A 115,343-nucleotide genomic window follows, 5' to 3' on the forward strand; every position below is an offset into this window, starting at 1 on the left:
CTTCACCACGGAATACGTGTGAAATTTCCATAAAGTGATCATCTAACACTACCGCATAGTTGTATGTTGGAATACCATTTGCTTTCACAAGTACCCAGTCACCAACATCTTTTGATTCGAACGATACTTGTCCACGCACTAAATCTTCAAATTCATATGTTACATTTTCAGGTACACGCATACGAATTGTATATTGCTCGCCAGCCGCTTCTTTAGCCGCTACTTCTTCAGCAGATAAATGACGGCAAGTACCATCATATGTTGGTGCTGCAACGCCACGAGCTTTTTGCTCTTCACGAGATGCCTCTAATTTTTCTGATGAACAGAAACATTTATAAGCTTTACCTTCTTGTAATAACTTTTCAGCATGCTCTTTATAAATATCTAGGCGTTCCATTTGACGATAAGGCGCATAAGGACCACCAATATCGATTGACTCGTCATATTCGATACCTAACCATTTTAAGTTATCTAACTGAGACGCTTCTCCACCTTCTACATTACGCTCAATATCCGTATCTTCAATACGCACGATGAATTTACCGTTATGATGTTTTGCATATAAATAGTTGAATAACGCTGTACGAGCACCGCCAATATGTAAAAATCCAGTTGGTGATGGCGCGTAACGAACGCGAACTTCTTTCGTCATAATTAAATGCCTCCTAAATGTTCGTCTGAAAATAATTCCGACCTTTTTAATTGTTCATTTTACCACTGTAGTATAGGAAATAAAAGTAGCGCGTGCTTAGGAATTGGACACGCGCCATTTTTTATTTTTTTATCAATAGAATCGTTGCCATTGAAGCGATGCCTTCTTCTCGACCTGTAAAGCCCAGTCTTTCAGTAGTTGTCGCTTTGACATTCACTTGTGATGCGTCTGCGTTTAATAGCGTTGCAATGCGGTTTCTCATTTGCTCAATGTAAGGCGCCATTTTTGGACGTTGTGCCATAATGGTGCAATCTACATTGCCAAGCACATAGCCTTTGTCTTCAACGATTTTCCAAATATACTCTAGTAACTTTGCTGAATCAGCATCCTTCCATTCAGGATCTGTATCTGGAAAATGACGACCAATATCGCCTTCACCTATTGCCCCAAGTGCTGCATCTGTTACTGTGTGTAATAATACATCTGCATCCGAATGCCCTACTAAGCCTTTTTCATGCGGAATTGTAATACCGCCAATAATTAGTGGACGCCCTTCTTCAAATGCATGTACGTCAAAACCTTGTCCTACTCGAAACATACAATACTGCCGTTACAACAGAGATAATTGTAACAGCATTCACCTGCCTTTATGATTTTCTATTTATAGACAGTTTACCATATTTCCTAGGAAATTGAGCTCTCCACATCATCTTCAAAACTCTTTCCATACATATCTTACTTAAGATAGAGATAAACAACATACTTAAAGTTTTTTATAGTTTGTTCAAGATGAATAAAAAAAACCCCATCAGCTACATTTAAAGCTGATGAGATTTAAAAGTTATTTTTAATAAGATTCCGACACTCGGCGACGTAAAATTGCTTCACCAAATAGTAAATCTTCTTTAGTTGTCATCTTCACATTTTCGTAGGTACTCTCTACAATATGAACCGCATGACCAAGACGTTCAACTAGCATTGCCTCGTCTGTACCTAGGAAGCCTACTTTCTCGGCAACATCTTCGGCCTCTACAATCAAATCAAAGCGAAAAGCTTGCGGTGTTTGAATCATCCACAGACTTTCACGATCTACTGTTTCTTCAATGATGCCATCACGTACTTTTTTCATCGTATCCTTTGCACGAACGCCGGCGATAGCAGCGCCAAAATCATGGGCACTTTGCACAAGGTTTGCAATAATTGCGTGCGTAATAAATGGACGTGCTGCATCATGCACTAAAACGATATCAACTTGCTCCATTTCCTTCATGCAGGAATGAACCGAATGTTGGCGCTCTGCACCACCATCGGGCAAGCCCTTGACCTTAGAGATACCATAATTCACGAGCAATTCTTGAATAAACGCTCGCTCCTCCGGCTTCACCGCAAGCCAAATTCCTGTGCAGTTTCTATCTTGCTCAAATACTTCTAATGTGTGTATTAAAATCGGTTTCCCTAAAAGCTCTAAAAATAATTTATTTAGTCCTGCTCCCATTCGCTTCCCGCTACCTGCCGCCGGAAGTACTACTTCATACTGCACATTTTCCACTTCCTAATCATCCTTTGGCTTGGCAAAAATCATACGACCTGCTGATGTTTGTAGAACGCTCGTTACAGTTACTGTAATTGCCTGTCCTATATAACTTCGACCACCTTCTACAACTATCATCGTGCCATCATCCAAATAAGCGACACCTTGGTTATGCTCTTTCCCATCTTTAATAACGACAACTTGCATATCCTCACCAGGAATAACTACTGGCTTCACTGCATTTGCCAAATCATTGATGTTCAGCACTTGCACTTGATGTAGCTCACATACTTTGTTCAAGTTGAAATCATTCGTAACAATTTGTGTATCATTGCCCATTTTCTTTGCAAGACGTACAAGTTTTAAATCGACTTCCTGCACATCTTCAAAATCTTCTTCAGTAATCTCTACTTTTGTCATACGTTCATCTTGCAGTTTTTTTAATATATCCAAACCACGGCGACCTCTTGTACGTTTTAAAGTATCGGAGGAATCTGCAATATGCTGAAGCTCCGTTAGCACAAACTGCGGCACTACTAGGGCACCTTCGATAAAGCCTGTTTCAGATATATCCGCTATACGTCCGTCTATAATAACGCTCGTATCTAACAATTTATAACTACCACGAATTTCTGGAGCATCAATACCTTCAGCTGCTTTTTTCTTCGCATTACTCCCACGTAATGTAAATAACTGTAGTAACTCATCTCGCTTTTTAAAGCCTACACGGAAGCCCAAATATCCAAACACAAACGACAGGATGATTGGAATCACTTCTGTAATACCGCGAATCTGAACGCTATTAATCGCAAAGCCTAGGAAATATGCAACGATAAGTCCTACAATAAGGCCAAGCGTACCAAATAATAAATCTCCAACTGGTACTTTAAATAGCACCTCTTCCATCCAGCTAATAAGCCGAACAAAATAGTCGGAAAATGCAAACGATAATGTAAATAGTAAAAGTGCCCCTAAAGCAACTGATACATAAGGATTATCAAGCCAAGGATTAGATGATAAATGAAGCAATTCGTATAATGGCGGTAAGAAAACAAGGCCTAAAGCTCCCCCAATCAGTAAAAAAGCAATCTGAATAAATTTTTTCATACTGTCACCTCCAATTCTTATAATGATTATACATATTTTTCAGCAGAAAATCTTTTTTGAGCCCATCAAAACATTATTATTTTTACTGCTGTTTATGGGACGTTACAGAAGCCTGAAGAGATGCATTATTTTTGCAATAATTATTATCCAATTTCATAAAATTTTTATGACCGCTATAAATGGTTGAAAAGTGCATGCTAGGATATCCCCCAGCATGCACCTTATTTAGTCAATCAATTTCATAATTCACTTTTATCATTTTGTAACGTTCCACTACAATGTTGGAATTCTTATAGGAACTATTTATAAAATTGACCTAATAATTTATTTATAGCTCTCTAAAGCAGGCATTCAATGCGTCCTTAATTGTCTCTACACCAACAATTTCGATACCTTGAGGGAAATCCCAACCACCAATATTAGAGGCAGGTATAAACGCTCGCTTAAAGCCTAGTTTTGCCGCCTCAATAACACGTTGTTCAATACGTGTTACACGACGAACCTCTCCTGTTAAGCCCACTTCACCAATAAAGCAATCTGTACCACGCACCGCCTGATCTTTAAAACTAGAAACAATACTCGTCAACACCGCTAGGTCAATTGCAGGCTCATCTAGCTTCACACCGCCAGCAACTTTAATATATGCATCCTGCGCTTGCAGCATGAGGCCCATCCGCTTTTCAAGCACCGCCATAAGCAATTGCACGCGGTTTTGGTCCACCCCTGTTGCCATACGTTTTGGATAATTGAAGCTCGTCGGCGTCACAAGTGATTGAATTTCTACTAAAATTGGTCTTGTCCCCTCCATTGATGCCACAATGGTTGAGCCCGCCGCACCTTGTGAGCGTTCCTGTAAAAACAACTCAGACGGATTCAACACTTCCTTTAAGCCCCCCTGAAGCATTTCAAAAATAGCAATTTCATTTGTAGAGCCAAAGCGGTTTTTCTGACTCCGTAAAATACGGTGGTTGTGATGGCGCTCTCCTTCGAAATACAACACGGTGTCCACCATATGCTCTAAAATACGTGGTCCAGCAATTTGCCCTTCTTTCGTTACATGCCCTACTAAGAAAATGGCAATGCCTTTTGTTTTTGCAATTCGCATTAGCTCTGCTGTACATTCACGCACTTGCGACACACTACCAGGTGCACTTGTCACCTCTGGATGGAAAACAGTTTGTATGGAATCGACGATCACAAACTTCGGCTGAACATCATCAATCGTTTGGTTTAACAACTCTAAATTCGTCTCCGAATATATATAAAGTTCTTGAGATATTACTCCTAAACGCTCTGCACGCAATTTCGTTTGTCGAATAGATTCCTCCCCAGAAATATACAGCACACGGTGCCCTTTATTTGATAGCAACGCTGATACTTGTAATAAAAGCGTTGATTTCCCAATCCCAGGGTCACCACCGATTAATACAAGCGATCCTGGCACGATACCACCGCCTAAAACTCGATTGAGCTCTCCCATTTCAGTAGCTACCCGAGATTCCTCAGCTGCTTCCACTTGTATAATAGGTATAGCCTTTTGTGTTACTGTAGCCGAATGTTGGAATGCTCCTCGAGGACCTTTCGCAACGACCTCTACTTCTTCAACCATTTTATTCCATTCTCCACACCCTGGACAACGACCCATCCACTTTGCAGATTCATATCCACAACCTGTACAGACAAATTTAGTTTTTTTCTTCGCCATAGTACCACCTCGAATATTTGTTCTTATATTCATTTTACATAAAAAAAGACAGCTTGGCACTCTTGGCCTCGCTGTCTTCTCAAATCAACACGTTAACAATAAACGATCTGCTTATTTAGAAATTGAAACGCCTTCTTTTTTCTTAACGACAAATTCTTCATTTACATAATCGATTACAACTTGGTTTCCTTTTTCTACATTGCCTTTAAGCAGTTCTTCCGATAGACGGTCTTCCACTTGTTTTTGCAATGCACGACGGAGTGGACGAGCACCATATTGAGGATCATAGCCTTCCTCTGCAATTTTATTTAGTGCAGCATCGGTTAACTCTAACGTAATATCCTGCTCCTGTAGACGTTTTGTTAAGGAATTAGCCATCATTGAAACGATTTCTTTTAAGTGTTCTTTTTCTAGTGAGTGGAACACAATCATTTCATCGATACGGTTTAAAAATTCTGGACGGAATGCTTTTTTCAATTCTTCTAGCATTGTACCCTTCATATCTTTATGCTTCGACTCCGAGCTGCCTAAGCTGAAGCCAAGATTTTTTTGATACTTTAACGCGTCCGCGCCAACGTTAGAAGTCATAATGACAACCGTATTGCGGAAATCAACGACACGTCCTTTAGAATCAGTTAAACGACCATCTTCAAGTACTTGAAGTAAAATATTGAAAACATCTGGGTGAGCTTTTTCAATTTCATCGAGTAGCACAACGGAATATGGTTTGCGTCGCACTTTTTCTGTAAGCTGACCACCATCATCAAAGCCTACATATCCCGGAGGTGAACCCACTAAACGTGAAGTCGAATGTTTCTCCATATATTCTGACATGTCAACGCGAATCATCGCATCTTCATCACCGAACATTACTTCTGCAAGTGCTCTTGCAAGTTCTGTCTTCCCGACCCCTGTAGGGCCAAGGAAAATAAATGAACCTATTGGACGTTTCGGATCTTTTAAACCAGCTCTTGCACGTCGAATCGCACGAGAAATTGCCTCAACAGCCTCACCTTGCCCAACAACTCGTTTATGCAATTCTTCCTCAAGTTGTAATAGTTTAGATGATTCTTCATGTGCAATTTTTGCTACAGGGATTCCCGTCCACATAGAAACTACAGCTGCCACATCGTCTACCGTTACTTTCGATTCGGCTTTACCTTGTTCTTCTTTCCATGTTTTACGCGTTGTTTCAATTTCGTCTTTTAGCTTTTGCTCTGTATCTCTTAAAGACGCTGCCTTTTCAAATTCTTGACCAGATACAGCCGCATTTTTCTCAGAGCGAACATTTTCAAGTTTATCTTCCAGTGCCTTTAAATTTGGTGGCACTGCAAATGAACGTAAGCGTACTTTTGAACCAGCTTCATCGATTAAGTCGATTGCTTTATCAGGCAAGAAGCGGTCTGAAATATAACGATCACCCATTTTTGCCGCTGCCTCAATCGCCTCATCTGTAATTTTCACACGGTGATGCGCCTCATAACGATCACGCAAGCCGTGAATAATTTGAATAGCTTCTTCAACAGTTGGCTCATCGACTTGAATCGGTTGGAAACGACGCTCTAAAGCTGCATCTTTTTCAATGTATTTGCGGTACTCATCTAATGTTGTAGCACCAATACATTGTAATTCACCACGTGCCAATGATGGTTTTAAAATGTTTGAAGCATCAATTGCACCTTCTGCCCCACCTGCACCGATTAGCGTGTGCAATTCATCAATGAATAAGATGACATTGCCCGCTTGACGAATTTCATCCATTACCTTTTTCAAACGATCCTCAAATTCACCGCGGTATTTAGTGCCGGCAACAACCGTTCCCATATCAAGCGTCATTACACGTTTATCGCGCAAAATTTCTGGCACTTCATTGTTAATGATTTGTTGCGCTAAGCCTTCAGCAATCGCTGTTTTACCTACCCCTGGTTCACCAATAAGCACAGGGTTATTTTTCGTACGACGTGATAGCACTTCAATAACACGTGTAATTTCTTTACTACGTCCAATAACAGGGTCTAACGAACCTTCACGAGCAATTTGTGTTAAATCGCGCGCTAAGCTATCTAATGTAGGCGTATTTGCAGCCTGTGTCGCTTGTTGTCCAGATTGTGCATTGTCGTTATTACCTAATAACAATAATACTTGCTGACGAGCTTTATTTAAGCCCACACCAGCATTGTTTAATACACGAGCAGCTACCCCTTCGCCTTCACGAATAAGCGCTAATAGTAAATGTTCTGTGCCAATATAGGAATGGCCTAATTTACGCGACTCATCAACCGATAATTCAATTACTTTTTTCGCACGAGGCGTGTAGTGCACGATTGGTCCAACATCCTCTGTTCCTTTACCGACTAGCTCTTCAATACCTGCTTCAATCATTTGAGGGCTAATATCAATGGCTTCTAATGCTTTCGCAGCTATACCACCGCCTTCACGAATAAGCCCTAAAAGAATATGCTCTGTTCCTATTGATTCGTGCTTCCAACGAATTGCCTCTTCCTGTGCAAGCTGTAATACTTTTTGTGCGCGTTGTGTAAAACGATTAAACATCATATGAATCCTCTCCTTTTCCCCCTATAATAGGCTTACTCTTAGTTTCTAGAAATAATGCCTCTCGCAACATTTTTGCTCGTGCTCTATCTCGCTCAGCAGGCGGTAAAACCTCACCTGCATAGTGCTGTAAAAAACCTGGTTGCATGCTGACAACGCATTCGTTTAAAGATGTTGCTTTAATATTATCAATCAACTGCAAATCCACTCCTAAACGTACATTTGATATGCAAGTAGCAGCTTCTTCACTCGTTAAAATTCGAGCATGTGTTAATGTCCCTAAAGCTCTGTATACACGATCTTCTAAAGCAAGTTCCGCCTTTTCCATTAGCTTGCTTCTTGCTTGTCGTTCTTTTTGAATTATTTTTTCTGCAACACTTTGGATGTCTGCTAAAATGTCTTCTTCTGTTTTTCCTAGTGTAATTTGATTTGATACTTGATAAATATTCCCTAAATTTTCACTACCTTCACCGTATATACCCCTAACGGTCATCCCTAAACGAGTCATTGCATTGATGATTTGATTCATCTGACCTGTCAGTGTAAGCGCGGGAAGGTGCATCATAACAGAAGCACGTAATCCAGTACCAATATTGGTTGGACAACTTGTTAAATATCCAAAAGTATCACGAAACGCATATGGCAAGGCTCCTTCTAAGGCTCGATCAATCTTATTTGCTTGCTCGTAGGCCTTCTGAAGTTGAAAACTCGCCGTCATACATTGAATGCGTAAATGGTCTTCTTCGTTCACCATAATGCAAATAGATTCATCCTCAGACAACAACATAGCGCCGACTTGCTCTTTTTTTGCAAGCTGTGGACTAATCAAATGCTTTTCAACTAAAATTTGTCGTTGTAACGATGTTAAATCTTTTATAGAAAAATAAGAATATCTTTCTTGAAGCTTGGAACTGTCCTGTATTGCGTGGGTGACAGCCTGCTCTACCTGTAATGCTTCGTTTTCCGAGAAAACTAAAGGGAAACGAAAACCATCTAAGTTCCTCGCAAGGCGGATGCGTGTACTAATGACGATATCTGAATAATCATCCTCCATATCCATCCAGGCAGGTGTAGCACGCTCTAAAAACGATTCAATCATCATGACACATCACCACCTTCGAATTGTAGCTGTTGCTCAAGATTTTTTGCCTCGTCACGAAGCTTCGCCGCTTCCTCAAATTGTTCCTCGTCCACTGCAGCCTTCATGCGTTTTCGAATATCTTCAATTTGCTTTTTAATGACAAAAACATTGTTTTGAGCACCAGGCATTTTACCTATATGCTGTGGTCCTGCTTGAATACGATTAAACAGCTTTGGCAAATGCTCGCTAAACGTGTCATAACAACTAGGGCAACCAAATTTACCCTCTTTTAAAAATCGCTTATACGTAAATCCACATTGTGGACATGTTTGTTGCTGAGGTGGCGCTTGCTGTTTTTCACCGACTTTTTGCCATGTAGGTGAGCCAAACCAGTTGGATAATAATTGTTGAATCGATACAGGCTCTTGTTTAAACTCTGCATGGAACGGATGGAACTGTGATGCACAGACATCGCAATAATGGTGTTCCACCTTCTGCCCATTTTGTACTTGTGTCACAGTTACTGTCGCATTGCGCTGCTTGCAATGTTCGCAAATCATTTCCATCACCTCTTTATTTTTGCTTTTCATATTTAATGGTTGTTAACATCGCTCGCAAAATTTTTGCACGAATGCTATCCCGTAAAGGTAGTTGTAAATCTAAAGTCGAACGATCAACCGCTGCTAACATTAATTTCGCTTCTCGCTTCGAAATTACCTGCTCATCAATCAAACGATATACAACACCCTCCGCAACCGTTTGCGAGGCTCCCCCTTCAATTTGCAAGAGCACATCATCTATCAAATCAATTTGTGAGTTTGCACGGACACGTAAAATACGAATGTATCCACCGCCACCCCGTTTACTTTCAACAAGGTAACCCCGCTCAGCTGTAAATCTTGTATTAATCACATAATTTATTTGTGAGGGCACACATTGAAATTTATCAGCAATTTCACTACGTTTAATTTCAATATGCCCTTCTCCACCTAATTCAAGTACTTGCTTTAAGTAGCCTTCTATGATGTCTGAAATATTACGCACTTTAGGAATACACCTCGCTTACCTCACTGACTTTGACTATCTTTGACTATCTTTGAGTATATTATACAAAACGCTTGAAAATAATTGCAATTATTTCGCACAATGATTTGTGTAAAGCGCATTGTTTAACAGATTGTCTTCAAAAAAACAGACGGCAGGGACATATTAACTTAATCATGATGTACTTTTATATCTGTGTAAAAAAGGGAGTTGGCGATTAAAAAAGGCTTGTCCCTAATAATTAAAATTGATTTTGCCTATAATGTACCCTTTTTGCTTATAGAAAAAACGCAAGCATATGCACATAGCATATACTTGCGTCATTAAAAATTATACCCAGCGTCCAACTATCGGGTAACGCCAAGGTTCCTCTGAAAATGCCTTCACGATTCCGATAATAGGTACGATGTAAACCATAGCGATGAAAATTAGTAAGAACGGTAAACCGATTAATACAAAAGATAGGATACTAGCAATTACAATTAAAATGCCCATCACGATTTGGAACAATAAAGCTTGCACCGAAACACTTTTCACTTCTTCATCTGAACTAATTAGGAAAAATAAAATCGGCACTAAAAATGGCGCAAAAAACGCGCTGGCATGTATGATTACCTTAGACCATTTTGTTTCCATATATATCAACCTTCCTTTATGGTATGTCATTATTATTAATACTACTATTTACGGAACTATACGCTAAATAGTTTCAAATGCTGCGTAAATTTTTAAAATTTTTTTGAAAGGTATGTGATACTAGATGGAATTTAATAGCACACTTGCTAACGAATATGAAAAAGGCATCCGACGTACATTACCAAGTTACGATGCCATGCTGCGTTTAACGAAAGCTTTTTATCAATCCGCACTACAAGAAAAAGCTAGTTTTTTAGTTGTTGGCTCTGGTAGTGGCAATGAAATTATACAGTTAGCTGAGCAAAGACCCGATTGGTCATTTGTCGGAATAGATCCTTCTGAAGCGATGTTGGAAATTGCAGAAAACCGTCTTCAATCATTATCAAATGATATTTCTTTACTACAAGGTACAATACTAACTGCAGCGGTGCCTGCTACGAACTTTGATGCGGCTAGCTGTATACTAGTACTCCATTTTATTGAATCATATGAGGAGAAACTTGCTACATTAAAAGGAATTGCACAACGCTTAAAATCAGGTGCACCATTCGTCCTTGTTTCTAAATACGGTCAACTGAACTCAACTGAAACAGAGCTGCAATTTGAACTATGGCGCGCGTATTGGCAACAGCATACAAAACTTTCAGCATCGGAATTAGCTAGTATGGAGCAATCTATCCGCTCGCTTTCATTTATGCGTGAGGAGGCGATAGTGACACTCTTACAACAGGCAGGTTTTTCACAGCCTTCGAGGTTTTTTGCAACGACACTATTCGGCGGTTGGATATGCTATAAAGAGTAACTTTTATCCGTATAATATAGTAGTGTACTATAAGTTCATGAGGTAATGATCTTCCGTTGATTGTCTCCTCTTCCTTCTCTGCTTTAAAAGCGAGACTTCGTGCTTACTTAATACGAGATAAACAGATTTGAGGTGAATGCCATGATTCGCACGATGGCTATGACGAAAGATCAACAATTAATAAAGGACTTCCCACTTGAGGACATAAAGCAAAACGATTATGAGTGGTATTGGGTAGATTTTAATTGCCCAACTGCAGAAGAGGAGCTTTTGCTCGATACATTTTTTCATTTCCATCCACTTGCAATCGAAGACTGCTTAATGCGTTTACAGCGACCAAAGCTCGATTTTTATGATGATTATCATTTCTTCGTTATTCATAAATTGAATGAAGTAACATTAATTGCTGAGGAATTAAATATTTTTGTTTCCGATCATTTTATTGTTACATTCCACAAAAATGAAGCGGCCGAAATTGAAAAGGTACAGAAGCTTTTAGAAGAGCAACCGAAATATTGGGAACGAGGCACTGTTTTTCTGACCTATCAAACAATCGATAAAATAGTCGATAGTTATTTCCCACTTGTTTATAAAATTGAGGATCATTTAAATGCACTTGAAGATGAGCTGACCTATCAAAGTAATGTGAATGCAATGCAAATTGTTTTTGAATTCCGTAGTGATTTGCTCCATTTACGGCGTACGATTTTACCAATGCGTGACCTATTGTACCGAATACTTAGTTCCTATCGCTTTGCCCTTAAAAAATCGGAAAGAGCCTACTTCGGTGATATTCACGATCATTTAGCAAAGCTTACAGAAATGGTCGAATCTAATCGTGAGCTTACAGCAGATATGCGCGATAGCTATATGGCCATGAGCTCTAGCCGTATGAACGGCATTATGATGATGTTGACGATTGTCTCCACCATTTTTATACCCTTAACATTTATTGCGGGTGTTTACGGCATGAACTTCGATAATATGCCCGAACTTCATGGACGCTACAGCTACTTTATCGTGCTTGGCATTATGCTCTTGCTTGCACTATCTATGCTAGCATTTTTTAAATCTAAAGGCTGGTTCAAACTATTTAAACCATAAGTGTATTGAACCGTCCTAAAACTCACTTACAAAAAAATCCGCGCACACTTCTGAGGAGAAATAGGGCATGAGTATTAGCTAAATGCATTGGCAAAAAGCCCTACTCATACTTTGCCCACAGAAGGCAGTCGCGGATTTAATTAGGGACATAGATGTCTCCAAAATTATTTAATATGGACCTCGATCATCCACTTTATTTTCACCTTGTTGCGGGAATAAAAAGTATGCTAGCACGCCCGATACTATCGTTGCACAAATTGTTATCAATAGTTGGTTTAGGTCGGGTACATCTGCATAATATTTGGTTAACATATAAACAGATCCAATTGCTACAATTACCATCACAGGAATTACAAACTTAAAACGTTTCTTCTCCATGTAATACCTCCTCAATACTATTTTTCTCTCACATGCATTTATTTGTAAATCCAAACAGTTCGTATTTTACATGTTTCCTAAATGAAATTCAAATTGCGCTATTTCTACAAAAAATTAGTATGTAGCAGGTAATCCGACAAACGTCAGCCTTATAAATAAAAAAATAATAAAAAAATATAGAAATATCGGAAATTTTTAACCAAATATACTACAAAAAATAGTAGAATAGATTTAATACCATATATTCACCAAATTTACAAACCTAACAATATATATACAATGAGTCTTCAATTATTATCATTAATATGGATTTATAAAGAATGGAGCAGACACAATGAGTTGGTTTACAAAGAAGAACAATTATGGTTATTCAATTACATTAACACCTGAGGAGTTTAAGCAACACGTACAATTAGATGTTTCAAACTATCCTAAACTACAAAAACAATTACAGTTATTAGACTTAACAACTGAAGATTTAGCTATTATTAAACAATTACAACCTTTAGTGAAAAATGTCATTCCTGAAATGGTCGATCAATTTTATGCAGCGATTAGCTTAAGTCAAAACTTATTAGATATTATTAACAGAACATCACAAATTGAACGTTTAAAGGTGACTTTACATAAGCATTTAGGCGATATTTTCGAGAGTCACATTAATGACGAGTACATTAAAGAAAGAAAAGCAATCGCTGAGACACATGTTCGAATTGGACTCCAATCAAAATGGTATATCGCTTCATTCCAATCACTAACTTCGACTTTTACAAGCTTTGCGAATGATTTAGATATTTCAAAGCATGATGCTATACGTGCCATCAATGCTTTCTGCAAAATCATTAACTTCGAACAGCAGCTTGTTATCGAAGCATACGAAAAAGAAGAAGAACGTATTCGTAGTGTGGCAGATCAAACAAAGCATGCACTTGTAACTACGATTCAAAGTACCGCTGAGGAGTTAAATGCGATAAGTGAGGAAACAGCCGCTTCCCTTTTAGTTATATCTTCGCAAACGGATGATATTGCAGTAGCAACTAAACAAGGTTTAAACTTCGTTGCAGATACGCAGGACAAATCTAAACGGGGGCAGCAGCAATTACAAGAGCAAAATGAATTAATCCACGTTATTTTGCAAAGTGTTAATGGCCTTGAAGTGACGATGAACCAGTTACGTACATCTTCGCAAAAAATTTCTGAAATTGTCGGGCTTGTCACAGGCATCGCTGACCAAACTAATTTATTAGCACTCAATGCTTCAATTGAAGCTGCTCGTGCTGGGGAACATGGGAAAGGCTTTGCTGTCGTAGCAGAGGAAGTCCGCAAGCTTGCAGAAGAAACAAAAAATGCGGTACAAAATGTGTCACACCTTATTAAAGAAACAGAAAGTAATATTTCAACAATGGCAAGTTCTGTCGTCAATGTTGACCAGAAAATCCAACATAGCGTTGATACACAAACAAGTTTATCTGAATCATTCAATGATATTGCGGATGCTGTATCAGGCATTCAACAACAATATGTAAACACAGCAAGGGATATTTCAGCAATTTCTACTTTAATTACAGAGCTATCACAGGGAGCTACACTCGTTTCCTCTTCGTCAGACTCATTAATTAATGTTGTAAATGAATTAAATATTTAACACAAATAAAAAAGGAAATTGACTGCATCGTGTCAATTTCCTTTTTGTTTATTTAATGTGCCAACGCACGTTTTTGCTTGCGATGCTCTCGTCGAGCAGGGCCTGTTTCAAACAGTCGTTTTTCCGCATCCGTTTCTGGGAAAATTGCAGGAATGGCCTTTGGTTTCCCACTATCATCCACTGCAACCATCGTTACAAATGATTCGGTTGTTAACTTTTCTTCGCCTGTTTCAATATTACGAGAAATAACGCGGACATAGACTTCCATAGATGAATGCCCTGTGGATGAAACAATACTTTCAATTTCAAGAATATCACCTACATGTGCTGCTGATAAAAAATCAACAGAATCAATGGAGGCTGTTACAACATGTCCTTTTGCATGCTTCATCGCTGTAATTGCAGCAATTTCATCAATATAAGCTAACACTCTTCCACCAAAAATGGAATTATGATTATTAGTATCAGGTGGTAACACAAGACGCGTCTGAAGTGTACGCGATTGGCTCATTGGTACAGCATTGGTTGTCATAGTTCTTGTAACTTCCCTTCATGTATTATTCTTTCGTCATCGTATCGTAGAAAAAGAATTGATGCAAATTTAGAAGGATTTTTTCATCGTAATAAACTTCATATCGGTCATTTCTTCAATCGCCCATTTAATACCTTCTCGACCATAGCCACTCATTTTTATGCCGCCATAAGGCATATTATCAACTCGGAATGTTGGAATATCATTTATAATAACAGCACCTGCTTGCAATTCATCAGCAGCATACAATGCATCTGGTAATACATTCGTAAAAATTCCTGCATTTAAGCCAAGTTCCGACTCATTCACTAGTCGAATTGCGTCGTCTAATGTTTCATATGAAACAATTGAGACGATTGGTGCGAATGTTTCCTGACAAACAACCTTCATATCAGCAGTTACATTTGTCATAACTGTTGGCGTTAATGTACGTTCTGTAAACGTTCCACCCGTCGCAACTACAGCACCTTGAGTTTTTGCCTCTTCAATCCATTCACGAATTCGGCTAACCTCATTTGGGTTGATCATTGCACTGACATCTGTATTTTTGTCTAGCGGATCACCAACAACAAGTTTTTCTGTTTGCGCTACAAATTCCTTTGTAAACGCATCTATAATTGAGGAATGTACATAAATACGTTGTAAAGAAATACATACTTGTCCAGCAAAGCTAAATGCTCCGCTAACACAACGCGCAATAATTTTATCAATAGGTGTCGATGGCTCAACAATAACTGCTGCGTTTGAGCCTAGCTCTAATGTTACTTTCCGCAAACCTACTTTTTCTTTAATACCTAAACCAACCTTACCACTTCCGGTAAAGGTCACCTTTTTCACGAATGGATGCGTTACGAGTGTATCACTTAGTTCGCCACCACTACCTGTAACGATTTGTAATGCACCATCTGGTAGTCCAGCTTCCTTAAATATTTCCGCCATCACAATTGCACTAAGTGGTGTTTGTGTTGCCGGCTTTAACACGACTGTATTTCCAACCGCAAAGGCAGGTCCCAATTTATGTGCGACTAAATTAAAAGGAAAATTAAACGGAGTAATTGCAGAAATAACGCCTAATGGCTCACGCTTTGTCCAGCCAATTCGATCACCAGCTCCTGGCGCGGCATCCATCGGTACCGTTTCACCTTTCACCTGCTTAGCTCCTTCGGCTGCAAACTGATACGTCGCTATTGTACGTTCAATTTCAGGTAAACCTGCTGATATAGGTTTGCCCGCTTCTTGCGCTAAAATTTCCGCCAATTCGTCTTTTCGACGTCGCATAATGTCGACTACTTTATATAATATTTCGGCACGTTCGTAGGCGGTTGTTTTTTTAAATGAAAGAAATGCATCTTGGGCACCTTCTATGGCTTGTTCAACATCTGAAACAGATGCCTTTGCAACCTTTGCAATTACCTCACCGTTATAAGGTGACGTTAATTCATAAGTTTCCTTAGCATCTTGCCACTGTCCATTTATCCAAAGCTTTGTTTCGTTCATCTTCAAATACACCTCCAAATAATCTGTTCTTCTTTAGTTTATCATGAAGTGCTCGAATTTGACGCTACTGCGGCTGCTGTAACTGCGGATATCATCATTGCCTGCTGTGCTTGGATTAGTAATTCAATAGAAGACATAATAGCCATTGACAGTGATTGTTGTACTTTTGCCATATCATAAATAGCGATTTGTACAGCCATAAACAATACAAATTCCCGATGCCACTTCAACAATTTCATTCCCTTTAATTCATGATATAAATCAACAATTTGCTGAAGTTGACCTTTAATCATTTGAAAAATTAATCTTTGTATAACACAGTATAGAAAAAGCAGCTCGTTTAGCATGATAAAACGAGCTGCTCTAGAGAAGTACCAATTGTCCTCTTTCTACTACTACTTAAAATCAAATGAATCAATTTATTGATTCATTAACTTTATTTCGAAATTTATATGCTTTTCTTTGTTCTAATTGAGCAATACTTTCATATTCAATTTCGCTTAAACTTTCAAATAATTTTTCAGACATTAGACTCACTATATCTTCTAATTCAGTGCCTAAGTGAATAATTTCTAATATTTCTTTTGAAATTCCTTTAGAACTGTAATAAATCCATAGTATATGGGTTAAATAAAACTTTTTCAGTTTCTTCGATTGTTAATAAATCTTTTTTTAAAGCCTCAATTAAACCTATTAGATTTATGAGTAGTAGTTTTTCTAATTCTTCGTTATTTGTAGTATTCAATAATAATTTATTCATATTTAATTATTTCACACTCCAACCCTGCTTAGCTTTAACATCAGGTTAGTTCTAACTACTTTTACTTCACTTATTTTTCATGACTAAATTGGGTTATAATCTGTTCATTAGGTACCCAATTAAAGAGTTATCATGTAAGACACGTAATTGGATGACGATCCTTCATTTCTTCAATAATGTGATAACAATCTGGATAAGTTGGCATTCCTCCATTATATCTTTTCATTTTTCAATAGCGTATTTAATGCTTTCTCCGTACCATCTTGCTCCATCATATTTGCTACCCTATCGATGTTCGCAATGGCGACATCCACGAAGTTTGTTTTTTCATTTCTTCTACAGCATCTTTATATTTTTCCGAATCAAACACTTTATCCGAGGCAACATATGTGCTGGCAATAGCTAATATAATTTTCCGATCCACTGTCCAGCCTGCAACTTTCGAAACTGCCTCCACAGTTTGTGAAAATTGGTTTTCAATTATAACAATATTCATCTTCAACACACTCTTTTTCACTATTTACGTAACATTCTGTCGAAAAGATTCAATCGTTTTGTAATAATTAACATAAAAAGTAAACATAATTTAATGTTTGTAAATAGGTATTATATGGTTTAATTAATATAAACAAAGATGAACGGGGGCTATATTATGATTGAACGGACAATCAGAAAATTACTATTAACCCAGACCCTACAAGAACGATTACAACGTTATTTATTATTGCGAAACTCCCCAAATAACGTAAACCTACAACTACTTTTCCAGAAAAATTAGCATAAAAAAACAGCGACAAAAAAGCTTTTGCCGCTGTCATTAAACTATTTAATTAAACCTAACTCTTTTAGTTCCTCTGTAGAAAATGCTCTAGACCTTGTTAAAAAACGTTTACCTTCTACGCCTTCAAGAGAGAACATACCGCCTCTCCCATCAACTACGTCTAAAATAATTTGCGTATGTTTCCAATAATCGTACTGGTTTTTGTGCATATAAAATGGTGTGTCCCCAATCTTACCTAAGCATACATCCTGATCACCTAATAGTAAGTCCCCGTCAGGATAACACATCGGAGACGAGCCATCGCAGCATCCACCTGATTGATGAAACATAACCGGTCCATGCTTTTCCTTCAACAATTCAATTAGTGCCAGCGCTTCTTCCGTTGCTAAAACACGTTCAACCACGCTTTAGCACCTCCTCACTGTTTAGAAGAAACCAAGTTTATTTTCGTTATAGCTCACCAATAAGTTTTTCGTTTGTTGGTAATGCGATAACATCATTTTGTGCGTCTCACGGCCAATACCTGACATTTTATAGCCACCGAACGCTGCATGTGCTGGATATGCATGGTAGCAGTTTGTCCAAACACGCCCCGCCTGAATACCACGACCGAAGCGATATGCTGTATTCATATCACGTGTCCAAATACCAGAGCCTAGTCCATATAATGTATCGTTAGCAATTTCTAATGCTTCTTCTTTTGTTTTAAATGTTGTTACTGCAACAACTGGACCAAAAATTTCTTCTTGGAATATGCGCATTTTATTATGTCCTTTAAAGACAGTTGGTTTAACGTAGTAGCCATTTTCAAAGCCTTCACCTACATTATTTTTCTCGCCACCAATTAAACATTCTGCGCCTTCTTGCTTACCAATATCTAAATAAGACAGAATTTTTTCCATCTGCTCACTTGAAGCTTGTGCGCCCATCATCGTGTTAGGATCAAGTGGATTTCCAACTTGAATAGCTTCGACACGTTGTATAACGCGTTCCATGAACTTATCATAAATGGATTCTTGAATTAACGCTCGTGAAGGGCATGTACATACCTCACCTTGGTTAAGGGCGAATAATACAAAGCCTTCTACTGCTTTATCTAAAAAGGCATCATCTTCATCCATAATATCTTCGAAGAAAATATTCGGAGACTTTCCGCCCAATTCTAATGTAACTGGAATAAGGTTTTGTGACGCATATTGCATAATTAAACGGCCAGTTGTAGTTTCACCAGTAAAGGCAATTTTGCCGATACGTGGGTTAGATGCAAGCGGTTTTCCAGCTTCTAAGCCGAAACCGTTCACAACATTTAGTACGCCTGGTGGCAATAAATCACCAATTAACTCCACAAGCACCATAATCGAAACTGGTGTTTGCTCAGCTGGTTTTAATACAACACAGTTACCAGCAGCAAGAGCAGGAGCTAGTTTCCAAACAGCCATTAATATTGGGAAGTTCCAAGGAATAATTTGACCGACTACCCCAATTGGCTCATGGAAATGATAAGCAACTGTATCATTATCAATTTGACTTAGGGCGCCTTCTTGTGCACGTAAAGCACCTGCAAAATAACGGAAATGATCAATTGCTAGAGGAATATCTGCATTTAATGTTTCACGAACCGCTTTACCATTATCCCATGTTTCGGCAACGGCTAACTTTTCTAAGTTTTGTTCAATACGGTCCGCAATTTTAAGTAAAATGTTAGCACGCTCTGTAGCGGATGTTTGTCCCCATGCATCTTTTGCTGCATGTGCTGCATCAAGTGCAAGTTCGATATCCTCAGCAGAGGAACGTGCTGCTTGTGTAAAAACTTGTCCAGTAACAGGAGTAACATTATCGAAGTATTGACCTTTCACTGGGGGTGTCCATTCTCCACCAATGTAATTATCATATTTCTCTTTGAATTGAACTACCGATCCTTCAGTGTTTGGAAATGCATAAACCATTTTACTTCTCCCCTTTACACAAAATAATGAGAAAATATCTAGAAAAATCGTAATTTTATATCGAAATAACGATATTTTCATAGAGACTCTCTTACCCACTATATTGTCAGAAATTAATGTTTATTTCAACTTTTTAAAATAAATTTTTATAATATTTATTTTTAATAGAAAAGCTTCTAGAATTCACGGTATTTACAACGATAGGGTATACTTAAGCTAATATGAAATGTATAGGAGAACAATATGAGAATTAACAAATACTTAAGTGAAACAGGCATCGTATCTCGTCGCGGTGCTGATAAATGGGTCGAAGAAGGTAAAGTAACCATTAATGGTGTTCTTGCTACTGTCGGCAGCCAAGTAGAGACTGGCGATATTGTTTGTGTGGAAGGAAAAGAGGTAACAAAAGAAGAACAACTCGTTTATATTGTCTTAAACAAACCAGTTGGTATTACAAGTACGACAGAGAGCCATATCAAAGGAAATGTCGTGGATTTTATTAATCATCCTTTGCGCATTTTCCATATCGGACGACTGGATAAAGAATCAGAGGGATTATTATTACTAACAAATGATGGCGATATTGTTAACAAAATTTTACGTGCTGAAAACCATCATGAAAAAGAATATATTGTACAAGTAGATAAGCCTATTACAGATCAATTCATAAAACAAATGGGCGCTGGAGTTGATATTTTAGATACGACGACATTGCCTTGCCGTGTTGAAAAAATCTCAGATAAAGTGTTTAAAATTATTTTAGAACAAGGCTTAAATCGACAAATTCGCCGTATGTGTTCAGCATTAGACTATTCCGTTAAACGATTACAACGTATACGTATTATGAACATTAAGCTTGGAAATTTAAAGGTTGGACAATGGCGCGATTTAACTGATAAGGAGCGAACAGAATTATTCAAATTACTTAATTACACAGCAAAATAAAGCAATTGGAGGGGATAGAGAGATGCTTTCCATTCAAAGTACTGAACAACTTACAGGTGTACGGATAAGCGGTGATTTTTGGGATTTAGATGCACTCATTCACGCCATTTATAAAGTAACTGGAGATGAAAACAAATATTATGATTACCAAGGTGCACGTCTTCGCATCCTCGGTCTTTGTCATAATCTCCGTCAAGCAATGCAGGGTGAGCATCAGCTTGAATTTGTGAGTAATGGGCTTAACAAAAGTATACTTTCTCGACATGAAATTATTTTTCCAAATAAAAATGTCTATTACGGGGCAGAGGTTTTATGGCCGGAGCTTCTTTTCACTGCAATTGCTTTAAATGATTTTATTCGCTTACATCAGGAGCTAATCGATTCTTCTGCTTGGAATGGTCAAGTTGCCACAATTCGCAAATTCCAAGCAGCGGTTGCTGACTGCTTAGAGCAGGAGCTTACTGAAGAGCAATACTTAGTATTTTTAAGGATGCTTCATACAAAGAGTCCATTAACTTTCCGTTATGCCACTCAATATGTAGACGTACTAAATTTGGAATACATACAATTGCATACGCAAGCACGTAAAGCGCAATTAGCGTCCTTTGCTCTTCGCTTAATGCTCGAGGATGAGGAATACACCGCTCTAAAATCCAAGCTAATCGAAGTCGCCAGTACGACAAAAAAAGCACTACACGAAATCCCCATCAACGCAAACTACCCTGAAGAAATCTTATGGTAAATGCTACTATTTCTTCGTTTTAACGGTGGGTAGGTGCCAGATACTAAACATATACGAGTTGTTGGTAGCGGAGGCGGTGACTCCTGCGGGAACGCACGCAGCGTAAGACGCAACAATCCACGCGCAAGCGAGGGTTGCGGCTTACGGTGTGCCCGCGGAAAGCAACCGCCGTAGCGGACAACAACGGCATAGCAAAAAAGTGGTAGATTAATTGCATGCAATCTGCCACTTCTGCTATTTCTATTCAATCGTCTCGTATGCCATTTTACGAATAACTGTCTCATGTTGCGGATAATCAGCTAAAAGTTCACCTTGTGTAAATAGCTCAAAGTCCTCAAAATCAAACCCTGGTGCTACCATACAGCCTACTAAACTAAATGTATTTGCATCATCAACGGAAGATCCAAAAATCGTACCTTTTGGCACTGCCACTTGAGGAACCTCACCCGCTTCTAAATTTAACCCTAACTTTTTCCCCTCATATATACCATCAGGGTAAATCATATGCACAGTTAATGGGCTACCAGCATGATAATACCAAAGTTCATCTGATTTTAAACGATGCAAATGGGAAATATCCTGAGATTGTAATAAAAAATAAATGCTTGTATAAATTGGTCTTGTTACATCTCTTACAGCTATCTCCTCTGTTGATCGAAACGAAGAAATATAGTATCCTCCCTCGGGATGTTGATCTAACGCTAATTTTTCAATAAAATATTGTGCAGAATATTGCATCTAACTTCACTCCTTTTTTCCACCTTACCAAAAAGTAAAGGTCAAACGCTACTTCCATCTACCATCCCATCATAAAAAGAGGTATCCCGAATAAATCCGAGACACCCCCTTTATTACAAGCCACCTAAATAAGCTGCTTTTACTTGTTCACTCTCTTGCAGTTCTTTTGCAGTTCCCGATAACACAATACGTCCTGTTTCAAGTACATATGCGCGGTCGGCTACCGATAATGCCATATTGGCATTTTGCTCTACTAGCAATACGGTTGTACCTTCTTTATTAACCTTTTCAATAATATTGAAGATATTTTTTACCATAAGTGGTGCAAGCCCCATTGATGGTTCATCCATTAATAATAGCTTTGGTTTTGCCATTAATGCACGCCCCATTGCAAGCATTTGCTGCTCACCACCAGATAATGTTCCAGACTGTTGTTTACGACGCTCCAGTAGACGAGGGAATAACTCAAAGACATGATCCATATCTTTCTTTATACCCGCCTTATCATTACGAAGATATGCTCCGAGCTCTAGGTTTTCCTCTACTGACATATTAGCGAATACACGGCGACCTTCAGGAACATGTGAAATACCTGATTTTACGATTGTTTGCGCAGCCTTACCTGCAATCGAGAAGCCTTCATATTCGATAATGCCCCCTTTAGGTTTTTGCAAGCCTGACAAGGTTTTTAATAATGTACTTTTACCAGCACCATTTGCACCGATTAATGTAACAATTTCTCCCTCGTTTACTTCTAAAGAGACGCCTTTTAATGCTTGAATATTCCCATAGAATACATCAATATTTTGTACTTTTAGCATTAGCTGATAACCTCCTCACCAAGGTAAGCTTCAATTACCTTTGGATTGTTGCGAATTTCCTCTGGTGTCCCATCAGCGATTAATTGCCCGTGATCCAGTACGTAAATACGTTCACAAATTCCCATTACTAAGCTCATATCGTGCTCAATTAGCAGAATCGTTAAACCAAACTCTTTACGAATAAACGCTATTAACTCCATTAAGTCATGTGTTTCTTGTGGGTTCATCCCTGCTGCTGGCTCATCCAGTAATAAGAGCTTTGGATTGGCAGCTAATGCACGCGCTATTTCCAGACGGCGTTGCATTCCGTAAGGTAAATTTTTTGCAAGTTCGTTCTTATAAATATCTAAGCCGAATATTTTTAAAAATTCTGTTGATTGCTGTTCCATTGCTTCTTCACCTTTAAAATGACTAGGTAAACGGAAAATGGATGACCACATTGAATGTTTAGCGAGTGAATGGTTCGCTACTTTTACATTATCCAAAACAGATAATTCTTTAAATAGACGGATATTTTGGAACGTACGGCTAATGCCTTTTTGCGTTACTTGATATGGTGCAAGGCCATTGATCTTTAAACCGTCAAAAGTAATTGTTCCTTCAGTCGGTGTATACACTCCTGTTAGCATGTTAAAGCTTGTTGTTTTACCTGCACCATTTGGTCCGATTAGACCGACTAATTCACCTTGATTTAGGTACATATTAACGCCCTGTACCGCCTTTAAACCACCGAATTGAATGCCCATATTTTCTACTTTGATTAGAAGGTTTCCAGTCATTATTTTGTACCTCCTTTTTTACCAAACTTAAATAAGTGCGTAATTTCTTTTGTACCCATTAAACCAGTCGGACGATATAGCATTACAATGATTAATACTAAGCTGTAAATAATCATTCGTGTTTCTGGGAAGTTCGCTAAGTATGTTGATATCAACGTTAAAAATACTGCAGCTATAACAGAACCTGAAAGACTTCCTAGCCCACCAAGAACGACGTATATTAAAATATCAAATGATTTTAAGAAACCAAATGTTGTTGGCTGAATAATGTAGAAGTTATGTGCAAAAATGGCCCCTGCAAGACCAGCAAAGAAAGATCCAATCGCGAATGCTACAACTTTATAGTAAGTTGTATTAATACCCATCGCATCCGCAGCAATTTCATCTTCTCGAATGGAAATACAAGCACGTCCATGACGAGAATTTGTAAAGTTAGAAATCACTAAAATAGTTAATACAACACCAATGAATGCATATGTCCAGTTCGATAAATATTTAACCTGCATCCCTGCTGCTCCACCAACATAATCCGTATTTAAAAAGACGATACGAATAATCTCAGCAAAACCAAGTGTTGCAATGGCTAAATAATCCCCTTTTAAACGTAGCGTTGGAATACCTACGATCAAACCAGCTACTGCTGCTGCAAGCGCTCCTAATAAAATAGCTAACGGGAACGGAAGCATTAGTTTTGTTGTAATAATAGCTGAAATATAAGCACCAACTGCAAGGAAACCAGCATGCCCAATAGAGAATTGGCCAGTAACCCCGATAACGATGTGCAAGCTGACAGCTAGCATGATGTTAATACACATTGTGATTAACATATTTTTGTAATACAAGTCAATTATTTCTGTTGTAATAAGTGCCTGAATAACTACATAGATGACTAGCGCTAATACGGCGTAGCCCCAGAAAACTTTAGACTTCTTCATCATTACCGCTCACCTACACTTTCTCGCGGGCGTTTTTACCAAAGATACCCGATGGTCTGAAAATCAAAATTAAAATTAAAATGACAAATGCCGCTGCATCGCGCCATAAAGAGAATCCGAGTGCACTTACCATTGATTCCACGACACCTAGTAGCATACCGCCAACCATTGCACCTGGAATAATACCAATACCACCAAGAACCGCAGCGATGAACGCTTTAACCCCTGGAATAACACCCATTAACGGGTCAATTTTCGTATAATACACACCGAAGATAACACCCGCAGCACCGGCTAAAGCAGAACCTATTGCAAATGTTGCTGAAATTGTATTATCTACGTTAATGCCCATTAGGCGTGCTGCATCTGCATCATGTGAAACTGCACGCATCGCCTTCCCAATTTTAGTTTTATGTACGATGAATTGTAATAGAATCATCAGTACGATAGCGACAGATAAAATTAAAATAGACGTACTGCTTATTTGAACACCGAACACATCGAATGTTCTATTTTTAATAACTTCAGGGTATGCTGCTGGCTGAGCTCCTCTGAAGAAAATTGTCGTATATTCGATTAATAGCGACACACCGATTGCTGTAATTAAAGCCGCAATACGCGTTGCATTTCGTAATCGCTTATATGCAATTCGTTCGATTAACACACCGAAGATTGCACAAACCGCCATTGCTAATAATAATGCTGGTAAGAAGCCCAGCTCCCATTTAGCAATTGCGTAAAAGCCAATAAATGCCCCAATCATGAAAACATCACCGTGGGCAAAGTTAATAAGCTTAATAATACCGTATACCATCGTATACCCTAACGCTATTAACGCGTAGATACTACCTAGTGAAACACCATTCACAAGTTGCTGTATCCATTCCATGAGCGTTCACTCCTTTGTTTTTTTTGAGGAATGCAAAAACGGGACCTATTTCTACATAGTTGAATTGAATGCAGAAAAACTCGTGTCCCTCATAAAAAGTTATTTCCGATTCCTTATGCTAGAATCTATGCTTTTTTTTATTAGTCTAGTTGTCTGTTAAAAAATAAAAGAGAAGGCAGGTTGCCCGCCTCCCCCTTGCTTTTTTAAAAAAAATTAAGGATTTACTTTAGAGTTGAACACTTGTTTACCGTCTTTAAATTCAAGAACCGTTGCTGTTTTAATTGGGTTATGGTTTTCGTCAACTGAGAAAGTACCTGTTACTAAAGAAAGATCTTTTGTTTCAGCTAATGCATTTTTAATTGCTTCGCCGTCTGTAGAGCCTGCACGTTTGATAGCATCTGCAATGTAGTAAATTGAATCATAGCCAAGTGCGTTAAATGCATCCGGTGCTTTATCGCCATTCGCTGCTTTAAATGATTTTACAAAGTCTTGAATTTTTTGATCTGGGTCTTCTGCAGAGTAGTGGTTTGTAATGAACGTATTATTCAGTGCATCTGCTCCAGCTAAATCAATTAAAGTTGGAGAATCCCAACCGTCTGCTCCCATAAGTGGAACTGTAATACCCATTTCACGCGCCTGTTTTACAATCAGACCAACTTCTTCATAGTATCCAGGAATAAAGATGAAGTCTGGATTCGCTGATTTAATATTCGTTAATTGTGTACGGAAGTCTGTATCCTTCGCTACATAAGCTTCCTCTTTTACAACTTTCCCACCGCTTTTAGAGATTGTATCTTTAAATGATTTTGCTAAACCTTTTGCATAATCAGATGCATTATCTCCAAAGATAGCTACGTTTTTCGCACCTAGTTCACCTGATGCAAAGTTTGCAGCCACAATCCCTTGGAATGGATCAATGAAACAAGTACGGAAAGCATATTCATTAATGCTGCCATCGTCATTTACTGTAATGTTTGGAGCTGTACCTGAACCAGTAACAATCGGAATTTTGTTATCATTTGCGATTTGAACTGTTGCAACAGTATTACCAGAAGTTGCAGGAGCTAGCATCGCTACTACTTTATCTTGCGTTGCTAGTTTAATAGCTGCCGCAGTTGCCTCTGAGTTTTCTGACTTGTTATCTACTTTAATAAGTTCAATCTTCTTGCCATCAATACCGCCTGCATCATTAATTTCTTTAACAGCTAATTCTGCACCTAAGCCAATTGATGAACCGTATGAAGCTACGTTACCTGAAAGCTCTAAGTTTGCACCGATTTTAATCGTATCTCCATCTTTTGAGCCACCACCTGATGATGAGCCTCCACCTGAACTTGTATTACTGTCTCCAGCGCCGCAACCTGCAAGTACGCCTGCAAGTAGTGAAGAAGCTACTAGAAGTGAACCGAACTTTTTAAGCTTATTGTACTCTCTCATAATTAAATTCCCCCTGAAAATTCTCAAATGTTAGATATTTCTGATAATTATAAACAATCTTTTGCTAATGCTCAATAGCAAAAATAATTATTTATAACTATCTATTTTTGAAACAAAATAATATTCAATTAAGCCTTTTACATTGTAAAACATTCTTTATATTTAGTCTAGAGTGATTTTTCAGTATAATTAGTTATTTGTGAATTATCTATTAATTAGGACTAAATTAATAGAAAGCTATTAAGCAAATTTTTTGTCACTATAAAACTAACATCCATTTTGCGAAAATTGCTTTCTTTTTAATTCTTAGCTATTTTTTCTTTTTAAGAGTATACCTATCAATGCCCCGTACACAACATGACCAATAAGCCACCAACTTAAAGCGAAATAATCAGTAATAATCGGTGTCCGTTTTGAGAAAATTGTTGTAGGGAACAACATACAGCCTATAAAAATTTGTATAAAGACACTATTTCTCATTAACATAGAATTATTCCACTTATACTTATTACGAATCGCGCATAATACGGCTGTTATTAACCACGATATAATAAGATGAAAAATGAATTCTATTACTTCAGGAAATCGAAAGTTCTTTATAATCGGTATATAATCGACGTTTAATAGTAATGTATATACACGGCTGCCTGTTAGATTTTCAACAACTTTGAAGAAAGCCCCAAATATACAACCTGCAACAAAGGACGCTATTATTACTTGACGATTGATGAGTATTTTCATGTGCTCCTCCTTACTTCAATCTAAATAAATCCATAAAAGGATGATTTAATATGAATAAAAAAATAATTGTGCTATTCCGCAATGATTTACGTCTAGATGATCACCCCGCTCTATGGCATGCAGCCCATACAGGTGCCATCTTACCCCTTTATATTCAGAATGACCAATTGCCAGAGCAAGACTCCGCTCAACATTTTTGGACGTACTATTCGCTTCAAAATCTCCAAATTACATTTAGTAACTACGACATGCAGCTTATTTTACAAAAGGGCGATGTCATTTCACAAGTTCTTCAGTTGGCATTAGATACGCAGGCTGACGCTGTTTATTTTAACGAACGTTTTAGTGAAACTGAGCGTTCCGAAGATGAACATTTAGCCAATATATTACGTGCAAATGATATTGAAGTAAAAGCGTTTTATGGTGATACGTTATTTGACGTGACTTCCATTCGAAATCAGCAAAACAAGCCATATGCTATCTTCACATCCTTTTATAAACGCTGTTTACAGGAGCTAGCACGTAAGCCACTTGGACGTCCTGCTAACATGCAAGCCTTTCCTATGAACGTATCATCTCTGTCATTAGAACAGTTGCAGCTACTGAATGGTAACTGGTATAACAAGTTTCATAATTATTGGCGCCCTGGGATGGATGGCGCATTAGACCAATGGGAGCTTTTTATAGAGGGAGGTTTATATGACTACAAGGACAAGCGAGATTACCTAACCAAGGAAAAAATTTCAAAAATGTCTCCATTTATTGCAGCGGGTAATATTAGTATTCGTTTTCTGTGGACTACTTGTCAGGAGTTAATAGAAGTTGAGGATAACGCAGCGTTCGGTCAACAAGTCGAAAGTTTTTTAAGACAACTAATATGGCGAGAGTTTTCAATCTATCAGCTGTTGTCCTATCCTTCATTTTCTACCATCTCTTTACGCAGTAATTTTCAGCATTTTGAATGGGAGCCTAATTCTCTACATCTGGCTGCTTGGAGAAAAGGGCAAACAGGCTACCCGTTAGTTGATGCTGGTATGCGTGAGCTTTGGGAAACTGGCTATATGCATAATCGAGTAAGAATGGTTGTTGCCTCATTTCTAGTAAAACATTTACTACAGCCTTGGCAGGAAGGCTATTCATGGTTTGAGCATACGCTACTGGACTTTAATGCAGCAAATAATGCGATGGGCTGGCAGTGGGTAAGCGGCACGGGTATCGATTCCGCACCTTATTTCCGTATCTTCAATCCTTCCTTACAAGGTGAGAAGTTTGATTTAGATGGTACATATATAAAAAAATGGGTACCAGAATTAGCAAAGCTACCATCAAAATATATAAACGCTCCACATACAGCTCCAGCTACTATCTTAGAGCAGGCTCATATCACATTAGGTGACACCTATCCGCTGCCCATCGTTGACCATAAAACGGCAAGAGCCCGTGCATTGGAACGGTACAACGCCATAAAAAAAGCTACTGGGACAGAAGATAAAAAAGTGTTAGATTGAAAGCAATCTAACACTTTTTTGCTGTAAACGTTGATGTTCGTCGCGGTGGTGCTTTCCACCGATCGGAAATCAACCCCACTATGGAAGTTACGCCTTTTTTAATGCAAATACACAAAGACGTTCATTAATATTTGTTTCATTTTCTAGATGTACTTCATGTATTAATTCAAAAGGTGTACCATGATGTAAAAACTGCAAATAATCATATGGTGGGTAGTATAAAATAATGTGAATATCACGCATATTTTGCTCATAAGACTCCCATATATTATGAATGACAGTTCGGAAAATATTGATGGAGAACGGATTAAAAAAGAAAAAAACATTATCACACGGCTTTATTTTGTAGTTTTCTGCAATAGTATGAACAAAAGAGATGGCACCTTGTGAGCCATTTTTTCGACAGTAACTCTCCTTATTATGCTCTGCCTCTGCATAAAAGCCTGCGTCCATTTCTATTCCAATTGCCGGAGTGTGAAATTTATGATGAATATAAATAGGGACCCTTCCTTTTCCACAGCCCATATCAATAAATACTGGATTTTCCGGCAAATCATATTGTGTAAATAATTGTTCCAATCCAGCATAAGGAGTTGGCTCATAACGATGGTAATGAGCTAGTTTAGGAAATCCATATTGTTCTCCGATTGTATTAATGTGCAAAAGTTTATCAAACTGTTGTTCATTCATTTATTTAGATACTCCTCGAAAAAAAGAATGCTTTATTTTAGCATGAAAAAAAGCAAACACCATATCCAAAAGATTGTCTACAATCCATTTTTCTTAACTACGGTTGACTTGCCCTCAGCACACTGTAAAAACTAGCACGGCAAATTGTTTGAGTGCCTGGCACTAAAATGGCATCAAGAGTGAGCCTCTTGATGCCATTTTTGACACTCTGACCATATTAAAATGTTTGCCTATGATGTGTTTTTAACGTCCTCTACGATTAAATCTAAAAACAAAGAGGAGTGCAGCCACTAAAAATGAAAACGTTGCGGTAGCTGTTAGCACTGTACTTTTATCAATTCCTGTTTCTTGAGTTGCCTGTCCATTGCCTTGGTTAGGGAAACCCATTCCATCTGGACGTTGCATTGGACCACCATTAGCTTTTCCACCTTGCTCATTGCCCATGCCACCCTCAGGCATTTGTGAGGGGTCGAAGTCTTCTGGTAATTGGCTTGGATCAAAGTCTTCTGGTAATTGGCTCGGATCAAAGTCGTCAGGCATTTGCATTTGATTTCCATTTGCCTCATTGTTTGTGTCGCCATTTGGCATACCCATATTACCTTGAGCAGTTGCACTTGTTTCTACAACTAATTCACCTGACAGTTGCTTTAAGATTGATGCAGAACGTTGTTTAGCAAATTCAGGTAGACTGTTGTCCCCTGACACACCTTCTAAAAACTGCTCTGTTGTATAAAATTTTGTAGGATCTGCTTCTTCATAGCTTGTTAATAGCATCGCTAAGTTGTTCGTAATCGACTGAATATAATCTTCTGTTAAATAAGTTGTTGCAAGTTGTTCTAAATAACTTTCATACTTAGCGCGATATGTTTCATTGGACAGTAAAGCATTTAAAAGTGGGCGCTCTTCTAGAGTTGTCCCAGATACAGGTGTAGTTATGCTAAAGTTTATTGCACTATCTGCCATTAGATTACTAGACATACCGCCGCCCATGTCGAAGTTCCCTTTATTGCGATTGGCGTTTTGCTGCCCGTCTTGTGTCTGCTCGTCGTTTGACTGTCCTTCTTGCGGTTGCTCACCATTTGACTGTCCCTCTTGCGATTGCTTGCCGTTTGGCTGTCCTTCTTGCGCTTGCTCACCATTTGGTTGACCCTCTTGCGGTTGCCCACCATTTGGCTGACCTTCTTGTGATTGCTCACCATTTGGTTGACCCTCTTGTGGTTGCCCACCATTTGGCTGACCTTCTTGTGATTGCTCACCATTTGGTTGACCCTCTTGCGGTTGCCCACCATTTGGCTGACCTTCTTGTGATTGCTCACCATTTGGTTGACCCTCTTGTGGTTGCCTCATAGCTGGTGTGTCTGCGTTTTCCTCCGTCTGTCCTTCTGCAGGTAATTCATTATTCGCATTTCCCCGCATTTGATTTGGATTGCCGCCGCCCATTTCACCACCGCCAGCACCAAAGCCGCCGAATGACATATTATAGTCCCACGGTATTATAGAAAACACGCCATTATTCTCATATAAATAGTAGTTATGCTTCATATTTCCTTGGTAACTATCTAGATTTACTAGTGCTGTATTAACAGCAAAGTAGCGTAGCATTTCATCGATATCAATATATTGTTCGATGTCTCCGCCATTATTTATGGCATCAAGCATGTCAGTTAACTTCGAGTCCTCAATATTGTCTTCATTTGTTTTCAAACCAATTCCTGTATAGTCAGCAATATCATCACTAATATACTTTAAATCACTACCTACACCATCAGGTTTGAATAAAAATCCGTCATTGGATCCGTAGTTATTCGCTAAAAATGTTTCATCGACCGCTTCTACTCCTAAATATAGGCCACGTTCTTCTCCGTTCACCGTTAAATACATATAAGAGTGGGCTGGTGTCGGTAAGCCCATTTTTTCCATGAGCTCATATGAAAGATATTCTCGCATTAAAGTTGAATCACTGTAGTTATTGTTTAAATTTAATTTTTTTAAGCCATATAAGCTTTGCGTATCATCATAATAGTCAAAATCGACTTTCAAGCTATAACGATCGGAGTCGCTATTGACAACAGAACGTAACGATAAATTACCTTTTGTACGAATCGCTACATTTTCTATTGTCTTGCCGTTTATTGTTATATTGGCCTGCTTTAGCTCCTCATCAGCAGCGTTTTCCAGCATGTCCTCCCAGTCCTCTTGAGGTATTTCAATATCAACAGTTGTTACTTTGCTTTTATTGAACACAAGCGTCTCATAGGAATATTCCGTATTTTTCGTTTCAATGCCTAAGTTTGGAAGTACAGCAACCATCACGCCAAAGAGTAGGGGGAGAATCGCCATACTGGTATAGACAATTCGATTTTTAATCATTGACTGCACCTCTCTTGCTCGTAGTTAGAAAACAATCATTCACTTTCATTACGCTGTGAAGTTACCATCGTAGCTAAGCATAATTGCTGATTTTACACCAGGTACTTTTGTTAAATTGTCCATAAACTTTGCATCATTTTGCTTCACGCGAATTTCATATGTTGTTTCGATTTCATCATTTTGTATGATTGATTTTGATTTTAACGCGTACTTTTTAGACTGTGCAGCAATGATACGCTCCACTTCTTCACAAGCTATATCTTCTTCAAATTTCACAATTAATAAGTAAGGATTTTCAATCGTAATTTTATTCACTAATACTAGTAGAACTAGACCAATCAATATTGCGCCAATAATAACAAGTGGAATGAATCCTGCTCCACAAAGAATACCTGACACTATTGCCCAGAAAATATACACTAAATCCATTGGATCCTTAATAGGTGTACGGAAACGAACAATTGATAATGCACCTACCATACCAAGAGACAACAAGACGTTAGAACTAATACCCATAATAACGAGAGATGTTGCCATAGTCATAATGAGCAACGAAATATTAAAGGAATGCGAGTAGATCACACCATTAAAAGTTTTCTTATATACTGCGTAAATAAATAGCCCAACAAAGAAAGCAACAACTAGTCCAATGATTGAATCTGTTAATGAAAATGATGTTGTTTTCTCTAGAAAATTTGATTTAAAAATATCACTAAAATTCATATTATCCATTTTTCATTTCTCCTTTTTATACATGCATACGGCTAAGCTGGTATTTTGAATAAGCTTCAGCACGTGTATCCACTGATTGTAGTAAATATTTAATAATATCTGGCAAGTACTCATCATATTTCACTTCTAAAATGACAAGGTTCGGTTCTAGCACATCAACCATAGGCAAATTTTTACTGAACATATCTGTATTGCGAAGGCTTGACTGCACCTTACTATCGAATGTTACACGTACATTGCCAAAGGGATAAATGTACGCCTCTCGCTCATAATCGACAACCGTCGTCGGCTTAATTTGGTGATATTTCATCTCATGAAATAATTCTCGTATTAAAACACGATCATCATTTTCCATCCATGCAATTTCACCAGTACGCATTTTTTCGTACTCCGTCTGTGAGATTACACACTTCGTTTTAAACGTTAAATTATTACGCTTACTTTTACGCTCTAAATTCACCAAAGCAGCAGATTTCCCATAAATACGTACTCGGTATTTATCTCGATTAATAAACCCTTCTTTTTTTTCATTCAAAACTTTGTTAGCAAAATTATCGAAGTATGTGCTTCGAATTAAATACTTACCGTCCGGACCTGCATTGTGATCCAGCCGCATCAAATGCTGGATTTTGCTTTTTAAAAGTGCGTAGTCTGGATATGAGATAGCCTGTTTAATTTCCTTGCGACCATTCGGATTAAATGATGTCAGTTTAGGCATGATATTTTCTCCTTCCTACTATTTCTTTTCAATTTTGTATTGCTCTTGTTTTTCAGCTAACCAAGTCGTATATTCTTCATTGATACGTGTTTCCAATACTGTTTCATAAATTTCATCTTTAACATCTTCAAATACGGCTTCTTCTGCTGGCACTTTACCTGTCACTTTAATGATGTGATAGCCTTCTGCTGACTGTACTACCCCGCTAACGGCATCTTTTTCAAGAGCGAAGGCTGCCTCTTCAAACTGCTCATCCATCTGCCCTCGGCTAATATAGCCTAAATCACCGCCGTCTTCACTTGTATCTGTATCAGTTGAATATGCTTTCGCTAGCTCAGCAAAATCCTCACCAGCTTTTATTTTCGCTTCAACCTCTTTTGCAGTTGCTTCATCTTCAAGGAAAATATGACTAGCTGCAACTTGTTCTGGTTGACCGTAGTCATCCTTATTTTCTTCAAAATATTGCTTTAATTCCTCATCTGTAATGTCAATACTTGCTGCAATTACATCCTTCGTCATCAGATACATTCGAATATTATCATTGACACTCTCCTTCGTTAGACCATTTGCATCGAGTGCTTCTTGTAAAGCATCCTCCCCGCCATACGATTCAACCAATTCATCATATTCCACTTTAATGGCATCATCCGATATAGTAATGCCTTCTTTTTTTGCCTCAAGTTCGATGATTTTATTGTCTATGAGTGTGTTTAACATGTCTGTGCCATATTGACTGCGCAATGCCTCATCTAGCTCTGTCTGGAGAATCTTCTCACCGTCCACCGTTGCCACATAATCGCTACTCTCTCCACATCCAGTTAATAGCATTGCTAATGCAACGGGAACAGCAAATATCTTGATAAACCTTGAATTTATAGTCACTCTCTATAACATCCTTTCGTTTATTTTCTCGTTTACATTGCTTACTATAAAGTGCTTATGTGTCAGTCAGATGTCAGCTTTACAATTCCTTCAAAAATTTTTACATTTCCATTTGTGAATCTTTATAATAGCTTTACAAATCCCCTTCTTCTCCTATACAGCACAACAAAAAGGCCACCACGCCGTTACAGCGTAGTAGCCTTTAATAAGGTTATTTCAAAGCATGTTCCTGTTGGATTACTTTCAACTAAACGTAAATCACCACCAATTGATTGAGCCATCATTTTACTTAATGGTAAACCTAAGCCTAGCCCTCGAACAGCGTATTTTTTATTTTCCCCTCTATAAAATCGTTCGAAAATAAATGCCTGATCTTCTTGAGTTATTCCGTTCCCTGTATCTTTAACAGCAATAATGACCCTATCAAGTTTTTGCCTTAATGTAATCGTCACTAACCCTTCCTGCATTGCTTGCTTTGCATTTGTTAAAAGGTTTGTGAATATTTGCTGCATACGTACGACATCTGCCTGCACATTTACTGACTCCAGAAGATAATTTACTTGTATTTTAACGTTTTCTTCATCCTCCATCACTTCCCACTGTGCCACAGCATCCCGCACAAGATGATTGACATTCACTGTGACGAGCTTAACAGGGATCGCATCTACTGCAAAACTATTAAAAGCTAGTAAATCTCCAACCATCGTTTTCATTTTCGTCGTTTCGAGCAAAGCCATTTGTATAAATTCTTTAGCGTCCTTACCAGTTACAACACCATCTCTTACAGCCTGCAAAAGCCCACTAATGGACGTAACAGGCGTTTTTAGCTCATGCGTCACACCAGCAAGCAGCTCTGTTCGCGTTCTCTCTAATTGTTCTAGCTTATTGGCCATTTCCTTAAAGGATGTGACAAGCTCGAAAATTTCTTCTTCTTTATTATTTTGAGGTAAATCAAATGTATAATTGCCTTCTTGTACTTGTTTAGCCGCTTCAGCTACCTGCTTAATTGGACGTACTAAGCGCTTTGATAAGAAATAGATCGCTCCCCAGCCTAGGACAGCAAGAGCTCCAATTAGTAAGGCAAGTTGACCATATTCTTGTTGAACTTTCGTCAAATTTTCCTTTTTCTCTAGCACAAGCACCCATCCAACTACATTATTATCCTTTTCAATCTTCTTTTTCACTACATATTGAACTGTCTTTTTGCTATCGACTTCGACTAGTATCTTCTTTGTTCCTTCTTCATTATCTAATAAGTTAGCAACATTATTAGTGCTTCCTGGAGGCATCGGTCGATTACTTGTCAGAACATTGCCTTTTACATCGACTACATATAAAATCGGATCAATTTCTCTCATATTATATCGTTCACGATTACCGATAAAGCCTGGTATGCCGTCTGTAGGTGCATTTGAACCAGTTGTATCCGTCAAACGATAAACTGTTTCTTCCGCTATAAAATTCATTAAATCAAGCCGATTTTCAAAAGCTGTGTGACGTATCCAGCTAGCGGAAATTAAAGAGATAATGGCTAGCCCTATAAAGAGTGTAAGTAAATAACGTCTCGTCCAATAGTTGAGTAAGGAGATTCGCCTATTTTTTTTGAACACTTAACTGATACCCCAATCCACGTAATGTTTTAATCTCTCCTTCTGCTTCATCCCAGTTTATAAGCGCTTTCCGTAATCGCTTCACCGCTAAATCGACGGCTCGATCACTGCCGTCATATTCCCAGCCCCATACTTGTTCAATGAGCTGATCTCTTGTAAATGTTTGATTTGGATGTTCTGCTAAAAATAAGAGCACCGATAAATCCCGCGGTGTTAACACAATTTCTTGACCATTGAGGTGCACTTGATGCGCCTGCATATCAATTTCCAACTGACCAAATCGCTTCTTTAAAGTTGTTTCATGATTGTTTTCAGCTCGCCTTAATACAGCCTTTACTCGCGCGACAACTTCGTCAGCTATAAACGGTTTAGGAATATAATCGTCTGCACCTTGATCGAAACCTTCTAAACGGTAATTTACATCCCCTAACGCAGTTAGCATAATAACTGGACAAGCGCTCTCATTGCGAATTTCTCGTAAAATCGTCCAGCCGTTTTTTTCAGGTAACATAATATCTAATAATACTAAATCAGGCTGATGTTCCGTAAACACTTCTATTGCCTGACCACCCGTAAAGCATTGTACAACTTCATATCCAACCTTTTGCAAATAAGCCTTCAATACTTGGCTAATTGCGAATTCGTCTTCCACCACTAATATTTTGGTCATCATTTTTCACCCCGCCACGGCTTGTTGATTTTTTATTATAGCATCTGTTTATGTCAGCTAAATGTCAGCAAGCTCTACAGAACAATGCTCTATATGTATATTTGTATATTTGAAAACAGACTTATAACGATCCACCATACAACCTATTCATCTAATGCATTTATAGAAAAAGTTATTATTCTTCTCTTGAATTATTGCAATTCGGTTGACAATGGCTTCTTTGGACACTTATCATTGATTGCGAATGATAATCATTGATAATTCATTCAATTGTAGTTTAGACTATCTTCAATAAAATGATTAGGGGGTAATAGTATGATTATTGTTACAAATCGTATTCAAGTAAAGCCTGGCTTTGCAGCAAAAATGGCACCAAACTTTACGAAGCCAGGTCCTCTACAACAGTTTGAGGGCTTTCATAAAGTAGAGGTATTAATCTCAACAGATGATCCTACATATGACGAAATGAGCGTCAATATGTACTGGGAATCTAAGGAACATTTCCAAGCTTGGCGTAATAGTGATGCTTTTGCTGCGGCACATCACCGTCCAGAGCCTGGCTCAGAAGGTGCAAAACCTGAGAATAGCCCTATTATCGGCAGTAAAATTGTTATTGCTGAGCTTGCTTCTTCTATCGAAGCACAAAGCTAATAACGAATTGTAAACCTTTTAAATATCTTCTGATTCTATCTAAAAAACCATGCATATTTCTAGAAATATGCATGGTTTTTTAATTTAAGTGCCAGGCACTCACACAATTTTGAATATTCCCCAGGTAATATGGAATACAAGTGTCAGTCACTCACACAATTATTGAAACACGACTACTAAAATGTAGCCGACAACAGATAAACAAACAGAACCGATTAATCCTGCGATAAATGCTTTAATGCCCAATTGCTTAAACGTTTTAATCTCTACATTTAATCCTAATCCTGCCATCGCCATCGCAATTAAAATATATGCACAGTTCACAAAAGTTTGCGCAACTGCTGGTGGTACTATTCCTAATGAATTAATCCCGCTCATTACTAAAAACCCTAGAATAAACCAAGGAATAATAGAAAGAGAAAATGCTTTATTTCCTTGTTCTTTATCCCTTCTTTGATACATAATACCGATTACTATTGCCACTGGCACAAGTAATGCTACGCGAGTTAATTTTACTATGACTGCCATATCAACAGCCTCATCACCACCTGCAGACGCTGCTGCAATGACATGAGCTATTTCATGTAATGTACCTCCCGCAAAAATACCATATTCGGTTGGCGTTAAACCAAATATTGAATACAACAGCGTATAAACAAGTGTAAATACTGTACCAAGCAACGCTACAATCGCTGCACCTACTGCTGTTTCTTTTTCATTTGCTTTAATTTGAGGCGCAATTGCAACTACAGCCGCAGCCCCACAAATAGCTGTCCCGCAGGCTGTTAAAATGCCGAGCTTTTTATCTACATTAAATATCTTCGTTAAGCCGTAAACAACAAACAGTGCAAATACTAAATTGATGAATGCAATAAGAAAAACGCCTGCACCTGCATGATAAATATCAGCTAAGTTCAACCGCATACCAAGCAAAATAATACCGAAACGCAATAGTTTTTTACTCGAAAAGGATATACCTGTTTGCCACGCATCTGGCACACTAAACGCTGCTCTCCAAGCCATACCTAGTATAATTGCTATCACAAGCTGCCCTAAAATTGAGAAGAAAGGAAATGTAGAAATATACTTAGCCACTAAGGCAAGGCCCAACGTCAATATAATGCCCTTTATAAAAGGTGGCGTTAGGAATTTCTTAATCCCTTGTTGTTGTTCCATGCTGTCCACTTCTTTCATTCTTTATGAATATTACTTTATAAAAAAGGTAATCATTAGTAAAATACATATATATAATTACTATCATTAATTTTTCTAATTATAAGGGGTGATGTGATGCAATACGATGCGTTAAAAACTTTTATTACATTAGTTGAAGTAAATAATTTTACGAAAGCCTCAGAAATTTTACATATTTCCCAACCTAGTGTGAGTCTACATATTAAAAACCTTGAACAAGAGTTTCACACGACATTATTTATTCGCTCGCCAAAGTCTGTGCAAATTACTCCTACTGGTGAAATTTTATATAAACGTGCAAAGCAAATTATGGCCATTGCGGAGGCTGCACAGGAAGATATTTTAGCCTATCATCACTCTATTCAAGGAACGCTCATTATTGGAGCAAGCTTTACGATTGGCGAAAATATTCTGCCATCCATTTTGTCAAAACTTCAACAACAATTTCCTCAATTAGAGTTACAAGTTATTATTGGCAATACAGATGAAATTATTCAATTTACCAAGCTATTACAAGTAGATATTGGGCTTATAGAGGGGCAAGCACATGACAATGAGCTCGTCATTCAGCCATTTATGCAAGATGAATTATTTATAGTTAGTGCAAGTAACCATCCCCTTGCTAAGCAACCCTCTATTACTATTTCACAATTACAACGACAAAAATGGGTTGCACGAGAAGTTGGCTCAGGAACACGCAATTATTTAGACCATCTATTTCGCACAAATGGTCTTCAAGTACATTCACTTCTAACAATTAGTAGCAATCAAGGCGTGAAGGAAAGTGTCATTGAAGGACTCGGCCTGTCTTTACTGTCTGGCAGTGTTATTGAGCGTGATATCCGAAATGGCGATATTGCCATTTTGCCACTTGCGGAACAACGTTTTATGCGGACTTTTTCTTACCTTCACTCACCTACGATGAAGAATAAACGGAATGTTGAAGCACTTATTGAATTTATTACGAGGAAAAATGAGACATAAAAAAAGCTTAGCTGGCTATATTTTAGTCGCTAAGCTTATTTTAATGTTCTAGGGTTTATCGTTTTACGAGCCTGTTTACGCTCGATAATCTCTATAAATTTTGTAGCAGCACGGGACAATGGAACACTTTTTAAATAACACATACCAATGCTACGATTTGGAATGCTTTCTGTTAATGGAAGCTCATATAGTAGTCCTCGTTGCAAATAATCCTGTGAAAACTCTTTAGTTACACAAGCAATCCCTAAATTACTACGTGCAAATTCAAGAACCAAATCATGCGAGCCGAGTTCAAACTCAGGTGCAATTTGAATTCCTTTCGACAGTAAATAATTTTCTACATAATTTCTTGAGTTAGATTTCTTCTCTAGAAAAATAAGTGGAAACTTAAGTAGATCTTCAAAACGTAAGCTTTTTGATTGCAGTGTTTTATATTTCTCTCCACATACGAAAATATCCTGTATTTCCGTGCACACTGTTAATTGTAGACTCACATCTTCTATCGGAAAATTGCAAAGCCCTACATCCACTTCACCAGATTTAATAAAGTTACATATTTCAGAGGTCGTACCATTTAGCATCTGTAGCTTAATATTCGGATACATCGTATGAAAAGCCTCGAGATAGGGCATTAAAAAGAAGCGTGAAATCGTATCTCCTACACCTATTTTTAATTGCCCCATCGTTAAGTTTTTAAATTCCAGAAGCTTTTCCTCTCCAGCATCTAAAAGACCTAATGCCGAATTTGTATATTCATACAGCAGCTTCCCCTCTGTCGTTAATGTTACGCCTTTCGGTGTACGATTGAAGAGTCGTGTACCAAGTTCTTTTTCCAATTGCATCATTGCTTGGCTAACTGCTGGCTGCGTCATAAATAAATCTTTAGCCGCCCTAGAAAAACTACTATTTTTAGCAACAACACTAAAAACACGATATAAATCTAATTTCCCTATCATATAAGTACTCCTTATAGCTATTATACGAACTATTAATTTTACTTATATCATTAACTGAGCGTATAGTAAAATCATATTGATTTTATTCATATTATTTAAATTAACATATAGCTTTTTATGAGGAGAGATTATTTTGGAACGTGTAGTTGGTACAGTTGTAAGAGGTCTTCGTGGTCCTATTATTAACGAAGGTGATAATATTGAACAAATCGTTGTTGATACAGTGTTAAATGCCGCTAAAGTGGAAGGCTATTCAATTGAAGATCGTGATATTGTTACAGTAACAGAATCAGTTGTAGCTCGTGCACAAGGTAACTATGCTTCAATCGATGACATTGCAGTGGACGTAGCTGCTAAATTCGGTGATGATACTGTTGGTGTTATTTTCCCAATTTTAAGCCGTAACCGTTTTGCAAACTGCTTACGTGGTATTGCGAAAGGTGTTAAAAAAGTTGTTTTAATGCTAAGCTACCCATCTGATGAAGTTGGTAACCACTTAGTTGATATCGATGAACTAGATGTAAAAGGTATTAACCCTTGGACAGATACATTAACGGAAGCTGAATTCCGTGAACATTTCGGCTATAAAAAACACACATTTACAGGTGTCGATTATATCGAATACTACAAAGAATTAATTGAAGCTGAAGGAGCTGCTTGTGAAGTAATCTTCTCAAACAACCCGAAAACAATTTTAGACTATACAAAAAGCGTACTAACATGTGATATTCACACTCGCTTCCGTACAAAACGTATTTTAACGGCGAACGGTGCTGAAAAAGTATTCTCTTTAGATAACATTTTAGCTGTATCTGTAAATGGTTCAGGCTTCAATGCTGAATACGGCTTACTTGGTTCAAACAAAGCGACAGAAGAAAGTGTAAAATTATTCCCACATACTTGCCAACCAATCGTTGACGGCATTCAAGCAAAAATCAAAGAAGCTACTGGTAAAACAGTAGAAGTAATGGTTTATGGCGATGGCGCATTCAAAGACCCTGTAGGTAAAATTTGGGAACTTGCTGACCCAGTTGTATCTCCTGCCTTTACTGCAGGCTTAGATGGTACACCTAATGAAGTGAAATTAAAATACTTAGCAGATAACGATTTTGCTGATCTTCGTGGAGAAGAATTAAAAGCAGCTATCTCTGAATATATTCAAAATAAAGACGAGGATTTAACTGGTCAAATGGCCGCTCAAGGTACAACACCTCGTAAATTAACAGACTTAATCGGTTCTCTTTCTGACTTAACTTCAGGCTCAGGCGACAAAGGAACACCAATGATTTATATTCAAGGTTACTTCGATAACTATACAAAATAATACGCTTTAACAAGAAAAACTCCCGCCTTCATATGCGGGAGTTTTAAAATGTCGACAAAAGGCAACAAGAAATTCACTCCTGTTATATCTTTTGATATTTTTATCCATACCGTGGACCAAAAGTAGAATTTCCCTGCCTACTGGTTTAGTTGATTGGAGCGGAGGACGCGACTCCTGCGAGAACAGCACAAAACGTAAGCCGCAACAGATCGCGCGTTAGCGTGGGTTACGGCTTACGGTGTGCCCGCGGAAAGCGTCCGCCCGTAGCGGAAATCAACAGCAGAAGACCTCTACAAAAAAACACCCGCCAACACTGGCGGGTATTTTTTATGGACATAATGTCCGTGCGATATTTTCAAAATAGCGTACACCGTAAATAAGGGCATCCTCATCTAGTTTAAAGCGTGGGTGGTGCAACGGATATGCTTCACCAAACTCCTCGTTATGCACCCCTATAAACTGCATAGAAGAAGGGACAGCCTCAGAAAAATCTGCAAAATCCTCTGTACCGAACATTGGTGCAGCTAATTCTTGTACACCCTCTGCTCCAACAATATCGCCCGCTATGCGACGTGATAATGCCGTTAGCTCCTTATCGTTTGTCACTGAAGGACAGCCAAGCTCCCATTTAATCTCTACTGTTGCTCCGTGCATTGCCGCTATACCATTGACAATCTTTTCTAAATGATGACGAGCATCGACACGTACTGTCGCGTCTAGTGAACGTATTGTACCACCTAGCTCAGCAGTATCCGCAATAATATTTAATGCTGTGCCGCAATGGAATTGTGCTACCGTTAAGACAGGAGCATGAATACTTGGTACTTTACGCGACACGATTGTTTGCAGTGCAACAACCATTTCTGAACCAATTAACAACGGATCAATCGCTACTTCAGGCATAGAGGCATGGCTACCACGTCCATAAATCTTAATCTCAAAATCATCCGCCGCCGCTGTAAATTTCCCATCCTTCATGGCAAACTGACCAACTTTATAATCAGGACTTACATGTAATGCAAATGCATAATCTACATTTTCTGCGATACCTAGAGAAACAAGTTGTGCCGCTCCCCCTGGTGTTACCTCCTCTGCATGTTGGAAAACAAAACGAATTTCACCATTGAAATCTGTTCCTCGCTCTGCTAATGCTTTTGCAGCCCCCAATAACATGGCTGGGTGTGCATCATGCCCACAAGCATGCATGACACCTCGATTTTTTGATTTAAACGGTAGATCGGTCTCTTCCTCAATTGGCAATGCATCGATGTCAGCACGTAATAAAATAGTATGACCATTACCGTCTGTTTTCGTTCCTTTTAAAAATGCGCAAACACTCGTTTCAGTTAAGCGCTTCACTTCTAAATGTGGGAATGTTATTAATTGGTTATAAATATAATTTGCTGTTTCATATTCTTGATGTGATAACTCTGGATGCATATGTAAATGCTGTCTCCAGGCAATGACTTGTTGTTTTAAATCTTTTGTTTCTATCATTTGCAAATCCTCCTATCATTCTACCAAGTTAAAACGGTCCGTAATTCATAGCGTGAGCGATAATTAGTAAAATTATAGCTAAAGCTGTTTGAATAGCGAAGTATGGGAATACCCATTTAAACCATTTAGAGAATGGAATACCTGCGATTGCTAGACCCGCTAACAATACACCACTTGTAGGGATTACCATGTTTGAAATACCGTCTCCAAACTGGAAAGCCAATACCGCTGTCTGTCTTGATACACCAATTAAATCTGCTAACGGTGTCATAATTGGCATTGTCAAAGCCGCTTGTCCACTTCCTGATGGCACTAAGAAATTTAAGCAAAGCTGTAGTAAAAACATGCCCACAGCGTTAATGGAAGCAGGTAGTACACTTACTGCATTCGCTACAAAATGTAAAATCGTATCAATTAAGCCACCTGATGTAGTAATAACTAAAATAGTTTGAGCAAAGCCGATGATAAGCGCACCCTCTACCATATCTCTAGCTCCTGAAATAAAGCCTTCAGCCATTTTATTCGGGCTCATTTTACAAATTATTGACATAATAATACTGCTTAATAGGAACACGCCACCAATTTCACTGATATACCATTGAAACTTAATAACCCCAACAATTAATGCGACAAAATTCGCCAATAACACAAGCAATGCTAATAAGTGGCGCCCACTCATTTTAAAGTCTAATGATATTTCAACACTTTCTTCTGGCTTAAATTTCCCGTAAATCCCTTTAGATGGATCTTTTTTAACTTTTTTAGCATGTCTAATAATATAGATTACCGTTAAAAGATAAAAAACAAAAAATACAATAATTCTATAGGACATACCTGAATACATTGGCAATTCAGCTATCGTTTGAGCAACCCCGATGTTAAACGGATTCGTAATCCCCGATGTAAATCCAGTAGCTAATGTTCCTAGCATTACTATCGCAAATCCTGTAATTGCGTCCATTCCAAGAGCCATCGTTAATGGAATAATAATCGCAATGTATACTAGTGTATCCTCAGCTGAACCGATTAAAGTGCCTAAACTACCAAAGATTAATATAAGAATCGGAATTAATACATACTCCTTCTTGCCAAACTTAGAAGCCATTACTTTAATAAATGAATCAATAGCTCCTGTTTTTTGCATGATACCAAGTGCGCCACCAAATAAAAATACAAATAAAATAATGGAGGCACCTTCCAGCAACCCTAAATGGACACTATTAAATATTTGAAGAAAACCAACTGGGCTCGAATCAATATATTGAAATGATTCAGGATTCACAACCATTCGACCATTACTCTCTACTCGATCGTACTGACCTGCTGGAATAATATAAGTAAGGGCACTCATTACCAAAATAATGATAAACATTAAAACAAACGCATTAATACCTTTAGTTTTTGGCTCTTCTAAATTATTTTCTTCCTGTAGATTTGCCATTCTCTCTCCCCTTTACATTCGTAGTTTAAAACCTTTTCAAAAGTAGAAACTTGCTACATTAGACAAGAAATCTACTCCACCCACTTTTCCGTTACACGGAAATATATTCCGATAAACGGAAATATATTAGTAAAAATATAAAAAATTAAAACTTAAATGTCAATATTTTTTGATAATTCTGTTTAATAAAGTATTAAAATTTTATACATAATACAGCGAAAATCTACTACTTTAGTCAATTAGAACAATGCAAAATCATTTCAATTTTAATATTAAAAAATATATAATTACTTCGCTCGCTATCAACTCATTTCACTATCATTCTACGTGTATGTTTAAGAAGTCAGTGTGCGATTTTAGCCCTCTTTTGAATAAACTCCCGTTACATAACTATCCAAAAACAGGCTCTTTTTTAATAAAAATCTATCATTTAAAAAAAAAAAAGACTGCCCGTTTTTTTCGGAGCAGTCTCTTTCCAGACAAACAATAGAACATTCATCCTAATAGTTTATATGTATACTAAATGTATATAATGAATATTTATGCAACTAATACAATAACAATCTTCCTTGTTTGCTACCCATTTTCAATCTGTAAAAAATAGTAAAAATCCACTTGACATTCATTAATTGTCTAGCAGATTTCACTATATATTGAAACGTAGAAATAGCGGAACATCTATATTGTCGGCTTTACGCATTGGCTTGCAATCAGATTTTTAGAGCCGGCTTAAAAGGACCTTTAAAAATTCCCGAGCATTTAACTTTAAGTACATTCACCCCTACCCCTATAGAAGTAGAGAAAATTTGTTAAAGAAAGCTAAATATAAAACGTATAGTCTTCTGGTGTTACACGCTTTAAAAACTTTTTCGTCCGCTCTTCTTTTGGACTAACGAATATATCATGTGGGCTTCCCTCTTCCACCACAACACCGCCGTCCATAAAAATAACGCGGTTTGCGACATCCTTTGCAAAACCCATCTCATGCGTTACTACAAGCATTGTCGTGCCTTCTTTCGCAATGTTTTTCATAACGGTCAACACTTCTCCTACTAACTCTGGATCAAGCGCAGATGTCGGTTCATCAAACAAAATAATATCTGGATTTAAGGCAACTGCACGAGCTATACCAACACGCTGCTGTTGACCACCTGATAACTGACTTGGATAAGCATCATATTTTTCTGATAAACCTACTTTGTCGAGCGCTTTTTTGCCGATTTCAATAGCCTCAGCCTTTGCTATTTTCCGACCAATAACAAGCCCTTCTGTAACATTTTCTAAAGCTGTTTTATTAGTAAAGAGGTTGTAATTTTGGAATACAAAAGCGACACGTTGTCGAATAGCATGAACATCCTTCTTCTTTACGTTTTGAAAATCTACATCGATATTCCCAAACGTTGCATGCCCTTGATCAGCCTTTTCTAAAAAGTTAATGCAACGCAATAATGTCGTTTTACCGGAGCCACTCGGACCTAAAATAACAACGACATCACCTTTATCAATTGATAAGTCTACACCTTTTAAAATTTCATTGTTGCCAAATGATTTGTGAATATTTTTGATTTTTAACATGATAATCGCCCCTTAGGCATTTGCCATTTTGTATTTGCTCAAATGTTTCTCGTATCGCTTAAACAGGTATTCAACCGTACTACACAAAATTAAATACACGATGAAAATATCAAGATATGCTTCCACATAATTGTAGCCGACATTAGCAGCTACTTTGGCCTTCAGTGTAATTTCTGGCAATGACATTGCATAACCCAATGACGTCGCTTTTATTAAGTTCACTGTTGCTGTACAAATATTCGGCATAGCAACGACTAAAGCTTGTGGAATAATAATTCGTCGATATGCTTGAAATGTCGTTAAACCGACCGCGTGTGCTGCCTCAAGCTGGCCCTTCTCAATAGTACTTAAAGCCGAGCGGAATACCTCTATTAAAATAGCTGTTGTACTAAAAGCAAAGACAATAAACGCATACCAAATCGGATTGATTTTATATATATCGTAGGCAATATGATATTTTTCAAAAATCATTTTTAGAATTAGTGGAATGCTACTATAAATAATGAATATCTGAATAATAATTGGAGTACCTCGAACAAAGGATACATAAATTTTTGCTAGATGATGAATAACCGGAATTTTATTGATGCGTGTTAGTGCTAATAAAAATCCTAGTGGTAGGGCAACGAGCAACGCAACAACCGTTACAAGGAGTGCAATCGGTACGCCGGATAATGCCACAAAAAAGGTTTCAACTAAAAATTGATAGTTCATGATTACGCCTCCTTACGTCGTTTCTAACGTTCTTTTCCCCTTGCCGAAAAACTTTTCCAACATAGCAAAGAATTTTTCAATAACAATGGATAGTACCCAATAGACAATCGCAAGTGCAATATAAATTTCTAGTGCATGCGCATTGATATTACTAGCTATAATTAAATTCGCTTTCCCAACAATATCGATTAACCCGATTGTGTAAGCTAATGCACCCTCTTGTAATAACGCAATCATGCCATTCCCGAAGTTCGGCAATGCAATAACAAGTGCCTGGGGGAAAATAATACGACGATAAGCTTGGAATGGTGTTAACCCTACACTGACAGCCGCTTCATACTGCCCCTTGTTAATAGCTAAATAAGAAGATCTAATCACTTCTGACATGATTGCAGCAAACTGCAATGTGAATGTTACGACAACAAAGAACGCTGTATCTATCGAATGAAGATTTAAACCAATGTTTTCTGCTAATGCAGGTACCCCGTAATATACAAGGAATAATAGAACGATAGATGGCGTACAACGCATAATCGTTGTATACAAATTGGCTATTTTTTGTAACACTTTCTTTGAACTTAACTTTGCTGCAGCTAATAACAAGCCGAAAAATGTACCTAATACAATGGAAGAACCTGCAACTAAAAAGGTTACTTTTAAAAACGGCAATAATAAGGGAATAGCGTTCCAAACGTACGATGCATCAAAATACTTCTCCATTTCCTCACCAACTTTATAAAATGTCTTCACTAAAGGCTGCTACGAAACAACACCTTTGTTCTCCGTTTATTAAGAAAGACTGCTGAGTATGTTGACTCAGGCAGCCTTTAAAAAATTATCGATTTACGTTTTCTAACACTTCAAATAAATCACGGCCATAAAATTCTTTACTTAATTCACTTGTTTTCTTTTGTTCCTTAATTTGGGCAATAGCTTTATCGTAAGCATCCGCAAATTCTTGCTCTTTTTTGTTGAACAATGGCCATGTTTTAATCACTGCAAACTCGTTGTAAACAACTTCATCTTTTAAGTTATGATAAGCGCCATCATCAGCTAAAACTTGCTGTTTGAATGGCCCTTCAATCATGACACCACCATCAACGCGACCTTCATTTACCCATTGCACCACATCGACAGTAAATGCATCCCCAGCTTGTAATTTAACTTCGTTAGTTGGATTTGCTTTATTGTACTCATCAATAATTGTATACTGTGCATTGTTTGCAGCGATTGGCGCTAGCGAGTAGCCCTTTGTCGCAAAGTCAGCTAATGTTTTTATACCTTCATCTTCTTTGCGTAGCACTAAACCTGCACTACTTAACCCTAAAAACTCTTTAGGGAAAATAAACTTCTCTGTACGCTCCTGTGTAAAGAATGCATTTTTTACACCTACTTGGTACTTTCCTTGCTCTACACCGATTAGTAAATCATCGCTTGTAGTCCCTACGTATTCAAACTTATATTCTGGTAATAATTCATCTACTAGCTTCATTACTTCCACATCATAACCAGTTGGATTTCCCTTATCATCAATATAGCTAATTGGCTTAGAAGCTTGATCGTAAGCTACCTTTACAGTACGAACTTTAACCCCATCTTCAGTTTCATTTTTAGATGCTTCGCCAGAACTGCATCCTGCTAAAATAGCAAGAGAAGCCAACCCGACTGCTGCAAATTGTAATAATTTTTTCTTCTGTTTAAACATATGTCATTTCCCCTTAATCTCAAGTGATTTTAATATTAATGTTCCGTTAGTTTCTGCTGCTCAATAGCAGCTGTCGCTAATTTAATAATTGTCATATCATCCATTGGCGGGTTATGTAAACCTGCACGGACATTGCGATAATAGCGCTGTAATGGATTCGTAAGCTGCAAACTTTTTGCTCCAACTACACGCATCGCCTTATCTACAATATCTATCGCAATATTTGTCACGGTGTGCTTTGCAACCGCCATTTCATTCGTTAAAGTATCGCGTCTAGCTGGATCATCATAAGCTTCCGCTACTCCATATAGCACAAATCGTGCCTGATGAAGCTTCAATTCAATATCACCTAATAGCTGCTGCACATTAGGCAATGTACTAATCGGAGCATTTAAACTATTTGGTTGATGATGATTAGCAAAATGCAACGCATAGTCTCGGGCTGCCTGTGCAATCCCTAAGTAAGTTGCTGGAATATGTAAAATCCAGCCATTGATTTTGCCACCGCTTGGATGATTCGGCAATTCTACTAAATGGTTTTTAGGGACAACGACATTCTCTAACACTAAATCATGACTGCTTGTGCCACGCATCGCAGACATTTCCCAGTTTTCTACAATCGTTAGCCCTGTTACATCTTTATGAATGAGAAAGAAGCCTATTTGCCCTTTTTCTTCAATCCAAGCAGACGTTAAGAAATAATCTAGTACAGGTGATGCAGTCGTAAATATTTTACGGCCATTTAATAACCAGCCATTATCTGTTGATACAGCAGTTGTTCCAGGGCGACCACCTCGTGTCGGACTACCAGTTGCTAATTCACTGACAGCTCGATTTATGATGGCACCTTTTTGTACTTCCAAAGCAAACTCTTCGAGAATATCGTCTGCCCACAGCTTCTTATCATATATCTCACCAACAACGCCTAGAGTCCATCCTAGTGAAAGAGAGGCGTTCTCGTCGTAGCTAGCTAGTGTTTCTTGAACGAGGATCATATCGTAAACAGATAGTCCCTCTCCGCCATATTGTTTTGGTAATGTTAGTTTTGGATAGCCGATTTGCAGTAATAGCTTATGTGCCTCAAATGGGAAACGCGATTGCTCATCGACTTCTACAGCCTCTGATTTAATTGGTTCCGCAATTGAAGCGAGCTGCTCCAACCAGTATTGCTGGCGCTCAGTTTTAATAAATAACTCTTTCAAGAAAATCTCCTTCTTCCTAAATTATATAAAACATATATATTTACTAAGAATTAATGTTGTAAAAAAATCTCTACCTACATTAGTGGTGAGATCACTTTAGTACTGAATTTTCAGATTCATTGTCATTATGATACTTTCAACATGTTTAATTGTCAATGGTTAATCACAAGTTTTTTTGTAAGAATTATAGGGTTTTATTTTCTCCTTATTTCAGCTCTTTATTTTGTGCACCAAGCTGTATTTAAAACATATGCTAACACTAAGAAAGAGGTGTATAAATGACCAAAAATACGAGTCCATCTCCAAATACTGTAAACATCACACATATAGCTCCTCAAATTATTCAAACGAAATTTGGAGATATAAACGGTGATGGCTTTTTCGATACAGTTTTTTTAATGGGTACTAAGACGCCGGAAAGTCCCCTATGGCAGAATCTAACACTAGTTGTTTTTTACGGACAAACAAGACAATTCCAACAAATTGGGCTGAAAGAAAACATTGGCTATAACCCTACGATTTTTCTAGGCGATTTTACAGGGGATCATATAGAGGATATTCTTATTATTTCTGATACTGGTGGCAGTGGTGGCATTATTAATGGTGAGATTTTTTCCTCGATAAATGGGAAATTGCTTTCGATATTTGATACGGAGTCATTTAATAATAAACTCACTTACTCGGTCAATTATTTAAATAACTACAAAGCATCCGTTCGTAGCACGAATCCTAAAAAGCAGTATATTCTCGATTTACAATATAAAGGAGCCGAATATTTAGCAGAAATTTATAATAAAGATGGTACATTGAAGCAACCGATTGAAGGCTGGGTTGACCCTATTAGCGGATTATATCCTATTGATTATGCTCGGGAAGGAACATATCAACTATTAGCCTATCAGGAAATTGCGGGCAGATATCATGCGGATGGTTTAGGATTTGTTGAAAACATTTTAAAATGGAATGGTCGAGAATTTGTAGTTGATCGACAATCCGTGTCCATATATGGCGAGGATTTAACATAAAACGAGAATACCGATATAAACTAAAAAGTCCGCATACATTCCTGCGAACACAGCATAAAACATAAGCCCTGAGAGAAAATAAGGCTGTCCTACACAATGTTCAACGGAAAGCAAGCGGATTTTTAATTTTGTAGGACGTAAAAAACGACCCTACATGTTATTTTTCAACTAAAGCGAAGTAATTATTTTCGTGGTCTGCGAAATTAAAAACTCTACCCATTGGCATCATTACTAAGTCGCCCACTTTAATTCCCTTCGTTTGGAAATCTTGGTACATCTCCGTTATATTATCGGCATAAAACATAATAGAAGGTGTTTCTAAATTTAATTCGGGCTGCATTTTAGCAATCATTTCTTTGTTGTGTAGTACAAATGACGTTTGTGCGTCTTTTGTAGGGGCAATTTCAATCCAGCGCATTTCCGCCTCTGTATTATCCGCTACTACTACAAAGCCAATTTTTTCTGTCCAAAACGCTACAGCTGCATCTTGGTCATTTACATACAACATTACTTGTCCAATTTGTTGAATCATGACAAAGCCCTCCCTTTTGAACAATAGTATACATCAAAACATAATTTTATATGTCCGTAGCAGTTATTATTTTTAGTGAAATTTTGAGATTTTCTTAATTATCTTAATAAAAGAAAAACTGATAAAGACTTAACTTTTATTTTTTTTTTGTTAAAATGAGCTAGTCATCTATTATTTACCTTCTTGGGAAATGTATAGAACAATAATATTATAGTGAGGATAACACAAGTGACAAAACTAAGTTTACGAAAAAAGCTCATTTTTTCATTCTTAGCAATACTTCTCATCCCAACATTAATCATTGGTATCATTTCATACCAAAGTGCGGAGAAGCAAATTTCTAAGGAACAGCAAGCAAGTGCTACCGAAAGTATTCGCATGCTTGATACGAATATTACAGGTACTATTAAACCGAAGATTGAGGACATTCAATATTTTACCAAGAAAATTAATCAATCTTATTTACAAGAAAGTAAAGTTCCAGAGCTTCGATCGCTATTACAAGAATATGTAAATATGCACCCAGAAGTTGAGCTCGTCTATCTCGGCACTAATGAAGGTAAGATTATAGATGAGCCTGCACAACAATACCAAAGTAACTTTGATCCACGTACAAGACCTTGGTATACGCAAGCATTAAGTAATAAGGGGCAAATAGCCATTACAGCACCTTATATTTCACAAGCTTCAAGTGCCATGGTTATTACGATTACACAAGCTTTACCAGATGGTTCCGGTGTCATTGGTTTAGATCTCAATATATCTACACTAAGTGACATTACCAACGATATTCACATTGGAAAAACGGGCTTTGCCTCACTTTTAGATAACAACAAAACGTATATTTCCCAACATGATAAAGAAAGTGGTTCAGAGGCTACTGAAAGCTACATTTCAAAAATTTATGAGCAAGACAGTGGCACAATTGTTGAAAAGGATCGACAGCTACAATTTATCACCAATGAACTAACAGGTTGGAAGCTTGTTGGTACAATGTTTTCAGCTGAAGCAACAAAAGCTGCAGCTTCAACCTTTAATATCAACTTAATCATTATTGTTATTTCAATTATTGTCGGCGTTGTGTTTATGCTTCTGATGATCAAATCCATTGTGAATCCGATTAATCGACTAAAGCATAGTGCTATTAAAATTAGCGAAGGCGATTTAACGGAATTTATTGAAATACATTCTAAGGATGAAATTGGACAGCTTGGAGAGGCTTTCGTTTCAATGAAAGTTAATTTGAAAAAGCTTATTCGCAATGTTGATCGGAGCGTCCAACATGTACAAGCATCTGCACACGGATTATCTGCACATGCAGAACAAAATATTGCATCTTCAGAGCAAGTTGCACAGGCGATGCAACAAGTAGCAATTAGTGCAGAAAGTCAGACAACAGGTAGTGACCAAAATGCTATCTCTATTGAGGAAATTGCACAAGGCGTCGTTGAAGTGGCTGATAGCGCCATGCAAGTTACAGATCTTTCTAGCAACGCTATTGTGCAAGCAGAAGAAGGAGGTCAATCTGTTGAACGGACTGTCAACCAAATGAATTCAATTAATGAGTCGGTTGCGCAATCAGACAAAATGATTAAGTCGCTTTACGATCGTTCAAAAGAAATTGGTTCCATTTTAGAAATTATAAGTGCTATTTCAGACCAAACGAATTTACTGGCTTTAAACGCAGCAATTGAGGCTGCTAGAGCAGGTGAACATGGTAAAGGTTTTGCCGTAGTGGCCGATGAAGTTAGAAAACTAGCCGAGCAATCACATCAATCTGCAGAGCAAATTTCCTCGCTCATTACAGGTATTCAGCAAGATACTGCTAAGTCTGTTGAAACAATGGTGAAAGCATCTTCAGATGTACAAGAAGGTATACTGTTATCAGAAGACACAAGCAAAAAATTTGCTAGTATTACTGAAAGCTTACGTAATATTGCACCAAAAATGGAGGGTATCTCAGCTTCTGCGCAAGAAATTTCAGCGGTAGTGGAGGAAGTTTCAGCAACTGCTATTGAGTTAACTGACCATGCTAAGCTTAATGCAGCGGCTTCAGAGGAAGTTGCTGCTTCAACTGAACAAACACTATCCTCAATGCAGGAAATGACTGCATCTGCCAAAGCTTTACTCGATATGGCTGATGAATTACAAAGCTATGTAAACCGTTTTAAATATTAAAAAATGCACGATGAGCAAAGGTTTCTCTCTGCTCATCGTGCTTCTTTATATAATTATTTAGCTTTTTCTTCATGGCTAATCTGCCATTCAATTCCAAACTTATCAGTAAGAGACCCGTAACATTTACTCCAAAAAGTTTCTTGTAGCTCCATCGTTACTTTGCCACCTTCTTTAAGTCCCTCAAATGCTTTTCGCAATTGGGCTTCATCATCAGACACAGCAGCTAATGTTACGTTGTTGCCAATTGTAAATGGTGAACCAGGGAAAGTATCTGAAAACATTACCGTGCTTCCCATAATCGATAAACGTGTATGCATAACGAGATTTTTTGCTTCTTCTGGTAATGGATAGCTTGGATCACTTGGTGAATCGCCAAATGTCATAATTTCAGCCTTGTCCGTATTAAAAACTTGCTCATAAAATGATACAGCCTCTCGACAATTCCCATTAAAAATTAAATACACCTCTACCGCCATTTCCACCACTCCTCTGAATTTTCTGAAACAACTATATTGTACTTAGATTACGAACGATAAGCTAGTCTTATCATGTGAAATCCTGTATAGGTTTACTATTTCAATTACATATTATACTTATAAAAAGGTTTGCGATTTTCTATATTTTAAACACTTTCTTGTCTCCTCCTACATATTTTTTATTTATTTTGTTAAAATCTTTGACTTTTACTTAAAAATCATGTAAATTACCAAATGGCGAACAATTTAAAACAAACATTTAAAAATATTCGTATTTTAGGAGTGTATATAATGGATAACGTATTTGACTATGAGGATATTCAACTAATTCCCGCAAAATGTATCGTAGAAAGTCGATCAGAATGTGATACATCTGTAACTTTAGGTGGACACAAATTTAAATTACCTGTAGTGCCTGCAAACATGCAGACTATTATTGATGAAAATATCGCAGCAAAGCTTGCTGAAAACGGTTACTTTTATATTATGCACCGCTTCAATCCCGAAACACGCATTAATTTCATTAAAGATATGCAAAATCGCAATTTAATCGCTTCGATTAGTGTTGGGGTAAAAGAAGAGGAATATGCATTTGTAGAAGAGTTAGCAACTGCTGGATTAGTTCCTGAATTTATTACAATTGATATTGCACATGGTCATTCAAACGCTGTCATTCGTATGATTCAACATATTAAAAAACATTTACCAGATAGCTTTGTTATTGCTGGTAATGTTGGGACGCCTGAGGCTGTGCGTGAACTTGAAAACGCTGGCGCAGATGCTACTAAAGTTGGGATTGGACCAGGGAAAGTTTGTATTACAAAAATTAAAACAGGCTTCGGCACAGGCGGCTGGCAGCTAGCAGCATTACGCTGGTGTGCAAAGGCTGCGACTAAACCAATTATTGCTGATGGTGGTATTCGCACAAATGGGGATATTGCTAAATCTGTTCGTTTCGGTGCTTCAATGGTTATGATTGGATCTTTATTTGCAGGTCACGAGGAATCACCAGGTGAAACAATCGAAATCGAAGGTAAATTAGTAAAAGAATACTTCGGCTCTGCTTCTGAATTCCAAAAAGGTGAGAAGAAAAATGTTGAAGGTAAAAAAATGTTTGTAGAACATAAAGGTAGCCTAAAAGATACTTTAATTGAAATGCAACAAGACCTTCAATCATCTATTTCGTATGCAGGTGGCACTAAGCTAGAAGCTATTCGAAATGTAGATTATGTAATCGTAAAGAATTCAATTTTCAATGGCGATAAAGTATATTAATATTTTAAAAACGGCTGTTTTCAAAGTCGCTCAAATAGACAAAATATCTCGTGCACTTTCGAGATATTTTGTTTTTTTATTTGTAGAGCACGCGATTATCTCTCGTTTATGCTAATAAAAAAAGACTATAGGCAAACTCAAATTGCTTTGAATTTGTCTATAGTCAGAAATAATTTTTACAGCTTGTTGATTACTGCATGTAAAGTTTCTTTTAATTCTGCATCATGATTAGCAAGCTCAACAAGGTTACCTAAGCGCTCACGTAATACAGGACGTTCAATGACTAATTTCTCGTCAAGTACCTTTACTAATAATTCAATAATAAGACGGTCACGAACATCTAACGCTTCTTCCAAACGCTCTGGTGTAATTTTTGCATCATTTTTTGCTGCATTTGCCATTTAAAAAAACCCCTTTTATTTTATATTCATGCACATCTATTTTAGCATACCGCCTAATTTTTTTAAAAACTTTCTTTTACAATACTATACAGTAATTTACAGTATTACGCATTCCATGTTTACGTTGTCATGTTATATTCTATAGTATTAATAAAATACACGAAATAGTAACAATTATTCTGACAGTCACCATTCTCTTTATAATGTTTTTTTCATATTCTATAAAATAAATATTATTTTTAAATAAGAAAATGGAGGAATAACATGAACCAAAAGCATTATACATATATACAACTCGTGAAAGCTGTGCCAAAAACTTTACAACTGTTTCTTAACGTATGCCTTGTATTGTTAGCTCTTATATTAGCCTTCCTGCTTATGAAAGAATTAATTGAATTTCTACACATATTATTAGCAGATGGTACTGGTGATTATAAACTTTTCCTCGCGAATATTCTAATTTTCTTTTTGTATTTTGAATTTATTACGATGATTATTAAGTACTTTAAAGAGGATTATCATTTCCCACTAAGATACTTTATTTATATTGGCATAACTGCCATGATTCGATTAATTATCGTTGAGCACGATCATCCTATTAACACTTTAATTTATTCCCTTATTATTTTAATTTTAATTATTAGCTATTTTATTATTAATATTACCCCATTAGAAAGACCTATTCGTTCATCGATTCTTTTTAAAAAGGAGTAATCTGCTATATGCAGTGTACTTCTCTTTACGCTTAAAAGGCTGTCAAACACAATGGTTTTTCAAAAACAAAGAAAAGTTTGTGCAATGCCTGATATGCACTTGGAATTAAATGATTAGAGCCATTTCGTCCTTCCCCTAAAACATTTATAGAACGTTCATTGCTTAGGTTATGCTTAAAAACAGATATTAATCATTCTGTTCTACCCCTGGATAGGCACCAATCACAATATTTACATACTTTAAAATCTCATCTTCCTGTAGTAATTTCTTTACAATTCGCATTTACACCCTCCTAATGTCCAAAATAATTTAGGTTTAGGCCAATTGCTTTTACATTATTTCAAGCATCTATTAATAACATATATTACCACAAGACTTTTAATGCTGTATGATAACAATAAAGCACCATGAAATGATGAGCTTGCGTCTCAAACCGAGAGCATCCATAAACAACAATGATTACTCTCTATAAATTAACCTACTGTGAAAAAGCAAACACAGTATAAAAGATGGCCCCAAAAGATTATGTATCAGTACGTTAGCTCTTGTACAGCTTCTAACAACGTTGTAAGAGCTATATACATTACCTGAGGAGGATGAAAAAGTTGGATCTGATTGATGCCTATATTTATGAAGTGACGAGAAGGATCGCTAAAAACAAGCGAAATGCTATTGAGCTTGAGCTAAAATCAACAATTGAGGATATGTTACCCGACAATTATTCAGAATTAGAGGTAAAAGAAGTGTTATTGAAGCTAGGGGACCCTGCAAAGCTTGCTGTGAACTATCAAGAAGGCCCAAAATATTTAATTGGTCCTGAATTGTACAATACTTACATTCAGACAATTAAGATGATTATTCCCTGGGCAATTCTTATAACATTGATTGTTCACCTTGTTAGTAGTGTTTTTTCATTTCCAGAACAAGAAATATTTTTAACTACAATTATCAAAGCATTTACTACAACAATTGTCAGCGTTATTGGCGTAGTATTCCACGTACTTTTTTGGGTTACCATTACCTTTATTATAGCGGAGCGCTATAGTACCACTAAAATTCAAATTCCTTTTATCACGGGGAGCAATGAATGGACACCTGAAGATTTAAACAAAATTATAGTAAACTCTAAAAGCAACAACATACCACTAAGTGATATTATATTTAGCTTTTTAGGAATAGCCTTTTTTTCTTTCATTTATTTTAACGCTTCTCATCTTATCGGAATTTACTCATCTGATGACAGAATTGGTTTAAAATTTGTCATGCCAATTTTCAATCAAGATACCCTTTTGTCCTTTAAACCCATTATTTTATGTTGGATAATATTAAGTTTTGCCTTAACTCTATATAAATGGAAGATTCGGCAATGGACCATGCCGATTGCCATTACAAGTGCACTTCTTCATTGTATTGGTACCATTGTTTTTATTGCCATGGCGAACCAGCCTGATTTTATTCATAGTGCTGCTATTCCATATATGGCAGCTATTATGGAAACCACAGCTGCAAAGATTATGGTAACATTAGATCGTATACTATTCGTTTGTATTGCTATTACCATTCTAGCAAGTGCGTTTGATATTTATAGCGGCTTTAAGAAGGCTAAAATTAAATAAAGTTGAAACTTTATTAAAAAAATAGGTTAGTTAAACGGTTTTTTAGGGTATTAATGTAGTTGTTATTATTTCGCTTTTCATCGACGACTTTCACCTATGAAAAACATAGTCCCCTCTATAATAACGCAAACTTATTACCTAGTAAAATATGCCTTAATTTCATTAAAATACCGTTATTTTCTAATGTTTTGTATAATAATGATATTAAGAGTATTTTTAATACAATTTATAATCTGCATTTCATCAACATCCAAGCAGAATAAGGGGTAAAAACTATGACAATTCTTCTTGTAGATGACAATCAAGTCAATCTATTTGTAATTGAAAAAATTTTAAAAAATGCAGGTTATGAAAACTGTGTATCTCTTTCATCAGCTTATGAGCTTTTTGACTATCTTCAGTTAGATGCTAAAAATCCAGCGGGTAGTTCCGTAGAGTTAATACTATTAGATATTATGATGCCTGAGGTAGATGGTATTGAAGCTTGTAAACGAATTAAACAAAATGAAAAATTCAACGACATTCAAATTATTTTCGTTACAGCATTAGAAGATAAAAACAAACTCGCAGAAGCACTTGATATTGGAGGGGTCGATTATATTACAAAACCCATTAATAAGACGGAACTTCTTGCAAGAATTCGTGTTGCCCTACGATTGAAGGCGGAATTAGATTGGCATACAAAACAAGAAGCAAAAATTAAATATGAATTAGATTTGGCTACACATGTACAACGCAGTTTATTAAGTGCACCTTTACATGAGGATAATATTCAAATCGAGGTTTCCTACCTCCCATCCTCTAATTTAGCAGGCGACATGTATTATTGGTATAAAATAAACGATAACCGCTATGCCATCATTTTGCTTGATATGATGGGTCACGGTATTTCAGCTGCACTTGTTTGTATGTTTATCTCGTCCGTCCTAAGAGAAGCTGTTAAACAGCTCGTGGAACCCGAGTTGGTCATAAAGGAATTGAACCGTTATATGACGCTTTTACAGAATGCTAAGGAAGAAAATATTCATTACTTTACAGCTATTTACATAGTGATTGATACTGAACAAAAAACGATTGAATACGTAAACGCGGGTCACCCTTCTGGATATGCTCTTGTTGACGAAGAAACATTAGTTCCTTTAAATCAAGGAAGTTGTGCTGTCGGTTTCTTTGAAGAAATAAAGGTAGAAAAACAACTTATTAAATATGAAAAAGATATCCAAATTGTTTTATATACTGATGGTGTGTTAGAGGCGATGGGCCCATGTGAAATAGAGTCTGAAAAACATTTGCAAACGCTAACATCTAGTAAATGGAATTATACCCAATGTCTGATTGATAACTTGCTTCCTAAAGAAAAGCAAACAAACCAACCTGATGATATGTGTGTATTAATGATTCAAGCACAGGCAAAATGAATTAGACAGCGACAAAAACAAAAATCCGCATACACTTCTGCTACTAGCATGCATTAAAGCAATGTCTAAGCAGAAAGTATAGCGGATTTTTATAATTGCTATCGCTTATTAATCTAATTTTTGATAAATTTTCTCAACGCCTACGGTTTCTTTATATTTCGAAATAATAGCTTCACAGCGAAGTGTTTCCTTATCTCCTAAGCATAAAAAGCCATTTTGACTTAGGCTTTCATAAAATAAATGATGTACTTGGCTTTGTAATACAGGTGAAAAGTAAATTAATACATTTCGGCATATAATTACATGGAATTCATTAAACGATTGATCTGTCACTAAATTATGCTGTGCAAAAATAATGTTTTTCAATAGTTCAGGATGGAAATAGGCATATTGATAGTCTGTTTTATAGTATTCTGAAAAAGCATGGCTTCCGCCTGCAAGCATATAATTCGTTGTATATGCTTGCATTTTTTTGATTGAGAAAGCGCCTTTTTTTGCCTTCTCTAGCACATGCTCATTCATATCCGTTGCGTAAATCACCGCTCTATCTATTAGTCCCTCTTCCTGTAGTAAAATTGCCATTGAATATACTTCCTCACCTGTTGCACATCCTGCATGCCATATTCGGATTTCGGGGTACTGTTTTAAATAAGGAATGACTTCTTTACGGAAAGCTTTAAAAAAGCTAGGGTTTCGAAACATTTCCGTGACATTAATTGAAAAATCATTTAAAAGCTGCTCTAAAAAATCTTCTTCATGTATTACTTTTTCCAATACACGAGAAATCGTTGGAATATTATTAACCCTCATTCGATTGTATATTCTACGAGAAATAGAAGATTGATTATATTGTCGAAAATCAAAACCTGATAAACGATAGACTGCTTCGAGTAGTAACTCAATTTCCATATTCGAATGCTTATTCAATTGTTGCTTTAGCTCAAAATTCTGGAATTGATTATCCATACTTATTTTATCTCCCTTTAGAAACTAGCCATACGCGTAACACCGATACTAATTGATCTAAATTTAATGGCTTACTAATATAATCCGAAGCACCAGCTTCTAAAGATTTATCACGATCTGTTTTCATCGCTTTAGCAGTCAAAGCGATAATTGGCAAATCTGTAAGCTTCATTTTTGTTCGAATAATAGACATCGTCTCGTATCCATCCATATTCGGCATCATGATATCCATAAGAATAAGATCAATTTTGTTATTCGTCTCCATAATCTTTAAACATTCTAATCCATCTTTTGCAACGAGAATATTCATACCTCTATTTTCAAGTGCTGCTTTCAATGCATAAATATTTCGATAATCATCATCTACGATTAATATATTTTTCCCTTGGAACACTTCTACTTCGTGTAGAGAGACAATGTCGCTTTCATCCACTTGCTCCTGCACCTCTTCAACTACCTTAGGAGCTTCAAGAGTAGCCACTACTTCAACAACAGCAGAATCAATAGTCGTCGCCTCATTTACGCCATTAGGTAAACTTGGAATAGTAAGAGAGAAGCTACTGCCCTTTCCTTCTTCACTTTGTAATGAAACCCAGCCACCAAGTAATTTTGAAAATTCTCTACAAATAGATAAACCTAACCCTGTTCCACCATATTTTCTTACAGTAGCACCATCTGCTTGCTGGAATGATTCAAAGATTAGCTGGTGTTTGTCCTTTGGAATACCTATTCCTGTGTCAGACACTGTAATTTCGAGCCATTCTGAGCTTACATCTTGCATATTAGTTGTTAACTGTTCAAGGTCAAGCTGTTTAATATCTACACGCACATAACCCTGTTCCGTAAATTTTAGTGCATTTGATAATAAATTTTTTAAAACTTGCTGGAATCTCTTTTCATCTGTGTAGAAAATATCAGCAACATTTTCTGCCTTCACTATTTGCAACTCTAGATTTTTTTTCTTCGCTACTGGAGCAAAGATTTGCTCAATTTGTATCGGCATTTCACTCATGTTCACTTCATCGAAAATTATTTCAATTTTCCCAGCTTCAACTTTTGATATATCTAAAATATCATTAATTAATACGAGTAAGTCTTCACCAGATGAATGAATGACTCTTGCAAATTCCATCTCTTCTTCAGTTAAATTATTGTTGCCATTCTCCGATAACATTTCAGATAAAATTAAAATGCTATTTAACGGTGTTCGTAATTCATGAGACATATTAGCTAAAAATTGAGATTTATAATTAGAATGTAATACAAGTTGCTCAGAGCTGTCTTCCAATTCTTTTTTAGCTTTTTCTAATTCTTGTGTTTTAATTTCAGCATCTTTTGTTCTTTCCTCTAGCTGTTCATTAATCATTGTTAGTTCTTCTGTTTGCATTTGCAATTCTTCCGATTGCGTTTGTAGCTCTTCAGATTGAACTTGTAATTCCTCTGTCATAGCTCTAGATTCGTTTAGTAAACGTACAATTTCCATTCGACCTAAAATACTATTAACCGTTAAACCAAATGTTTCAATTATTTGATTCACTAATTCTTTCTGTAGCGCTGTGTAGCTAGTCATTGTTGCTAATTCAACGACAGCTATTACATCATCCTCAAATATGATTGGGAAGATAAAAATGCTCTTCGGTGGCGCCTCACCTAAGCCTGTTCCTATTAAACGATAATCTTTCGAAATATCATCGTTAATGAAAACTCGTTTTTCCTGCGCACATTGGCCAATTAAACCTTGTCCAATTTTAAATTTTTCAATCCCAATATTATCTCCAGCATCTGCAAAGGCTGCTTTTTTTACAAAATAGACATCGCTATTATGCATTTCCCGAACATAAAAAGCACCGAATGAAGACCCTGTCTTGTGCGACATTTCTGAAAGGAAAGTTTCAGCCAATTTCGTAATAGCTGAAATCCCTTGATATTTAGTGACAATTTCAGCGATATTAGCTTGCAACCATTCTCTTCGCTCAAATGTATCTAACAACTCATTTGTAGCAACTGCAAGGTCATTTATTTCGTCGTTTGTTTTGACATGAATTCTTGTTCGATAGTTACCCTTTGAAGCCGCCATTTCTTTAATTGTTTGTGTGACTTCTTTCATTGTTTTAACAATTGACCGCGAAATCCCACTAGCAATGGCGATTGAGATGAGAGATACGAGCACTAGAATACCAAACAAGCCTGATGTTAAATTACTATTTTTTTTGTCCAATAGCTTGGCCTTATTTTGTGTGAATACATTCTCATCTGAACGGAAAGCATCAAACTGATTTCGCATCGTTTCCATATCTTTACGACCAATGTCCACTTTGAAAAATTCATTTAATGCTTCCGTATTATTTTCTTTTTTAAATCTTATTGTCGGTTCGCCTGAAGTTGCAATCCAATGATCAATCGTCACTTTAATAGCATCTAACTTCTCTTGTTGGTTCCCCCTATCTTCTAACAACTGATACAATTCATTAAAATCGATCTTCCAATTTTCTTCGGCGTTATTGTACGGTTCTAAGTAGCTCGAATCACCGGTAATCATATAACCTCGTTGGCTCGATTCCATATCTAAAATATATTTTTCAATACGATTGGTAAGTGTTTGAACTTGAGCATCATATTTAATAATGTGATTCCTTTCCTGTTGTAGGGAAGTAATTTGATTGTTTAATATAATCACTGATGCAAGTAAACAAAGAATAATAACTACATAGCCGAGGGTAATTTTTGTACGTATACCCATTTTTATCTTTTTATACATTTAATCCCCCTACCTTTTACTGTCCTATAGTTATATTAACAGTATAATGGTGGAATTGAAATTGACAGGTTGACTTTACTTTGTTCAACTCTAGTTAATTTCCCTTGGATACCTATAGCTAAAACACACAGAGCAGCGAATTCATCAAATCTCCTTATTTTAAAATTTTTCTACAGCGTTCAAATTCAGAATTGTTTCAGTGCCTGGCACTTATTTATTAATAAGCTTTATATAATTTCATATACATCTTATAATGAACGATTTTGAAATAAGGGGAGAAAAACTGTGGACATATTTGTAAGACCAGGTGATTCACTGTGGTATTTCAGCGAGTTATATAAGATACCTCTTCAACTAATTATAGACTCCAACCAAAACATCAACCCTCAACGACTTCAAGTTGGACAACGCGTTCAAATTCCTGGATTTGTTACAACTAGTTATTCAATCAAACAAGGAGACACTTTGTGGCAAATTGCTCAAAGTCAAAATGTACAGCTCAATGCCATTTTGCTTGCCAATCCAGATGTTCATCCAAATCGACTGTACATTGGCCAAACAATTCAAGTCCCCCAAAGGCTCACTTGGCGCCTCGTAAACGGTAAACAAAATTACGACTACAACATTATGATAAATGATATTAAACAGCTACAAGCTGCCTATCCATTTCTTCAAAACACCTCCATTGGCAATTCCGTTTTACAGCTTCAAATGCCTGAGATTCTTATTGGTAAAGGCTCAAAGCGAATTCATTATAACGGTTCTTTTCATGCCAATGAATGGATTACTACGCCGATCATCATGACATTTCTAAACGATTACCTACTCTCACTAACAAATCAAACGACTATTCGAGGGCTTTCCACATTGCCTCTTTACGAGCAAACAACACTTTCTATCGTACCGATGGTTAACCCTGATGGTGTTAATTTAGTACTCCATGGCCCACCAGATAATGAAGCATTAAAAAATAAGCTCATTACTTGGAACAATGATAGTACCGATTTTTCTGGATGGAAGGCGAATATCAATGGTGTCGATTTAAATGACCAATTCCCAGCAAAATGGGAGCTAGAAAGTGCTCGTAACCCTCAATCACCAGGACCGCGAGATTATGGAGGAGAAGCACCGTTGACTCAACCTGAAGCTATCGCCATGGCCGATTTAACACGGAGAAGCAATTTTGCTTGGGTTTTAGCGTTTCATACACAAGGCAAAGTAATCTATTGGGGGTTTGAAAATCTTGAACCACCTGAATCACAAACGATGGTGGAGGAATTTAGTCGTGTAAGTGGTTATGAGCCTGTTAAATCAGCAAATAGCTATGCTGGCTATAAAGATTGGTTCATACAAGACTGGCGCAGACCCGGGTTCACTGTGGAGCTAGGTAGCGGTACGAACCCGCTCCCAATCAGTCAGTTTGATGACATTTACCAAGAAGCTTTAGGGATTTTTCTAGCAGGATTATATTTGTAATAATCCATACTTCTAAAAAGCCGATAATGCAGGATACTCATCCTGCATTATCGGTTTTTATATTTAAATTATGGAATAAAATTTTTTCTATAAAGTTCCAAATATTACTTTGACAGATAGAGTAATCTTTGTTAATATTACTCCATCAGATAGAGCAATAAAGATTAAGTAGGTGACTTATGGTTCGAAGTGACATTATCCGCGGACATTTGGATTCAATTATTTTACGGCTAATTTTAGAGAAGGATCGTTATGGCTATGAAATTTCCCAAGAAATAAGCGTCCGTACAAATAATCGTTTTCAAATTAAAGAAGCAACTTTATACGCAGTATTTCAACGTTTAGAAAAAAAGGAAGTAATTGAAGCCTATTATGGTGATGTATCACATGGAGGCAAAAGGAAGTATTACCGCATCACCTCGTTAGGCAAAGCTTATTTAAGCGAGCTTGTTAAAGAGTGGACAGAAGTGAAGGAAATTATCGACTTATTTATGGAGGGCTTAGAATGAAAAAAATCAAACATCATATTGATGAGCTATTTAAAGACATGCCACGCAATAATGAAACGGAAATGGTGAAACAGGAAATCATCGAAAATCTTGAAGAAAAAGTATTTTATTTAATGGAGCAAGGAAAAGAAGAAGAGGATGCAATCAATAAAGCAATCGTTGAATTCGGAGATATTGACGATCTAAAAAAAGAATTAGGCGTAAAAGCGCCGCCAGAAAAGAAAAGTATGGCGAAGTTAAATTTAGAATTTTCCTTATGGGGAAGTGGCTTAATAACAGCTTTCTTTATTTTTATCAATCTATACTACACACCAAATACAATTTGGGCAATCTATCCGATTTTCGCCATACTATGGTGGCCGCTTTCAATGTATTTCGTATGGTCACGTAAGAAATGGAGTGAGTAAAATGAAGCATTACATTAGTTTTTCTGTTGTCGGTAGTTTGATGACTATGCTGTTTTTAGGAATTGTCAATTATTCAACAACGCCAAACACGATATGGTTTATTTACCCTTGCTTATTGTTGTTGCTATGGCCGATTACTTTATATTTCATGTCAAAAAAACTATACAAACAGTACGCTGTAATTTGCAGCGCTATGGTCATTGCTTTCCTTATCATTGAAAATCTTTTGTATTCACCGCAGCATTTATGGTTCATATACGCCATATATCCGATTGTCTGGTGGCCTATTCTTATGTTTTTAGAAGAAAAAGCTAAATCCATGAACATAGCACTTATTGGCTGCGCAAGTACAATCATTTATTATTCAATAACAAATTTCATCATGTTCCCCCAATATCCTTGGGCAATCTACCCTGCATTTTTAGTTATATGGTGGCCCTTATCTCTATATCACGCTAAGAAGAAAACATTTGTTGCCTTCTCGGTGTATGCTAGCATTCACATCAGTATCTTTTTTATTATCGTCAACATCGTTTCCTCACCAGGCGTAATTTGGGCTATCTATCCAATCTTCTTAGTTCTTTGGTGGCCACTAAGTATGTATTTTTATGTTTATAAAAGAAGACTATATAAAAGCTCTACAATGTAAGGCATCGTGCAAGTGCTCACATAGTAGCCAGCCCTTATTTCAGTAAGGCAAAATACGTTTAAAGGGAATATACGTTATGTATAAAAAACAATTAGCCATTCTAAAAATTTTCGCCATGACCTTGCTCATGCTATTCACGACTGTTAACGGTGTTGTCTTTGCAACCGGTGATGTTACAGATAAAACTCTAGATATTGCTGCTATTAATGCGTTTATGGCAAAAGAAATCGATAGGCTGAACATTCCAGGTGCTTCACTTGCTATCGTTAAAGAAAATCATGTTGAATATTTGCAAGGGTATGGTATCTCTAGCCCAGATGGCACAAATATGACACCACAAACACCTATTGTTATTGGATCAGTTAGTAAATCATTTACAGCTCTTGCCATTATGCAGCTTGTAGAACAAGGGAAAATTCATTTAGATGATTTAGTATACAATGTGCTACCAGGATTCCAACTTGCAGATAAAGAGCAATCTAAAAAAATAACCATTCAACACTTACTAAACCAAACGAGCGGTCTTTCTACATATGATGGTCAAGTAGCGATATCGCAAGGAGATAAAACATTAAAAGAACATGTACAAAGCTTAGCAAATATAAAATTGTCATCACCTGTTGGTAAACACTACGAATATTCGAATTTAAATTATAGCATTTTAGGTGCAGTCATAGAGGAAGTTACAAATACCCCTTATAAAGCGTATATAGATGAATTTATATTTAAACCGCTTGAAATGAACAATAGCTATGCTGATCCAAAAGATGATATCAACAATACTATCGCACACGGCTATCAAACTGTATTCGGCATGAAGGTACCAACAGAGCAATTAATCCATGATGGCACCGTTCCTTCTGGTTACATTATTTCTAGCGCAGAAGATATGGCTAATTACATGATGGCACAATTGAATGAAGGTAAATTTAATGGAAAAAGCATTTTGTCAGCAAACGCAATGCATACTCTGCACCAACCATCCTCGTTCATTTCGCATGAAACTTATTATGCCATGGGCTGGGAAGTAAATAATGACGTCATCTCCCATAATGGATGGACAGAAAACACTTATGCAAAAGTGTTGTTAGATAGGCAATACGGTATTAGTCTTCAAATCAATGCTATGGATTATTTTAATTTAAATGAATATGATGCCATAGTTAGTGGCCTTAACAAACTTGTCCATCATGAACAACCTACTATATCTAATAGTAACCCTTTTATGAAATATATAATATTTGATTTGATATTCGTAATAATCATTCTGCTAATTGCTCGCTCGGTCTATAGAAATTTCAAACGTAACAAACAGAAAATATCAACCTTCCGTACAGTTCTTAATTGGTTGTCGCTAATGATATTTAATATTCTACTCCCTTTATTTATTTTAATTGGATTCCCCAAATTATTTGGGCCACTTTCTACGGTAACAATATTTGCTCCAGGCATTGGACATTTGTTATTTCTAATACCTATACTGCTTTTAATGGTGGGTGTCCTTATAGTAGGAAAACTATTGTTAAAGAAATCGAACGTAAGTGCAAAAACCTCACTTTGAATTTGAGAGTTATTTACTTAACATAAATCCTATACTTGCTATATAATTTAATTAGTAAATATTTTAATAGGCTGTGATCAAATGTTAAATAATAACCCAATGCAAAACGTAGAAGTGATAATGCGAGAAATGCTTGAAATACAACAAAAATCGATGATGTTTGTTAACCTGCTATCAGAAGGTGAAACATTATCACAAAACCAACTAATTCTACTTCTTCAGCTTAAAATTAATGGTGGTATGAAAGCAACTGAAATTGCGGATTTCTTTAGCGTAACCCCTGGTGCTGTTACGTCCATGTGCGATAAACTAGAAAAATTAAATTTATTACAACGAGTGAGAGAAAATGAAGATCGACGCGTCGTAAACATGATATTAACAAATGATGGAGAGACAAAAGTACATGAAATATTTTTGAAGTTTCCACAAGAAAAACTAGCCGAGATAGCAAAAGTGTTAATTGAGGTGAATAAATTAATGCAAAAGATTTTTTAGGATTTCAATAAATTTGAAATCCTTTTTTTATTGCCCTCGTTTTTTACATGCACAATAGGCAATTTTAGTTCTTGACAAAGTAAAGTGACATATATTTTAATTAATATATGTTTTAATAATTAAAATGTATATAAACTAAATTAAAGAGGTGATTACTATGTCAAATGAAGGGATACAGAGGCAACGTAGTATTACGCTTACGAGTGGCACTATTAATGATTTAGCACCTGACTGTGAACAATTAAAGATTCGCGGTGCTGTCACTTTACTTCAAGACGTTCGCTTAAAAACAATCTCCACCCATGGTCATAGCTCGTTCCATTCATGTGTTATGGCGCATGTTTTAAAAAATACAGGGTCTTGTATTATAAAGGATTATTGTGAAATTTCGGAAGTGACGACTGCGGGGAATTTAAAGATACGCAATGGACAAATAGCGACTATTAATAGCTCAGGGAAATTAACAATTGAGCAAAATTTACAAGCACAACAGTTTCACGCGATTGGCTTTGTTAAGGCTCAAGAAATACATGCAGCACATTTTCACTTAAAATTATCAGGAGCAAGTGAGATTGATCGGCTAATTGCCGAAGATATAACGATAGAGAAAGATAAATTATCGATTTCAATTGTTAGAAAAAAACTTCAGTGTAAATCGATAACAGGAAAACATTTGAATCTTTCCAATACAAATGCGGAGGTCGTTGAAGGAGATGTTGTTGTAGTGGGCAGTCATTGTACAATACAAACGCTTTATTACACAAAATGCTATACTATTTCTCCCAATGCGAAAGTGCAACAAATTATACAGAGGGTGCAACTATGAAGATGATACGTGGATTTTTTTGCTCGTTAGCACTAGTTGTCCTAACCGTCCTATATGTGGGGCTTGTTGTAAGTGCCTTAATAACAATACTTGCTGGTATTTTACGAACTGTAGGCATTGACCAAATTAAAATGAGTATTTGGCAAGGCGTAGATCTCCCGATCGTTTTCAGTATACCTTTAGCACTTGTTGTTTCTGGCATACTGTTCTATTGTTCACTTTATGTAAAACGTTCCATTACATTTTGTTTTTCGAAGCTAAAAATCTAGAACTATGCATGTTAAAGAGGTTCAAATCGTCCTTACTTTTGCTCGAACCTCTTCTTCCGCTATACTTACACTTTTAAATACTAATTATTACTTTCTTTAATTTGCAGTGCTTGTTTATTTGTTGCTATATAGATAGACATAAAGAGTGCAAACACAAGTCCGACTGCACCAAAAATGACTGCTACGAGCTGTAGTGAAAACCAGTCTGCCAATATTCCTAAACTAAACGTAAGTACAATTTGTATAACACTTTGAACAAGGCTAACAGAACTACCGAATCGTCCCATTAAATTTGGCGGAATATTTTTTTGATAGATAGTATCGTATCCAGTATTGCTGAATGCCATAAAAATTCCTAACGTGATAAAACAACACGTAGCAAACCAAATATTGCTTGATGCATAAAAGGCGGTATAGGAAACCATCGTACACGTAAGCCCAACCCCTACATAGGTAGCAATTGAAAATTTATGTACTAAAATCATTGCCAATAAACCACCAACAATAGCCCCAACGCCAGCAATACTTACTAGCACACCGTAAAGACTATCCGAAGCAGATAAAACTTTCTTTATAAAAGTCATTTCTTGTGAATCTAATGCAAAAGCAACCATTAGTGCAATTTGATAGGACATAAAAAATTTCAAGAAATTCCGTTGCTGCTTTATAAAAGTCCAAACCACTTTAAAATCATTTATTATTACACTCATTGTAAGCACTACACGCTTCTCTTCTACTTGCTCTTCTATATTCGGTAAACGCGAAATGACCCACGCACAAACAAAAAATGTCACGCTATTAATCCATATGGCGATACTTATATTAAAAACAGCAATAAGGACACCTGCGATGGCAGGACCTAACATAAAAGAACCTGAATTTAATGTGCCTAATAATGCGTTAAAACGTTGCTTATCTTCATCGCGTACGTATTTCGCAATATAATATGTACTACTTGGCCCGAAAAAACTACTCGCTATATTCGCTAAAAATAACAAGCTATAGATGAGCCAGATAGACGTTATAAATGGCATAAGGAAAACAATAATTCCGCGTATAACATCCATTGCGATCATTATCTTTCTTTTGTTCGACCGATCAATAATTGAGCCTGCCACAAAATTGGTCAGTATACGGGCAATCGGACCAACAATAAAGATACCCGCAACTGCTGTCGCAGAATAAGTTAAATGCCAAACCATTAAATTTAAAGCGACAAGGTAAATCCAATTGCCAAGATATGAAAAGCCGAATCCCCCTAATAACATCCCATATTTTCGAATCATCGCCATAGCAATCCCTCCTTTTTAATATTTTACCATTTCCTTCTAGCTTGGTATTAAGTAAATTAAATTGCACTTTTTTATTTATCCTTGCAAAACTGCTGCCTTACACACGTGAAATTCATTACAAGATTATATCTAAGAGTTTCATGAAATCATTCTATGTTGCTTTTCATTCACTTTTCTTACTATAAAACTATACAAGAAAGGTGGTGCTTCAATCGTGGGCGAACAGCTTTTATTCAGTACAGTTTTTATTGCAGGGATACTATCCTTCCTTTCCCCCTGCATAGTCCCTTTACTACCTGTTTACTTTTCAGTACTTTCAACCAATGAGCGTGGTGTCGCTATACAACACAGCTGGGCTTTAGGTAAATGGCAAGTGAATCCACATTTAATTTTTAAGACGCTTCTTTTTGTTTTTGGTCTCTCTACAAGCTTTGTCATCTTAGGATTTGGCGCCGGTTTTCTTGGTGCGTTTATTAATAAAGACTGGTTTATCGCCGTATGCGGTGTAGTAGTCGTGTTGCTCGGCCTCCATCAAATAGGTCTTTTGAAGTTAGCAGTGCTCCATAAAGAAACCAAAGTACAACTGAAAAGAAGCGATAAACGTGATTTACTTGGTACCTATTTATTGGGTCTTACGTTTAGTATGGGCTGGACACCTTGTATCGGGCCTATTTTAGGGGCGGTATTAGGAATATCAGCTAGCGAGGGACAGGCCACTTATGGGGCACTTATGATGTTTTTTTATGCGCTCGGGCTATTAATCCCCTTTTTACTTCTTGCTATTTTCTCTGATTTACTATTACAACATGTGAAAAAAATGAATAAGCATATAGGGAAAATCAAAATTGCCGGTGGGATTATCATTATTTTTATGGGAATTGTCTTAATGACAAATAATTTAAATCTGTTACTTACGTTCATTCCACAATAAGAAAGGAGACTTAACATGTACAATTTTAAACTGCTCCTTGTCATGTTAGCAGCAGTGTTTCTTTTAGGGGCATGCACGGGGGATTCGACATCCTCAACGAAAGCAGCAGCTAAAAATGAAGGGACTATCGCTCCAAACTTCGAATTAGTTGATACGAAGGGCGATACCTACAATCTTGCTGACTATAAAGGCAAAAAAGTGTATGTGAAATTTTGGGCCTCTTGGTGCTCCATTTGCTTAGCAGGCTTAGAAGAATTAAATACACTAGCTGGGGAAGAGCAGGATTTTGTTGTCTTAAGCATCGTATCACCCAATTTCAATAATGAAAAAAAGAGTGATGCATTTATTAAATGGTTTAACGGTGTTGAAGGAACATCCAATATTAAAGTGCTATTAGATGAAGATGGTGCAATTGCGAAACAATACAATATACGAGCCTATCCAACATCGTCCTATATCGGCTCAGATGGTCAACTCATTCAAACACTGCCTGGCCATGTAAGTAATCCACAAATTATTGAGAAATTTAAAAGTATCCAATAATAAAGGGAGGTACATCTAATGAATATAAAACTATTTGGTGTATTGTTTAGTGTTTTATTATTTTTATCAGCATGCTCGGTCGATACTTCTTTGTTAACTAGTAGTGTAAGTACAGCCCAAGCAGAATCTAAGTATCCACCCAACCCAAACGTCAACTTAAATTTTGATACAAATAATTTAAAAGATATTTGGCTTGCAGGTGGTTGTTTCTGGGGTGTAGAAGCATATATGGCACGTGTTTACGGTGTTTATGATGCAGAGTCAGGTTACGCCAATGGAAATACAGAAAATCCAACTTATGAAGATGTTATTTGGAGAAATACAGGGCATGCGGAAACGGTTCATGTTCGTTATGATCCCGAACGAGTTAATTTAGAAAAGCTATTAACACATTTCTTCCAAATTATTGACCCTACCTTATTAAATCAGCAAGGAAATGACCGTGGCACACAATATCGTACGGGTATTTACTATACAGATGAAGCAGATAAACGAATCATTGATCAGGTAGTGGCGAAAGAACAAGAACGCTACGATGACCCGATTGTTACTGAAGTGGAACCACTTAAAAACTTTACACTTGCAGAAGAATACCACCAAGATTATCTTGAAAAAAATCCAAATGGCTATTGTCATGTAGAGTTTGATTCATTGAAAAATCAAGAAATGCCATCCCTTATTGACCCAGCTTTATATCCAAAGCCAAGTGATGAGGAAATTAAAAAAATGTTAACAAAAGAGCAATATCGAGTAACACAAGGGAATGGTACAGAAATGGCTTACTCAAATGAATACTGGGACAACTATGATCCTGGTATTTACGTTGATATTGTAACAGGTGAGCCACTATTTTCATCTGCTGACAAATATGATTCTAGATGCGGTTGGCCAAGCTTTACTAAGCCGATTGATCCAGCCGTGGTGCTTGAGTTTAAAGATACGAGCTTTAATATGATTAGAACCGAAGTGAGAAGCCGTACGGGTGATAGTCACTTAGGACATGTGTTTAACGATGGACCTATCGATCGTGGTGGTTTGCGTTACTGTATAAATAGTGCTGCGATTAAATTTATTCCACAAGCTGAAATGGAATCAGCTGGTTATGGTTACTTAATACCGCTAACTAAATAATAGTACGCTCCTGAAATCAGTGCCAGTCACCAAAACAATTTGGAATCCTCCTAGCACTGTAAGTAGTCATATTTATTACTAGCTAAGTAAAAATCCACGAAGACCCCTGTGGAAGCGCACGCATCATAAGCCGCAACACGCGGCGCATTAGCGTCGGTTGCGGCTTACCTTGTGCCCACCGGAAGTGTAGTGGATTTTTACAATTTAGAATATCATTTTGCATACGTGGAGCTACTGATAGGACAGCCCTTTATGTATTTTCTCAAAGAGGTGATGTGATGTACAAATTATTAGTGGTCGATGATGAAGCAATCATCATAAAAGGAATTCGCTCATTTGTTAACTTTGAGGAGCTTTCCATTTCTGAAGTATTTGAAGCATCAAATGGAGAGACCGCACTTGAAATCTTTAAAAACCATAGTCCTGACCTCGTTTTAGCTGACATCAATATGCCGAAAATGAACGGCCTCGATTTTGCCATTACAGCAAAAACAATTAAACCTAATGTAAAAATTGCTATTATTACAGGCTATGACTATTTTGATTATGCCATAACTGCATTAAAGGCAGGCATTGATGATTACGTCTTAAAACCCGTTTCTAAACATGACATTCAAGAAACGTTAAAAAATCTGATAGCAAAAATTCAAGCAACACAAAGTCAGCATGAGCTATCTCGGCTTGTGGAAGGCATTTTGAGTGAAACAAACATAAATAATGACACAGGCTATAAAGCGAGAATACAAAAAGAAATAGACCGTAACATTGCAAATGTCGATTTTTCTTTAAGCTATCTAGCAAAACAAATGGCACTCAGTAATTCCTATTTAAGTAGCTTGTTTAAGAGCCTATACGGTAAAAACTTTCAAGATTATATGCTATCCATCCGCTTAGATAGAGCGAAAATTTTTTTGCTCAGCACAGATATGAAAGTGTACGAAATTGCAGCTGCTGTAGGCTTTGATGATCCCAATTATTTCAGCGCTACATTCAAACGAAAATTTGATATTTCTCCCAATCAATTTAGAGAAAAAATGAGAGAATAGCGATGAAGAAATCAAATATATTGAAAACTTTACGCATGCAAATTGCCCTTCATTATTTAAAAGCGAGTGGTCTTATTTTATTATTAATGTGCGTTATTTTGTATTACAGTATTGCTTCTGTTGTGTTAAGTGAAGCAACCTCTAGCACAAAAACGGCAGTTGAAAAAAGCGGTATGTATATTGATCTCTATATCGATCGTCTCAAAGCCGTATCAGGTTTGCTAGCTGAAAACGCCCAGCTCGTAACCTATTTTTCGAGTGCAGAGCGAGACCCTACTATTAAGCATAGTTTACTGTCTATGATTGAAACAACGATGGCAACGGATCGATTCATTCAATCGGTGGTAATTGTTAGTAAAGACGGACAAGTACTGTCTAATGAAAAGGGATTAATTATGAGTATGTCGAGCAATATGATGAAGGAACAATGGTATGTGGCAGCTGTTAATAATGGCAGCAAGCCTGTACTGACATCTGCTCGCATGCAGCACTTTTCAATGGATAAAGATAACTGGGTAATCTCAATTAGCCGCGAAATAAAAAATGCCGAAGGTCAAAATATTGGTGTATTGCTTATCGATATCCAATATAAAGTTATCGAAGACTTTTTAGCTAACTTGGATTTAGGAAAGGATGGCTTTTCTTTCATTATAAATGACAACGGAGAAGTCGTTTATCATAAGGATACCGCGTATTTCGAAAATTACTTAAAACAACAACAATTACAGCAAATTATCGCCAATCAAGCGGGCTATGATAAAGAAAAAAATACGTTAACGCACACCTATAAGCTAAATAATGCCGACTGGACATTTGTTGGAGTCTCCTCACAAGATGGACTTTTAATGATAAAAAGACAACTGCTCGAAATCTTTTTATTAGTAGGCATGATTCTTTTTATTATAGCTGCGGTAAGTGTTGCTTTATTTGCTGGACGAATTACGGTGCCATTCCAACGTTTAGAAAAAGCGATGCAAAATATCGAACATGGCTTAAAAGAAATACCTATTGATGAAAAAGGATGCTTTGAGGCACAAAGTTTAGCAAAATATTTCAATCGTATGATTGGGCAAATTGAAAAACTAATGCAGGAAATTACTGAAAAGGAAAAACACTTAAGAGCAACTGAAATTAGTGCGCTCCACAGTCAAATTAATCCTCATTTCTTATACAATACATTAGATACAATTGTATGGATGGCGGAGTTTAATGACAGTGAGAAAGTAATTGAAATAACAAAAGCACTTGCTCAATTTTTCCGCTTATCGCTTAGTGGGGGAAATGAAATGACAACTGTAGAAAATGAATTAGATCATGTTCGTCAATATTTGTTTATTCAAAAAGAACGTTACGGTGATAAATTAAATTACAAGATTGTCTGCAATCAATCGATACGAAACGTACGAATGCCAAAAATCCTTCTACAACCAATTGTTGAAAATGCTTTATATCACGGTATTCGAAGTGTCCCTCGCAATGGTCATATTCATATTAGTGCAATAGCTAGTGGAGATGATGTGGAGCTTATTGTTCGAGACAATGGACAGGGCTTTGACGTCAAACAACTAAATAGAGAATCTACAGAGAAGCGAACAAAGCTTGGTGGCGTTGGCATTAAAAATGTAGATCAACGCATTAAATTATACTACGGCCCTAACTATGGAATTACAATCAATTCAAGCTTAACAATTGGGACGACTGTCACAATTAAAATTCCACAAGAAATGAATTAAAGAAAAACATTATAGATAAATCATTTATTTCTACAATAAAAGACCGAATTGTTATTAATAGGCATCAACAAGTCATGCTTGATGCCTATTATCAGTCGACGACTCCTACAGGAAATCTCAAGCAGCAGTTATCTTTATTTATATTAAATAAAAAAGAACTAAGGCTTACACCTTAGTCCTTAACTCAATGAATTGAATAGTTGTCAAATAAAAACTAGTGCCATGCAGTCCGCTCACTTACCGGTTGCTGGGAATTTTTTTGCCCTTGTGCTTCAGTAAAGTTACTTGCTTGAGCTGAAGCTGCATCAAAATCGAAATCAGAGCCAAACTCCTCTTTATAGAGCTTTTTGCCATTTTGATTTACTTCTCGTTTTTTCGCACTATGCTTGTCCCTAACTTTTGCATTGTTACAATTTGTGTTTATATTTGACATAGCCATCCCCCATTGATTTTATTGAAAAGTAATAAAACAGATAATCTGTTCAACTGCTTTTCATTTTAAAGTTTGGCCAAGCTAATGCGTTTTTATTTATAAAAAGATTTCATATAAGCTGAAACGTTTTTAAAACATGTTCGCTAAATAAGATTGCAAAGATTTAGGTAACATTTGAAAGAATAGTCCCTCATATTTAATATCGAGCAGACCCGCAATAATTATGATAATAACGATGAATGCTAAAAAGGGTTTCTTATTTTTAGAAATCCAATTCAAAAGGCTCCCCTCCTTAGAAAAATTACGTTTAAAGTCCAAGTTAAGTATATAGTGATTTGTGAAAAAAATATATTATTCCTTTTTAAAGCGAAACAAACCCTTGTCACCCATAAATGACTTGTGACATAGATTAAAATGACATGTATTAAAAGATGGTGAATTTCGTATTTGTAGACGGGAAACAGTTGATTAAACTTTTTTTAAGAGAGGAATGGCTATGGTCAATTTTAATTTTTTTCAGGGTACGGTTACACAGATAAATGATTTTGCAGTCGGGCAAAATGGGGAAAGTGAAGGATGTTATACGTTAATGACGGTAGAAAATGGTGCAGGCGGCATTGTTAATTTTGTTATTTCACCTTCTACTTATTTTGTAAATCACGAAGTTGTAAGCCGTGGTGATCGCATTGTTGGCTATTATGATGCGAATGCACCTGTACCTTTAATCTACCCTCCTCAATATCAAGCACTTATTATTGTTAAAGAAAACAGCTATCAAAATGTAAAAGTAGACTTTTTTAATTCTCAATTGTTGAGTAGTGATGGTCAATTACAATTAAATCTTGCACCATACACGCCTATTTTGCTTAGAAATGGGCAGCCTTTTTCAAAAAGTCCTGCAAATCGCACTCTCATTGTAGTTTATGGACCTACGACAAGAAGCATTCCCGCACAAACTACGCCTCATGAAGTAATTGTTTGGTGTTAACCCACCTACCAACCTATATCGTAAAAAATATTCAAAATTGTTTGAGTGCCTGGCACAAAATCCACTGCGCTGCCTATGAGCACAGTGGATTTTAGCTATTTTAAACAGTTTGAAGTTTATACTTTTTCACTTCAGGAGGAATCGGACATACATATTCCTCACCATTTCGCTGTTCAATTAATTCTAGCTTCGCTTTTTCCAGAACTTCAGGGTTTTGTAGCACCTCAATAGCAGTTGCCGCCATCACTTTACCAGCATGTAGCATACCTTTATGTGCAATTGAAGTTTTTCCTGTTGAAACGACCTGCCAAGTATGAAGAGGTGTTCCAATTGGTTCACATGCTACCATGCATTGTACGGTTGGGACAACCCAGCTCACATCGCCAACATCGCTCGTACCTGGCAATATTCCGTTTGATGGGATAAATGGATCGATAACATGCGCTAAATCTTTGCCTGCTAGTTCTTTATTAGCCTTAATATCTTCTTTTTTATCGGCCTCAGATAAAGTTGCACGAATGTCCTTCGCGAATTGTTGTTCCTTTTCATCATACTGTGGGACACCTAAAGCAACAAAGTTATCATGCATGACTTTCTCTAATGTGTTATTCGGCAATATATCGGAAGCAGCGGAAGCAAAATCAATTTCCACTTGTGTACCAGTCATAAGAGCCGCTCCTCTTGCAACGTCACAGATGCGTTGATAAATTTCTTCTGCTTGAGCTACACGTGGTGCGCGAATAAAATACAATACATCCGCCTTTTCTTGTACAACATTTGGTGAAACACCACCTGTATTTGTTACAGCGTAATGAACCCTTGCTTCAGGAATAATATGTTCTCGTAAATAGTTAACGCCGACATTCATTAGTTCAACTGCATCGAGTGCACTTCTACCAAGATGAGGCGTGCTAGCAGCATGAGAGCTTTTTCCTTTGAATCTAAATGAAACTTCATAACAGGCAAGAGATGACATGGACCAAACTGAATTTCGAGACCAAGGATGCCAGCATACTGCAAAGTCTACATCATCAAATAGCCCCTCTCTTACCATAAAGGTTTTACCACTACCGATTTCCTCACCAGGGCATCCATAGTAACGAACAGTACCTTCAAGATTGTTTTCTTTTAAATATGAACGGATTGCGATGGCAGCAGCTAATGCCCCTGTACCAAGTAAATTATGTCCACAGCCATGTCCGTTGCCATTCGTTACTTCTGGGTTATATTGAATATCTCCACCAACCTGACTTAATCCAGTTAGTGCATCAAATTCACCTAAAACAGCAATAATCGGCTTTCCTGTCCCATAACTACCAATAAAGGCAGTATCAATATTACCTACTCCCTTTTCTACAGTAAAGCCTTCTTCTTCTAAAGTGTTGCATAATAATTCTGCTGATTGGAACTCTTCAAATCCTGTTTCTGCATAACCCCAAATTTGATCACTTACAGAAATTAATTTTTGTCGTTTTTCTTCGATAACCTTTGATAATGTATTACGATAATCCATTTCATTCACCCCGTTAGAATAATATTTTTGCTAAAAAATTATTTAAGCCAAAATCCTAGCAAATGCAATAAACTTTCCTATTAAATTCGCCATCTCACCTCAGTAAAATGGCGAATATAGAAAAGAGTCAATGCTACATACCGATCTATCTTTGCTTTTAAAACGGTCCATAATTAATTGCCTGGGCAATAATTAAAAAGATCACAACTATGACAATTTGAATAGCAACATAAGGGAATACCCATTTAGCCCATTTTGAATAAGGAATGCCCATCATACCTAGAGCTGCTAACAATAAGCCACCAGTCGGAATAATTAAACTTGAGACACCGCCACCCATTACAGTAGCAAACGCAGCTGTTTGTCTTGTTACTCCCACTAAGTCTGCTAATGGTGCCATAATTGGCAAGACTAATGATGCATGTCCACTTCCAGACGGCACTAAGAAATGAATAAAGAAATTGACAACTGCCATCCCTACCGCTGTTACACTTGGTGAAAGGCCATTCAGTAAATTAGAAGTAATATGTAATATCGTATCTAATAAGTTGCCTGAAGTAAGTACAACAAGAATTGTATTAGCAATCCCAATAATCATCGCACCTGAAATCATTTCAGAACATCCTTTTAAAAATGCATCCGTCATCTCATTGCCAGAAAGTCTTCCGATAAGACCCATAATAATTGCACCTAATAAGAAAATCCCTACAATTTCACTAATGTACCAGCCAAGACTAATAACGCCATAAATCAACGCGATAAAGCAGCCTAAAAACACTAAAAGAGAAAGTGCATGTCTTTTACTTAACTTAAAATTGTCATCAAACGTAATTCTTTCATTCGGGTTAAACTTCCCGTATTCAGCTAGTTCAGGATTTTTCTCGATTTTATTTACGTGTCTTAAAATAAAGGCAACCGATAAAATGTAGAAGATTACGTAAATAGCGATACGTAAGCCCATACCCGAGTACATTGGAAGCTCAGCAACTGTTTGAGCGACACCAATTGTAAAAGGATTTGTAATACCGGCAGTAAATCCAGCACCTATCATGCCAAGAAATACTATTGCGACACCTGTTAGTGCATCAAAGCCTAAGGCAATGGTCATTGGAGCAACTATTGTAATATAAACTAACGAGTCTTCAGCCGCTCCAATAAGGGTACCGAGTAATGAGAACAGAAGTACCATCACTGGAATAATTAATTTTTTTCTTTTACCAAACTTTTGTGCAGTAAATCGAATTAACGCATCAATAGATCCTGTAGCTTGCATAATTCCAAGAGCACCACCAATTAGTAGAACAAATAATATAATTGGTGCACCTTTGACCATCCCTTGGTGAAATGCATTAAACATGTCTAGCAAACCTACAGGTGTATTTGTGATGTATTCAAATTTTGTAGGGTCAATAATCGTTCTACCATTTTCCTCATATCTAGCGTATTGACCAGCAGGTATAACATAGGTTAAAAGTGTAAGAACAACAATGATTAAAAACATTAGAACATAAGCATTTAAGCCGCCCTTTTTCTTCTTCCTCTTTTCAGTACCTTCTTCTATCTTTATTGGTTTGGCAGTACTCAAACATAACACCCCTTTGTGATTTGTGTAAAAAGCAATCTGTCATACTATGAATTAACTCAAAAAACAGTCGAGTTTTAATCATCCTCTCGGCTAAATAATAAGATTAGAAAAATTTAGAAAATACCCAATATTGCTAACGCTTTCATAGGTTTCATTTTATAATGCATTACAGGTCATTGATATTCTAATAGTGAATATTCAATATTACTATTTTAAATATTTAGGGTTATAATTATATTTCAAAAATTAAATCAGCATTATATAATCATTTTTATTTACTTTATAGCTTCAGAAATTAACAGGAAAGGTTGTTATGTAATTGGAAATTAGACACCTTCAGACTTTTCAAATCGTAGCAGAAGAAAAAAGACTAATTCAAGCAGCAATGCGCCTTAATTATTCACAACCTACTGTTACAAAGCATCTACAGCACTTAGAAGATGAGATTGGCTTACCTCTCTTTGAAAAAGTGGACAATAAAAGGAAGCTAACTAAAGCTGGAGAAATTCTTTATGAGCATGCAAAAAATATCTTAAATGAGATGTTTACGATGCAAAGAAGAATCGAAGAATTCCAAGGAGAAAAGCAAGTTATTCGGGTTTGTGCATTAGATGAACATTGCGACCGTTTTTTTCTACCACATATAGTAAATTTCCAGAAAAGGAACCAAGATATTTTAATAGAAGTTTATTCTGTAGATAGTAGCGATGAGGCTTTAAAAAAGATAATACAAAATGAGATGGACTTTGCTATTGTAAATGGTAGAACTTTAAACTCTGACATTTCCAATCAATGCATTGACTATGAAAGTTTAGTGCTGTTCGCTTCGAGTAAAGTTGCTAATGACACTTCTCAAATGGAGAGCAAATTAGAAAAATACCCTGTATTGGTTGATCTTAGAGCTCCCTTTATAAAATTTGAAATATTGAACAAAGGAATTCACTTTCCAAATACTATTCACTGCAATAGTGATGAGAGCATAAAAAATGCCGTCCTCAATCACCCGTATCTCGGAGTAATTGGGACAAGCAGAATAAGAAAGGAAATCGAGGATGGGTCGGCTACTATTTTAGAAACTTATACTTCTAACATTCCGGTCAAACTCATTGCTTTAACAAAAAATTTAAGCAATCCAATTTTACAAGACTTTTATAGCTCAATGAGTAAAATGTATCGTCCGCTAAGTAATAACTAGATCGTAAACAAATGCCTAATATTAGATGACCCTATTGCTGGGTCATCTTAAACACATGCGTAAATTAACTCTATTAAGCAATAGTTGAAAAGTATTCGAAAACAAATAGACGAAATTTCTTAGCCATCGGTGTAAAATAGCGTTTTTCTGACCACGCTAGCCCAATTGTACGTTGACAAGATGGTTCAACAATTCGCAGTTTATGAGGAAACTCCTCTGATTTCGGAACCCAAGATAATTCAGAAACGAAAGCGACACCTAGTCCTTGTCTAACTAAATCAGAAATAACGGAAGGCTCATCCCCCTCAAAGGCAATATTTTGGACAAACCCCGCCTCCCGGCAAAATTGATCTGTTAAGCTTCGGAAGCCAAACCCTGTATTCATACTAATAAACGCTTCATCCTTCACCTCTGCGAGTTGAATACTCTCCCTGTCTGCTAACCGATGATTAGGTGGCACGATTAAAAATATTTCTTCAGTAATAAGTGGTTCCCATCTAATACCCTCGCCTTCAATAGGAACTGAGGAAATACAATAATCCAACTCCCCTTCCATCAACAATTTTTTCATAGATGTAACAGACTTTAGAAACTGTTGAAAACGGGCATCTGGATATTTCGATAAAAATGAACCTAATAAAGCAGGCAATACTCTTGGAATCGTTACTGCCAATGTAATACTCTTTTGATCTTGCTCAGTAAATTGAGCTAACTCCCTTTGTCCCTCTTTCAATTCCGCAAAAGCCCTTTCCACACGGTTTAAAAAAATTCTGCCAGCTTCATTTAAGCTAATTTTCCGATGTTCTCTGTCAAACAACACCACGCCCAAATCTTCCTCCAAGCGGGAAATCGTTTTACTAAGCGATGGCTGTGCAATTTGAAGCTGCTCTGCTGCCTTCGTCATATGTTCGAGACGGGCAACTGTTTGAAAATACTTTAACTGCAAAAGTTCCATATTGGTCCCCTTCTTGTATAGATTTAAATCTATTATGTAATAACGATTTATGTATTATACAACATTAATATAATAGATTATTATGAAATAATCTTTTAAAAATAGGAAGGTAGGATTATTTCATGAAAGGATTTCAATTAATATTGCAAGACTTAGTAGCTATTTGGAAACATAAGCATGGGCGAACGGCCTTTATTTTTCTTATTCTTGTTCCTTTAATTTACGTTGGGTTCTTTTTAGCAGGATATTGGGATCCATACGGGCAATTGGACAAACTTCCCGTAGCTGTCGTTAATCTCGACGAGGGAGCAAATATAGATAAAGAATCTTTGCATGTTGGCGATGACTTTATTACCGAACTAAAGGAAGGTAAAGAATTAAACTTCCATTTCGTCTCTGCCAAGACCGCACAAAAAGGGCTTAAAGCAGGCGACTATTATATGGTCATCACAATTCCAAAGGATTTCTCTAAGAACGTAACGACTTTAATGGAAGAAACTCCAAAAACAGCAAAACTTTCGTATGAAATTAATCCAGGGAAAAACTTTGTAGCTTCACAAATTACGACAACAGCCGTGGAAAAAATGAAAACAAAAATTAACGCCAGCATAACGAAGTTTTACTCTGAATCTATTCTCACTAAATTCCAGGATGCTTCGACTGGTTTTGCAACAGCAGGCGCTGGGGCGGAAAAGCTTTCTAAGGGAGCGACTGATATACAGAGCGGAACCGACAAGCTAGCGGATGGCATTCAAAGTTTAGATGCAGGAGCTCAAAAGCTTCAAACAGGAAGTTCAAGCCTCTCAACAGGTCAGGAAAGCTTATCAAATGGCGCTCAAAGACTCATAAACGGTTCTGACTCTCTATATAGTGGATTACAGCAACTAACTGGAGCTGAACAAGCCCTTCAATCAGGAATAGGGCAAATGAGCGAAAGTATGACAGACTGGTCCTCTAAAAATACAGAGCTAGTTCAAGGTCAACAACAAGCAGCAAAAGCAGCAAGTAATTTAAGCGGGCAATTAGCTCAATATATAAAAGATCATCCCGAAGCAAAGCAAGATTCGGAATTTCAACAACTGATTGCTTTAGCAGAGACATTATCTGCAACTGAAACTACTTTAACAAATGGTCAACAACAAGTAGGCGCAGCTGCTAAAAAAATCGCGGCAGGTCAAGCTACGCTAGAAACTAGCATGAAAACGTTTGGAACAAAGATGACTCAGGCTACTGCGGGGGCAAAACAACTTCAACAAGGAGCGACTGAATTTGCAAGTGGCTTTGCTAAATGGTCAACAGGCTTTACTACACTTAATACTGGAATTACAGCGCTATCTAGTGGAATTAATGAAGTATCAGGCGGATTTCCAAAACTGCAAAATGGGCTTTCCTCTTTAGTAGTGGGATCAAATGAATTAGCATCAAAACTAAATAGTGCGGCAGCAAAAACATCTAATCTTCAATTTGACGATGCAACGACATCGATGTTTGCCCAACCAATCGAATTGGTAGAATCTGATTTATCTGACGTTCCGAATTATGGTGTCGGTATCGCACCCTATTTCTTGTCACTCGCTTTATTTGTAGGAGGCATTATGGCATCTAATATTCTGCCACTAGGACGCAGAGAACTTCTAAAAGTGACTGGTACCGTTCACTTTATTAATAAATTAGGTTTAGTTTACGTAGTTGGTTTAATTCAATCAATTATTGTAGATATCGTTATCTTGTTAGGATTTAACTTAAAAGTAGCTAGTGTACCGCTCTTTTTCCTTTCAAGCATGATCGTGTCACTTACATTTATGACCCTCATCCTAATGCTCATAATTCTATTAGGAAATGTCGGTAAATTTATAGCTGTTACGTTATTAGTATTTCAATTAGCAACATGTGGCGGAACATTCCCTGGTGAGCTTGGAAATCCTATACTAGCTAAAATCGGCGAATTTTTGCCAATGGCGCATTCACTAAAAGGTTTCCAAGAAGTAATTACCCTTGGTGGCTGGTCAAACTTAGTTACACAAGGATCACTTTTACTCATCTATCTTTTACTCGCTTTCATCATCGCTTGGATTTCAAGCCACATCCAGCATAAAGAACAACCTACTGTAGAACTCGCTAACTAAAGCGGTACCTCTATATAGAAATAAAAGGAGCCTTCCTCAATAGAAAGGCTCCTTTATTTACTTGGAATACGGTTCTCCATATAACTAAATAACAGCTAAACCTCCCACTACATCCAACGAACTGTCTACCACTGCCCTTTCCTAAAAAAGTTATAAATTACTTTTAAAATTTTATAAAATAAAATGAACGAATGTTTTATTCGGTGCATCTAATCATTAAAGGAGGCATGGAGATGGACGAAATCGAACTTGCCAAACAAGCGATTAATGGAGATGAAGCGGCACAGCTACTGCTTTTACAAATATATAAAGAAGCTATGTATCGTGTTGCCTATAGCTATATGCAAAATGAACATGATGCAAATGATGCACTACAAGAAATGACGTATCAATGCTTAAAAAATATTCATAAAGTGCAGACGCCTCAGTATTTTAAAACGTGGCTCGTACGCATTGTTATCAATACATGTTTAATGATGAAACGACAGCAAAAACGTATTGTCGTCACAGATGATATAGTGGATCAGCACGAGCAAATGGCGGAACTATTTGAACTCAATGATGTCATTACAAAGCTACCAATTGAGCAACAGGAGCTCATTCATTTGAAGTACTTTAAAGATTTAAAAAACAGCGAAATTGCCACGTTACAAAAAATACCTGAAGGGACTGTTAAATCAAGATTACATAAAACATTAAAGAAGCTTCGTCATTTATTAGGAGAGGGGGGCATTTCATGAGTCAGTTGGACAATGACCAACAACAAAGATATATAGAATTACTTGAATCAGTGCCTATGGAAACATTGCAGTCAAATAAACAGTTCATGGCATACAAGCAATTAAAAAAGAGAACTCGCCATAAACGCCTTTTACAATTTACGGTTACTGCTGCTATTATCATGATTGCCCTTATTAGTTCCATTAGGGTATCGCCAGCTCTTGCTTATACGATGGCACAAATTCCAGTATTAAAACCACTTGTTGAAATGATTGCGTTAGATAAAGGCATTAAAGATATTATTAACAACGAATATTACGAGCCTATTAATGTGAGTCAAACGATTGATGGGAACACCCTTACGATTACAAGTGTTGTGGCAGATGAATCAGGTATGATCATTTCCTATAAGCTTCAATCAGACGAAGACTTAGCGAATTTCACTGGCGTCTCTACAGAGGTCAAACAGCAAGGTGAACAAATCTATGCATCTGTAGGGAGTAGTTGGTCAGCACAGCCAGAAGGAACATTTGAAGTTGAAAATACAATTGAAGTGGCCGCAAGCAAAGGTATGAACTATTCATCACAAGATTTTGAAATTACATTATCGCTTCATGATCGTCCAGAAATAGTCTTTGACATACCATTTACATTAAAAAATGATATTAAAGCATCGAAAAAATACACTATTAATAAACAAATAACTGTCGATGGGCAAGACTTTACCATTCATGAGCTTATTATTTCTCCAATTAGATCTGAGTTGAAAATGTCGATTGATTCATCGAATTCAAAGAAAATATTAAACTTTGGAGATATTCGCATCTATGATGAACATCATGAGGAATGGGGCAAAATTCGAAACGGTTATTCTGGATTTGGTAATTACGAAGATAAGCAATTTAGTATCATGCTAGAGAGCAATTTCTTCCGTATCCCAAAAAGTATGACGATTGAATTTCGAGACATCGAGGCTATTGATAAAGCTGATGAATCGGTAGTAATTGATTTTGATAAAAAGGAAATTATGACTCAGCCTAAGAATATTAATACCGAGCTTGAAATAAAAGATAACTTTGAAATTCAATATAAAATATTATCCTCCAATAAAAATGAACTTAGAAGCATGTTTAATCATTTAATTGACGCTAATGGTGAAACTTACTATTCAAATAGTGCAACGTTTTCTAAGCACGACAACTATTTATTAATTACACAAAAATTTGATATGGAGAATGTTAAAAATCTCCCAGTTAATCCTGTGAAGCTTGAAATTGCACGTTATGACCAATATTTAAATGGTGTTGGACGTATCCAAGTGAAACTTAAATAAATTGTCATCCTAAAGAAAAGCCGATTCTAATAATACCTAGAATCGGCTCTTCACATTACTCTCATTTAAATTTTAATTTCATTTTCCTGTAAGGCCGTGCGCAGAAGTGGACTTGGTTCACCTACGCTGTAAAGCTGTAAATTATGCATTGCTCTCGTACAGGCAGTGTAGAAAACTCGGCGTAAACTCTCATCGCCATATATTTGCTCCGATGCATCATAGATAATGACAGCTTCAAATTCAATTCCTTTAGATAAATAAGAAGGTATGATGACAACCCCTTGCTCGTACTCGGGTGAGCCATTTTTTATAAGCTTAATACCCTCAATAGTAGACAAAGCTTCAAATGCACGCTTGCTCTCCTCCGCAGATTTACATATGATGGCGATACTGTTATAGCCATCACTTCGCAAAGCTTCGATTTTAGTCGTAATACAGTGGTGCAAAGCAGTGTGATCAGCTAATTGTGTCAGCGCAGGTAGCTCCCCATCGCGTTCAAACGGGATAATCCGTTCGCCATTAGGTACTAGTTTGCGGGTAAACTCGACAATCTGTTTTGTAGAGCGATAGCTACGAGTCATATTGATAACTTCTGTTTCATCTGGTCCATATAAGTTACTAAGAATATTAAAATCAATCATTTCACTCGCATGCGCGAAAATTGCCTGATTAAAATCACCTAATACTGTCATTTTCGCAAAAGGAAACAATCGCTTTAAAAACTCGAATTGGAATGGCGAATAGTCCTGTGCCTCGTCAACGAGTATGTGCTTAATCGAGCTATTTGTTTGAAAACCTTGAATTAACTCTTTTATAAATAAAAACGGAGTAGCGTCTTCGTAAAATAGCTTATCTTCGTCTAGCATTTCCAGCGTCGCTTGGCAAATAGCCTCCCACTCCACTGGTGTTTCTCCTTCAATCCACTGTTTAATTTGCATAGGATCTATAAACAACTGTTTGTAAATTTCCTTAATGTCGATAAACTGTAACGCCCGAATTCGTTTCCGCAATGTCTTCAATTTCTTAGATACAATCAATCGCGCAAGTTTAGCAGGCTCCATCTCATAATCGGCTACTGTCTCTCTTGCAAAGCCCTTTCTTTTAGCTAAATAAACACGTGCCTTATGGTATTCCTCGTTACTTAGCAGCTCAATTTCTTCTTGTACCCATTCCTTCTTCCATTCGACTTTTTCTATTTCTTTTATTTCCTTCAGAATCCATTCCTTTAACTTTTCCAATCGATTATGGAACTTAAGTGAAGCATCGTTACTATAAAATTGCTCAGCGATTTGTTGCGCGGTAATAATCGGCTGCCCTCTGAAGTTAATGCCCTTAAATATCATGCCGGAGTACTCCAGCGACTTTCTGTATGCTTTAATGACTTCAAAAAAACGAGTAGATGCTTTGAATTGGATGCTCGCCACTCTTGATTTATATGCTGGGCTATTTGCTGCAGTTAAAACATATTCCAATTGCTCGTAAGGATTTTCAACATAAAACTCCTTACTTAATCGGTGATGCAAGTACTCCTGAAATGTAACTTGCTGCATATTTTCTTCACCAAGTTCAGGTAGCACGTTGGACACATAGCTATTGAACATTGCATTAGGTGAAAATAAAATAATTTGATCCGCATTTAATCTATCCCGATATTTATAAAGCAAATAAGCTATTCGTTGTAAAGCTGCTGATGTCTTGCCACTACCTGCGGCACCATGAACTATAAGCAATCTCCCATGATCATGACGAATAATTCGGTTTTGCTCCTGTTGAATCGTCGCAACTATACTATGCATATGTTTATTTGTACCTTGCCCCAAAACTTGCTGTAAAATCTCATCTCCGATAGTGAGACTTGTATCAAACATTGATTGAAGAACACCATCGCGAATTAGATATTGCCACTTTTTCTCCAACTCCCCTTGGATAATGCCTTCAGGTGTCGTGTACTGGGCTGGACCAGGCGAGTAATCGTAGTAAACACTTGAGATAGGAGATCGCCAGTCATAGATAAGGAAATCTTCCCCACTCTTATCCATAAGAGAAGAGATACCTATATAGACCTGTTCCTGAGCTGACATACCTTCCTCTAAGAAATCAATTCGGCCAAAATAAGGAACCTTCTGCATACGGCGTAACGTAGACAATCTTTTAGACGCATGTTTATGGGTACTTTGGCTAACGGATAGTGCTTGCGTTTCTTGTCTTAAGCCGATAATCGTCTCAAGATAATCGTCGAAAGTATCCATATTGACCTTTATTTCATCCCAAAAATGCTTGCGAATATTTACAACTTCGTTCTTACGCTGTAAAGTTTCTTTCTCCAACCTATTCAGTTGCTCTGAAATAGTCTCCATTACATTGTCTAATCGTTTTTGCTCCTGCTGAAACTCCGATTTCATCGCATTCACTCCTTAAAAATGTAAGTATAGGGGTTGACTTATAAAAAACAATGCTTTATAATTAAGATAGGGATAATATATCCTTTTAATAATAAAGTGCCTATCTATATAAATTTAACACATGTTCATGTTTTTATCAATGGATTAACCATGATATCTATTTCTATATAAATAAACATTTAAAATAGCGTAATAACACTTCGAAGTCTGTATTTAGGAGTGTTTTTTTATTTGCAAAAAAGCACCAATCTATAATCTAGAACGGTGCTTTTCTTTATTGTATCGCTCACTGCAAGCAATCGATGTTTAGTTACTCACTTTTTTAGTTTTTGGCACAAACCAAACAACAATAAATGCAATAATGGCTACGATAAGCATTGTGCAATAAGTCGTATTAGCTGCGGTAGCATAACCTTCACTTGTACCAATTGAAACCTTTGTTAATTGTATTGTATAAATAGTCACAATAACTGCTGTGCCAATTGCTCCTGCTAATTGACGAATTGTATTATTAACGGCTGAGCCATGTGAAGCTAATTCTTTTGGAAGTGCATTTAAGGCAGCTGTATTTAAAGGCATTGTAATAAAAGCTAGCCCAATTCGTAATATAATTGTGCGGACAAGTAAATACATATATGAAGTAGAGGCAGATAAATCAATCACTGCCCACATCGACAAAACGATTAAACTCATGCCCACTATAAATAATGGCTTTGCACCATATTTGTCATACATTTTCCCAGTTACCGGAGATAAACATGCATTTATTAATGCCCCTGGTAACAATAAAAGACCTGCTTCAAAAGCAGTAAAACCACGACCATCTTGTAAATAAATTGGTAGTAAAATTAAATCCGCATACATTAATATGGTAATGGCTATATTAACAAGCGTTGTCATTGAAAACATTTTATATTTAAATACCGTCAAATTTAATAATGGTTCAGCTGAAGACATTTGACGCTGACAAAATAAAAACGTCACAATGATCCCTAAAAGCAGGGATGTAATAACTAGCCAATCAGCCCAACCTCTACTTCCTGCAATACTGAACCCAAAAAGTAAAAATCCAAACCCGATTGTTGAATACGCAACACTTAATCCATCTAATTTTACTTTTGTCCCCTCAACAACATTAAATAAATATTTATAAGCAAACAAAATAATTAGCAAAACAAATGGAATTAAACCAATAAATAGCCATCGCCAAGACAAATATTCAACAAAAAAGCCTGAAACAGTTGGTGCAATTGCTGGAGCGAATATAATGGCGAATCCAACTTTCCCCATAACAGCTCCACGCTCTTCCATTGGATACAAAAAAACAATGACTGTCATCATTAATGGAATAATGATTCCTGCCCCAACTGCCTGGATCATACGTCCTGTCAGTAACATTCCGAAGTTCATTGCACTTGCTGCAACAATAGAACCTATTAATAAAAAAAGCATAGAACTGATAAACAACTGGCGAGTTGAATATCGTTTCATTAAAAAGGCAGTGATTGGGACTAGCACGCCATTCACTAACATAAAGCCTGTCGCTAACCACTGAATGGTTGTAGGGGTTACATCAAAAATAACCATTAAATCGCTAAGTGCCACATTTAGTAATGTTTGATTTAATGTAGAAAAGAAGCAACCTGCAATCATTACAAAAAGCAAAAGCTTTTTCGTCCGAGCAGATATTTCATTTTGCATAATAGAACTCCTAACGCTATCATAATTTTATCGACACATTGTCTAAAAAATATCTTAACAAGAAATTTGCTAAGTTGACCATGAACAATATAGGATTCACTGTCGACTACTAGACAATTTGAAACAAACTGTATATAAAATCTACTATGATAGACAGGAATGAGAAAAATGACTAAAAAAGAGGATCCACGTGCCATAAGAACACAGGAAATGCTTAAAAGTGCTGCCTTAACCCTCTTAAATGATGGACTATCCATTAATCAATTATCTGTGCAAAAGGTGACACAAAAGGCATTGTTAAATCGAACAACATTTTATTTACATTATCAAGATATCGATGGCCTAATTACACAATTAACACAGGAAATTTTACAGGAACTAACTGAAAAAATTGAAGCACTTATTCAAGTTCAGGACATTGACGAAAAAAAACAATTGATTCAATTACTAGATTATCTTTATACACAGAGACATCATCTGCTCATTCTTTTTCAACTGGAACAATTTGAAAATCATTTATTCCAATTATTAAAAAAGTTAATCGAAATTCGCAGAAATAAAAATACAAAAACAACTAAAAAAGTCTATGTCGATTCTCAAATTAAAACAGCTTCGATAGTTGGCGTTATAATGTGGTGGTTAAAAAATGGGCTACATTTAAGTTCTGATTACATAGCAGAACAAATTCATCTTATGTATAAACCTTAATAAATATACAAAAATAACAATAATTATGAATACAAGTTGGTATGTGTTACGCATGCTACAATTAATATATGAAGAACAGTTGGAGTGACGAAAATGAGTAAACGAGAACAACAAAAACAACAACGCCGTCAAAATATTATCCAAATTGCAAAGGATTTATTTTTGGAACATGGCGTTCAAAACATACAAATGCAGGATGTCGCAGATGCTTCTGGTGTTGGGATTGCGACAATTTTTCGTTATTTCCCTAAAAAAGAGTATTTAGTGATTGCAGCCTCAAATACTATTACTAATGATATGGCGACGCATATAGGACAAATTGTTGAGCAGACAATACCTGCGTATGAAAAAATCAAACAAATTTTGGATTATTATATAAGTGGAACAAAGGACCCTAAGCTACGGCTCGCAAAGTTTTTCGAGTCCTTTGATTTACATGAAAAAATTGCTACAGAATCGTCTGAGCAATATGCAGAGTATTTTTTTGCACGAAACAAATTGGCAAGTATTTTATTCACATTGGCTGACCAGGGAAAACAAGACAGCTCATTAAGACATGATATTGATTTAGATTTATTTATTATGACGATGGTGCAAAATTTTAGTTTATTTACATTTAAATCAAGCCTAACAACCCATGATCCAAACCTCTCCGAGTTGTTATCTACGGACAAGCAACTGGAGTTGATGAAAGATGTATTTTTATCTTTTATTCGACCACAATAAATGACGAACGTTTTGAATTGACATTCGATCGTGAAAGTTGTTAACTAGGAAGTAGAAAAGTGATAGTTAACTATCAAATTTTAATTTTTAGGGGGCTTTCTAAATGAGTCGTTTAGCAGGTAAAGTAGCAATCATTACAGGTGCTGCACAAGGTATGGGTGCTGCACACGCAAAATTATTCGTAGAAAACGGAGCAAAAGTTATTTTAACAGATTTAAATGAGGAAAAAGGAAATGCATTCGCAGCTGAATTAGGTGAAAATGCTATTTTCGTTAAACAAAACGTTACTTCTGAAGAAGATTGGGCTACAGTTATCGCGAAAGCAGAAGAAACTTTCGGTCCAGTAAACGTATTAGTAAACAATGCTGGTATTACTATGGCGAAAAATATGCTAGAAGTGACATTAGAAGAATACCGACGCATTGTAGACATTAACCAAGTGTCTGTATTTTTAGGTATGAAAACTGTAGCAGGTTCAATGGCGAAAACTGGTGGCGGTTCAATCGTCAACATTTCTTCAATGAACGGCTTAGTTGCTGGCGCTATTGGTTATACAGATACAAAATTCGCTGTTCGTGGTATGACTAAGGCAGCGGCAATTAATCTAGCACCAATGGGTATTCGCGTAAACTCTGTACACCCAGGCGTTATTGCAACACCAATGGTTGTACAAGCAGATACAAAAGCAGCAGTAGAAGAATTCTCTAAACATATTCCATTAAAACGTGTAGCTCAACCAGAAGAAGTATCTAACATGGTATTATTCCTAGCTTCTGATGATTCTAGCTACTCAACAGGTTCTGAATTCATTATCGATGGCGGCTTAACTGCACAATAATACTTGAAAATAAGAAGTCCGATTTTCTATTAAAGAAAATTGGGCTTTTTTTTTATGAGCGTGCTGTATATCTCCCATTTCCCCCTCATTTAGCTTCTTTGGCATAACACCACATGTTTTTATTCCAATTAAAAGGGAATCATTAAAGTAAGATGACTTTGAGGAGGATTCAAATGGAAAATAAAAAAACTGAACAATTAAAGAAACATATCATTGATAACCAAGGAAAACATGCCTTAACGACGAATCAAGGATTAAAAATGGCAGAGGATGAATTTTCTTTAAAAGCAGGTTTAAGGGGTCCTACCCTTATGGAGGACTTTCATTTCCGTGAGAAAATGACTCATTTCGACCATGAACGTATTCCTGAACGTATTGTTCACGCACGCGGTGTTGGCGCACATGGTATTTTTCAAGTTTATGAATCGTTAGAAGGTTATACGAAGGCAGATTTCCTTACAAACCCCTCTAAAATCACACCTGTCTTTGTACGCTTTTCGACAGTACAGGGATCTAGAGGCTCAAATGACACAGTGAGGGATGTGCGCGGTTTTTCCACTAAATTTTATACAGACGAAGGTAATTATGATTTAGTCGGCAACAATATGCCTGTGTTCTTTATTCAAGATGCCATTAAGTTTCCCGATTTCGTCCATGCTGTTAAACCCGAGCCACACAATGAAATACCACAAGGTGCTAGTGCTCATGATACTTTTTGGGATTTCATCGGGCAAAATCCTGAAACGGCTCATATGATTATGTGGCATATGAGTGATCGTGCCATTCCTCGTAGCTTACGAATGATGGAAGGTTTCGGCGTTCATACATTCCGACTTATTAATGCTAAAGGACAAGCCCATTTTGTGAAATTCCACTGGAAGCCTACTCTAGGTGTACATTCATTAGTTTGGGATGAGGCGCAAAAAATTGCAGGGAAAAACCCTGATTTCCATCGACTAGATTTGTATGAAGCAATTGAAAAAGGCGACTTTCCAGAATGGGAACTCGGTTTACAAGTAATTCCCGAAGAAGATGAGCATGCATTTGATTTTGATATATTAGATCCAACTAAATTATGGCCAGAGGAAGAAGTTCCTGTAAAAATAGTCGGCAAAATGACTCTAAATCGGAATGTAGATAATTTCTTTTCTGAAACAGAACAAGTTGCTTTCCATCCTGGGCATGTTGTACCTGGTATCGATTTCTCAAATGACCCTCTTTTACAAGGACGATTATTCTCTTATACCGATACACAACTTTCTCGATTAGGTGGGCCTAACTTCCATCAGATCCCAATTAATCAACCAGTCTGCCCTTATCAAAACAATCAACGTGACGGTATGCACCAAATGGGAATTTTTCGAGGACAAACAAGCTATCATCGCAACGGCTTAAATGACAATCAACCAGCTCCTGTTTCTGCCGAAGAAGGTGGCTACGAACATTATCAAGAAAAAATTGATGGCAATAAGATTAGAGGTCGTAGCGAAAGCTTTTTAGACTTTTATTCACAAGCGAAGCTCTTCTATAACAGTATGGCTCCTTTTGAGAAACAACATATTAAAAATGCATTTAGTTTCGAGCTTGGCAAATGTAAATCGAATGCAGTGAAAACAAATGCAATCGACCTTATAAATCATATAGACCATCAATTAGCTCAAGAAGTAGCCAACAATATTGGAGTGGCATTGCCTAAGACAAATCTTGAAGTACAATCAGATAAAAAATCGCCCGCACTCAGCATGGCTAATACGATCTTTAAACCAGATACGAAAAATGTCGCGATTTTATTGAATGGGAAGCCTCAGGAATCCCTTCTAACAGAATGGGTTCAGACTTTGGCTAAACAACATTTAAATTATAGTATCGTCGATGAAAAGGTATCTCAATTCGACGATTCCCTTAAAGTAACCGATACTTATGACACAACAGACCCAAGCCTTTTTGATGCTGTTTTAGTCATCAGTAGTGAATCTCCTATTCAAACACCTGTGCTAGAGTTTATGGAAACAACCTTTAAACATAATAAACCTTTAGCCTTTGACCTTAATGATCCTCAAGCATTAAATTCTTGCAGGATAAAACTTGAGGGATCGGGAGTCTACAATTTAAAAGACTCTACAATTGAATCCTTTATTGAAGGTATAGCCCAAGGTCGATTCTGGGATCGATAAAACGAAAAAACAAAATAAAGCCTATCCAAAACTCAGTAGTTTGGATAGGCTTTATTCATTTGTAAGGAAAACAGCTGGGATAATTGAATCGGTTAACAGCAACGATGTAACAGATTCATTTGTTAATGGTAAAATATTAATGAAAAACAGAGAAGTTTTGACGTTGGATGAAGAGAAAATAAAATACGAAAGTAAGCTCGCAATGAAGGAACTTGCTATTCGTGCAAACATTTAACCCTTTATTTAGAGGGTTAACAATAATTGAGGTCTAAAATATGTTAACAAACACACTTCTATTAAGTATTGTTTTATGTTCCAATTTAGTGATTGGCATTCTATTAGGGATGTCCGGAATTGCGGGATTTCTTCTCCCGTTAATCTATGTAGGTTTTTTAGAAATACCTGTCCATGATGCACTTGCATTGAGCTTTTTAGCTTTTGCTGTTTCAGGTGTACTTGGCGCTTATTCCTATTGGAAATCTAAAAACATGGATTTAAAATTAGCGCTATTTTTAAGCATCGGTAGCCTTCCTGGCGCGTTTTTAGGTGTTCAAATCAATGTGCTAATTTCTGATTTTCTAGCAAAACTGCTTCTGTACTTATTTATTCTTGTCGCTGGATTGTCGATTATTTTTAAGAAAAACAATGAAAATGCACTTATAAAAAAATCGAAAGCTTTGAATCATCCTTTTATTGTCGTGATTATCGGTTTTTTTACAGCAACTATTTGTGCATTAACAGGCGCTGGTGGACCTATTTTATTAGTACCATTACTAGTTAATCTTGGTGTCAATATTCGTGTGGCTGTAGGTGTTAGTCTTTTAAATTCCGTATTTATCGCTATACCATCTATATTTGGATACTTTGCATATGCCAATGTAGAAAGTATTTATAGTTTAGTAATTGCTAGTTTAATCGGCGTAACGATTGGAATTCTCACGGGTACCCGCCTTGCCAATAAAGTACCTATGCACTTGTTAAAAATAATGATTGGTGTTATCACTATATTGTCTTCACTTTATATGCTCTTTACGTTAAAGTAGGCGCTTATTTCCCGGAAAATTTAAAACAGAGCCTTACTACATGAAAATGTAGTAGGCTCTTTTTATGTTGAGGATATTCAACAGTTAACACACTATGGTTATAATGTTTATGCAAGCTTATTAATATCCATTTCTAAAGGAGCCGAAACATATGCAACCATTTACTAAAAATGTGATAACTGTAATAAAAAATATACCGACTGGTAAAGTAATGACCTATAGCCAAGTTGCAGCATGTGCGGGCAGTCCTAGAGGAGCTAGACAGGTTGTAAGAATACTTCATACAATGAGTGAAAAGTATAATCTCCCTTGGCATCGGATTGTAAATATCAAGGGAGAAATCACTATTAAAAATGCGGCGCACCAAAAAGCATTATTAGAAGGTGAAGGGGTTATTGTCACACAAGTCCTTACACTCAGCTTAGAGGAGTATCAATATAAAATAGACCCTATGGATTTTGAATTTTAAAACTTTCTAATACCTTTATATAAATAGGCACAAATAAAAATACCCCTAAATTGTTAGATTTAATGTCTAACGATTTAGGGGCATGTCGCCTGTATTTCCATCATCGAGTATTATGACTTAGATAATCACAGTATGGCTTAAACATAAAATACTTTTTTCAATATTAATTCCAATGCCCAGCTTTTTCTAATTTCTTTTTACCTTTAAATGCTAAGATAATAGCTCCCACATTTAAGAGCAACATGATAAAAATAGTATAAAGAACATAAGTATAACTACCTGTAAATTCAAAGATAAAGCCATAAATAGGTAAAGCAACAATACCTGCAACTGCTAATCCTGTTATAGCAAGTCCATAAATTTGACTGAACTCTTTATTACCAAATAGAGCTGTTGTTAAAAGAGGCCCTAGTGTTCCAAGAGATGCAACAACGAATCCATATAGACCAGTAGCTAATTTAAATATCATCGGATTTTCTGGTACTAATAAAAGCATTCCTACTGGCACTAATCCTAAAAGCATAGCGGTAATTGCTGTATTTTTCACGCCTATTTTATCACTGAGGAAGCCGAAAAATAACGCTCCAATAACAACGCCTACAGACCATGAACCCATAGCATTACCTGCAAACTTAACATCATAGCCCAATCCCATTGCGAATGGTGCGACATGTTGGTTAAAAGCAGCTACTGATGTTTCACAGAAAAAGAAAAATACTAAAAAATAAAAGGCACTCGATTTTTTCGCTATAGTAGCAGCGACACCACCATTTGTTGCCGTTTGAGCATTAACCGTTGTATCTTCCTTCACTTCTTCCATACCATATGGCTGTAACCCTATTTGTTGTGGGGCTTTTCTAATCGTTAATAACACAATAGGAATAACAATCGCCATTACGCCGACACCTAAGAAAATATACGTATTTCTCCAACCTGCACTAGCAATTAAGTTACCCGCTACTGGTTGAAGGAAAGCACCTATTAAACCACCAGCTCCAACCATAATACCTAAGGCTAAGCCCTTGTGCTTTTTAAACCAATTGTTAATAAGCACAGGTCCTGCTAATTGTGTTACGATTACAGATCCCATTGCCATTGGAATAGCAAACAGATACCAACCCCATACAGAGTTCATGAATCCAAACATTGCATAGGCTCCTGCCTCCAACGTAACAGCTACCACTAAAAGAATTCTAATATTATATTTGGCTATCATCTTACCTGCAACTGGTAAAGATAGCATTGTGACAATTGATGCTATGCTAAAGTACAATGTTAAACTTCCCATTCCAATACCTAAATCTTCTGTAACTGGAGTTAAAAATAGACCACCTGTAGTCGCAATGCCTCCTTTTGCAGCTCCAACCATTACAACTAAACCTAACAATACCCACCAAGCGTAGTGGATTTTTTTCTTTGACTGACTCATATGTTGTCCCCGATTCGCATGTTGATTTTATTTTTTATATTAAATATCATTCCATTTTTAATAACTGTTTAGGGCTTGGTTACAGTTTGAGAAAAAAGTAAATATTAATATGCTATTAATTAAATAGAATTTATTTTATTGATATATTAAAAATTTCTTTAATGAAAACTGCCTATGTTTGTTCCCATTTTCCTCCTAGTTCTTTACATACGTAATTTAGTTTAATAATAAACAACCTTCGCAATAGTAACTCGTTATTTATAATGTGTCAAATATATGAACTTTGTTATTTTACTCCAAAAATAAGTCCTATATTTGTTGAACTTATGCATACACCATGCTACAAGCCTGTTTACACTGGCTCCCGTGTAACTTATGAGCCATCAAAATACAAGTTTTTTATCCTTATATTTTTAAAATATTACCTTACAAAAAAACCACTTAAAGCGTTGTCTTTGCCCAACACTTTAGGTGGTTCTATTTTTTACAATACTTACAGGCGCTAAAATTAGTTGCAGAAAAGTGTGCCAGTCACTCAAACAATTTTCGCACAATTAAAAACACCTAAAACATTGTCATATCAACAACGCTCTAGGTGCTCCTTTTTAACACATTATATTCATCTTCCTACTAATCTTCTAACATTTCTACCATTTTTGAATAGCCCATCTCTTTAGCATAATCAAGCGCAGTCTTACCCGAATTGTCACGAAGTTCTTTATTGGCATTATATGCTAATAATTCTTGTACAATTTGCTGATACACCACTGAACCGTCCGTTAATGCTACCGCTTCAATTAATGCCGTATAGCCAAATTTATTTTGATGATCGATATCTACTTTACCATCTTCTAATAGTAGCTTCACATTGTTTAAATGCCCTTTTTCAGCTGCAGGTATTAAGGCATTGCCACCATAGCGATTCACAATTTTTTGATTTGGTTCCGCATGCTCCAACATATACTTTAAAATCTCTGTTTTTCCTTGTGCGCCTGCATATAAATAGGCGCTATCCTGAATATGATCTTGTTGATTAATATCAGCACCCGCATCAATTAATCGCTTCGCAACTTCAATATAATTTTCATGTGTAGCAATTAATAAAGGCGTTTCCCCTTTATTATTTGTTTCATTAAGTGGATATGATGAATCCTGTATAATTTCTAGCACCATTTCTACATCATTTTTTTCAACTGCTTGAATAAGATCACCTGATTGTGGCTTCATATGCTTTTCCTCCCCCTTGTCATTACACCCTGTGAGTATGAATAATGCGCTTACTAGAATGCTTATAAAATATTTCATGTAAAACCTTCCTTACACAAGGAGATTTTCAGTCATTAAAGCGATATCCACTGCCCCAAATTGTCTCGATTGGCAGCTCTGATAGTTTTCCTTTTTTTAATTTATCTCGTATGCGACCTACATGAACAACAACTGTAAAAACATCGCCATCTAAGTCATCCATATACCATAGTTGACGGAAAAGTTGCTCCTTTGTCCAAACACGATTTGGATGCTCCATAAAAAAGACGAGCAGGTCAAATTCCTTTGTTGTAAAAATAACTTCCTGACCTAAAACAAATACTTTGCGTGCGGCTTTATCAACAATAATATTATTCATCTCTAAATAATCCTTTGTTTGTTCAGTACCTGTCAGCTGCTTGTAACGTTTACTATGCGCTTGTACACGAGCGACGAACTCACTCGGACTAAATGGCTTTGTTATATAATCATCCGCACCTAAGCCAAGTCCTCTTATCTTATCAATATCCTCTTTTTTTGCAGAAACAATTATAAGCGGAATATTTTTCTTTTCACGAATACGTCGACAAATTTCAAAACCGTTCATTGAAGGGAGCATTAAATCAACGACAATTAAATCAAAAGGCTCATTTAATGCTCGACTCAATCCTTCAGAACCGTCCGTTATGATTTCTGCCTCTATATCATGAATTTCTAAATAATCTCTTTGTAATTCTGCAATGCTAATATCATCTTCAATGATTAATATTCGTGATGGCATCAGTCATTGACACTTCCTTTAAGCCTTTTCCAAGATTATTGTCACCGTTGTACCAAAATGTAGCTTACTTTGAATTTTCACTTGTCCATTATGCTTTTCAACGATTTGCTTCACAATTGCAAGCCCCAAGCCGCTACCACCTGTCGTCGACGTACGCGCTTCCTCACCACGATAAAAATGATCGAATACATATGGGAGTTGGAGCTCCGAAATTCCTTGTCCGTTATCCTTTATAACAATTTCAACAAGCTGCTCAACTACTACTACTTCTAAAATCATACATAAAGGTTCATTTGGCTTTTTAAACTTCATACTATTTTCAATTAAATTAGAGATTGCCCGATTCATCTGCATACGATCAATATGAACATAGACATCCTCCACTACATTCAATACCAGCTGTACATCTCGATTGTATAATTGAAACTCCTCCACTATATGTGTAAGGAACTTGCCGATCTGTATACGCTCAAAATGAAGCTGAACTGCCTCTGCATCAAACTTAGAGTAAAGAAAAAGTTCTTCAATTAATCTGTTCAATGCAAGTGATTTAGAGTGGATGGTCTTCAAATACTTTTCCCGCTTTTCAGGCGTTTCGGCAACTCCCTCCTGTAAACCTTCCACATATCCAATAATCGTTGTAATTGGTGTTTTTAAATCATGAGAAATACTTGCGATTAGGTCTTTACGGTTTTTTTCAAGGTTTCGTTGCTCCTGAATAGACTCTAAAAGTGCTGATCGCATACTCTCAAAATTAGCTGTCAGCTCTTGTACTTCCCTTGCTGTATTAGCAGGTAATGTCGTTGCCTCTATCATTAAATCGCCCTCTCGTATTTCGGACATAGTCTGTCCTAAATTTTCTAGAGGTTTAATAATTGTCTTGTGTAAAAATTGATTTAAAAATAGCATTGCGGCAAACGATACTAAAAGGATTATGAAAATAATAATAATTCCCCATTTAGTAAGGAAATCTAAAAAGCTGTTTTCTTTTTTCAGCACTAAGACACTACCCTTAGATTTGTCGCTATAATAAAAGTCGAACTTAATATAACGGTACAGTCCCCCTGCATTATCTATTGTGCCCTTCGTTTCAATATTATTCGTATTGAAAGTTGGAAAATGCACGACAAGTGACCGTTCTACTAATCCCTGCGAATAATAAACAATTTCCTCTTCATGACGAATGACAACTCCAAGTGACCTGTTCTCAATCTGTTGAAAACTTTTTTGCATATCTTGCACTAAAAGCCTGTCTGGATCCTCTTTGGCAATATTACGTAGCTTTACATAAGCAAGCTCCTCTTCCGGGCTCAAAGAGCGTTGCTTTGTAAAAGTTTGATACAATGTTTTAGGTGTCGGAACAGACCCTGTTGTCACATAAAAAACAATACATAAAATTGATAGAATAGAGACACTTGCAATTACAATACCGCCGATATAAGAAGTTAAAAATCTATTCTTGATTGTCATATTGATCTCCTTTCCTCAATTTATAAAGGAGATTCCTTACTTTTTCAAGTGATGGACTTTGTGGTAATTTTAAAAACTAAATGTTGGTTTTAAATCTCCCTTATACGGCTCATGCTCTACGAAGATTGTGATATCATTGCCATCTGCATCCTTACCTACACGCTTATAAGTAAACTTATCATCATTTAATTCCGTAAGTTCCAATGCTGCACCATATTTATTATCGCCTATTGATACATGTGCGCGAATTTTATTGTCATGAATGACATCAAAGTAACCATAATCTCCGCGACTTTCTCCTGTTTCTCTATTAAAGAATTCATATTTATTTGTGTCCTCTTCAAACTTTGCGACACTTAAAAAATTCCCATTAAACTCTGAGACATCATTACCTTTTTCATCAAGTACCTTTGTTCCATGCCATAATGTTTTACCTAGGATTTCATCTCCATCTACACTAGTATTAATATCTCCTGTAGAAGTTGTTAACGTTTTGTCTTCGTTAGTGAAGGCTAAATCATTTTCATATGGTATATGCTCCACAAACACTTCTATATCATTACCGTTCATATCTTTCCCCATACGTTTGTAAGTAAAGACTTCTTCATCTAATGTAGTTATTTCAACAACTGCTTGATATTTCATCGTATCAGAAATTAAAATACGCTTCATACCGTCATTTGTCATAAAGAATGTACCCTCATCACCACGAGTCTCCCCTGTTTTCGCGTCAAAAAATTCATATCGACCTGTTTCAGAATCGTATTTTGCTAAACCGATAAATCCGGCATTCTCCTCAGTTAAATCATTGTTATCTTTGTCGTAAACACGCGTACCTTGCCAATTTGTACTGCTTAAAATATTCGCTAATGTTTGGCCCTTTGTCAGTTGCTGCTCAGCTTGATTGGCCTCCGCCTGTTCATTTTGCACGACTGAATTGTCTGCCTCAGTTTTCCCTGAATCTGTACATGCCGTTAATATTGTGACTGAACTAAAAATAGCGAGTGTTGCGAATTTTAATTTGTTGTTCATATATTATTCTCTCCCTTTTCATTTGCTTATGCTTAATTATGAAGTCCAGTTCTAAACTGCTTATATCGCAAATATAAACAAAATATAAATTCGAGAAAAAAATCTTATTCGTTGTAAGATGCTTATAAAAAAGTAAAACTCGCCACAGATATTGGCGAGTTTGTTTGTAACTTATTAAATTTTTTTATAATGAAGCATCGCAAGTTGACCTAACTTTTCAACTTTGCTTAAACTATATTTTTGGGTAATATCATCGCCGTTATAAAGAGAGATTCCCTTACCTAAAATAATTGGGGCAATGGCTAGTTGGAATTCATCAATTAAATTTTCTTTAAAAAATTCACGTGCTAAATTCCCCCCACCAATTAGCCATATATCTTTACCAGGCTGTTGCTTTAAATTGTTAATGAAAGCTTCAACATCTTCATTAATAAATGAAGCATATTCATCTGAACCGCTGACAGATTTAGAAAACACATAGTTTTTATAATCACTATAAGGATAGTCCATGTCAAATCCTCGAATGGTATCATATGTACCCTTACCCATCACAACCGTATCAATTTTATTTAGAAGGGAATTGTAACCCGAATCGCCTTCTACTTCCGTAGACTCCAACCACTCTAAAGAACCATCATCATTTGCAATAAAACCATCAATAGAAGTACCTATATACAAAATAACATTACGTCTTTTTTCCATATAAATCCCCACTCCTGTTTCACAAGATAACATTAAGTATATCAGTAACTGTTATCTAAAATTAATATGTTCGTACCAATGGTGGTGTATATTTTGCAATAAATTGTTCGATTTCGATAAATGAGTTGGAAAATAACATTGCCTTTTTATCTGCTTCAGTTAAAAAACCGTTTGTTACCATATCATCATAAAATTCTTTTAATTTATCATAATAGCCACCTACATTGAATAAAACACATGGATTTTGGTGTTGTCCAATTCTTGCCCATGAAATTACCTCTGAAATTTCTTCTAATGTTCCAGGTCCCCCAGGCAGTGCAATATAGCAGTTCCCTAATTCAATCATCTTATTTTTTCGTTCAGACATGGACTGCACAACTTCTAAACGAGTTAAATTAGGATGACTTAGCTCTCGATCAACTAAAAATGTCGGAATAATGCCGATTACTTTACCGTTATGTAATAAAACTTCATCTGCAATGACACCCATTAGACCAGCTTTTCCTCCGCCATATACTAGAGTATGTCCATTTTCGGCAATCCATTTACCAAGTGCTTTTGCTGCCTCTTCGTATAAATCATTGTTACCTAGACTTGCACCGCAATAAACTGAAATATTCAAATTCGATTCCTCCTTTATGCTATCATTATAGAAGTATAAGGAGTGATTTTCATTGAATATTTTTGAATATCAAAAGTGGATAACTGAATTTTACAAAAAGCGAGGCTGGTACGACTTAAACCCTTTTATTCGTGTCAATTTCTTAACGGAAGAGGTTGGTGAAGTTTCAAAGGCCATACGAACAATTGAAATTGGGCGTGATCGTCCAGATGAAAAAGCTCTACCAAAAGAACAACAAATTGAGAATTTAAAAGAAGAACTAGGCGATGTTCTTGATAATTTATTTATTTTAGCTGATAAGTACGAAATTGATTTAACTGAAATTATGATAAGCCATAAAGATAAACTAATAAAAAGATATCAATAATATTAAAAGTTTTAAACATCCCCCCTAATTCGTTGTCATATTAACGAATTAGGGGTTTTTTCTCATAATCCTCAGTTATTCCGTAACAAGTTACAAGGCACCCAAATGTAAATCATCTAGCTCAAAAAAGTTCTATAAGCCCCCTATTGTATGCACTTCTGCACATTACTCAAAAGCAGCTAAAATCTCATACTATCGCTATTTATTGAATTTTTATATTAAAATCTAAATTATGAAGTATATTCCAAAAAATCTATTTATGTTATACTATACGCTAGAATAACAAAGGGAGTTTACAAATTTGGCAAATACTTTTAATTTTGTATTGCGAGTTTTTTTCTTTTGCCATCAAAGACCGGACCGTTCATTCCATTATAAAGGGAAGAAATTCCCTCTATGTGCCAGATGCACTGGTATGGCAGTAGGTTATCTTTTATCCATAATATTAGTCATACTTTTAGGCATATTTGATTTATGGATTATAGCTTTATTAATTTTACCAATGGCTATAGACGGTACAGGTCAATTATTTGGTAAATGGACAAGTAATAATAGTAGACGGTTCCTTACTGGATTAACTGGTGGAATCGGTATTATTTATATTTTCTACATTATTGGTTACCAATTTTTTTTATTTGGTCAATATGTTGGGAGAAATCTATAACAAAATATTGGAGGTACTATTATGTATTGTAAAAACTGTGGCGAACATATTTCTGAACATGCAGAAATTTGTATCCACTGTGGTGTCCGCGTAAAAAATGCAGGTGGTGCAGACAAACCAAACTGGGGCGTTAACATAATTACACTTTGCTGTGTGCCACTTGTTGGATTAATTATGTTCTTTGTTTGGAAAAACGAAAAGCCAGTTGCGGCTAAATCAGCTTTAATGTTCTTCTTTATTAACATAGCAATTATCGTATTATTCTATATTGCAATGTTCATTATTGGATTATCAAGTTACTAAAACGAAGGATTACATAATGTATTGTGAATTGAACATATTTCTGATTTAGTAAAAATTCGCCCTAAATGTGGCGTACGTCCTTACGTCATAAATCTTCTGTCACATGTGGCTCTAGTATAAATAGTAATCCGATAATTAAGGTTTAACTACGGACGCTTTTACTAATTGCTAAACAAACAGCACGGTGAACAAGATGATAAAAGGGAAATTTTTATTATGTAGGGGGTTTTATTATGTATTGTCCTAATTGTGGTTCTACCATTAACGAGAATGCCGAAATTTGTATACATTGTGGTGTCAACGTATTAAAATTTAATAACCAAATAACTGTAGCTAAAAATGATAAACCAAATATTTGGGTTAATGTACTCAGCTTATGCTGTTTCCCTCTGCTTGGCATTATCATCTATTTTGTATGGAAAGACACTCAACCAAAAGCTGCAAAGTCTGCTTTAATATTTGCTTTGTTTGGTTTAGCTATTTCAATTATTTTCGCAATTATTACATTTGTAATTGGGATTGCAACAGAAATGATGGATGATAGCTATTATTACTAATCAATATGACTAAAGTGCTTTGGTTTCCATTCACTTCATCATAAACAATAAAGAAGGGTAGACATTTAGAAAAGTCCCCCTTCTTTTTATCGTATTGCTATAAATAAAAGCAACAAGCTTAAAAAATAATATGTATGAGCCTATCGTTTTTTTATTTCAATAATTTTGCTTATTAAGATCAATTACGATTTTATTAAATGACCATCTTTATCAGTAAATTTACCAACGATAATCATAACTAAATCAACTATTGTCCAAATTCCGAACCCACCTAATGTGAAAATCATTAAAATACCTGTACCGATTTTACCAACATAAAAACGGTGAATTCCTAGACCTCCTAAAAAGAAACAAAGTAATAATGTTGCTACGAAATTTTTGTCCGACATGTAAATACCTCCGATAAATTTATAAATACTTTATTAGATCACTCAATAATTATATATTACAAATAAAGTATTTTACAACATTTATTTCCTTTTGTATAAAACTACATTATTGATATTTTACTTCCTATAAAACGGACATTTGATTATATATAAAATTATCAAAACCACCTAAATCGTATTGTCCCTTTTTTAGAATTAAAGAAAGAAGCATCCAGTACATTTAGTTTCCTTAATACGTCTTTAATATAAAGTCTATGTGCTTTCTATAATTCATAACTCATAATCGTGCTCATTACTTATACTAAATCTAAAGCTACTTCCACTATCTTTGTAAATAATGTTTTTCTTTCTTCTAGTGTAGTAATTATATATATGAATAGATTTGTATTACGTTACCAAAGAATAAGTCCCCCTTCGAAACATATATTTTTTTAAGAAGTGAATTTATAGGGGGTTTTATCATGGTTATCACACCGGGTATTGAGGATCTACCTTACGTACTTCAAAAAAGTGGGGTAAAGTTTTTTACTTTAGTTGCTGAGGAAATAACGTGGGAATTGGTAGATGGTATCTTTATCAAAGCATGGGGATATAACGGCTCTACACCAGGACCAACAATTCGAGTTTTTCCTGGAGATAAAGTATGTATTAGGGTCATTAATCAATTACCTGTCCATACAAGCGTACATTGGCATGGATTAATCGTACCCAATTCTATGGATGGTGTCCCCCCCATTGAGCCCTCCCCATTTATAGAACCTGGATATTATTTTGATTATCATTTTACAATAGTCAATCCCCCAGGCACGTATATGTATCATTCCCATGTTGATGTTTCTATACAAGACAATGCGGGGTTATTAGGTGGCTTTATTGTTGAAAATCCGTCAGAGGTAAACATACCAAACCATAAAGATTACCTATGTTTACTTCAAGAATGGGCAATAAATGCTTTACCATGGGGCGATCTAACAAAAGGTACGTATGATTTAACATTTATTAAACCTGATTTTAATTTTTTTACAATCAACGGCCGTTGCTACCCATTAACTGAACCTTTACTAGTAAAATACGGAGATACGGTTAAAGTACGATTTGGTAATATTCAAATGAACCACCACCCCATCCATTTACATGGACATCAGTTTAAAGTAGTTGGTGCTGATGGTTTTCCAATTGTCCCTCATACACAAATTTATAAAAACACTATACTCGTCGCATCTGGTGAAACTTGGGATATTAGCTTCCAAGCGAATAACCCAGGTATTTGGCCAATGCACTGCCACATGCCTCATCACGTTACAAACAACGGTGTAGTTGGCTTAGGTGGTATGTTTACTACAGTTAAATATGAAGAAATGAATAATTCACCTTCTTTTTAGTATGAAATTCATGGAAAATAAGTATTTTTATAAAAATCAATTGATTGGATATTTTGTTTCTACTATATAAGATAGCTGGCGTTATTTTTAAATAAACGCCAGCTATTTTTATTTTCCACTGATGTATCTACAACTACTGTCTTGATAAGGTGCAATGAAAAAATTAATGACTTATAGTATGTCATTTCGCACTCGAAAGTCCTACTTTTTCATTAAATTACCAGGAATATAGATTTAATTTGTAATTAATAAACTAATACTAATTATCAATATTTTAATATCCAGATATTCTAATTACTCCCTTTATGATAAATTGGAAATATCACACTAAACTGAAAAGTGTGACAATAAAAGCTGAAGGGGGAAATGTGATTTGAAAAAGTTTAAGTTTACGAAGTTTCTAAGTAGTATTCTAGCTTTCGTTATGGTGCTTTCTCTATTTGTTCCATTATCGAGTGCTCGTGCTGAAGAGTCGAAACCATTCAAGCAAGATAGCCAAAGTGAAAGTATTATTCAACTAAAGGCGGCTATCGCTGAACAGCAAAGCTTGTCTAAAGATGGTCCAACTCTTCACGAAAGCTTACAAAATGTATCAGGTAATCAAGATGTTGCGGTCATTATTCATTTATCAGAATTGCCTGTAGCACTAGAGCAAGGAATGAGCCAAGTCAAAGGTCAAAGATTCTCAAATGCCCGGGCAAATGAGGTTCGCTCAAATGTAAAAGCACAACAAACAAAAGTTAAAAAAGAGTTATCTATTAAGAAAGTACAGATGACTCAAGGATTCACTTTTGATACTGTTTTAAATGGTTTTGCGGCAACTGTGAAAGCAAATGATCTTCCGAAACTGCTTACAGTAGAAGGAATTACATTAATCGAACCTGATGCAATTGTTTATGCATCCGAAGATAATTCGATGAAATCATCGGAACTTACTAAAGAAGATCAATTAGAAGCTCAAATGAATACAAGTAATTCTTTCCTTGGCATTGAACAGCTTTGGCAGGAAGGTTTAGAAGGACAAGGAATAAAAGTAGCAGTATTAGATACTGGTATTGATGCAGATCACCCTGAGTTTGCTGGTGTTTACAAGGGCGGAAAAAATTTCATTCCAAATTCATCAACTTACACGAAACCTCGTGCAGATGACGATGCATCGGAAACTTTGCCTTCGGAGCGTCCAGCGGGGACACCTGAATTTAATGAAAAGGGAAGCTCGTTCTATACTTCCCACGGTACACATGTTGCAGGAACAATTGCGGCAATCGGCGCTAACGAATTCGGTATTAAAGGAATTGCTCCAAAAGTAGACCTTTATGCTTATCGTGTTCTTGGGGCATACGGAAGTGGCGCTACATCCGGTATCGTTAAAGCAATTGAAACTGCTGTAATAGAAAAAATGGACATTATCAACCTTTCACTTGGCGGTGGAGCTAACTCTGAAACGGATGCTGGTTCATTCGCTATTAATAATGCAATGATGGCTGGAACAATTGGCGTAATAGCAACAGGGAACTCTGGTCCAAATCGCGGAACAATGGGCACGCCTGCAACCGCTCGTTTAGGAATTGCTGTTGGTAACACATCATATCCTGAAACAATGTATAACGGGGAAGTGAATGTTGCAGTTGGCAACTACAACTTAACAAAGCAGCTTCCATTAATGGGGACGACTTTTGGAAAAAATTTATCAACCCAGCTTCAAGGAGAATTTGATCTAGTTGCTGTTCCTGGAAACGGGGAAATAAAAGATTTTGAAGGAATTAATGTAGAGGGTAAAGTGGCATTGATTGCTCGTGGCGGTATCGCATTCGTTGATAAAATTGCGAATGCAAAGGCAAATGGAGCAATCGCAACAATTATTCATAACTTCGCTGGTGGAACGAATGCACCGAACATTTCAGGCACATTCCTTGGTGATTCATTTGAGTTTCTGCCGACATTTGATATGTCCCAAACAGATGGCGATGCAATTCGCGCTGCATTAGCAGGCGGAACTGGAAAAGTAAGCTTTAGTAAATTTGCTTCCACAAAGACACTTGGGGATGATGTAAACACTTCAAGTTCACGTGGACCATCTACACCAAACTTTGATATTAAACCAGATGTAAGTGCACCTGGAACAAACATTATGTCATCAATTCCAATGTATAAAAAAGATTTTCCTGATGCTGATTATGCGGAAGCATATGCTCGTAAAACAGGAACTTCTATGGCAACACCGCATATTGCGGGTATTGTTGCATTAGTTAAACAAGCAAATCCTGATTGGAACGCGTTCGATGTAAAAGTGGCAATTTCTAATACAGCACAGGTTTTAGATACAACAAAATACGATGTGTTTTCTCAGGGGGCAGGGCGTGTAAATGCTTATGCAGCAGCTCATCCTGAAATCCTTGCCTATGCACTTGATAGCGCAATTATAGATGGAAATGGTGCAGTTGCAGAAAACTTGAAGGGTACAGTCACTTTCGGTCCACAATCGCTTAAAGATCGGGATATCTCTGTAACAAAACAAGTTTTAGTAAAAGATATTAATGGAAACGGCGGCAATTACAATGTATCTATTGATGTGGCAAAAACATTTGGTGATGCAACTGTTACAGTCGATCAACCGACATTTAATCTAGTTGGTGAGCAAGTTTTAAATATTACATTAACCGCTTCACAAGCTACAGCACCAAACGGCTCTGAAATACTAGGGTATATTTACATCAGTGATGGAGCTACAGAAATTTCTTTGCCATTCGCAGCTGACTTTAGCGGCGCGGCAGTAACTGAAATTAAAGATTATAAGATTACAGAAACAGACCTATCCTTTAATGGAGATGGCGTGAAAGACTCGGCTGTACTTTCATTCACATTAACTGGAGATGTAACAACTAACTATATCGAGCTTTGGGATATTATGAACCCTGAAGGTGGAGAATACGGAGACGGCTACATTGGTTATCTGCATGCAGGGACTGCGCTAGGAAAAGGCTCTTATACGCTGAATGTTGGCGGGCAGTACAAACCATGGGGATCAGCACCTGCAACAACGATTCCTGACGGTCTGTATACAATTGACTTCACTGGTCTCGCAGCATCAGGGGTAGTTTCCGATTATGTTGGACCAATTATCGTTAAAACGACTAAACCCGAAATTACTGGTTCAGTAGCTGAAGGTGTCGCTACAGGACAGGTAACAGATAAGTATATCGACTACAATGAAGAGTTATATTTATACGGTTTAAACTATAATTTAAATGATAAATTAAAAGCTTCTTATATTTCGACGGTAAATGGCGAAGTACAAACACCAGTTGCTTTTGAATTAAATCAAGACGGTAGCTTCACATTCCCAGTAACAGCAGAAACGAATGCTGTATCTGTAATAATTAATGACGCTGCCGGTAATGTTGGTGAAGCAATAATATATAAAAAAGATGTAGTAGAACCAGAAGTAACACTTTCTGTAAATCCAACTGAGTTGAACCTAACAGCTGGAGAAACTGCACAACTTACGGTAACCGAAACGTCAACACCTGCAGAAGGTGATGTAACAGAGGAAGACGTAACTTCAAAAGCTACTTATGTTGTTGGAGATGAAAATGTTGCAACAGTCGTAAATGGATTAGTAACTGCTGTAGGTGCAGGCACGACTACTATTACTATTTCATATGGAGATAATAAGGTTACTATAAATGTTACAGTTAAAGCACCTGTTATAGAAGAACCAATAGTAACACTAGAAATCGACCAAGCTCAAGTTGAAACTAGAATAGGTAAAGAAGTTACAGTTAAGATTACTGAAGTAACTACTTTTGATGGTAAAACAACAGAAAAAGATGTTACAAAACTTGCAACCTACGAAGTAGCGAATGATAAAATAGCTACTGTAAAAGCAGGGGTTGTAAAAGGAAAAGGTCAAGGTAATACGACAATTACGGTAACGTATGGTGAGCACACACTAACATTTGACGTGGTGGTTGTAAAGCCTGGCAATGGTAATGGCAACGGCAATGGCAATGGTAATGGTAACGGTAATGGTAACGGCAATGGTAATGGTAATGGTAATGGTAACGGCAATGGTAATGGCAATGGCAATGGCAATGGCAACGGCAACGGTAATGGTAATGGTAACGGCAATGGTAATGGCAACGGTAACGGTAACGGCAACGGCAACGGCAACGGCAATGGCAATGGTAATGGTAATGGTAATGGTAACGGTAATGGTAATGGTAATGGCAACGGTAATGGCAACGGTAATGGTAATGGTAACGGTAACGGCAATGGTAATGGTAATGGTAATGGTAATGGTAACGGCAATGGTAATGGTAATGGTAATGGTAATGGTAATGGTAACGGCAATGGTAATGGCAATAAAAATAATAATGAAGTTACCGAGGTACAGTTATAATATTTCAGTTCAAGCAAAAAGAGAAATTGCACAGCGCAATTTCTCTTTTTGCTATTTATTATAAAGTAATGACTTGCAATTAATCTCTTATTATATCGCCAAAATGTATAATTCCTCGTTAATCTCACTAAACACGATCTATACAAATAAAGGAACTCAAAAAAGAAATCTTCTGCTTGTTTTCACATTAAATTTCCAAGGAGATGGTATCGTTTAATATTAGAAATATTATTGCAATATAAATGCCATGTACGTAAACAAATTAACACCTCCTTGTTCTTTTTCTCAGAAAAAACTATGTTACGATTATTTTATATTGACAACTAAGAACGAACATGGAGGATACATGAATGCTTAAAAAAATTATAGCAATTGTACCAGTTGCAATGCTCTCTGCAACTTTAGGTGCTAATGCTCAAGCTGCAACGATTACAGTACAAAAAGGTGATACCCTTTGGGATTTATCACGTGCAAATAATACATCTGTAGAAAATATCCAAAAGTTAAATCATATTAATACTAACCTTATTCACCCTGGGGATGTTCTTACCATTGCACAGCAAAAACAATATATCGTTAAGCAAGGTGATACATTATGGGACATAGCTCTAAATCATCAAGTAACCGTTTCACAAATTAAAGAATGGAACCAATTACAAACTGATCTCATTCATCCAGGTTTAAATCTATCTATCTTTGTTGGTTTGGAAACTAACACGGCTGTAACTGAAAAACCAATAATGCCTGCAACTCATGAAGCAAAAGAAACGACAACTTCAGTAACCTCTCCATCAAGTAATTCTACTTCAGTGGAAAGTACACCTGAAGCAACCGCTCCATCAACAAGTAATTCTACTTCAGTGGAGAGTACACCTGAAGCAACCGCTCCATCAACAAGTAATTCTACTTCAAAAGAAATTATAGTGGAGGCTTCAGCTTATACAGCTTCATGTGATGGATGTTCTGGTATTACTTCTACAGGAATTAACCTTAAAACAAACCCAAATACAAAGGTCATCTCAGTTGACCCAACTGTTATTCCGCTTGGTAGTAAAGTTTATGTAGAAGGCTATGGTGAAGCAATTGCAGGAGATACTGGAGGAGCCATTAAAGGAAAACGAATTGATGTTTTCTTTCCTTCTCAACAAGATGCAATCGATTTTGGCGTAAAACAACTAAAGGTAACAATATTAAACTAACAATTCCCATCCTATATTTAGGATTTAATATATATGAACAATAAGGTGACTTGAATCCTTATTTAAAGCAAAAAAGAACCAGATTAGGTTCTTTTTTGCTTATATCCCCAGCCCATCTAACGAGGTCCTGCCTTACATATAGGCAGGACCTCATAGTTTTATTTAAGCATTGTCGCAGTTAAAAATTCCCGAGTTCTCTCCTCTTTCGGATGGTCAAAAAATTGTTCAGGTGTGCCGCGTTCAATAATTTTCCCATCGTGCATATACACAATCCAATCAGCTACTTCTCTTGCGAATCCCATTTCATGGGTTACAACAACCATTGTCATTCCTTCTTCAGCCAAGTCTTTCATTGTTGTCAAAACCTCTCCCACAAGCTCGGGATCGAGTGCCGATGTTGGCTCATCAAAAAGCATAATGTCTGGTTCCATCGCAAGTGCTCTAGCAATCGCTACCCGTTGCTTTTGCCCCCCTGATAGTTTACTAGGATAGACATCCGATTTATCTTCCAAACCTACTTTTCTCAGTAATAGTTTTGCTTTGTTGATAGCCTTCTCTTTGTCTACACCCTTTACCATAATAGGTGCTTCAATAATATTTTCCAAAACCGTTTTGTGTGGGAATAAGTTGAAATTTTGAAACACCATACCTACCTTTTCTCTAATCTTATTAAGGTCATCTGTCCGTGGATTGACTTCATTTCCCTCGATTATAATATTGCCGTTATCCTTTCTTTCTAAAAAGTTCAAACAGCGAAGGAGGGTACTTTTCCCTGACCCACTCGATCCTATTAGACAAACAACATCACTCTCGTAAACTGTCATGTCGATATTTTTCAATACATGTAAATCTCCAAACGATTTATTCAATTGATTTATTTTAATCATTTCCTTGGTGTCCATTTTTTTCAGCTCCTATCTGTCGCTTATTGCTAATTTCAGTTCAGTTCGGTTCACTACAAATGTCATCAATGCTACGAGTAATAAATAGTAGACTGCTACGATGAGTAAATAGGTCATTTCATCAAAATTATTTGATCCTAGTGTTGTCGCCACATTAAACAGCTCATTCATGGAGATAAATGCGGCCAACGAAGAATCTTTTAAACTGATGATAAATTGATTGCCTAAAGGCGGCAACGCTCGACGAAATGCCTGTGGAAGAATAATTCTTCTTAATGTCAGTATCTTTGTCATTCCCAAAGAGCGGCCTGCCTCAACCTGACCTTTATCGACTGCCTGAATTGCGCCTCGAAGGATTTCAGAAATATAAGCTCCATTATGTAACGCTAGAGCAAGTGAAGCAGCCCAAAAATCAGGAATAAGGAAAATCCCGCTTATTCCGAAGTAAAGGATAAATATTTGGACAATCAGCGGTGTTCCGCGGACCAAATAGACATATATATCTGAAATAAGTTTTAAAATTTTGATATTAGAAATTTTTAATAGAGCAAAGACAA

At 36.6% G+C, this 115,343-nt stretch carries 111 protein-coding genes and 1 pseudogene (2 of these 112 cut by a window edge); 47 read left to right on the forward strand and 65 right to left on the reverse strand.

The features are described from left to right. The 10 genes from gltX to ACIQXW_RS19790 all read right to left on the reverse strand — a co-directional run. Positions 1–652: the 5' portion of a glutamate--tRNA ligase gene (gene gltX, locus ACIQXW_RS19745; protein WP_402764879.1), read on the reverse strand. It extends 809 nt beyond the left edge of the window; the window shows 652 of its 1,461 coding nt (coding positions 1–652); it begins with the start codon at positions 650–652; its stop codon lies beyond the left edge, outside the window. 121 nt (positions 653–773) lie between these two features. After that, the gene (ispF, locus tag ACIQXW_RS19750) at positions 774–1,250 is read right to left on the reverse strand and encodes a 2-C-methyl-D-erythritol 2,4-cyclodiphosphate synthase (protein WP_024364393.1); all 477 of its coding nucleotides are present in this window, start codon (positions 1,248–1,250) and stop codon (positions 774–776) included. Between the two features lie 249 nt (positions 1,251–1,499). Beyond that, the gene (gene ispD, locus ACIQXW_RS19755) at positions 1,500–2,192 is read right to left on the reverse strand and encodes a 2-C-methyl-D-erythritol 4-phosphate cytidylyltransferase (protein ID WP_402765120.1); all 693 of its coding nucleotides are present in this window, start codon (positions 2,190–2,192) and stop codon (positions 1,500–1,502) included. Positions 2,193–2,204: 12 nt separating this feature from the next. Next, positions 2,205–3,290: a PIN/TRAM domain-containing protein gene (locus ACIQXW_RS19760; RefSeq protein ID WP_401021079.1), complete on the reverse strand. Its 1,086-nt coding sequence runs from the start codon at positions 3,288–3,290 to the stop codon at positions 2,205–2,207. 328 nt (positions 3,291–3,618) lie between these two features. Continuing rightward, positions 3,619–4,995: a DNA repair protein RadA gene (gene radA / locus ACIQXW_RS19765; protein ID WP_340821728.1), complete on the reverse strand. Its 1,377-nt coding sequence runs from the start codon at positions 4,993–4,995 to the stop codon at positions 3,619–3,621. A gap of 111 nt (positions 4,996–5,106) precedes the next feature. Continuing rightward, on the reverse strand, positions 5,107–7,551 hold the full coding sequence (locus tag ACIQXW_RS19770; protein ID WP_401012495.1) for an ATP-dependent Clp protease ATP-binding subunit: 2,445 nt from the start codon (positions 7,549–7,551) through the stop codon (positions 5,107–5,109). Further along, positions 7,541–8,650 (reverse strand): protein-arginine kinase McsB, encoded by a 1,110-nt coding sequence (gene mcsB, locus ACIQXW_RS19775; RefSeq protein WP_340821724.1) that lies wholly within the window; start codon positions 8,648–8,650, stop codon positions 7,541–7,543. The genes ACIQXW_RS19770 and mcsB overlap by 11 nt, the downstream gene beginning before the upstream one ends. Beyond that, positions 8,647–9,189, reverse strand: a complete 543-nt coding sequence (locus tag ACIQXW_RS19780) for a UvrB/UvrC motif-containing protein (protein WP_340821722.1) — start codon at positions 9,187–9,189, stop codon at positions 8,647–8,649. The genes mcsB and ACIQXW_RS19780 overlap by 4 nt, the downstream gene beginning before the upstream one ends. Positions 9,190–9,202: 13 nt before the next feature. Next, positions 9,203–9,673 (reverse strand): CtsR family transcriptional regulator, encoded by a 471-nt coding sequence (locus ACIQXW_RS19785; protein WP_340821721.1) that lies wholly within the window; start codon positions 9,671–9,673, stop codon positions 9,203–9,205. Positions 9,674–10,003: 330 nt separating this feature from the next. Next, positions 10,004–10,309 carry a magnetosome magnetite crystal formation protein family gene (locus tag ACIQXW_RS19790; protein ID WP_340821720.1) on the reverse strand — a complete coding sequence of 102 codons (306 nt, stop codon included), beginning with the start codon at positions 10,307–10,309 and terminating at the stop codon, positions 10,004–10,006. Positions 10,310–10,433: 124 nt separating this feature from the next. Here ACIQXW_RS19790 and ACIQXW_RS19795 point away from each other — a divergent pair, with 124 nt between their 5' ends. Further along, positions 10,434–11,111 (forward strand): class I SAM-dependent methyltransferase, encoded by a 678-nt coding sequence (locus ACIQXW_RS19795; protein ID WP_402764886.1) that lies wholly within the window; start codon positions 10,434–10,436, stop codon positions 11,109–11,111. A gap of 141 nt (positions 11,112–11,252) precedes the next feature. After that, entirely contained in the window at positions 11,253–12,215 is a 963-nt protein-coding gene (gene corA / locus ACIQXW_RS19800) for a magnesium/cobalt transporter CorA (protein WP_340821717.1), read from the forward strand. A gap of 168 nt (positions 12,216–12,383) precedes the next feature. On the opposite strand, the gene ACIQXW_RS19805 is transcribed toward corA, so the two are convergent. Then, positions 12,384–12,593: a hypothetical protein gene (locus ACIQXW_RS19805; protein ID WP_139860492.1), complete on the reverse strand. Its 210-nt coding sequence runs from the start codon at positions 12,591–12,593 to the stop codon at positions 12,384–12,386. A 334-nt stretch (positions 12,594–12,927) separates the two neighbouring features. On the opposite strand from ACIQXW_RS19805, the gene ACIQXW_RS19810 reads away from it, so the two are divergent. Then, positions 12,928–14,238, forward strand: coding sequence for a protoglobin domain-containing protein (locus ACIQXW_RS19810; RefSeq protein WP_401021070.1), 1,311 nt, complete (start codon positions 12,928–12,930; stop codon positions 14,236–14,238). A 52-nt stretch (positions 14,239–14,290) separates the two neighbouring features. Here the strand turns inward: ACIQXW_RS19810 and ACIQXW_RS19815 are convergent, their stop codons facing one another. The 8 genes from ACIQXW_RS19815 to adh all read right to left on the reverse strand — a co-directional run bounded on the left by ACIQXW_RS19815 (position 14,291) and on the right by adh (position 19,754). Further along, complete coding sequence (locus ACIQXW_RS19815) at positions 14,291–14,770, reverse strand: acyl-CoA thioesterase (RefSeq protein ID WP_340821712.1); 480 nt, start codon at positions 14,768–14,770, stop codon at positions 14,291–14,293. Between the two features lie 69 nt (positions 14,771–14,839). Beyond that, positions 14,840–16,267: an aldehyde dehydrogenase family protein gene (locus ACIQXW_RS19820; protein WP_340821710.1), complete on the reverse strand. Its 1,428-nt coding sequence runs from the start codon at positions 16,265–16,267 to the stop codon at positions 14,840–14,842. Between the two features lie 41 nt (positions 16,268–16,308). Next, positions 16,309–16,560 carry a hypothetical protein gene (locus ACIQXW_RS19825; RefSeq protein ID WP_402764891.1) on the reverse strand — a complete coding sequence of 84 codons (252 nt, stop codon included), beginning with the start codon at positions 16,558–16,560 and terminating at the stop codon, positions 16,309–16,311. A gap of 121 nt (positions 16,561–16,681) precedes the next feature. Next, a complete protein-coding gene (locus ACIQXW_RS19830; RefSeq protein WP_402765123.1) occupies positions 16,682–16,912 on the reverse strand; it encodes a DUF3969 family protein in 231 nt (76 codons plus the stop codon). Next, a complete protein-coding gene (locus tag ACIQXW_RS19835; RefSeq protein ID WP_402764894.1) occupies positions 16,863–17,027 on the reverse strand; it encodes a DUF3969 family protein in 165 nt (54 codons plus the stop codon). Before ACIQXW_RS19835 ends, ACIQXW_RS19830 begins: the two co-directional genes overlap by 50 nt. Before the next feature lie 280 nt (positions 17,028–17,307). After that, entirely contained in the window at positions 17,308–17,523 is a 216-nt protein-coding gene (locus ACIQXW_RS19840) for a hypothetical protein (RefSeq protein WP_401021065.1), read from the reverse strand. Positions 17,524–17,849: 326 nt separating this feature from the next. Further along, on the reverse strand, positions 17,850–18,212 hold the full coding sequence (locus tag ACIQXW_RS19845) for a DUF779 domain-containing protein (RefSeq protein ID WP_340821704.1): 363 nt from the start codon (positions 18,210–18,212) through the stop codon (positions 17,850–17,852). Between the two features lie 21 nt (positions 18,213–18,233). Further along, positions 18,234–19,754 carry an aldehyde dehydrogenase gene (gene adh, locus ACIQXW_RS19850; protein WP_340821702.1) on the reverse strand — a complete coding sequence of 507 codons (1,521 nt, stop codon included), beginning with the start codon at positions 19,752–19,754 and terminating at the stop codon, positions 18,234–18,236. 243 nt (positions 19,755–19,997) lie between these two features. Here adh and rluF point away from each other — a divergent pair, with 243 nt between their 5' ends. Together rluF and ACIQXW_RS19860 are read left to right on the forward strand one after the other, a co-directional pair. After that, positions 19,998–20,699 carry a 23S rRNA pseudouridine(2604) synthase RluF gene (gene rluF / locus ACIQXW_RS19855; protein ID WP_401021062.1) on the forward strand — a complete coding sequence of 234 codons (702 nt, stop codon included), beginning with the start codon at positions 19,998–20,000 and terminating at the stop codon, positions 20,697–20,699. 22 nt (positions 20,700–20,721) lie between these two features. After that, positions 20,722–21,441, forward strand: coding sequence for a DUF6904 family protein (locus ACIQXW_RS19860; protein ID WP_402764899.1), 720 nt, complete (start codon positions 20,722–20,724; stop codon positions 21,439–21,441). Between the two features lie 240 nt (positions 21,442–21,681). On the opposite strand, the gene ACIQXW_RS19865 is transcribed toward ACIQXW_RS19860, so the two are convergent. The 7 genes from ACIQXW_RS19865 to ACIQXW_RS19895 form a co-directional block, all read right to left on the reverse strand. Further along, the gene (locus ACIQXW_RS19865; protein WP_402764902.1) at positions 21,682–22,179 is read right to left on the reverse strand and encodes a cupin domain-containing protein; all 498 of its coding nucleotides are present in this window, start codon (positions 22,177–22,179) and stop codon (positions 21,682–21,684) included. 113 nt (positions 22,180–22,292) lie between these two features. Next, positions 22,293–23,000, reverse strand: coding sequence for an ABC transporter ATP-binding protein (locus tag ACIQXW_RS19870; RefSeq protein WP_139859965.1), 708 nt, complete (start codon positions 22,998–23,000; stop codon positions 22,293–22,295). Then, positions 23,000–23,779, reverse strand: a complete 780-nt coding sequence (locus ACIQXW_RS19875; RefSeq protein ID WP_340821698.1) for an ABC transporter ATP-binding protein — start codon at positions 23,777–23,779, stop codon at positions 23,000–23,002. The genes ACIQXW_RS19870 and ACIQXW_RS19875 overlap by 1 nt, the downstream gene beginning before the upstream one ends. Continuing rightward, positions 23,779–24,714: a branched-chain amino acid ABC transporter permease gene (locus ACIQXW_RS19880; RefSeq protein WP_340826395.1), complete on the reverse strand. Its 936-nt coding sequence runs from the start codon at positions 24,712–24,714 to the stop codon at positions 23,779–23,781. Before ACIQXW_RS19880 ends, ACIQXW_RS19875 begins: the two co-directional genes overlap by 1 nt. A gap of 13 nt (positions 24,715–24,727) precedes the next feature. Beyond that, the gene (locus ACIQXW_RS19885; RefSeq protein WP_340821697.1) at positions 24,728–25,603 is read right to left on the reverse strand and encodes a branched-chain amino acid ABC transporter permease; all 876 of its coding nucleotides are present in this window, start codon (positions 25,601–25,603) and stop codon (positions 24,728–24,730) included. Between the two features lie 213 nt (positions 25,604–25,816). Then, a complete protein-coding gene (locus ACIQXW_RS19890) occupies positions 25,817–27,040 on the reverse strand; it encodes an ABC transporter substrate-binding protein (protein WP_340821695.1) in 1,224 nt (407 codons plus the stop codon). Positions 27,041–27,346: 306 nt separating this feature from the next. Further along, positions 27,347–27,781 carry a hypothetical protein gene (locus tag ACIQXW_RS19895; RefSeq protein ID WP_402764906.1) on the reverse strand — a complete coding sequence of 145 codons (435 nt, stop codon included), beginning with the start codon at positions 27,779–27,781 and terminating at the stop codon, positions 27,347–27,349. Between the two features lie 50 nt (positions 27,782–27,831). On the opposite strand from ACIQXW_RS19895, the gene ACIQXW_RS19900 reads away from it, so the two are divergent. Beyond that, complete coding sequence (locus tag ACIQXW_RS19900) at positions 27,832–29,289, forward strand: cryptochrome/photolyase family protein (RefSeq protein WP_402764909.1); 1,458 nt, start codon at positions 27,832–27,834, stop codon at positions 29,287–29,289. An 87-nt stretch (positions 29,290–29,376) separates the two neighbouring features. Here ACIQXW_RS19900 and ACIQXW_RS19905 read toward each other — a convergent pair whose 3' ends face one another. The 7 genes from ACIQXW_RS19905 to ACIQXW_RS19935 all read right to left on the reverse strand — a co-directional run bounded on the left by ACIQXW_RS19905 (position 29,377) and on the right by ACIQXW_RS19935 (position 36,961). Further along, on the reverse strand, positions 29,377–29,979 hold the full coding sequence (locus ACIQXW_RS19905) for a class I SAM-dependent methyltransferase (protein ID WP_340821690.1): 603 nt from the start codon (positions 29,977–29,979) through the stop codon (positions 29,377–29,379). Between the two features lie 243 nt (positions 29,980–30,222). Continuing rightward, on the reverse strand, positions 30,223–32,349 hold the full coding sequence (locus ACIQXW_RS19910) for a CotH kinase family protein (RefSeq protein ID WP_402764912.1): 2,127 nt from the start codon (positions 32,347–32,349) through the stop codon (positions 30,223–30,225). 48 nt (positions 32,350–32,397) lie between these two features. Further along, positions 32,398–33,081: a DUF4956 domain-containing protein gene (locus ACIQXW_RS19915; protein ID WP_340821687.1), complete on the reverse strand. Its 684-nt coding sequence runs from the start codon at positions 33,079–33,081 to the stop codon at positions 32,398–32,400. A gap of 16 nt (positions 33,082–33,097) precedes the next feature. Next, a complete protein-coding gene (locus ACIQXW_RS19920) occupies positions 33,098–33,799 on the reverse strand; it encodes a polyphosphate polymerase domain-containing protein (protein WP_402764917.1) in 702 nt (233 codons plus the stop codon). Positions 33,800–33,817: 18 nt separating this feature from the next. Next, a complete protein-coding gene (locus tag ACIQXW_RS19925; protein ID WP_401021041.1) occupies positions 33,818–34,681 on the reverse strand; it encodes a peptidyl-prolyl cis-trans isomerase in 864 nt (287 codons plus the stop codon). 185 nt (positions 34,682–34,866) lie between these two features. Further along, positions 34,867–36,291: a sensor histidine kinase gene (locus ACIQXW_RS19930; RefSeq protein WP_340821681.1), complete on the reverse strand. Its 1,425-nt coding sequence runs from the start codon at positions 36,289–36,291 to the stop codon at positions 34,867–34,869. Beyond that, positions 36,275–36,961, reverse strand: a complete 687-nt coding sequence (locus ACIQXW_RS19935; RefSeq protein ID WP_340826394.1) for a response regulator — start codon at positions 36,959–36,961, stop codon at positions 36,275–36,277. Before ACIQXW_RS19935 ends, ACIQXW_RS19930 begins: the two co-directional genes overlap by 17 nt. Positions 36,962–37,276: 315 nt before the next feature. Here ACIQXW_RS19935 and ACIQXW_RS19940 point away from each other — a divergent pair, with 315 nt between their 5' ends. Next, a complete protein-coding gene (locus tag ACIQXW_RS19940) occupies positions 37,277–37,612 on the forward strand; it encodes a heme oxygenase (protein ID WP_173479220.1) in 336 nt (111 codons plus the stop codon). Positions 37,613–37,771: 159 nt separating this feature from the next. On the opposite strand, the gene ACIQXW_RS19945 is transcribed toward ACIQXW_RS19940, so the two are convergent. Further along, positions 37,772–38,788 (reverse strand): YeiH family protein, encoded by a 1,017-nt coding sequence (locus ACIQXW_RS19945; RefSeq protein WP_340821679.1) that lies wholly within the window; start codon positions 38,786–38,788, stop codon positions 37,772–37,774. Positions 38,789–38,902: 114 nt separating this feature from the next. On the opposite strand from ACIQXW_RS19945, the gene ACIQXW_RS19950 reads away from it, so the two are divergent. Then, a complete protein-coding gene (locus tag ACIQXW_RS19950) occupies positions 38,903–39,790 on the forward strand; it encodes a LysR substrate-binding domain-containing protein (protein WP_402764922.1) in 888 nt (295 codons plus the stop codon). Positions 39,791–39,825: 35 nt separating this feature from the next. On the opposite strand, the gene ACIQXW_RS19955 is transcribed toward ACIQXW_RS19950, so the two are convergent. Then, positions 39,826–40,746, reverse strand: a complete 921-nt coding sequence (locus ACIQXW_RS19955; RefSeq protein WP_402764924.1) for a LysR family transcriptional regulator — start codon at positions 40,744–40,746, stop codon at positions 39,826–39,828. A gap of 133 nt (positions 40,747–40,879) precedes the next feature. On the opposite strand from ACIQXW_RS19955, the gene ACIQXW_RS19960 reads away from it, so the two are divergent. Further along, positions 40,880–42,070, forward strand: coding sequence for a coenzyme F420-0:L-glutamate ligase (locus ACIQXW_RS19960; RefSeq protein ID WP_402764926.1), 1,191 nt, complete (start codon positions 40,880–40,882; stop codon positions 42,068–42,070). Positions 42,071–42,397: 327 nt separating this feature from the next. On the opposite strand, the gene ACIQXW_RS19965 is transcribed toward ACIQXW_RS19960, so the two are convergent. The 7 genes from ACIQXW_RS19965 to ACIQXW_RS19995 all read right to left on the reverse strand — a co-directional run bounded on the left by ACIQXW_RS19965 (position 42,398) and on the right by ACIQXW_RS19995 (position 50,204). Continuing rightward, on the reverse strand, positions 42,398–43,567 hold the full coding sequence (locus ACIQXW_RS19965; protein WP_402764928.1) for a M20 metallopeptidase family protein: 1,170 nt from the start codon (positions 43,565–43,567) through the stop codon (positions 42,398–42,400). A 28-nt stretch (positions 43,568–43,595) separates the two neighbouring features. Continuing rightward, positions 43,596–45,008, reverse strand: coding sequence for a YfcC family protein (locus tag ACIQXW_RS19970; RefSeq protein ID WP_340821673.1), 1,413 nt, complete (start codon positions 45,006–45,008; stop codon positions 43,596–43,598). Between the two features lie 819 nt (positions 45,009–45,827). Continuing rightward, complete coding sequence (locus tag ACIQXW_RS19975) at positions 45,828–46,583, reverse strand: amino acid ABC transporter ATP-binding protein (RefSeq protein ID WP_340821672.1); 756 nt, start codon at positions 46,581–46,583, stop codon at positions 45,828–45,830. 12 nt (positions 46,584–46,595) lie between these two features. Continuing rightward, complete coding sequence (locus ACIQXW_RS19980) at positions 46,596–47,297, reverse strand: amino acid ABC transporter permease (protein WP_401012437.1); 702 nt, start codon at positions 47,295–47,297, stop codon at positions 46,596–46,598. Between the two features lie 12 nt (positions 47,298–47,309). Continuing rightward, the gene (locus ACIQXW_RS19985) at positions 47,310–48,047 is read right to left on the reverse strand and encodes an amino acid ABC transporter permease (RefSeq protein ID WP_402764932.1); all 738 of its coding nucleotides are present in this window, start codon (positions 48,045–48,047) and stop codon (positions 47,310–47,312) included. A gap of 85 nt (positions 48,048–48,132) precedes the next feature. Beyond that, a complete protein-coding gene (locus ACIQXW_RS19990; protein ID WP_340821668.1) occupies positions 48,133–49,002 on the reverse strand; it encodes a transporter substrate-binding domain-containing protein in 870 nt (289 codons plus the stop codon). Between the two features lie 35 nt (positions 49,003–49,037). Then, complete coding sequence (locus tag ACIQXW_RS19995; RefSeq protein ID WP_402764935.1) at positions 49,038–50,204, reverse strand: acyl-CoA dehydrogenase family protein; 1,167 nt, start codon at positions 50,202–50,204, stop codon at positions 49,038–49,040. A 278-nt stretch (positions 50,205–50,482) separates the two neighbouring features. Here ACIQXW_RS19995 and ACIQXW_RS20000 point away from each other — a divergent pair, with 278 nt between their 5' ends. Then, complete coding sequence (locus ACIQXW_RS20000; protein ID WP_340821666.1) at positions 50,483–51,229, forward strand: hypothetical protein; 747 nt, start codon at positions 50,483–50,485, stop codon at positions 51,227–51,229. A 157-nt stretch (positions 51,230–51,386) separates the two neighbouring features. Here the strand turns inward: ACIQXW_RS20000 and ACIQXW_RS20005 are convergent, their stop codons facing one another. Further along, the gene (locus tag ACIQXW_RS20005; RefSeq protein WP_340821664.1) at positions 51,387–51,761 is read right to left on the reverse strand and encodes a VOC family protein; all 375 of its coding nucleotides are present in this window, start codon (positions 51,759–51,761) and stop codon (positions 51,387–51,389) included. A gap of 228 nt (positions 51,762–51,989) precedes the next feature. On the opposite strand from ACIQXW_RS20005, the gene ACIQXW_RS20010 reads away from it, so the two are divergent. Next, positions 51,990–53,939, forward strand: a complete 1,950-nt coding sequence (locus ACIQXW_RS20010) for a methyl-accepting chemotaxis protein (protein WP_402764939.1) — start codon at positions 51,990–51,992, stop codon at positions 53,937–53,939. A gap of 53 nt (positions 53,940–53,992) precedes the next feature. Here ACIQXW_RS20010 and ACIQXW_RS20015 read toward each other — a convergent pair whose 3' ends face one another. Then, positions 53,993–54,415 carry a VOC family protein gene (locus tag ACIQXW_RS20015; protein ID WP_340821662.1) on the reverse strand — a complete coding sequence of 141 codons (423 nt, stop codon included), beginning with the start codon at positions 54,413–54,415 and terminating at the stop codon, positions 53,993–53,995. Positions 54,416–54,706: 291 nt separating this feature from the next. On the opposite strand from ACIQXW_RS20015, the gene guaC reads away from it, so the two are divergent. Continuing rightward, the gene (gene guaC / locus ACIQXW_RS20020; RefSeq protein WP_402764942.1) at positions 54,707–55,690 is read left to right on the forward strand and encodes a GMP reductase; all 984 of its coding nucleotides are present in this window, start codon (positions 54,707–54,709) and stop codon (positions 55,688–55,690) included. A gap of 176 nt (positions 55,691–55,866) precedes the next feature. Here the strand turns inward: guaC and ACIQXW_RS20025 are convergent, their stop codons facing one another. Continuing rightward, on the reverse strand, positions 55,867–56,091 hold the full coding sequence (locus ACIQXW_RS20025) for a phosphate-starvation-inducible protein PsiE (protein ID WP_340821658.1): 225 nt from the start codon (positions 56,089–56,091) through the stop codon (positions 55,867–55,869). Positions 56,092–56,355: 264 nt separating this feature from the next. Here ACIQXW_RS20025 and psiE point away from each other — a divergent pair, with 264 nt between their 5' ends. From psiE to ACIQXW_RS20040, 3 genes are all read left to right on the forward strand, one after another. Next, on the forward strand, positions 56,356–56,805 hold the full coding sequence (psiE, locus tag ACIQXW_RS20030; protein WP_402764945.1) for a phosphate-starvation-inducible protein PsiE: 450 nt from the start codon (positions 56,356–56,358) through the stop codon (positions 56,803–56,805). Between the two features lie 605 nt (positions 56,806–57,410). Continuing rightward, on the forward strand, positions 57,411–58,421 hold the full coding sequence (locus tag ACIQXW_RS20035; RefSeq protein WP_402764948.1) for a hypothetical protein: 1,011 nt from the start codon (positions 57,411–57,413) through the stop codon (positions 58,419–58,421). Positions 58,422–58,696: 275 nt separating this feature from the next. Then, entirely contained in the window at positions 58,697–59,839 is a 1,143-nt protein-coding gene (locus ACIQXW_RS20040) for a SpoIIE family protein phosphatase (protein ID WP_340821652.1), read from the forward strand. A 108-nt stretch (positions 59,840–59,947) separates the two neighbouring features. Here ACIQXW_RS20040 and ACIQXW_RS20045 read toward each other — a convergent pair whose 3' ends face one another. Together ACIQXW_RS20045 and ACIQXW_RS20050 are read right to left on the reverse strand one after the other, a co-directional pair. Beyond that, positions 59,948–60,805, reverse strand: a complete 858-nt coding sequence (locus ACIQXW_RS20045; protein ID WP_402764951.1) for a CheR family methyltransferase — start codon at positions 60,803–60,805, stop codon at positions 59,948–59,950. A gap of 7 nt (positions 60,806–60,812) precedes the next feature. Next, positions 60,813–63,563 carry an ATP-binding protein gene (locus tag ACIQXW_RS20050; RefSeq protein WP_402764954.1) on the reverse strand — a complete coding sequence of 917 codons (2,751 nt, stop codon included), beginning with the start codon at positions 63,561–63,563 and terminating at the stop codon, positions 60,813–60,815. Between the two features lie 285 nt (positions 63,564–63,848). Here ACIQXW_RS20050 and ACIQXW_RS20055 point away from each other — a divergent pair, with 285 nt between their 5' ends. The 8 genes from ACIQXW_RS20055 (at position 63,849) to ACIQXW_RS20090 (ending at position 69,755) form a co-directional block, all read left to right on the forward strand. Next, entirely contained in the window at positions 63,849–65,039 is a 1,191-nt protein-coding gene (locus ACIQXW_RS20055; RefSeq protein WP_402764957.1) for a M14 family metallopeptidase, read from the forward strand. Between the two features lie 179 nt (positions 65,040–65,218). Beyond that, a complete protein-coding gene (locus ACIQXW_RS20060; RefSeq protein ID WP_340821646.1) occupies positions 65,219–65,548 on the forward strand; it encodes a PadR family transcriptional regulator in 330 nt (109 codons plus the stop codon). Beyond that, positions 65,545–65,955 carry a permease prefix domain 1-containing protein gene (locus tag ACIQXW_RS20065; protein WP_340821645.1) on the forward strand — a complete coding sequence of 137 codons (411 nt, stop codon included), beginning with the start codon at positions 65,545–65,547 and terminating at the stop codon, positions 65,953–65,955. The genes ACIQXW_RS20060 and ACIQXW_RS20065 overlap by 4 nt, the downstream gene beginning before the upstream one ends. A gap of 1 nt (position 65,956) precedes the next feature. Then, positions 65,957–66,604: a hypothetical protein gene (locus ACIQXW_RS20070; RefSeq protein WP_402764961.1), complete on the forward strand. Its 648-nt coding sequence runs from the start codon at positions 65,957–65,959 to the stop codon at positions 66,602–66,604. Positions 66,605–66,680: 76 nt separating this feature from the next. After that, the gene (locus ACIQXW_RS20075) at positions 66,681–68,165 is read left to right on the forward strand and encodes a serine hydrolase domain-containing protein (protein WP_402764964.1); all 1,485 of its coding nucleotides are present in this window, start codon (positions 66,681–66,683) and stop codon (positions 68,163–68,165) included. 81 nt (positions 68,166–68,246) lie between these two features. Continuing rightward, positions 68,247–68,660, forward strand: coding sequence for a MarR family winged helix-turn-helix transcriptional regulator (locus tag ACIQXW_RS20080; protein WP_402764967.1), 414 nt, complete (start codon positions 68,247–68,249; stop codon positions 68,658–68,660). A 157-nt stretch (positions 68,661–68,817) separates the two neighbouring features. Next, positions 68,818–69,486, forward strand: a complete 669-nt coding sequence (locus ACIQXW_RS20085) for a hypothetical protein (RefSeq protein ID WP_402764970.1) — start codon at positions 68,818–68,820, stop codon at positions 69,484–69,486. After that, a complete protein-coding gene (locus ACIQXW_RS20090) occupies positions 69,483–69,755 on the forward strand; it encodes a hypothetical protein (RefSeq protein ID WP_402764973.1) in 273 nt (90 codons plus the stop codon). The genes ACIQXW_RS20085 and ACIQXW_RS20090 overlap by 4 nt, the downstream gene beginning before the upstream one ends. 80 nt (positions 69,756–69,835) lie before the next feature. Here ACIQXW_RS20090 and ACIQXW_RS20095 read toward each other — a convergent pair whose 3' ends face one another. Continuing rightward, the gene (locus tag ACIQXW_RS20095; RefSeq protein ID WP_340821638.1) at positions 69,836–71,047 is read right to left on the reverse strand and encodes an MFS transporter; all 1,212 of its coding nucleotides are present in this window, start codon (positions 71,045–71,047) and stop codon (positions 69,836–69,838) included. A gap of 214 nt (positions 71,048–71,261) precedes the next feature. Between ACIQXW_RS20095 and ACIQXW_RS20100 the strand changes: the two genes are divergently transcribed. The 5 genes from ACIQXW_RS20100 (at position 71,262) to ACIQXW_RS20120 (ending at position 76,431) form a co-directional block, all read left to right on the forward strand. Continuing rightward, positions 71,262–71,978, forward strand: a complete 717-nt coding sequence (locus tag ACIQXW_RS20100) for a cytochrome c biogenesis CcdA family protein (RefSeq protein WP_402764976.1) — start codon at positions 71,262–71,264, stop codon at positions 71,976–71,978. Between the two features lie 15 nt (positions 71,979–71,993). Beyond that, positions 71,994–72,521: a redoxin family protein gene (locus ACIQXW_RS20105; protein ID WP_340821635.1), complete on the forward strand. Its 528-nt coding sequence runs from the start codon at positions 71,994–71,996 to the stop codon at positions 72,519–72,521. An 18-nt stretch (positions 72,522–72,539) separates the two neighbouring features. Beyond that, complete coding sequence (gene msrAB / locus ACIQXW_RS20110; protein ID WP_340821634.1) at positions 72,540–73,652, forward strand: bifunctional peptide-methionine (S)-S-oxide reductase MsrA/peptide-methionine (R)-S-oxide reductase MsrB; 1,113 nt, start codon at positions 72,540–72,542, stop codon at positions 73,650–73,652. A 278-nt stretch (positions 73,653–73,930) separates the two neighbouring features. Then, complete coding sequence (locus ACIQXW_RS20115) at positions 73,931–74,698, forward strand: response regulator transcription factor (protein WP_402764983.1); 768 nt, start codon at positions 73,931–73,933, stop codon at positions 74,696–74,698. A 2-nt stretch (positions 74,699–74,700) separates the two neighbouring features. After that, positions 74,701–76,431, forward strand: a complete 1,731-nt coding sequence (locus ACIQXW_RS20120) for a cache domain-containing sensor histidine kinase (RefSeq protein ID WP_402764986.1) — start codon at positions 74,701–74,703, stop codon at positions 76,429–76,431. A 214-nt stretch (positions 76,432–76,645) separates the two neighbouring features. On the opposite strand, the gene ACIQXW_RS20125 is transcribed toward ACIQXW_RS20120, so the two are convergent. Together ACIQXW_RS20125 and ACIQXW_RS20130 are read right to left on the reverse strand one after the other, a co-directional pair. Continuing rightward, a complete protein-coding gene (locus ACIQXW_RS20125; RefSeq protein WP_402764989.1) occupies positions 76,646–76,864 on the reverse strand; it encodes a hypothetical protein in 219 nt (72 codons plus the stop codon). Between the two features lie 129 nt (positions 76,865–76,993). Beyond that, entirely contained in the window at positions 76,994–77,143 is a 150-nt protein-coding gene (locus ACIQXW_RS20130; RefSeq protein WP_173479196.1) for a hypothetical protein, read from the reverse strand. A gap of 217 nt (positions 77,144–77,360) precedes the next feature. On the opposite strand from ACIQXW_RS20130, the gene ACIQXW_RS20135 reads away from it, so the two are divergent. Continuing rightward, on the forward strand, positions 77,361–77,852 hold the full coding sequence (locus tag ACIQXW_RS20135) for a hypothetical protein (protein ID WP_340821629.1): 492 nt from the start codon (positions 77,361–77,363) through the stop codon (positions 77,850–77,852). Between the two features lie 100 nt (positions 77,853–77,952). Here ACIQXW_RS20135 and ACIQXW_RS20140 read toward each other — a convergent pair whose 3' ends face one another. Then, entirely contained in the window at positions 77,953–79,365 is a 1,413-nt protein-coding gene (locus tag ACIQXW_RS20140; RefSeq protein WP_402764994.1) for a M20 family metallopeptidase, read from the reverse strand. Positions 79,366–79,522: 157 nt separating this feature from the next. Then, the gene (locus ACIQXW_RS20145; RefSeq protein WP_402764997.1) at positions 79,523–80,950 is read right to left on the reverse strand and encodes a YfcC family protein; all 1,428 of its coding nucleotides are present in this window, start codon (positions 80,948–80,950) and stop codon (positions 79,523–79,525) included. A gap of 319 nt (positions 80,951–81,269) precedes the next feature. Between ACIQXW_RS20145 and ACIQXW_RS20150 the strand changes: the two genes are divergently transcribed. Then, positions 81,270–82,145, forward strand: coding sequence for a LysR family transcriptional regulator (locus ACIQXW_RS20150; RefSeq protein ID WP_402765000.1), 876 nt, complete (start codon positions 81,270–81,272; stop codon positions 82,143–82,145). A 73-nt stretch (positions 82,146–82,218) separates the two neighbouring features. Here ACIQXW_RS20150 and ACIQXW_RS20155 read toward each other — a convergent pair whose 3' ends face one another. Beyond that, positions 82,219–83,100, reverse strand: a complete 882-nt coding sequence (locus ACIQXW_RS20155; protein ID WP_402765003.1) for a LysR family transcriptional regulator — start codon at positions 83,098–83,100, stop codon at positions 82,219–82,221. Between the two features lie 122 nt (positions 83,101–83,222). Between ACIQXW_RS20155 and ACIQXW_RS20160 the strand changes: the two genes are divergently transcribed. The 3 genes from ACIQXW_RS20160 (at position 83,223) to ACIQXW_RS20170 (ending at position 87,279) form a co-directional block, all read left to right on the forward strand. Further along, positions 83,223–85,226, forward strand: a complete 2,004-nt coding sequence (locus ACIQXW_RS20160; protein ID WP_402765006.1) for a YhgE/Pip family protein — start codon at positions 83,223–83,225, stop codon at positions 85,224–85,226. Positions 85,227–85,459: 233 nt separating this feature from the next. Next, the gene (locus ACIQXW_RS20165) at positions 85,460–85,966 is read left to right on the forward strand and encodes a sigma-70 family RNA polymerase sigma factor (protein WP_402765009.1); all 507 of its coding nucleotides are present in this window, start codon (positions 85,460–85,462) and stop codon (positions 85,964–85,966) included. Continuing rightward, positions 85,963–87,279, forward strand: coding sequence for a DUF4179 domain-containing protein (locus tag ACIQXW_RS20170; protein ID WP_402765012.1), 1,317 nt, complete (start codon positions 85,963–85,965; stop codon positions 87,277–87,279). Before ACIQXW_RS20165 ends, ACIQXW_RS20170 begins: the two co-directional genes overlap by 4 nt. Before the next feature lie 65 nt (positions 87,280–87,344). On the opposite strand, the gene helD is transcribed toward ACIQXW_RS20170, so the two are convergent. Beyond that, positions 87,345–89,681, reverse strand: a complete 2,337-nt coding sequence (gene helD / locus ACIQXW_RS20175) for an RNA polymerase recycling motor HelD (RefSeq protein ID WP_402765015.1) — start codon at positions 89,679–89,681, stop codon at positions 87,345–87,347. A 306-nt stretch (positions 89,682–89,987) separates the two neighbouring features. Beyond that, positions 89,988–91,382 (reverse strand): DHA2 family efflux MFS transporter permease subunit, encoded by a 1,395-nt coding sequence (locus ACIQXW_RS20180; RefSeq protein ID WP_401020971.1) that lies wholly within the window; start codon positions 91,380–91,382, stop codon positions 89,988–89,990. Between the two features lie 168 nt (positions 91,383–91,550). Between ACIQXW_RS20180 and ACIQXW_RS20185 the strand changes: the two genes are divergently transcribed. The 7 genes from ACIQXW_RS20185 to ACIQXW_RS20215 all read left to right on the forward strand — a co-directional run bounded on the left by ACIQXW_RS20185 (position 91,551) and on the right by ACIQXW_RS20215 (position 97,340). Beyond that, on the forward strand, positions 91,551–92,090 hold the full coding sequence (locus ACIQXW_RS20185; RefSeq protein WP_402765019.1) for a TetR-like C-terminal domain-containing protein: 540 nt from the start codon (positions 91,551–91,553) through the stop codon (positions 92,088–92,090). 93 nt (positions 92,091–92,183) lie between these two features. Then, positions 92,184–92,816, forward strand: coding sequence for a TetR/AcrR family transcriptional regulator (locus ACIQXW_RS20190; RefSeq protein WP_340821612.1), 633 nt, complete (start codon positions 92,184–92,186; stop codon positions 92,814–92,816). Between the two features lie 103 nt (positions 92,817–92,919). Further along, entirely contained in the window at positions 92,920–93,654 is a 735-nt protein-coding gene (locus ACIQXW_RS20195) for a glucose 1-dehydrogenase (RefSeq protein ID WP_340821611.1), read from the forward strand. 173 nt (positions 93,655–93,827) lie between these two features. Further along, a complete protein-coding gene (locus ACIQXW_RS20200) occupies positions 93,828–95,828 on the forward strand; it encodes a catalase (RefSeq protein WP_402765023.1) in 2,001 nt (666 codons plus the stop codon). Positions 95,829–95,868: 40 nt separating this feature from the next. Continuing rightward, positions 95,869–96,063 carry a hypothetical protein gene (locus tag ACIQXW_RS20205; protein ID WP_402765026.1) on the forward strand — a complete coding sequence of 65 codons (195 nt, stop codon included), beginning with the start codon at positions 95,869–95,871 and terminating at the stop codon, positions 96,061–96,063. 40 nt (positions 96,064–96,103) lie between these two features. Continuing rightward, positions 96,104–96,871, forward strand: a complete 768-nt coding sequence (locus ACIQXW_RS20210) for a sulfite exporter TauE/SafE family protein (protein WP_402765029.1) — start codon at positions 96,104–96,106, stop codon at positions 96,869–96,871. 151 nt (positions 96,872–97,022) lie between these two features. Continuing rightward, positions 97,023–97,340: an MGMT family protein gene (locus tag ACIQXW_RS20215; protein ID WP_401020960.1), complete on the forward strand. Its 318-nt coding sequence runs from the start codon at positions 97,023–97,025 to the stop codon at positions 97,338–97,340. A gap of 163 nt (positions 97,341–97,503) precedes the next feature. Here the strand turns inward: ACIQXW_RS20215 and ACIQXW_RS20220 are convergent, their stop codons facing one another. The 7 genes and pseudogenes from ACIQXW_RS20220 to ACIQXW_RS20250 form a co-directional block, all read right to left on the reverse strand. Beyond that, on the reverse strand, positions 97,504–98,769 hold the full coding sequence (locus ACIQXW_RS20220; protein WP_402765032.1) for an MFS transporter: 1,266 nt from the start codon (positions 98,767–98,769) through the stop codon (positions 97,504–97,506). 630 nt (positions 98,770–99,399) lie between these two features. Then, on the reverse strand, positions 99,400–99,996 hold the full coding sequence (locus ACIQXW_RS20225) for an ankyrin repeat domain-containing protein (RefSeq protein WP_402765035.1): 597 nt from the start codon (positions 99,994–99,996) through the stop codon (positions 99,400–99,402). 106 nt (positions 99,997–100,102) lie between these two features. Beyond that, on the reverse strand, positions 100,103–100,795 hold the full coding sequence (locus ACIQXW_RS20230; RefSeq protein WP_340821596.1) for a response regulator transcription factor: 693 nt from the start codon (positions 100,793–100,795) through the stop codon (positions 100,103–100,105). An 18-nt stretch (positions 100,796–100,813) separates the two neighbouring features. Beyond that, positions 100,814–102,265 (reverse strand): sensor histidine kinase, encoded by a 1,452-nt coding sequence (locus tag ACIQXW_RS20235; protein WP_402765038.1) that lies wholly within the window; start codon positions 102,263–102,265, stop codon positions 100,814–100,816. 69 nt (positions 102,266–102,334) lie between these two features. After that, positions 102,335–103,162: pseudogene (locus tag ACIQXW_RS20240) on the reverse strand (DUF4822 domain-containing protein); the annotation flags it as partial. A gap of 309 nt (positions 103,163–103,471) precedes the next feature. After that, complete coding sequence (locus ACIQXW_RS20245; RefSeq protein WP_402765041.1) at positions 103,472–103,999, reverse strand: dihydrofolate reductase family protein; 528 nt, start codon at positions 103,997–103,999, stop codon at positions 103,472–103,474. 61 nt (positions 104,000–104,060) lie between these two features. Then, positions 104,061–104,621 (reverse strand): LOG family protein, encoded by a 561-nt coding sequence (locus ACIQXW_RS20250; protein WP_401020947.1) that lies wholly within the window; start codon positions 104,619–104,621, stop codon positions 104,061–104,063. 52 nt (positions 104,622–104,673) lie between these two features. Here ACIQXW_RS20250 and ACIQXW_RS20255 point away from each other — a divergent pair, with 52 nt between their 5' ends. The 4 genes from ACIQXW_RS20255 to ACIQXW_RS20270 all read left to right on the forward strand — a co-directional run bounded on the left by ACIQXW_RS20255 (position 104,674) and on the right by ACIQXW_RS20270 (position 106,512). Continuing rightward, positions 104,674–104,988 carry a MazG nucleotide pyrophosphohydrolase domain-containing protein gene (locus ACIQXW_RS20255; RefSeq protein ID WP_401020945.1) on the forward strand — a complete coding sequence of 105 codons (315 nt, stop codon included), beginning with the start codon at positions 104,674–104,676 and terminating at the stop codon, positions 104,986–104,988. A gap of 301 nt (positions 104,989–105,289) precedes the next feature. Beyond that, complete coding sequence (locus ACIQXW_RS20260) at positions 105,290–105,652, forward strand: DUF2085 domain-containing protein (protein ID WP_340821590.1); 363 nt, start codon at positions 105,290–105,292, stop codon at positions 105,650–105,652. Between the two features lie 21 nt (positions 105,653–105,673). Then, positions 105,674–105,955, forward strand: coding sequence for a zinc ribbon domain-containing protein (locus ACIQXW_RS20265; protein WP_402765045.1), 282 nt, complete (start codon positions 105,674–105,676; stop codon positions 105,953–105,955). A 233-nt stretch (positions 105,956–106,188) separates the two neighbouring features. After that, positions 106,189–106,512, forward strand: a complete 324-nt coding sequence (locus tag ACIQXW_RS20270; protein WP_340821587.1) for a zinc-ribbon domain-containing protein — start codon at positions 106,189–106,191, stop codon at positions 106,510–106,512. A 182-nt stretch (positions 106,513–106,694) separates the two neighbouring features. On the opposite strand, the gene ACIQXW_RS20275 is transcribed toward ACIQXW_RS20270, so the two are convergent. Next, positions 106,695–106,901 (reverse strand): NINE protein, encoded by a 207-nt coding sequence (locus tag ACIQXW_RS20275; RefSeq protein ID WP_340821586.1) that lies wholly within the window; start codon positions 106,899–106,901, stop codon positions 106,695–106,697. Positions 106,902–107,362: 461 nt separating this feature from the next. Between ACIQXW_RS20275 and ACIQXW_RS20280 the strand changes: the two genes are divergently transcribed. From ACIQXW_RS20280 to ACIQXW_RS20290, 3 genes are all read left to right on the forward strand, one after another. Beyond that, positions 107,363–108,283: a multicopper oxidase family protein gene (locus tag ACIQXW_RS20280; protein WP_401020940.1), complete on the forward strand. Its 921-nt coding sequence runs from the start codon at positions 107,363–107,365 to the stop codon at positions 108,281–108,283. A gap of 373 nt (positions 108,284–108,656) precedes the next feature. After that, complete coding sequence (locus ACIQXW_RS20285; RefSeq protein ID WP_402765049.1) at positions 108,657–112,685, forward strand: S8 family serine peptidase; 4,029 nt, start codon at positions 108,657–108,659, stop codon at positions 112,683–112,685. Positions 112,686–113,035: 350 nt separating this feature from the next. Beyond that, positions 113,036–113,884 (forward strand): 3D domain-containing protein, encoded by an 849-nt coding sequence (locus ACIQXW_RS20290; RefSeq protein WP_402765052.1) that lies wholly within the window; start codon positions 113,036–113,038, stop codon positions 113,882–113,884. A gap of 158 nt (positions 113,885–114,042) precedes the next feature. On the opposite strand, the gene ACIQXW_RS20295 is transcribed toward ACIQXW_RS20290, so the two are convergent. Together ACIQXW_RS20295 and ACIQXW_RS20300 are read right to left on the reverse strand one after the other, a co-directional pair. Further along, positions 114,043–114,786, reverse strand: coding sequence for an amino acid ABC transporter ATP-binding protein (locus ACIQXW_RS20295; protein WP_401020931.1), 744 nt, complete (start codon positions 114,784–114,786; stop codon positions 114,043–114,045). Between the two features lie 12 nt (positions 114,787–114,798). Continuing rightward, on the reverse strand, positions 114,799–115,343 hold the 3' portion of the coding sequence (locus ACIQXW_RS20300) for an amino acid ABC transporter permease (RefSeq protein ID WP_401020928.1). 121 nt of this gene lie beyond the right edge of the window; 545 of the gene's 666 nt are visible here — the last part of the coding sequence; its start codon lies beyond the right edge, outside the window; its stop codon occupies positions 114,799–114,801.

The sequence above is a fragment of the Lysinibacillus sp. NPDC097162 genome, from assembly GCF_044762185.1.
GTDB lineage: Bacteria > Bacillota > Bacilli > Bacillales_A > Planococcaceae > Lysinibacillus.

What these genes read in the sequence shown, in the direction of transcription:
- ispF (WP_024364393.1), bottom strand. Translation starts at nt 1,250, where the DNA reads ATGTTTCGAGTAGGACAAGGTTTTGACGTACATGCATTTGAAGAAGGG.
- ACIQXW_RS19760 (WP_401021079.1), bottom strand. Translation starts at nt 3,290, where the DNA reads ATGAAAAAATTTATTCAGATTGCTTTTTTACTGATTGGGGGAGCTTTA.
- radA (WP_340821728.1), bottom strand. Translation starts at nt 4,995, where the DNA reads ATGGCGAAGAAAAAAACTAAATTTGTCTGTACAGGTTGTGGATATGAA.
- ACIQXW_RS19770 (WP_401012495.1), bottom strand. Translation starts at nt 7,551, where the DNA reads ATGATGTTTAATCGTTTTACACAACGCGCACAAAAAGTATTACAGCTT.
- mcsB (WP_340821724.1), bottom strand. Translation starts at nt 8,650, where the DNA reads ATGATGATTGAATCGTTTTTAGAGCGTGCTACACCTGCCTGGATGGAT.
- ACIQXW_RS19780 (WP_340821722.1), bottom strand. Translation starts at nt 9,189, where the DNA reads ATGATTTGCGAACATTGCAAGCAGCGCAATGCGACAGTAACTGTGACA.
- ACIQXW_RS19790 (WP_340821720.1), bottom strand. Translation starts at nt 10,309, where the DNA reads ATGGAAACAAAATGGTCTAAGGTAATCATACATGCCAGCGCGTTTTTT.
- ACIQXW_RS19795 (WP_402764886.1), top strand. Translation starts at nt 10,434, where the DNA reads ATGGAATTTAATAGCACACTTGCTAACGAATATGAAAAAGGCATCCGA.
- corA (WP_340821717.1), top strand. Translation starts at nt 11,253, where the DNA reads ATGATTCGCACGATGGCTATGACGAAAGATCAACAATTAATAAAGGAC.
- ACIQXW_RS19805 (WP_139860492.1), bottom strand. Translation starts at nt 12,593, where the DNA reads ATGGAGAAGAAACGTTTTAAGTTTGTAATTCCTGTGATGGTAATTGTA.
- ACIQXW_RS19810 (WP_401021070.1), top strand. Translation starts at nt 12,928, where the DNA reads ATGAGTTGGTTTACAAAGAAGAACAATTATGGTTATTCAATTACATTA.
- ACIQXW_RS19815 (WP_340821712.1), bottom strand. Translation starts at nt 14,770, where the DNA reads ATGACAACCAATGCTGTACCAATGAGCCAATCGCGTACACTTCAGACG.
- ACIQXW_RS19820 (WP_340821710.1), bottom strand. Translation starts at nt 16,267, where the DNA reads ATGAACGAAACAAAGCTTTGGATAAATGGACAGTGGCAAGATGCTAAG.
- ACIQXW_RS19825 (WP_402764891.1), bottom strand. Translation starts at nt 16,560, where the DNA reads ATGATTAAAGGTCAACTTCAGCAAATTGTTGATTTATATCATGAATTA.
- ACIQXW_RS19835 (WP_402764894.1), bottom strand. Translation starts at nt 17,027, where the DNA reads ATGAATAAATTATTATTGAATACTACAAATAACGAAGAATTAGAAAAA.
- ACIQXW_RS19840 (WP_401021065.1), bottom strand. Translation starts at nt 17,523, where the DNA reads ATGAATATTGTTATAATTGAAAACCAATTTTCACAAACTGTGGAGGCA.
- adh (WP_340821702.1), bottom strand. Translation starts at nt 19,754, where the DNA reads ATGGTTTATGCATTTCCAAACACTGAAGGATCGGTAGTTCAATTCAAA.
- rluF (WP_401021062.1), top strand. Translation starts at nt 19,998, where the DNA reads ATGAGAATTAACAAATACTTAAGTGAAACAGGCATCGTATCTCGTCGC.
- ACIQXW_RS19860 (WP_402764899.1), top strand. Translation starts at nt 20,722, where the DNA reads ATGCTTTCCATTCAAAGTACTGAACAACTTACAGGTGTACGGATAAGC.
- ACIQXW_RS19865 (WP_402764902.1), bottom strand. Translation starts at nt 22,179, where the DNA reads ATGCAATATTCTGCACAATATTTTATTGAAAAATTAGCGTTAGATCAA.
- ACIQXW_RS19870 (WP_139859965.1), bottom strand. Translation starts at nt 23,000, where the DNA reads ATGCTAAAAGTACAAAATATTGATGTATTCTATGGGAATATTCAAGCA.
- ACIQXW_RS19875 (WP_340821698.1), bottom strand. Translation starts at nt 23,779, where the DNA reads ATGACTGGAAACCTTCTAATCAAAGTAGAAAATATGGGCATTCAATTC.
- ACIQXW_RS19880 (WP_340826395.1), bottom strand. Translation starts at nt 24,714, where the DNA reads ATGAAGAAGTCTAAAGTTTTCTGGGGCTACGCCGTATTAGCGCTAGTC.
- ACIQXW_RS19885 (WP_340821697.1), bottom strand. Translation starts at nt 25,603, where the DNA reads ATGGAATGGATACAGCAACTTGTGAATGGTGTTTCACTAGGTAGTATC.
- ACIQXW_RS19890 (WP_340821695.1), bottom strand. Translation starts at nt 27,040, where the DNA reads ATGAGAGAGTACAATAAGCTTAAAAAGTTCGGTTCACTTCTAGTAGCT.
- ACIQXW_RS19895 (WP_402764906.1), bottom strand. Translation starts at nt 27,781, where the DNA reads ATGAAAATACTCATCAATCGTCAAGTAATAATAGCGTCCTTTGTTGCA.
- ACIQXW_RS19900 (WP_402764909.1), top strand. Translation starts at nt 27,832, where the DNA reads ATGAATAAAAAAATAATTGTGCTATTCCGCAATGATTTACGTCTAGAT.
- ACIQXW_RS19905 (WP_340821690.1), bottom strand. Translation starts at nt 29,979, where the DNA reads ATGAATGAACAACAGTTTGATAAACTTTTGCACATTAATACAATCGGA.
- ACIQXW_RS19910 (WP_402764912.1), bottom strand. Translation starts at nt 32,349, where the DNA reads ATGATTAAAAATCGAATTGTCTATACCAGTATGGCGATTCTCCCCCTA.
- ACIQXW_RS19915 (WP_340821687.1), bottom strand. Translation starts at nt 33,081, where the DNA reads ATGGATAATATGAATTTTAGTGATATTTTTAAATCAAATTTTCTAGAG.
- ACIQXW_RS19920 (WP_402764917.1), bottom strand. Translation starts at nt 33,799, where the DNA reads ATGCCTAAACTGACATCATTTAATCCGAATGGTCGCAAGGAAATTAAA.
- ACIQXW_RS19935 (WP_340826394.1), bottom strand. Translation starts at nt 36,961, where the DNA reads ATGACCAAAATATTAGTGGTGGAAGACGAATTCGCAATTAGCCAAGTA.
- ACIQXW_RS19940 (WP_173479220.1), top strand. Translation starts at nt 37,277, where the DNA reads ATGATTATTGTTACAAATCGTATTCAAGTAAAGCCTGGCTTTGCAGCA.
- ACIQXW_RS19945 (WP_340821679.1), bottom strand. Translation starts at nt 38,788, where the DNA reads ATGGAACAACAACAAGGGATTAAGAAATTCCTAACGCCACCTTTTATA.
- ACIQXW_RS19950 (WP_402764922.1), top strand. Translation starts at nt 38,903, where the DNA reads ATGCAATACGATGCGTTAAAAACTTTTATTACATTAGTTGAAGTAAAT.
- ACIQXW_RS19955 (WP_402764924.1), bottom strand. Translation starts at nt 40,746, where the DNA reads ATGATAGGGAAATTAGATTTATATCGTGTTTTTAGTGTTGTTGCTAAA.
- ACIQXW_RS19965 (WP_402764928.1), bottom strand. Translation starts at nt 43,567, where the DNA reads ATGATAGAAACAAAAGATTTAAAACAACAAGTCATTGCCTGGAGACAG.
- ACIQXW_RS19970 (WP_340821673.1), bottom strand. Translation starts at nt 45,008, where the DNA reads ATGGCAAATCTACAGGAAGAAAATAATTTAGAAGAGCCAAAAACTAAA.
- ACIQXW_RS19975 (WP_340821672.1), bottom strand. Translation starts at nt 46,583, where the DNA reads ATGTTAAAAATCAAAAATATTCACAAATCATTTGGCAACAATGAAATT.
- ACIQXW_RS19980 (WP_401012437.1), bottom strand. Translation starts at nt 47,297, where the DNA reads ATGAACTATCAATTTTTAGTTGAAACCTTTTTTGTGGCATTATCCGGC.
- ACIQXW_RS19990 (WP_340821668.1), bottom strand. Translation starts at nt 49,002, where the DNA reads ATGTTTAAACAGAAGAAAAAATTATTACAATTTGCAGCAGTCGGGTTG.
- ACIQXW_RS20000 (WP_340821666.1), top strand. Translation starts at nt 50,483, where the DNA reads ATGACCAAAAATACGAGTCCATCTCCAAATACTGTAAACATCACACAT.
- ACIQXW_RS20005 (WP_340821664.1), bottom strand. Translation starts at nt 51,761, where the DNA reads ATGATTCAACAAATTGGACAAGTAATGTTGTATGTAAATGACCAAGAT.
- ACIQXW_RS20015 (WP_340821662.1), bottom strand. Translation starts at nt 54,415, where the DNA reads ATGGCGGTAGAGGTGTATTTAATTTTTAATGGGAATTGTCGAGAGGCT.
- guaC (WP_402764942.1), top strand. Translation starts at nt 54,707, where the DNA reads ATGGATAACGTATTTGACTATGAGGATATTCAACTAATTCCCGCAAAA.
- ACIQXW_RS20025 (WP_340821658.1), bottom strand. Translation starts at nt 56,091, where the DNA reads ATGGCAAATGCAGCAAAAAATGATGCAAAAATTACACCAGAGCGTTTG.
- psiE (WP_402764945.1), top strand. Translation starts at nt 56,356, where the DNA reads ATGAACCAAAAGCATTATACATATATACAACTCGTGAAAGCTGTGCCA.
- ACIQXW_RS20040 (WP_340821652.1), top strand. Translation starts at nt 58,697, where the DNA reads ATGACAATTCTTCTTGTAGATGACAATCAAGTCAATCTATTTGTAATT.
- ACIQXW_RS20045 (WP_402764951.1), bottom strand. Translation starts at nt 60,805, where the DNA reads ATGGATAATCAATTCCAGAATTTTGAGCTAAAGCAACAATTGAATAAG.
- ACIQXW_RS20050 (WP_402764954.1), bottom strand. Translation starts at nt 63,563, where the DNA reads ATGTATAAAAAGATAAAAATGGGTATACGTACAAAAATTACCCTCGGC.
- ACIQXW_RS20060 (WP_340821646.1), top strand. Translation starts at nt 65,219, where the DNA reads ATGGTTCGAAGTGACATTATCCGCGGACATTTGGATTCAATTATTTTA.
- ACIQXW_RS20065 (WP_340821645.1), top strand. Translation starts at nt 65,545, where the DNA reads ATGAAAAAAATCAAACATCATATTGATGAGCTATTTAAAGACATGCCA.
- ACIQXW_RS20070 (WP_402764961.1), top strand. Translation starts at nt 65,957, where the DNA reads ATGAAGCATTACATTAGTTTTTCTGTTGTCGGTAGTTTGATGACTATG.
- ACIQXW_RS20075 (WP_402764964.1), top strand. Translation starts at nt 66,681, where the DNA reads ATGTATAAAAAACAATTAGCCATTCTAAAAATTTTCGCCATGACCTTG.
- ACIQXW_RS20080 (WP_402764967.1), top strand. Translation starts at nt 68,247, where the DNA reads ATGTTAAATAATAACCCAATGCAAAACGTAGAAGTGATAATGCGAGAA.
- ACIQXW_RS20085 (WP_402764970.1), top strand. Translation starts at nt 68,818, where the DNA reads ATGTCAAATGAAGGGATACAGAGGCAACGTAGTATTACGCTTACGAGT.
- ACIQXW_RS20090 (WP_402764973.1), top strand. Translation starts at nt 69,483, where the DNA reads ATGAAGATGATACGTGGATTTTTTTGCTCGTTAGCACTAGTTGTCCTA.
- ACIQXW_RS20095 (WP_340821638.1), bottom strand. Translation starts at nt 71,047, where the DNA reads ATGGCGATGATTCGAAAATATGGGATGTTATTAGGGGGATTCGGCTTT.
- ACIQXW_RS20105 (WP_340821635.1), top strand. Translation starts at nt 71,994, where the DNA reads ATGTACAATTTTAAACTGCTCCTTGTCATGTTAGCAGCAGTGTTTCTT.
- msrAB (WP_340821634.1), top strand. Translation starts at nt 72,540, where the DNA reads ATGAATATAAAACTATTTGGTGTATTGTTTAGTGTTTTATTATTTTTA.
- ACIQXW_RS20115 (WP_402764983.1), top strand. Translation starts at nt 73,931, where the DNA reads ATGTACAAATTATTAGTGGTCGATGATGAAGCAATCATCATAAAAGGA.
- ACIQXW_RS20120 (WP_402764986.1), top strand. Translation starts at nt 74,701, where the DNA reads ATGAAGAAATCAAATATATTGAAAACTTTACGCATGCAAATTGCCCTT.
- ACIQXW_RS20125 (WP_402764989.1), bottom strand. Translation starts at nt 76,864, where the DNA reads ATGTCAAATATAAACACAAATTGTAACAATGCAAAAGTTAGGGACAAG.
- ACIQXW_RS20135 (WP_340821629.1), top strand. Translation starts at nt 77,361, where the DNA reads ATGGTCAATTTTAATTTTTTTCAGGGTACGGTTACACAGATAAATGAT.
- ACIQXW_RS20140 (WP_402764994.1), bottom strand. Translation starts at nt 79,365, where the DNA reads ATGGATTATCGTAATACATTATCAAAGGTTATCGAAGAAAAACGACAA.
- ACIQXW_RS20155 (WP_402765003.1), bottom strand. Translation starts at nt 83,100, where the DNA reads ATGGAACTTTTGCAGTTAAAGTATTTTCAAACAGTTGCCCGTCTCGAA.
- ACIQXW_RS20160 (WP_402765006.1), top strand. Translation starts at nt 83,223, where the DNA reads ATGAAAGGATTTCAATTAATATTGCAAGACTTAGTAGCTATTTGGAAA.
- ACIQXW_RS20165 (WP_402765009.1), top strand. Translation starts at nt 85,460, where the DNA reads ATGGACGAAATCGAACTTGCCAAACAAGCGATTAATGGAGATGAAGCG.
- ACIQXW_RS20170 (WP_402765012.1), top strand. Translation starts at nt 85,963, where the DNA reads ATGAGTCAGTTGGACAATGACCAACAACAAAGATATATAGAATTACTT.
- helD (WP_402765015.1), bottom strand. Translation starts at nt 89,681, where the DNA reads ATGAAATCGGAGTTTCAGCAGGAGCAAAAACGATTAGACAATGTAATG.
- ACIQXW_RS20180 (WP_401020971.1), bottom strand. Translation starts at nt 91,382, where the DNA reads ATGCAAAATGAAATATCTGCTCGGACGAAAAAGCTTTTGCTTTTTGTA.
- ACIQXW_RS20185 (WP_402765019.1), top strand. Translation starts at nt 91,551, where the DNA reads ATGACTAAAAAAGAGGATCCACGTGCCATAAGAACACAGGAAATGCTT.
- ACIQXW_RS20190 (WP_340821612.1), top strand. Translation starts at nt 92,184, where the DNA reads ATGAGTAAACGAGAACAACAAAAACAACAACGCCGTCAAAATATTATC.
- ACIQXW_RS20195 (WP_340821611.1), top strand. Translation starts at nt 92,920, where the DNA reads ATGAGTCGTTTAGCAGGTAAAGTAGCAATCATTACAGGTGCTGCACAA.
- ACIQXW_RS20200 (WP_402765023.1), top strand. Translation starts at nt 93,828, where the DNA reads ATGGAAAATAAAAAAACTGAACAATTAAAGAAACATATCATTGATAAC.
- ACIQXW_RS20210 (WP_402765029.1), top strand. Translation starts at nt 96,104, where the DNA reads ATGTTAACAAACACACTTCTATTAAGTATTGTTTTATGTTCCAATTTA.
- ACIQXW_RS20215 (WP_401020960.1), top strand. Translation starts at nt 97,023, where the DNA reads ATGCAACCATTTACTAAAAATGTGATAACTGTAATAAAAAATATACCG.
- ACIQXW_RS20220 (WP_402765032.1), bottom strand. Translation starts at nt 98,769, where the DNA reads ATGAGTCAGTCAAAGAAAAAAATCCACTACGCTTGGTGGGTATTGTTA.
- ACIQXW_RS20225 (WP_402765035.1), bottom strand. Translation starts at nt 99,996, where the DNA reads ATGAAGCCACAATCAGGTGATCTTATTCAAGCAGTTGAAAAAAATGAT.
- ACIQXW_RS20230 (WP_340821596.1), bottom strand. Translation starts at nt 100,795, where the DNA reads ATGCCATCACGAATATTAATCATTGAAGATGATATTAGCATTGCAGAA.
- ACIQXW_RS20235 (WP_402765038.1), bottom strand. Translation starts at nt 102,265, where the DNA reads ATGACAATCAAGAATAGATTTTTAACTTCTTATATCGGCGGTATTGTA.
- ACIQXW_RS20245 (WP_402765041.1), bottom strand. Translation starts at nt 103,999, where the DNA reads ATGGAAAAAAGACGTAATGTTATTTTGTATATAGGTACTTCTATTGAT.
- ACIQXW_RS20265 (WP_402765045.1), top strand. Translation starts at nt 105,674, where the DNA reads ATGTATTGTAAAAACTGTGGCGAACATATTTCTGAACATGCAGAAATT.
- ACIQXW_RS20270 (WP_340821587.1), top strand. Translation starts at nt 106,189, where the DNA reads ATGTATTGTCCTAATTGTGGTTCTACCATTAACGAGAATGCCGAAATT.
- ACIQXW_RS20275 (WP_340821586.1), bottom strand. Translation starts at nt 106,901, where the DNA reads ATGTCGGACAAAAATTTCGTAGCAACATTATTACTTTGTTTCTTTTTA.
- ACIQXW_RS20280 (WP_401020940.1), top strand. Translation starts at nt 107,363, where the DNA reads ATGGTTATCACACCGGGTATTGAGGATCTACCTTACGTACTTCAAAAA.
- ACIQXW_RS20290 (WP_402765052.1), top strand. Translation starts at nt 113,036, where the DNA reads ATGCTTAAAAAAATTATAGCAATTGTACCAGTTGCAATGCTCTCTGCA.
- ACIQXW_RS20295 (WP_401020931.1), bottom strand. Translation starts at nt 114,786, where the DNA reads ATGGACACCAAGGAAATGATTAAAATAAATCAATTGAATAAATCGTTT.